Source organism: Fibrobacter sp. UWB2 (assembly GCF_002210425.1).
GTDB classification, from domain to species: Bacteria; Fibrobacterota; Fibrobacteria; order Fibrobacterales; family Fibrobacteraceae; genus Fibrobacter; species Fibrobacter elongatus.
This window is the reverse complement of sequence record NZ_MWQK01000005.1, coordinates 1-115,343: the sequence shown is the minus strand read 5'-3', so window position 1 is coordinate 115,343 and position 115,343 is coordinate 1. Positions and strand designations below refer to the sequence as shown.

103 protein-coding genes and 5 tRNA genes (1 of these 108 running past the window's edge) are annotated in these 115,343 nt (G+C 47.3%); 67 read left to right on the top strand and 41 right to left on the bottom strand.

Translation table 11 applies throughout. The features are described 5' to 3' along the window. Window positions 1-792 carry the 5' portion of a glycosyltransferase family 2 protein gene (locus B7982_RS10725; protein ID WP_088660746.1) on the bottom strand. It extends 237 nt beyond the left edge of the window, so only the first 792 of its 1,029 coding nucleotides appear in the window; the start codon lies at window positions 790-792; its stop codon lies beyond the left edge, outside the window. An 86-nt stretch (window positions 793-878) separates the two neighbouring features. On the opposite strand from B7982_RS10725, the gene B7982_RS10720 reads away from it, so the two are divergent. The 3 genes from B7982_RS10720 to B7982_RS10710 all read left to right on the top strand — a co-directional run bounded on the left by B7982_RS10720 (window position 879) and on the right by B7982_RS10710 (window position 4,624). Further along, on the top strand, window positions 879-2,141 hold the full coding sequence (locus B7982_RS10720) for a CDP-glycerol glycerophosphotransferase family protein (protein ID WP_088660745.1): 1,263 nt from the start codon (window positions 879-881) through the stop codon (window positions 2,139-2,141). Between the two features lie 49 nt (window positions 2,142-2,190). Further along, complete coding sequence (locus B7982_RS10715; RefSeq protein ID WP_158213003.1) at window positions 2,191-3,069, top strand: hypothetical protein; 879 nt, start codon at window positions 2,191-2,193, stop codon at window positions 3,067-3,069. A 115-nt stretch (window positions 3,070-3,184) separates the two neighbouring features. Next, window positions 3,185-4,624, top strand: coding sequence for a lipopolysaccharide biosynthesis protein (locus B7982_RS10710; RefSeq protein ID WP_088660743.1), 1,440 nt, complete (start codon window positions 3,185-3,187; stop codon window positions 4,622-4,624). Here B7982_RS10710 and B7982_RS10705 read toward each other — a convergent pair. From B7982_RS10705 to B7982_RS10690, 4 genes are read right to left on the bottom strand one after another with little or no spacing between them, the layout of a single operon-like run. Then, on the bottom strand, window positions 4,608-5,633 hold the full coding sequence (locus B7982_RS10705; protein ID WP_088660742.1) for a glycosyltransferase: 1,026 nt from the start codon (window positions 5,631-5,633) through the stop codon (window positions 4,608-4,610). The genes B7982_RS10710 and B7982_RS10705 overlap by 17 nt on opposite strands. Continuing rightward, complete coding sequence (locus B7982_RS10700) at window positions 5,633-6,541, bottom strand: hypothetical protein (protein ID WP_088660741.1); 909 nt, start codon at window positions 6,539-6,541, stop codon at window positions 5,633-5,635. The genes B7982_RS10705 and B7982_RS10700 overlap by 1 nt, the downstream gene beginning before the upstream one ends. A 13-nt stretch (window positions 6,542-6,554) precedes the next feature. Further along, entirely contained in the window at window positions 6,555-7,709 is a 1,155-nt protein-coding gene (locus tag B7982_RS10695) for an ATP-grasp domain-containing protein (protein WP_088660740.1), read from the bottom strand. Continuing rightward, entirely contained in the window at window positions 7,706-8,764 is a 1,059-nt protein-coding gene (locus tag B7982_RS10690) for an acyltransferase family protein (protein ID WP_088660739.1), read from the bottom strand. Before B7982_RS10690 ends, B7982_RS10695 begins: the two co-directional genes overlap by 4 nt. Window positions 8,765-8,784: 20 nt before the next feature. Here B7982_RS10690 and B7982_RS10685 point away from each other — a divergent pair, with 20 nt between their 5' ends. Both B7982_RS10685 and B7982_RS10680 read left to right on the top strand, forming a co-directional pair. Then, entirely contained in the window at window positions 8,785-9,402 is a 618-nt protein-coding gene (locus B7982_RS10685) for a GDSL-type esterase/lipase family protein (RefSeq protein ID WP_088660738.1), read from the top strand. Beyond that, window positions 9,399-10,010 (top strand): hypothetical protein, encoded by a 612-nt coding sequence (locus tag B7982_RS10680; RefSeq protein WP_088660737.1) that lies wholly within the window; start codon window positions 9,399-9,401, stop codon window positions 10,008-10,010. Before B7982_RS10685 ends, B7982_RS10680 begins: the two co-directional genes overlap by 4 nt. 13 nt (window positions 10,011-10,023) lie before the next feature. On the opposite strand, the gene B7982_RS10675 is transcribed toward B7982_RS10680, so the two are convergent. Continuing rightward, window positions 10,024-12,123 (bottom strand): polysaccharide biosynthesis tyrosine autokinase, encoded by a 2,100-nt coding sequence (locus B7982_RS10675; protein WP_088660736.1) that lies wholly within the window; start codon window positions 12,121-12,123, stop codon window positions 10,024-10,026. Window positions 12,124-12,194: 71 nt separating this feature from the next. Between B7982_RS10675 and sppA the strand changes: the two genes are divergently transcribed. The 4 genes from sppA to rpsI all read left to right on the top strand — a co-directional run bounded on the left by sppA (window position 12,195) and on the right by rpsI (window position 16,615). Further along, complete coding sequence (sppA, locus tag B7982_RS10670) at window positions 12,195-14,489, top strand: signal peptide peptidase SppA (protein WP_088660735.1); 2,295 nt, start codon at window positions 12,195-12,197, stop codon at window positions 14,487-14,489. Window positions 14,490-14,513: 24 nt separating this feature from the next. Next, window positions 14,514-15,572: a hemolysin family protein gene (locus tag B7982_RS10665; protein ID WP_088660734.1), complete on the top strand. Its 1,059-nt coding sequence runs from the start codon at window positions 14,514-14,516 to the stop codon at window positions 15,570-15,572. Between the two features lie 191 nt (window positions 15,573-15,763). Beyond that, entirely contained in the window at window positions 15,764-16,192 is a 429-nt protein-coding gene (rplM, locus tag B7982_RS10660; protein WP_014545714.1) for a 50S ribosomal protein L13, read from the top strand. 18 nt (window positions 16,193-16,210) lie between these two features. Continuing rightward, complete coding sequence (gene rpsI, locus B7982_RS10655; protein WP_014545713.1) at window positions 16,211-16,615, top strand: 30S ribosomal protein S9; 405 nt, start codon at window positions 16,211-16,213, stop codon at window positions 16,613-16,615. A 257-nt stretch (window positions 16,616-16,872) separates the two neighbouring features. On the opposite strand, the gene B7982_RS10650 is transcribed toward rpsI, so the two are convergent. The 17 genes from B7982_RS10650 to B7982_RS10565 form a co-directional block, all read right to left on the bottom strand. Continuing rightward, window positions 16,873-17,628 (bottom strand): flavodoxin family protein, encoded by a 756-nt coding sequence (locus B7982_RS10650; RefSeq protein ID WP_088660733.1) that lies wholly within the window; start codon window positions 17,626-17,628, stop codon window positions 16,873-16,875. A 75-nt stretch (window positions 17,629-17,703) separates the two neighbouring features. Next, window positions 17,704-18,876, bottom strand: a complete 1,173-nt coding sequence (locus tag B7982_RS10645; protein WP_088660732.1) for a glycosyltransferase — start codon at window positions 18,874-18,876, stop codon at window positions 17,704-17,706. Beyond that, on the bottom strand, window positions 18,873-20,027 hold the full coding sequence (locus B7982_RS10640) for a glycosyltransferase (RefSeq protein WP_088660731.1): 1,155 nt from the start codon (window positions 20,025-20,027) through the stop codon (window positions 18,873-18,875). The genes B7982_RS10645 and B7982_RS10640 overlap by 4 nt, the downstream gene beginning before the upstream one ends. A gap of 578 nt (window positions 20,028-20,605) precedes the next feature. After that, entirely contained in the window at window positions 20,606-21,025 is a 420-nt protein-coding gene (locus B7982_RS10630; protein ID WP_088660729.1) for an acyltransferase family protein, read from the bottom strand. A 67-nt stretch (window positions 21,026-21,092) separates the two neighbouring features. Further along, window positions 21,093-22,640 (bottom strand): oligosaccharide flippase family protein, encoded by a 1,548-nt coding sequence (locus B7982_RS10625; protein ID WP_255396754.1) that lies wholly within the window; start codon window positions 22,638-22,640, stop codon window positions 21,093-21,095. Window positions 22,641-22,651: 11 nt separating this feature from the next. Next, complete coding sequence (locus tag B7982_RS10620) at window positions 22,652-23,701, bottom strand: hypothetical protein (protein WP_158213001.1); 1,050 nt, start codon at window positions 23,699-23,701, stop codon at window positions 22,652-22,654. Between the two features lie 269 nt (window positions 23,702-23,970). After that, window positions 23,971-24,873, bottom strand: coding sequence for a glycosyltransferase (locus tag B7982_RS10615; RefSeq protein ID WP_088660726.1), 903 nt, complete (start codon window positions 24,871-24,873; stop codon window positions 23,971-23,973). After that, window positions 24,870-25,853, bottom strand: a complete 984-nt coding sequence (locus B7982_RS10610) for a DUF6625 family protein (RefSeq protein WP_088660725.1) — start codon at window positions 25,851-25,853, stop codon at window positions 24,870-24,872. The genes B7982_RS10615 and B7982_RS10610 overlap by 4 nt, the downstream gene beginning before the upstream one ends. Further along, the gene (locus B7982_RS10605) at window positions 25,853-26,869 is read right to left on the bottom strand and encodes a sugar-transfer associated ATP-grasp domain-containing protein (RefSeq protein WP_088660724.1); all 1,017 of its coding nucleotides are present in this window, start codon (window positions 26,867-26,869) and stop codon (window positions 25,853-25,855) included. Before B7982_RS10605 ends, B7982_RS10610 begins: the two co-directional genes overlap by 1 nt. Window positions 26,870-26,905: 36 nt before the next feature. Beyond that, complete coding sequence (locus B7982_RS10600; RefSeq protein WP_088660723.1) at window positions 26,906-28,051, bottom strand: sugar-transfer associated ATP-grasp domain-containing protein; 1,146 nt, start codon at window positions 28,049-28,051, stop codon at window positions 26,906-26,908. Window positions 28,052-28,061: 10 nt separating this feature from the next. Beyond that, a complete protein-coding gene (locus B7982_RS10595; RefSeq protein WP_088660722.1) occupies window positions 28,062-28,925 on the bottom strand; it encodes an ATP-grasp fold amidoligase family protein in 864 nt (287 codons plus the stop codon). Continuing rightward, a complete protein-coding gene (locus tag B7982_RS10590; RefSeq protein WP_158213000.1) occupies window positions 28,915-30,024 on the bottom strand; it encodes a glycosyltransferase in 1,110 nt (369 codons plus the stop codon). The genes B7982_RS10595 and B7982_RS10590 overlap by 11 nt, the downstream gene beginning before the upstream one ends. Beyond that, window positions 30,021-30,938 (bottom strand): glycosyltransferase family 2 protein, encoded by a 918-nt coding sequence (locus B7982_RS10585; protein WP_088660720.1) that lies wholly within the window; start codon window positions 30,936-30,938, stop codon window positions 30,021-30,023. The genes B7982_RS10590 and B7982_RS10585 overlap by 4 nt, the downstream gene beginning before the upstream one ends. Then, the gene (locus B7982_RS10580; RefSeq protein ID WP_233138508.1) at window positions 30,939-31,823 is read right to left on the bottom strand and encodes an NAD(P)-dependent oxidoreductase; all 885 of its coding nucleotides are present in this window, start codon (window positions 31,821-31,823) and stop codon (window positions 30,939-30,941) included. After that, window positions 31,817-32,593, bottom strand: a complete 777-nt coding sequence (locus tag B7982_RS10575; RefSeq protein ID WP_088660718.1) for a glycosyltransferase family 2 protein — start codon at window positions 32,591-32,593, stop codon at window positions 31,817-31,819. Before B7982_RS10575 ends, B7982_RS10580 begins: the two co-directional genes overlap by 7 nt. A gap of 140 nt (window positions 32,594-32,733) precedes the next feature. Beyond that, on the bottom strand, window positions 32,734-33,810 hold the full coding sequence (locus B7982_RS10570; protein WP_088660717.1) for an NAD-dependent epimerase/dehydratase family protein: 1,077 nt from the start codon (window positions 33,808-33,810) through the stop codon (window positions 32,734-32,736). A 9-nt stretch (window positions 33,811-33,819) separates the two neighbouring features. After that, entirely contained in the window at window positions 33,820-35,166 is a 1,347-nt protein-coding gene (locus tag B7982_RS10565) for a UDP-glucose/GDP-mannose dehydrogenase family protein (RefSeq protein WP_088660716.1), read from the bottom strand. Between the two features lie 187 nt (window positions 35,167-35,353). Here B7982_RS10565 and B7982_RS10560 point away from each other — a divergent pair, with 187 nt between their 5' ends. From B7982_RS10560 to rseP, 3 genes are all read left to right on the top strand, one after another. Then, entirely contained in the window at window positions 35,354-37,216 is a 1,863-nt protein-coding gene (locus B7982_RS10560; RefSeq protein WP_088660715.1) for a glycoside hydrolase family 9 protein, read from the top strand. Window positions 37,217-37,471: 255 nt separating this feature from the next. Continuing rightward, the gene (locus tag B7982_RS10555; RefSeq protein WP_088660714.1) at window positions 37,472-39,499 is read left to right on the top strand and encodes a glycoside hydrolase family 9 protein; all 2,028 of its coding nucleotides are present in this window, start codon (window positions 37,472-37,474) and stop codon (window positions 39,497-39,499) included. 69 nt (window positions 39,500-39,568) lie between these two features. Further along, window positions 39,569-40,951: an RIP metalloprotease RseP gene (gene rseP, locus B7982_RS10550; protein ID WP_088660713.1), complete on the top strand. Its 1,383-nt coding sequence runs from the start codon at window positions 39,569-39,571 to the stop codon at window positions 40,949-40,951. Between the two features lie 26 nt (window positions 40,952-40,977). Here rseP and B7982_RS10545 read toward each other — a convergent pair whose 3' ends face one another. From B7982_RS10545 to B7982_RS10535, 3 genes are read right to left on the bottom strand one after another with little or no spacing between them, the layout of a single operon-like run. After that, a complete protein-coding gene (locus B7982_RS10545; protein WP_014546523.1) occupies window positions 40,978-41,343 on the bottom strand; it encodes a cupin domain-containing protein in 366 nt (121 codons plus the stop codon). Window positions 41,344-41,385: 42 nt separating this feature from the next. Continuing rightward, on the bottom strand, window positions 41,386-43,173 hold the full coding sequence (locus tag B7982_RS10540; protein WP_088660712.1) for an RDD family protein: 1,788 nt from the start codon (window positions 43,171-43,173) through the stop codon (window positions 41,386-41,388). A gap of 24 nt (window positions 43,174-43,197) precedes the next feature. Further along, entirely contained in the window at window positions 43,198-43,443 is a 246-nt protein-coding gene (locus B7982_RS10535) for a TIGR03905 family TSCPD domain-containing protein (protein ID WP_088660976.1), read from the bottom strand. Window positions 43,444-43,640: 197 nt separating this feature from the next. Between B7982_RS10535 and B7982_RS10530 the strand changes: the two genes are divergently transcribed. Together B7982_RS10530 and B7982_RS10525 are read left to right on the top strand one after the other, a co-directional pair. Next, entirely contained in the window at window positions 43,641-44,174 is a 534-nt protein-coding gene (locus B7982_RS10530; protein ID WP_088660711.1) for a flavodoxin family protein, read from the top strand. Window positions 44,175-44,197: 23 nt separating this feature from the next. Next, the gene (locus tag B7982_RS10525; protein WP_088660710.1) at window positions 44,198-44,677 is read left to right on the top strand and encodes an isoprenylcysteine carboxylmethyltransferase family protein; all 480 of its coding nucleotides are present in this window, start codon (window positions 44,198-44,200) and stop codon (window positions 44,675-44,677) included. Between the two features lie 4 nt (window positions 44,678-44,681). On the opposite strand, the gene B7982_RS10520 is transcribed toward B7982_RS10525, so the two are convergent. Next, window positions 44,682-45,635 carry a hypothetical protein gene (locus B7982_RS10520; protein ID WP_088660709.1) on the bottom strand — a complete coding sequence of 318 codons (954 nt, stop codon included), beginning with the start codon at window positions 45,633-45,635 and terminating at the stop codon, window positions 44,682-44,684. Between the two features lie 77 nt (window positions 45,636-45,712). After that, window positions 45,713-46,117, bottom strand: coding sequence for a GNAT family N-acetyltransferase (locus tag B7982_RS10515; protein ID WP_233138506.1), 405 nt, complete (start codon window positions 46,115-46,117; stop codon window positions 45,713-45,715). A 60-nt stretch (window positions 46,118-46,177) separates the two neighbouring features. On the opposite strand from B7982_RS10515, the gene B7982_RS10510 reads away from it, so the two are divergent. The 5 genes from B7982_RS10510 to B7982_RS10490 all read left to right on the top strand — a co-directional run bounded on the left by B7982_RS10510 (window position 46,178) and on the right by B7982_RS10490 (window position 50,628). Continuing rightward, window positions 46,178-46,627 (top strand): GNAT family N-acetyltransferase, encoded by a 450-nt coding sequence (locus B7982_RS10510; protein WP_088660707.1) that lies wholly within the window; start codon window positions 46,178-46,180, stop codon window positions 46,625-46,627. A 93-nt stretch (window positions 46,628-46,720) separates the two neighbouring features. Further along, complete coding sequence (gene purD / locus B7982_RS10505; RefSeq protein ID WP_088660706.1) at window positions 46,721-48,013, top strand: phosphoribosylamine--glycine ligase; 1,293 nt, start codon at window positions 46,721-46,723, stop codon at window positions 48,011-48,013. Window positions 48,014-48,027: 14 nt separating this feature from the next. Then, complete coding sequence (gene purE, locus B7982_RS10500) at window positions 48,028-48,507, top strand: 5-(carboxyamino)imidazole ribonucleotide mutase (protein ID WP_088660705.1); 480 nt, start codon at window positions 48,028-48,030, stop codon at window positions 48,505-48,507. 114 nt (window positions 48,508-48,621) lie between these two features. Next, window positions 48,622-49,518, top strand: a complete 897-nt coding sequence (locus B7982_RS10495; protein WP_233138505.1) for a DUF3108 domain-containing protein — start codon at window positions 48,622-48,624, stop codon at window positions 49,516-49,518. 123 nt (window positions 49,519-49,641) lie between these two features. Further along, window positions 49,642-50,628, top strand: coding sequence for a hypothetical protein (locus tag B7982_RS10490; protein ID WP_088660703.1), 987 nt, complete (start codon window positions 49,642-49,644; stop codon window positions 50,626-50,628). Window positions 50,629-50,693: 65 nt separating this feature from the next. On the opposite strand, the gene B7982_RS10485 is transcribed toward B7982_RS10490, so the two are convergent. Then, a tRNA-Arg gene (locus tag B7982_RS10485) sits at window positions 50,694-50,765 on the bottom strand. A gap of 43 nt (window positions 50,766-50,808) precedes the next feature. Continuing rightward, the gene (gene rimO, locus B7982_RS10480) at window positions 50,809-52,122 is read right to left on the bottom strand and encodes a 30S ribosomal protein S12 methylthiotransferase RimO (RefSeq protein ID WP_233138504.1); all 1,314 of its coding nucleotides are present in this window, start codon (window positions 52,120-52,122) and stop codon (window positions 50,809-50,811) included. 132 nt (window positions 52,123-52,254) lie between these two features. On the opposite strand from rimO, the gene B7982_RS10475 reads away from it, so the two are divergent. After that, complete coding sequence (locus tag B7982_RS10475; protein WP_088660701.1) at window positions 52,255-52,704, top strand: hypothetical protein; 450 nt, start codon at window positions 52,255-52,257, stop codon at window positions 52,702-52,704. 76 nt (window positions 52,705-52,780) lie between these two features. Here B7982_RS10475 and B7982_RS10470 read toward each other — a convergent pair whose 3' ends face one another. Then, on the bottom strand, window positions 52,781-53,329 hold the full coding sequence (locus tag B7982_RS10470) for an SPOR domain-containing protein (protein ID WP_088660700.1): 549 nt from the start codon (window positions 53,327-53,329) through the stop codon (window positions 52,781-52,783). A 334-nt stretch (window positions 53,330-53,663) separates the two neighbouring features. On the opposite strand from B7982_RS10470, the gene B7982_RS10465 reads away from it, so the two are divergent. The 25 genes from B7982_RS10465 (at window position 53,664) to B7982_RS10345 (ending at window position 82,541) form a co-directional block, all read left to right on the top strand. After that, a complete protein-coding gene (locus B7982_RS10465) occupies window positions 53,664-55,598 on the top strand; it encodes a SpoIIE family protein phosphatase (protein ID WP_088660699.1) in 1,935 nt (644 codons plus the stop codon). A gap of 95 nt (window positions 55,599-55,693) precedes the next feature. Then, on the top strand, window positions 55,694-55,903 hold the full coding sequence (gene rpsU, locus B7982_RS10460; RefSeq protein ID WP_014546541.1) for a 30S ribosomal protein S21: 210 nt from the start codon (window positions 55,694-55,696) through the stop codon (window positions 55,901-55,903). A gap of 125 nt (window positions 55,904-56,028) precedes the next feature. Continuing rightward, entirely contained in the window at window positions 56,029-56,499 is a 471-nt protein-coding gene (locus B7982_RS10455; protein ID WP_014546542.1) for a GatB/YqeY domain-containing protein, read from the top strand. A 109-nt stretch (window positions 56,500-56,608) separates the two neighbouring features. Further along, window positions 56,609-58,138 carry a sigma 54-interacting transcriptional regulator gene (locus B7982_RS10450; RefSeq protein ID WP_088660698.1) on the top strand — a complete coding sequence of 510 codons (1,530 nt, stop codon included), beginning with the start codon at window positions 56,609-56,611 and terminating at the stop codon, window positions 58,136-58,138. Between the two features lie 67 nt (window positions 58,139-58,205). Further along, window positions 58,206-59,096 (top strand): LysR family transcriptional regulator, encoded by an 891-nt coding sequence (locus tag B7982_RS10445; RefSeq protein WP_088660697.1) that lies wholly within the window; start codon window positions 58,206-58,208, stop codon window positions 59,094-59,096. Between the two features lie 154 nt (window positions 59,097-59,250). Beyond that, window positions 59,251-60,468, top strand: coding sequence for a tyrosine--tRNA ligase (gene tyrS / locus B7982_RS10440; protein WP_088660696.1), 1,218 nt, complete (start codon window positions 59,251-59,253; stop codon window positions 60,466-60,468). Window positions 60,469-60,503: 35 nt separating this feature from the next. Further along, complete coding sequence (locus B7982_RS10435) at window positions 60,504-61,433, top strand: 1-phosphofructokinase family hexose kinase (protein ID WP_233138503.1); 930 nt, start codon at window positions 60,504-60,506, stop codon at window positions 61,431-61,433. A 10-nt stretch (window positions 61,434-61,443) separates the two neighbouring features. Further along, window positions 61,444-62,121, top strand: a complete 678-nt coding sequence (gene mqnB, locus B7982_RS10430) for a futalosine hydrolase (RefSeq protein WP_088660694.1) — start codon at window positions 61,444-61,446, stop codon at window positions 62,119-62,121. A gap of 65 nt (window positions 62,122-62,186) precedes the next feature. Next, window positions 62,187-62,978: a 1,4-dihydroxy-6-naphthoate synthase gene (locus tag B7982_RS10425; RefSeq protein ID WP_088660693.1), complete on the top strand. Its 792-nt coding sequence runs from the start codon at window positions 62,187-62,189 to the stop codon at window positions 62,976-62,978. Between the two features lie 126 nt (window positions 62,979-63,104). Further along, complete coding sequence (locus B7982_RS10420; protein WP_014546551.1) at window positions 63,105-63,305, top strand: hypothetical protein; 201 nt, start codon at window positions 63,105-63,107, stop codon at window positions 63,303-63,305. A 245-nt stretch (window positions 63,306-63,550) separates the two neighbouring features. Continuing rightward, window positions 63,551-65,008: an OmpA family protein gene (locus B7982_RS10415; protein WP_233138502.1), complete on the top strand. Its 1,458-nt coding sequence runs from the start codon at window positions 63,551-63,553 to the stop codon at window positions 65,006-65,008. Between the two features lie 11 nt (window positions 65,009-65,019). Next, on the top strand, window positions 65,020-67,239 hold the full coding sequence (locus tag B7982_RS10410) for a tetratricopeptide repeat protein (protein ID WP_088660691.1): 2,220 nt from the start codon (window positions 65,020-65,022) through the stop codon (window positions 67,237-67,239). A gap of 46 nt (window positions 67,240-67,285) precedes the next feature. Then, window positions 67,286-71,164, top strand: coding sequence for a tetratricopeptide repeat protein (locus B7982_RS10405; RefSeq protein ID WP_088660690.1), 3,879 nt, complete (start codon window positions 67,286-67,288; stop codon window positions 71,162-71,164). A 188-nt stretch (window positions 71,165-71,352) separates the two neighbouring features. Further along, window positions 71,353-71,991: a MotA/TolQ/ExbB proton channel family protein gene (locus B7982_RS10400; RefSeq protein WP_088660689.1), complete on the top strand. Its 639-nt coding sequence runs from the start codon at window positions 71,353-71,355 to the stop codon at window positions 71,989-71,991. A gap of 38 nt (window positions 71,992-72,029) precedes the next feature. Further along, window positions 72,030-72,920, top strand: coding sequence for a biopolymer transporter ExbD (locus B7982_RS10395; protein WP_088660688.1), 891 nt, complete (start codon window positions 72,030-72,032; stop codon window positions 72,918-72,920). Window positions 72,921-72,922: 2 nt separating this feature from the next. After that, the gene (locus B7982_RS10390; RefSeq protein WP_088660687.1) at window positions 72,923-73,417 is read left to right on the top strand and encodes a biopolymer transporter ExbD; all 495 of its coding nucleotides are present in this window, start codon (window positions 72,923-72,925) and stop codon (window positions 73,415-73,417) included. Between the two features lie 3 nt (window positions 73,418-73,420). Next, window positions 73,421-74,347: an AgmX/PglI C-terminal domain-containing protein gene (locus B7982_RS10385; RefSeq protein WP_073424961.1), complete on the top strand. Its 927-nt coding sequence runs from the start codon at window positions 73,421-73,423 to the stop codon at window positions 74,345-74,347. A 158-nt stretch (window positions 74,348-74,505) separates the two neighbouring features. Then, complete coding sequence (locus B7982_RS10380) at window positions 74,506-75,810, top strand: hypothetical protein (RefSeq protein WP_088660686.1); 1,305 nt, start codon at window positions 74,506-74,508, stop codon at window positions 75,808-75,810. A 67-nt stretch (window positions 75,811-75,877) separates the two neighbouring features. Next, on the top strand, window positions 75,878-76,240 hold the full coding sequence (locus tag B7982_RS10375; RefSeq protein WP_233138501.1) for a hypothetical protein: 363 nt from the start codon (window positions 75,878-75,880) through the stop codon (window positions 76,238-76,240). 64 nt (window positions 76,241-76,304) lie between these two features. Then, window positions 76,305-77,327: a rod shape-determining protein gene (locus B7982_RS10370; protein ID WP_088660684.1), complete on the top strand. Its 1,023-nt coding sequence runs from the start codon at window positions 76,305-76,307 to the stop codon at window positions 77,325-77,327. A gap of 19 nt (window positions 77,328-77,346) precedes the next feature. Continuing rightward, window positions 77,347-78,174 (top strand): rod shape-determining protein MreC, encoded by an 828-nt coding sequence (gene mreC, locus B7982_RS10365; protein ID WP_088660683.1) that lies wholly within the window; start codon window positions 77,347-77,349, stop codon window positions 78,172-78,174. After that, window positions 78,167-78,652: a rod shape-determining protein MreD gene (mreD, locus tag B7982_RS10360; RefSeq protein ID WP_088660682.1), complete on the top strand. Its 486-nt coding sequence runs from the start codon at window positions 78,167-78,169 to the stop codon at window positions 78,650-78,652. Before mreC ends, mreD begins: the two co-directional genes overlap by 8 nt. Next, window positions 78,645-80,495 (top strand): penicillin-binding protein 2, encoded by a 1,851-nt coding sequence (gene mrdA / locus B7982_RS10355; protein WP_088660681.1) that lies wholly within the window; start codon window positions 78,645-78,647, stop codon window positions 80,493-80,495. Before mreD ends, mrdA begins: the two co-directional genes overlap by 8 nt. Next, window positions 80,492-81,739 carry a rod shape-determining protein RodA gene (gene rodA / locus B7982_RS10350; protein ID WP_088660680.1) on the top strand — a complete coding sequence of 416 codons (1,248 nt, stop codon included), beginning with the start codon at window positions 80,492-80,494 and terminating at the stop codon, window positions 81,737-81,739. Before mrdA ends, rodA begins: the two co-directional genes overlap by 4 nt. A 91-nt stretch (window positions 81,740-81,830) precedes the next feature. Further along, window positions 81,831-82,541: a ComF family protein gene (locus B7982_RS10345; protein ID WP_088660679.1), complete on the top strand. Its 711-nt coding sequence runs from the start codon at window positions 81,831-81,833 to the stop codon at window positions 82,539-82,541. Between the two features lie 46 nt (window positions 82,542-82,587). On the opposite strand, the gene B7982_RS10340 is transcribed toward B7982_RS10345, so the two are convergent. Further along, a tRNA-Ser gene (locus B7982_RS10340) sits at window positions 82,588-82,668 on the bottom strand. Window positions 82,669-82,756: 88 nt separating this feature from the next. Here B7982_RS10340 and B7982_RS10335 point away from each other — a divergent pair. Further along, entirely contained in the window at window positions 82,757-83,950 is a 1,194-nt protein-coding gene (locus B7982_RS10335; protein WP_088660678.1) for an HD-GYP domain-containing protein, read from the top strand. A 145-nt stretch (window positions 83,951-84,095) separates the two neighbouring features. Here B7982_RS10335 and B7982_RS10330 read toward each other — a convergent pair. Continuing rightward, window positions 84,096-84,168, bottom strand: a tRNA-Phe gene (locus tag B7982_RS10330). Window positions 84,169-84,335: 167 nt separating this feature from the next. Here B7982_RS10330 and B7982_RS10325 point away from each other — a divergent pair. From B7982_RS10325 to B7982_RS10305, 5 genes are all read left to right on the top strand, one after another. Next, the gene (locus B7982_RS10325; protein WP_088660975.1) at window positions 84,336-86,831 is read left to right on the top strand and encodes a CotH kinase family protein; all 2,496 of its coding nucleotides are present in this window, start codon (window positions 84,336-84,338) and stop codon (window positions 86,829-86,831) included. A gap of 118 nt (window positions 86,832-86,949) precedes the next feature. Beyond that, on the top strand, window positions 86,950-87,717 hold the full coding sequence (locus B7982_RS10320) for a ubiquinone/menaquinone biosynthesis methyltransferase (protein ID WP_088660677.1): 768 nt from the start codon (window positions 86,950-86,952) through the stop codon (window positions 87,715-87,717). After that, window positions 87,714-88,286, top strand: a complete 573-nt coding sequence (locus tag B7982_RS10315; RefSeq protein ID WP_088660676.1) for a UbiX family flavin prenyltransferase — start codon at window positions 87,714-87,716, stop codon at window positions 88,284-88,286. Before B7982_RS10320 ends, B7982_RS10315 begins: the two co-directional genes overlap by 4 nt. Before the next feature lie 21 nt (window positions 88,287-88,307). Next, entirely contained in the window at window positions 88,308-89,198 is an 891-nt protein-coding gene (locus tag B7982_RS10310) for a 4-hydroxybenzoate octaprenyltransferase (RefSeq protein ID WP_088660675.1), read from the top strand. Next, window positions 89,185-89,406 (top strand): hypothetical protein, encoded by a 222-nt coding sequence (locus B7982_RS10305; protein ID WP_088660674.1) that lies wholly within the window; start codon window positions 89,185-89,187, stop codon window positions 89,404-89,406. Before B7982_RS10310 ends, B7982_RS10305 begins: the two co-directional genes overlap by 14 nt. Window positions 89,407-89,515: 109 nt before the next feature. On the opposite strand, the gene B7982_RS10300 is transcribed toward B7982_RS10305, so the two are convergent. The 5 genes from B7982_RS10300 to B7982_RS10280 form a co-directional block, all read right to left on the bottom strand. Then, window positions 89,516-93,214: an FISUMP domain-containing protein gene (locus B7982_RS10300; protein ID WP_158212999.1), complete on the bottom strand. Its 3,699-nt coding sequence runs from the start codon at window positions 93,212-93,214 to the stop codon at window positions 89,516-89,518. 162 nt (window positions 93,215-93,376) lie between these two features. Then, entirely contained in the window at window positions 93,377-94,318 is a 942-nt protein-coding gene (locus B7982_RS10295; protein WP_088660672.1) for a biotin--[acetyl-CoA-carboxylase] ligase, read from the bottom strand. A gap of 2 nt (window positions 94,319-94,320) precedes the next feature. Continuing rightward, window positions 94,321-94,746: a hypothetical protein gene (locus B7982_RS10290; RefSeq protein ID WP_088660671.1), complete on the bottom strand. Its 426-nt coding sequence runs from the start codon at window positions 94,744-94,746 to the stop codon at window positions 94,321-94,323. Window positions 94,747-94,887: 141 nt separating this feature from the next. Beyond that, the gene (gene tsaD, locus B7982_RS10285; protein WP_088660670.1) at window positions 94,888-95,895 is read right to left on the bottom strand and encodes a tRNA (adenosine(37)-N6)-threonylcarbamoyltransferase complex transferase subunit TsaD; all 1,008 of its coding nucleotides are present in this window, start codon (window positions 95,893-95,895) and stop codon (window positions 94,888-94,890) included. Beyond that, window positions 95,892-96,872 carry a YbbR-like domain-containing protein gene (locus B7982_RS10280; RefSeq protein WP_088660669.1) on the bottom strand — a complete coding sequence of 327 codons (981 nt, stop codon included), beginning with the start codon at window positions 96,870-96,872 and terminating at the stop codon, window positions 95,892-95,894. The genes tsaD and B7982_RS10280 overlap by 4 nt, the downstream gene beginning before the upstream one ends. Before the next feature lie 45 nt (window positions 96,873-96,917). On the opposite strand from B7982_RS10280, the gene B7982_RS10275 reads away from it, so the two are divergent. The 5 genes from B7982_RS10275 to B7982_RS10255 are packed head-to-tail and all read left to right on the top strand — an operon-like array spanning window position 96,918 to window position 102,471. Beyond that, on the top strand, window positions 96,918-97,805 hold the full coding sequence (locus B7982_RS10275; protein ID WP_088660668.1) for an ABC transporter permease: 888 nt from the start codon (window positions 96,918-96,920) through the stop codon (window positions 97,803-97,805). Continuing rightward, window positions 97,805-99,118 carry a murein hydrolase activator EnvC gene (locus B7982_RS10270; RefSeq protein ID WP_088660667.1) on the top strand — a complete coding sequence of 438 codons (1,314 nt, stop codon included), beginning with the start codon at window positions 97,805-97,807 and terminating at the stop codon, window positions 99,116-99,118. Before B7982_RS10275 ends, B7982_RS10270 begins: the two co-directional genes overlap by 1 nt. Then, window positions 99,100-100,239 (top strand): AAA family ATPase, encoded by a 1,140-nt coding sequence (locus B7982_RS10265; protein ID WP_233138500.1) that lies wholly within the window; start codon window positions 99,100-99,102, stop codon window positions 100,237-100,239. Before B7982_RS10270 ends, B7982_RS10265 begins: the two co-directional genes overlap by 19 nt. After that, window positions 100,239-101,951, top strand: a complete 1,713-nt coding sequence (recJ, locus tag B7982_RS10260; RefSeq protein ID WP_088660666.1) for a single-stranded-DNA-specific exonuclease RecJ — start codon at window positions 100,239-100,241, stop codon at window positions 101,949-101,951. The genes B7982_RS10265 and recJ overlap by 1 nt, the downstream gene beginning before the upstream one ends. A gap of 4 nt (window positions 101,952-101,955) precedes the next feature. Beyond that, entirely contained in the window at window positions 101,956-102,471 is a 516-nt protein-coding gene (locus B7982_RS10255; protein ID WP_088660665.1) for a hypothetical protein, read from the top strand. An 80-nt stretch (window positions 102,472-102,551) separates the two neighbouring features. On the opposite strand, the gene B7982_RS10250 is transcribed toward B7982_RS10255, so the two are convergent. Both B7982_RS10250 and B7982_RS10245 read right to left on the bottom strand, forming a co-directional pair. After that, window positions 102,552-102,977, bottom strand: coding sequence for a hypothetical protein (locus B7982_RS10250; RefSeq protein WP_088660664.1), 426 nt, complete (start codon window positions 102,975-102,977; stop codon window positions 102,552-102,554). Window positions 102,978-103,015: 38 nt separating this feature from the next. Continuing rightward, window positions 103,016-103,098, bottom strand: a tRNA-Leu gene (locus tag B7982_RS10245). A 45-nt stretch (window positions 103,099-103,143) separates the two neighbouring features. Here B7982_RS10245 and B7982_RS10240 point away from each other — a divergent pair. Continuing rightward, window positions 103,144-103,866, top strand: a complete 723-nt coding sequence (locus tag B7982_RS10240) for a Tfp pilus assembly protein FimT/FimU (protein ID WP_088660663.1) — start codon at window positions 103,144-103,146, stop codon at window positions 103,864-103,866. 7 nt (window positions 103,867-103,873) lie between these two features. Beyond that, window positions 103,874-104,335: a type II secretion system protein gene (locus B7982_RS10235; RefSeq protein WP_088660662.1), complete on the top strand. Its 462-nt coding sequence runs from the start codon at window positions 103,874-103,876 to the stop codon at window positions 104,333-104,335. A 100-nt stretch (window positions 104,336-104,435) separates the two neighbouring features. On the opposite strand, the gene B7982_RS10230 is transcribed toward B7982_RS10235, so the two are convergent. Next, window positions 104,436-105,830, bottom strand: a complete 1,395-nt coding sequence (locus B7982_RS10230; protein WP_233138499.1) for a toxin-antitoxin system YwqK family antitoxin — start codon at window positions 105,828-105,830, stop codon at window positions 104,436-104,438. 76 nt (window positions 105,831-105,906) lie between these two features. Between B7982_RS10230 and B7982_RS10225 the strand changes: the two genes are divergently transcribed. The 9 genes from B7982_RS10225 (at window position 105,907) to B7982_RS10185 (ending at window position 114,868) form a co-directional block, all read left to right on the top strand. Next, window positions 105,907-106,653, top strand: a complete 747-nt coding sequence (locus B7982_RS10225; protein WP_088660660.1) for a hypothetical protein — start codon at window positions 105,907-105,909, stop codon at window positions 106,651-106,653. A 9-nt stretch (window positions 106,654-106,662) separates the two neighbouring features. Continuing rightward, the gene (locus B7982_RS10220) at window positions 106,663-107,283 is read left to right on the top strand and encodes a hypothetical protein (RefSeq protein WP_088660659.1); all 621 of its coding nucleotides are present in this window, start codon (window positions 106,663-106,665) and stop codon (window positions 107,281-107,283) included. Then, complete coding sequence (locus B7982_RS10215) at window positions 107,283-108,023, top strand: hypothetical protein (protein WP_233138498.1); 741 nt, start codon at window positions 107,283-107,285, stop codon at window positions 108,021-108,023. The genes B7982_RS10220 and B7982_RS10215 overlap by 1 nt, the downstream gene beginning before the upstream one ends. Before the next feature lie 334 nt (window positions 108,024-108,357). After that, window positions 108,358-108,441 (top strand) — tRNA-Leu (locus tag B7982_RS10210). A gap of 178 nt (window positions 108,442-108,619) precedes the next feature. After that, complete coding sequence (locus B7982_RS10205; RefSeq protein WP_088660657.1) at window positions 108,620-109,216, top strand: GNAT family N-acetyltransferase; 597 nt, start codon at window positions 108,620-108,622, stop codon at window positions 109,214-109,216. A 232-nt stretch (window positions 109,217-109,448) separates the two neighbouring features. Continuing rightward, window positions 109,449-110,294: a TIGR02147 family protein gene (locus tag B7982_RS10200; protein WP_088660656.1), complete on the top strand. Its 846-nt coding sequence runs from the start codon at window positions 109,449-109,451 to the stop codon at window positions 110,292-110,294. Further along, window positions 110,291-111,562, top strand: coding sequence for a carbohydrate binding domain-containing protein (locus B7982_RS10195; RefSeq protein WP_233138497.1), 1,272 nt, complete (start codon window positions 110,291-110,293; stop codon window positions 111,560-111,562). Before B7982_RS10200 ends, B7982_RS10195 begins: the two co-directional genes overlap by 4 nt. A 20-nt stretch (window positions 111,563-111,582) precedes the next feature. Continuing rightward, entirely contained in the window at window positions 111,583-113,313 is a 1,731-nt protein-coding gene (locus B7982_RS10190) for an alpha-1,4-glucan--maltose-1-phosphate maltosyltransferase (protein ID WP_088660655.1), read from the top strand. Window positions 113,314-113,485: 172 nt separating this feature from the next. Then, the gene (locus tag B7982_RS10185) at window positions 113,486-114,868 is read left to right on the top strand and encodes a glycosyl hydrolase family 5 (RefSeq protein ID WP_233138496.1); all 1,383 of its coding nucleotides are present in this window, start codon (window positions 113,486-113,488) and stop codon (window positions 114,866-114,868) included. Window positions 114,869-115,343: the final 475 nt, after the last annotated feature.

The window sequence follows — 115,343 nt, the reverse complement described above, 5'->3', positions numbered from 1 at the left end:
GGCAAATAAACGATATGCTTCCCTTCCAAAAATGGGACGATTTGCTTGGTAAAAATCTCGATCAAAAGCATCTAGATATTGAATTAAGTAGGGAAGTCCTCCCGTATGGTACCTGTGCATTGCAGATGATGGGTTTTGACGATAAAAATATCCGCATTCGTTTAAGTATGATATCGTTTTTGCTTTAGTTATTGCTTCAAAAAAGAATATTCGGTCTTCGCCAATAGCTAGTTGCGAATTAAATTTAATTTTGTTAGTTTCGAGAAAACTTCTTTTAATGAGCTTGCAACATACAGAAATAATGGGTGCGTATTTCCCGTGCTGTACCCAAACGAATTGAGGCATTATAAGTTTTTTTTGCTCATCAGAAATTGATGGAATGGATTCGTTTTCGAAAAATTCCTTTTCGATTTGCCCATTGTCGTAAACGGATGCCATGTCCCAAAAAACAATGTCACTGTTGTTTGCCTTGGCAATTTGGTAGGCTTTGGGGTAAATGTCTGATGATACCCAATCATCCGCATCTACAAATGATATGTACTCTCCTTGAGCGTGTTGAATTCCAAAATTTCGAGTATCAGAAACACCACTATGTCTTTTTTTGATAATAGTAAAACGATTATCTTGGCTAATGAGATCCTTGCATTGAGCCTCTAAAGATTCATTGTCTCCGTCAAAAACAATTAGAAATTCCGCATCACTCATCGCTTGTGATGACAGAGAACTGATCATTTCCTTGAGATACTTGATACTGACGTTATAAACGGGGATGATTACAGAAACTTTAGGCATTTTAAAAGCTCCAAGAAGGCAATGCAAAAATAAAAAAACGTTGCTCAATTGTTTGAACTGTCTCTGCAGGATTGATTCGGTTTACGATGATTGTTGTGATGAAAATTTGCAAAATTTCTATTTTTGAGGAAAAGGATTTATGTGCTGCAATGATTACCGAATTGAAAAAAAGATTTGTTCGAAAAATAAAATTAGGTGTGTTGGCTTTTTTTGAATTTTTGGGCGCTTTTTCTAAACAAATAATTCTTTTCGAGTCGTATCCGGATTTTGATGGTTCCCCTTGGATGATTTATCAGGAACTGAAAAATCGAGGATATGAAAAAAAATATCGGTTGGTATGGGCTGTTGATAAATCTCTTGTTCCCCCCAAAAAAATAGAATGTATTCCTTTTTTTGGAAATATATCTCTTTATGACCGTTTTAGACGCTTCCGTTATAAAGTGATCACGAAACTTATTATTGATAGTAACCGGTATATTGAAAAAACTAGTCTAAAAACATTTCGTTTGCATACAAGACATGGGGGAACGCTGAAAAGAGTTGATCAGTATTCACATGCTATTGGTAAGATAGATTATATTCTTTCATTGTCGAGTGAAATGGCTTGTTTGGAATCGTCTGTTGTGTATAAGGGCGCCGGCTTAGATCGTGAACAATTCCTTCCATTGGGTTATCCTAATAATGATAGATTGTTTATTCCTCTGGATCAGTCTGTCATAAGACCATGGGAGTATGACTGCAATAATGTACGATATAAAAAAATTATTGGATGGATGCCTACTTTTCGTAGGCACAAATTTGGTCATAGGGTAGATTGTTCAAAAAAATTCCCTTTTGGCGTTCCTTTATTGTATCAAAGAGAAGCTTTTGAAAAGTTGAATGATTTTTTAAAAGAAAAAGGTGTTTTATTGGCGTTAAAAATACATCATGCTCAATTAGATGATTTTCCAAAGGTCAATTTTTCAAATATCAAGATAATTCCACAGGATTTGTTGAGCAAATTGAATGTTTCGATGATGGACTTGATAAAATCATTTGATGCTTTAATAACGGATTATTCTTCCATATATCATGAATATTTGCTTTTAAATCGTCCAATAGCTTTAACAATAGATGATTTTGAAGAATACTCTGCAGGTACAGGCTTTAGCATTGATTACTTTGAGTGGATAAAAGGCGTTTATTTAAACGACGTCTCGGATTTGACGCGTTTTGTTGATGAAGTCTCTGAAAATATAGATTCTGCGAAAAATGAAAGAAATTTAGCCTTGCATCGTATTCATGCTTTTGTTGATAATCAATCGACAAAGCGGGTTGTTGATTTTCTTGCTGAAAAAATTCCGTTATAGGGTATGCAAAATGGTTGTTGTGCTTTTGATTTTAATAGTCTTGTTTCTTATGTCGATGTCTGTTTTTCGGGATAATTCAAATTATGCATTATCTGTTGAACAAACTCAGTCGATAAAGGGATTCTTTGTTGTTACGATTTTCTTTTCTCATTTTTGTTCCTATGTTGTTTTTGAAAAATGGTATGATGTTTTTTTGTTGCAGTATTGTCATTGGCTAGGGCAATTAATGGTGCTTCCCTTCCTTTTCTATTCAGGTTATGGCATTTTTGAATCAGTAAAGAAAAAAGGGATTTCTTATATTAAGGAGTTCCCTAAAAAGAGAATTTTGAAGATCTTGTTACATTTTGATTTAGCAGTATTGCTTTTTTTATTGTATGACGTTTTTTTTATGCCTGAAAACCTGTCTGTGATAAAAGTGCTGCTTTCGTTAATTGCGTGGGATTCCATAGGTAATTCAAATTGGTTTATTTTTGCAATTATTTGTGTTTATCTGTTCGGGTATGTAAGTTTGTTGATATTTAAAGGGGATTTGTTTAAATCATTGATTTTAATAGGCTTATTATGCTTTTTATATGTGGTGGTTGTTTCTCGATTTAAACCTGGATATTGGTTTGATACAGTTTTGTCGTTTCCTTTAGGTTGCTTTGTTTCTTTATATAAGGATAAAATAAATGTGAGGAATCATTTGGCTTGGGGCTTCTTTTTTGCTTTAAGTCTTATTGTGCTGATTGGAATGAAAAAAGGTATTATTAGCAATTTTTATATAAATAGTCAGCTAGCTATGGCCTCTATGGTAGTTCTGATTTTGCTGATTTCAATGCGTGTATGGGTTAAAAGTAAGATACTTTCTTGGTTTGGTGGTCAAGTTTTTGGAATATATATTGCAAAGACTTTCAATGAATTTTGGAAAGTATATGCATTGGAATGAAACCAATATTTATCTTTATTTTGTTTTCTGTTTTTTTGCTACTTTATTATTAGCTTATGCTTTTAATAAAGTATTGGCTAAGTTTGATTCATATTTTTTTCAATCGTAAATTAGAATGTCATCAATAGCTTCGAAATCAATTCATGGGATTATTTGGAGTGCTGTAGAACGGTTCTCTTTGCAGGGTGTGCAATTCTTTATTGGAATTGTTTTGGCTCGGTTGTTGTCTCCGTCAGATTTTGGTATGATTGGCATGCTTTCAATATTTATGAGCGTGTCTCAGACATTAATTGATTGTGGCTTTTCAAATGCTCTGATTCGCTTAAAAAAAGCTTCTTCTAAGGATTATGGAACTGCTTTTCTTGTAAATTTTTCTATTAGCGTTTTGATCTTTTTTGTATTGTTTTGTGTGGCTCCCTTTGTTGCATCTTTTTATAAAATGCCTGAGTTGCAACCTGTGATGAGGGTGTTTGCCGTGACTTTGATTATAAATGCCTTGTTTACGATCCACAAAGTAAGATTGACAAGAAATGTTGATTTTAAAACACAATCTAAGATTTCTTTTTGTGCTGCTTTGTTTTCTGGAATACTTGGGATTGTTCTTGCATATAAAGGCTTTGGCGTCTGGAGCTTGGTTTACCAAGCTGTTTGTAATTCGTTGTTAAATTTTGTTTTGTTGGTTGCTGGTTTAAAATGGTTTCCGAGTTTCGTTTTTAGCAAAGAATCTTTTCGGTCACTTTTTGGATTTGGGTCTAAACTTTTAGTAGCTAGTATTATTTCGTCAATTTATTCCAATTTATATAATATTGTAATTGGAAAACAATATTCTGCAAGTAATCTGGGTTTTTATACAAGAGCCGAATCTTTAGGAAACTTTCCATCGCAAAATGTTTCCGGTATTTTATCAAGAGTAACATTCCCTATTCTCTCTCAGCTACAAGACGATTGCAAACGATTGAGATCTATCTATGTGAAATATTTACAGATTTCTTGTTTTGTCGTTTTCCCATTGATGATGGGGCTTGCAGCACTTGCAAAACCTCTCATTATATTATTGCTAGGGGAAAAATGGATGACGTCTGTATTATTGCTGCAAATCCTTTGTTTTGCGTTAATGCTAGATCCGATTTGTAGTATTAATTTGAATTTGTTGTATGTTAAGGGGCGTTCTGATTTGGTCCTTAAATTAGAAATTATTAAAAAGACGATAGCGGTGATTATATTGGTTTTGTCGCTTCCTTTTGGGCTTGTAGGACTTTGTACAGGGCGTGCTATTTATGGTGTCGTTGCGACAACGCTAAATATGACATATACAAAAAGCTTTATTGATTTGTCAATTTTGGGACAAGTGAAACTGATTTTACCGTCAATGCTATTGTCTTTCTTGATGGCTGGTGCTTCTTATTCAGTGACTTTAATGGACTTAAACTATGGAATTCTGTTAATTTTAGGGATTCTTGTGGGTATGGTGTTGTATTTGGGAATTGCCAAATTATTGCACATGGAATCTATGGAGCAACTTTTGAATATCGCTAAGTCTAAAATAAAAGCTTAGCGTATTCATCTAAATATTTTTGTGCTGTTGCTTCTATATTGAAATTCTCATGAGCATAGAGCCATGCTGTGTCTGTGTCTATGTTGATTGTATTGTTGTAGAATTGGATAATCTTATTGGCTAAATCATTTGCATTACCGCATAGGAATGGAATCCCGTAGTGCCCGCCATCAATAACCTCGATGGGACCTTCCAGGTCGCTTGTTATCACGGGCACCTTCGCTGCAATTGCCTCTGCGATTGTGAGCCCAAATCCCTCGAAAATGGATGGTTGCACGTATAGATCGTAATGGCATAGGTTCTCGTAAACATAAGTTCTAGATTGGAATCCAAGAAAGTTGATATTGCTTTCTATATGGTATTTATTAGTGAGTTCCTTGAGCTCGCTTTTGTTTTTCCCGTTTCCGATAAAGTCAATAGAGAAATCTATACCATGTTCTTTTAGAATCTTTGCCGCTTCAATAAGAATTTTCTGACCTTTGTCGTTTTCTAGACGGCCGACATTTACAATGCGTAAATGCGTGCTTTGGGTATGCGAGTCGTTTTTAATCTGGTCGAAGTGAATGCCATTGTAAATGACTTCTGATTCGAAGCCTTGGTTCTTGGTTCTTTTTTGCACAGCCTTACTGATGGCAAAAAGCTTGTCGAATTTTGGATATTCGTTCGGTGTGCTGGTTATGTTGTGTATGGTACGGACGATGGTTGCCTTGCGCTTAATGCGGACTAGCTTGACAATTCCCTCCATATGGACGTGGATGACGTCGGGCTTGATTTGGAACAGGTCCAGGTTAAGGCGGATGATGGGCAAGGGGTTTTTGGAACCGACTTTTCGCTTGCACGGATAGAGCTTTATTCTAGAGTCTAGCTTGCTTGACAGTGACGGGTCAATATTGTCATTGATGACGATGATGCTTACTGTGTGTGATTGCGCCTGATAGTTGGCGATGTCAACCAACATGGACTCCACGCCGCCAATGCCTAGCCCCCATACGATGTGTGCTATGTTCATTATTTAATCTCGAAAGGTCTTTTCAGGTGGAGTTTCACGAGAAGGTTCTTAAAGCTGACATACAGCCCGCCCAAGAAAGAGAATCTCAATTTGTGTACATCAATGACGGCAAGCCCTTTGTATGTATTGAACGTATGGGTGCCACGCTGGTATTTGGGGTGTGTAGAATAGTATCTGAATTCCTCTTGAAATTCAAATTGGCCTTTGTTTATAGATACGGTTTGGAATGAAATTGCATGGCCGTAAGACTTGTTGCATTCCTGTGCAGGGCGGAGGAGTTTACCTTCGTGGCTGAATATTGCTCCTGCGTTCCTGGCTATATTTTCGGAGAATGACTTTTCTTCTATTTTCGAGAAATCACCGAATAAAGAGTCCGATTTCCAGAGGGTGAGTTTGCTCCCGTTCGGTGTTGGCTCATATGTAGATAGCACGTAATAATCTGTACCATCCTTAAAAATTGTCGCGTCGGTAAGCTTTTCGGGCAGGATTTGTTTGATAAATTCTAGTGAGTTCGCGCACTCCTTGTACTCGTATAGGTTCCATCCGCCGGATTGGTAGTTCTCGGGACATACGTATACGTGTTCGTTTTCTCTCCAAATCATGGGGAAGGAAAGGTGCGTTTTTAGGTCGAGAATGATCTTGCTGTCGGTTATGGTCCAAGATTCTCGGTCGATAACAAGTTTTGCGATACGTCCGCGATGGATTGAATAGTCAAATTCTTCTACAAGTAGTTTTACTTGTTTGTCATCGAAGTCGAGAATGAACGGGTCTGCGAACCACTTGTTTTTATAGATGCCGTTGCTAATCCATTTGACTCGGTTTTCTTTCAGGTCATCAAAGCCATTCAAGAGGATTCCGAGTTTCCACTCGGATTCTTCCAGCAATCTTTTTATCTGCTTCAGTTTCATTGTCGTAAAAATGCTAATGCTTTAATTTTTTTATGAAGATTCTTTTAAATTCTGCAAATAGCCTATATATGAAAGGTGCAGGATCCCTAAAATAGAAAACTGCGTGTGCTTCGGTTTTTAAAAATTGCATCAACCAAGTGAACAAGCCTACCTTTTGGTGGACGGCTTCGCGTAAATCCTCAATTTCCGGCATAAAGTATACAGGACGGACTTTTGACGTGTCTCCAGTGACTTGAGTCCCGGTTCCGTTTTGGTACCAAAGGCAGGGTAGGTTTATTCCGGCAACAGTAACACAGAAGGAGTTCCCGTCGTTACGCATGTTTATTTCTAGGAAGTAGTCTTGCCCCTTTTTATCCCGCAAAAATTCAACGCTGAAAAGGCCTTCGTATCCAGTTGTTTGTAGGAACTTCTTCACTTTTGTCAAGAATGAATCTGAAATAAATGAATCGATGCCCTTGTATTGCAGGTAACCTGTATTGGTGTTGTCCGGTTGCCTGATGATGCTTGTGTATCCAGGGATAGTGACATCCTTCCCGTGATTGAGGGAACACCCGATAAGCTGGAATTCGGAATCTTTCTCGATGAATTGCTGAATTTGGAATTCATTGCCTTTAAATTCTTTTGTTGCGCATACGAGTTCTTCGGGTGTGTGGCAAATTTTGATATTGCTTTTGCTGCCGTTGATACTTTCGGAGGGCTTGATGATGCAAGGGAAAATATTCCATTTTTCTAGATTGGTTGCATCATTGGTGCAAATTGATTGTGGAACGTTTAACCCGCATTGCTCAGCAATTTGGCATTGTACACTCTTGCTCATTAGCCGGTTTATTTCGCCCTGCTTGTTTTGCGCGTTCGGTAAAATGAAAAATTTTGAGAGCTCATCGTAGTTCTGGTCGATAATGCTGATACTAGTGTCGCTTGAGCAAATGACGATTGGTTTTTCTTGTGCCTCACGGCCTATTTTAAACAGGGCTTCCAGCAAAAGATTGTCGGATGCAATCTTGACAATATTTCTCTTTTTTATGTATTTTGAACGAGAAACAAAATCGGGTTCTTTGCCGACCAAAATGACTTTTATATCGGGTATACGGGCAAAGCCGAGACTGCGGATAACACCTAGAATATTGTGGTGGATTCCTCCGATTACAAGTACTTGATGCTGTATCATTTTTCTTGACTCTTTGATGTAACTTTCTTTCTTCCGATAATGAAGTAGAAATATTTATTGATTATTAATGCGGGAATTATGAGAATTAACGAAAGTAATAATGTCAATGCAATGGCAAATAGTGAAGAGTATAGTTCATTGTTCAAAATCGTTTGGTAATAATCGTGAAAAAATCGGTCGGCTAATGTTTGCAAAACAGAATAACATTTTCCATGAAGTGCAAAGTAAATCAAAGTATTTTGCCCTATAAAGGCTACATAGCGGTTATAGGGAATCTTTTTTGACGTGCCTATGATTAGAATGCAACCTAATAAACTGATTGCATAACTTACAAGGATTCTTGCTGTGGATGCAATACTGCAATGGGCGTAGTAGGGAATGTATATGATGGCAATATAAAAGCTCCAACCCAATAGTAATGGAGCTGGTCGAAACAACGATGCAAAACGTTCATCAAAATTATGAGCTTTATATAAGTAACCTAGAATCATGAAGAAATTTGCTTGAAAAATGTATTCAACATGCCAAGGAAGAACTGCCTCATTCCATGGGAATATTTGGGGGTCGGCATATTTCTCAAACAATACGCTCGCTAGAGATAGAATGAAAGATGCAAAAAGAAGCTTTCCTGTTTTATGGGGACTTCTTGAATTTTGGTGGTATTGAATGAAGTAGTAGAATGGAATAAACGCTATGAATAGGGCTGCAACAAACCAGACGCCATCGCCGTGGCCTCTAAGTTGAACTAGATTTAAAATGAATTCTTTTGTGATGTCTTCATGAGAATTGAACGAAATCAAATGTGATAATAGTATGTTTATATTGCTGAAAACGAACCAAGGAATGAAAAGACCTCGAAATTTCTTGTAAACAAAGGTCTTAAAATTATTTTGATGTTTGTAGGCAAAACCTGAAGCAAAGAAAAAGCAAGTTAAGAAGAACGGATCATAAAAAAGGTATTGTATAAAAGTTCTGCTATCTAGATGGGATAGCATGACGAACATAATGCAGATGAATTTTACAGAGTCGAGCCAAAAAATTCTAATATTAGGCATATTTGTTCCCTGGAAACAAGATGAGAAAAAATATAGAAAAAGTCATCTTTTGCGTATTAATCTTTTGTTTGGGCGAATTGACTTCGTGTGTTAATACCGCTGAATCCTCAGAAATTTGTTTTATTGGTGATTCAATAACTTTTTTATGGGATTTAGAGTATTATTTCCCTGACAAAAATATTGTGAAACATGGTGTGAGTGGAACGAGAATAGAGAATATCGAAAAATGGAATATTGACGATTGTATCGGAAAAAAGACGGTTGTATTAATCGGAACTAATAATATTGCCTCTAATGCTGATGAAAAACCTTTAGAGGATTCGTTTTATAATTATTTCTTTAAATATTATGGTGGGTTGGTTCACCGATTGAAAGCGACTCCTTTTATTGCTGTATCTGTTTTGCCTCGCAATGAGGATGGTCGGCAACCGACTCTTGTGAATGAACAAATTGAAATATTAAATAATCGAATAAGAAGATTTCTTGATACTGCAGGTGTGGATTACAAGTATATAAATGCATTCCCTTATTTTTTGCGAGAAGGATATAGCATTAATAATGATTTGTTTTCGGATGGATTGCATCCAAGTCAAGAAGGCTATGAATTGTTGAGCCGTATAATAGGTGGTGAAATATGAAAAATTGCGTTCGGCTGATTTTGTTTTTAGTAGGACTGGCTTTTGCTAGTACAGAGTTTTTTGTTGGCATGCCTAATACAAGAAATATTATTCTAGGGCTGGAATTTAATGAAAAGATTGGCGTGTATGTAAAACATTCTATTTTGATGAATGACCCTGATATGCTGATAAATTTGAAACAACAGTACATCCGAATAGGGTCTTTCTATCAATGGTATGGGGGGAGATATCTTAAAGGACTTTATTGGATTTATGGGGGCGTGAAATATGATCAGTCTTTCTGGGATTTAGGAACAAGGGCATTCGTTGTCGTAGGATTGGATCAGGGGATAAATTTAGAGATGATGTTACAGCCTTTCTATGATAGTGAAATGGGAAACTTTTTGGGCTATTTAGTTAGGATGCGAACTCCCGCCGTAAAAGGGACGAGCTTTGTTTTAGGTTTCAAGAATGTTCCTGAGTATAGAATGGTAGAACGCCGACTAAGTGCTGGGTTTTCTATTGCCAAAGACGATTTGATTGTTGATTGTGAAATCTCGTCTCCAACAAGTTGGAAAACCCAATTTACTCGGGTGTCTGTGGGATTTATCTATAAGTTTGATATTTAATGTTGGGTGTAAGTTAATACTTCCCGTATTTATAGCCGTATCCATCGTTGTGGCCGTGCTCGTACTTGTTGATAACAAAGCTTGCATGAGCGGATGTATTACCCTTGAGCAATTGCTTCATACCATCCTGGATGGCTTCAATGCTGTGCTTGTTATATTCGATGACCATAACGATTTGTGCGGCAACTCGGCAAGCAAGAGCAGCGTCTGTCACGAGCATGATTGGCGGCGTGTCAACGATGATTAAGTCATACTTGCTCTTGAGTTCTTCAATCAATTCGCTATAGCGCTTAGAACCAAGGAGCTCGGACGGGTTGCTTGGAACCATTCCGCAAGGAATTATGTCAAGGTTTTCGACTTCCGTTGAGCTAATCACTTCTTCAGCCGTTGCTGTGTGCAAGAGAATCTGGGAAAGACCCTTGCCACGCTTGATGCCAAATTCCTTGTGGAGACGTCCCTTGCGAAGGTCTGCGTCGATGAGAAGAACCTTCTTTCCGAGGCCAGCATAAAGAGCGGCGAGGTTTACTGAAACAAAGCTCTTGCCTACACCGGGGATAAGACCGCTGACTCCGATGATTGAATTCGAACTCTCGTCCATGCTGAATTCGAGTGAGCTGCGTAATGTGCGGAGCGATTCGACCGCGACATCGTCGGGTTCGACGACTGCAAGCGGTCGAGTTCCTTTGGTGCCCTTGGGATTGCCTTTGGGAACCTTGGCATAGACGCTATAGCCAGTTTCTCTTTCGATAAAGTGGGCGTCACGGACTCCGTTGCTGATTTTGCTTTTAAGAGTCGAAATGCTTGCGCCGATAAGGAATCCTAGGAATAGTGCTATACATACGATTAAGCTTTTTTTCGGCTTTATGGGGCGAAAAACTTCTTCTGCAAAGTCGATGATTCGAACGGAACCGACCTCACCTGCAGATACGAGCTTGAGCTGCTGGATGTTGTTGAGCATTGTTGTGTACATCAACTTGCTCATGTCTACTTCGTTTGTCAACTTAAGCACTTCCTGTTGGGTGTTCGGAAGTTTTTTTGTTGCCGCAGTGTTGTTGGCCAATTCGCGTTTTAGGTTGTTTTCTTGTTCTTCAAGAGTCTTGATTGTCGGATGCTCTGGTTGGAACAAGCGAATAGCGCTTTGTTTCTTTTGTTGGAGTTCTAGTAAACTTTGTTGTAGCTTATTGCGCTTTTCCAAAACAAGTTTTGTTTCTGCATAAATGTCTACAGAACCGACCTTATTGCGGTACGTGTTGTACTTGAGCAACGTGCTATCCATTTGTGCTTTGACAATGGGGAGTTGCTTTTCCAAAAATTCTAGCGTTTTTTGTGCTTCTGCATTGCGCTGTTCGACGTTTTGCCTTAAATAGGAAGTTGCGATTTCATTAAGGACTTTAGTGGCTCGATCAGGATAGATGTCTTGATAACTGAATTCAAGTATCCCAGTTTTTTTACCTCTTTCTTTAATATTAAAGGCGCCCTTGAATGCTTCGATTGCGTCAAGGCGCTCCATCTTGCCTATTTTAAATTTTTGGCCAGGGGCAGCTTCCATTCGTTCAATTCTAAAAGTAAGTGTATCGCTTAAATATGGTACATGATACGTCTTGCCGACAATCCCCGATAAAACTTTCTGTTTTTTGTTGTCATACAGGTTGTATTGAGTTGTGCTGTCAAGCGCTTCCGTTGTCCACGAGCCTTTTCTTTTTTCTTTTGGAATGGTTTTCCATGGAAATTCAAATAGACTGAGTTCCATGCGGCCTTCGCGGTGCATTAGGCGGTCAAGTTTGTTGGTCGGTATGGCGACATACTGCAAATGCATCTTTTCGACGGCTTCGCCAATGATCTGACGGCTTCCGATGAGTTCAATTTCTGTTTCTGCGGGGCTTGTTGTTGCAAAAAGGCTGCTGAGTCCGCCTGTCATGCCCATGCTTTTGTTATTCTTGGATTCAATCTGAAGCAGGGCGTCGACCTGATAAATTGGCCTAATCCACATGGCGACGAATACGCCGATAATTGCGGATACGATCAGACACGGAATCATGATCTTCCAGTTTTTCGCTAGATCCTTCAACAAGTCAAAAAGGTCCGTTTCTTCTTTTTTCGAAGATGCAGCCATATAACCACCACTATGTTAAAATTGTTCCTACACTCGTGAAGCAAAATAGCAATTTTTCTATTATATCATTGATGAAAAAACTTGTTATATCGCTATTTGCAATGGCCGCGTCGGCTTTTGCCTATCTTCCTGGCGAATCCAGCTTTGTTTCGCTCGAGGGGGCACACGGCATTTTCGGGAATCCGGCGGGGCTTTCGGCTCTCGATTCCAGGGGGGCGCTTGCTTCGTACCAGTACGATGACGGCATTACGGAATTCCGCGTTGGCGGCAACCTGGATCGTATCGGGGCGGGCTTTGAATACCGTTTTAATGGCGAGGGGATGGATGAGTCCCGTTGGAACTTGACGCACGGTTTTCCGCTTTTTGACCGGAGCGTGTTCTGGGGTGGGCGAATTACGGCCTTCCGCAGTGCGGATTTCAAGGGGACGGAGTGGACGTATTCTCCGGGTATCTTGATTCGTCCTTTCCGCATGCTTTCGCTGGGCTATTCTTGCGATAACTTACTGTATCTTGGCCCTGCGTCGATGAAGCGTGTCCATAATGCGGGGGCGACTCTTCGCATGGGAGATTTCTTAAGCGCTAGTTACGATGTGGAAAATTGGAAAGAGCACCGCTTGCTTCTGGAGCTTTCTCTCGTCGGTTTCCGTTTTGGCTTTAAGGTGCCGCTATATGGTGGCGATGACGAATATTCGCTGACGTTGTCCGCTTCGTTGGGTGGCTATGTCGATGCTTCTGTCAAAATGTTTGACGATTATTTGCCGAAGGGCGGTAGCGTTGGTTTCCATGCGGCTCGCAATCCGAGGGCATCGCGCTCGGCGCAGATTGTGCGTGTGCCGCTCAATATGGAAGTTTCCGAAGTCGAAAAGAAGTTCTTGTTCTTTGCGCCGTCTTCTATTGGACTTATGAAGTTGCGCAATTTATTCGAACACTTGTTGCGTGACCCGGCGGCTGGCCTTGTCGTTCTTGACTTCTCGGGCTATAACGGCAATTTGGCGATTTCTGAAGAAATCAACCGTTACGTGAAAAAACTTAAGGCTCGTGGCGGCCTTGTGATTGCATATATGGATGATGTTCGTCCATCGGTGTTGATGGCTGCTGCAAATGTAGACCGCATTGTTGTGGAGCCATCGGCCCATTTTACATGGCTTGGGCTTGGTGGTGGAATTACTTTCTACAAGGGGCTTTTGGACAAACTAGGTATCAAGGTCGAGTTTTTGCGTCATGGTGCGTACAAGTCGGCGGTGGAGCCTTACACGGCTGATTCCATGTCGGTGAACGCCCGTGAAAACATTGAAACGCTTTACAAAGACATTTGGGAACTTGTCCGTATGCATCTTGCCGGGCGCTTAAAATCAGGGACTGCGACTATCAATGCCGAAAAGCTGGATGAACTTGCGCAAAAGCCTGTGATTACTGCGATTGGCGCCAAGAAGGTAGGCCTTGCTGATACGCTGCTTTACATCGACCAGGTGCCTGCGTACGCGTTAAAAACGTTCTTTGGATTTGATGCGCCTTATGCAGGCTTTAGAACGTGGGCTCCGTCAAATACCAAAATCTTTGACGAAAGCTGGAATCATCGCACAAAAGTGGCGCTGTTGAACATTAACGGAACGATTGATTCTCGCATGGAAGAATCTGTGCTTGATAACTTGCGCAGGCTGCCTGGTATGGGCGTGAAGGCTTTGCTTGTGCGGATTAGTTCGCCGGGTGGTAGCGCCATTGCGTCCGACAAAATCTGGGGTGCGCTCAAGAACTTGAAGCGTTTTGACATCCCGATTGTCGCAAGTATCGGGAGCTCGGGAACGTCGGGTGCCTATTACATTGCGTGTGGTGCAGACAAGATAATTGCAGAACCTTTTGCCATTGTGGGAAGTATTGGAATTTATGGTGGTAAGATTGATGCGTCTGGCTTGATGCAGAAAGTCGGACTGCGCAATGAGCCTGTGAAGACAAATGATTATTCGGATGCTCGCTCGTTTGCACGCCCGTGGACGGATACTGAAAAAGCGGCGCTCCAGGAATATATGGACGACTTCTACAATCGCTTTACGGGTGTTGTTTCGCAGGCGACTGGGATTGACCAAGCTGTGGTCGATTCCGTCTATGGCGGTGGCCGCGTGATGGTCGGTTGGAAGGCTAAAGAGGCGGGGCTTGTGCATAGCTTGGGCGGATTTGACGACGCTCTTGATGAAGTCCGCAAACTTGCCGATATCCCGAAATCTACGGAAATTGAACTGATGCAGTTGAATACAGAGGATTCTTTTGTGGTGCCGTTTGTGAATACGAAATCGTTTGGTGACTTTATTCGTGATATGGAACGCACCCAGTTCTGGGCGATAGAGCCGACTTTAATTGATGGTCTTTAGTAAATGCGCCGGAGGCGCGAAAATATGTTCGAAATTGTAATTACTGTTCTTGCTTGTCTTGGTGCTTCGGCGTTCTGCTCTGTGACCGAAGCTTCGTTCTACAGCGTCCCGCCTTCAACGGTGGAAGTCCTGGAGCGACAAAAGAAATTTACCGCGCGTTACCTGAAGCATGTGAAGGATAACATTGACCGCTACATTGCTTCGGTGCTTGTGGTGAATACGGTTGCAAATACGGTGGGCGCGTCCTTGGCGACAGCCTTGGCGGTGAAGCGCTTGTCGCCTTCGGCGGCGATGCTCTTGCCGGTGATACTCACGATTCTCATTTTGCTCTTTGGCGAAATCACTCCCAAGACGCTCGGTGTGAAGCAGGCGAAAGTCTGTGCGCCGCTTGTGGCTGTGCCGTTTTATTATATCACGAAAATCCTCAGCTGGACGGGAATCATCTGGCTTTGCCTCACGCTGACCAAGCACTGGACGCACGAAGACAAAGAAAAGAAGGACGTGAGCATCGAGGACATTAACAGCCTTGTGAGTCTCGGGCTTCGCGAAGATGTGATTGACCGCCAGCAGGCTCTTGTCATCAAGAACATCCTTTCGCTCAAGTCGCTCCCGGTGCGCCGCGTGATGACGCCGCGACAGGTCGTGTTTACGCTCCCTGCCGACAGTACGATTGGAGAGACTCTTGACGAGCGCGGCAACTGGCCGTTTTCGCGTGTGCCGCTTTACGATGGTAAAAAGGACAATTGGATTGGGATTGTGCTCCGCCGCGATGCATACAACCAGCTTGCCGAAGGCCACCGCGATGTGAAACTCCGCCAGCTCATGCGCCCGATGCAGCTTGTGCCGGATAGCCTTATGACTGACAAGTTGTTGTTGCGATTCCTCAAACAGCGCGGACACATGGTGGGTGTTGTTGACGAGTTTGGAGCGATTGCGGGCATCGTGAGTCTCGAAGACGTGCTCGAAGAAATCCTCGGTCGCGAAATCGTCGATGAATTTGATGTGGCTGTGAACCTCCAGGAAACCGCCCGCCGCAAGTCCAAGGCGCTCGCCTCCATGCGCAAGGAGAAAAGTAGACAGTAAGGAAAATCTTTTAATTTACTATACTAATTAATATAATTCTATCAATTAATAGAATGTTTAAACCGCTAAAATACTACTTTTTTCAAAAATTACACCTTTTTACCCTTGAACCCTTGCGAAAAATCATCTAAATTTACTCTGCTTTTCTCGGGGCGCCTTTGCCCCGGAATTTCACTCACTAGAGGATTTACATGAAGACCATTACGGTAAACCCGAAGACTGTCTCCCGCAAGTGGAAGCTTGTGGATGCAGCTGACAAGCCGATGGGACGCGTTGCAAGCGAAGTTGCTCGTCTCCTCATGGGCAAGCACAAGGCCATCTATTCCCCGAACGTCGACACTGGCGACTTCGTGGTTGTTATCAACGCTGAAAAGGTTGCCGTTTCTGGCAACAAGGCTCTCCAGAAGCAGTATTTCCACCACACTGGCCACATCGCCGGTGAACGTTGGATCAACTTTGCTGACCTCTTGGCAAAGAACCCGACTGCTCCGCTCGAAGCTGCCATTTGGGGCATGCTCCCGCACAGCGCTCTTGGCCACAAGATGATCAAGAAGCTCAAGATTTTTGCAGGTGCCGAACATCCGTTCGCTGCCCAGAAACCCGAAGTCGTAGAACTTTAATTTAGAACGGAGAAAACTATGGCTACAGCAAAGAATAAGAAGATCTACCGCGGCACTGGCCGTCGCAAGAACGCCATCGCCGCTGTGATTCTGAAGCCGGGTTCCGGCAAGCGCACTATCAATGGTCGTGATTTCAAGGAATACTTCCATTCTGAAGTGCAGGACATGATTGCAAATCTTCCGTTCGCCATCCTTGGCAACGCTGAAGAATGGGACGTCGAAGTTACCGCTCGTGGCGGTGGCATCGCTGGCCAGATGGGCGCTGTCCGTCTCGGCATCTCCCGCGCACTCGTTGCTAACGACGCAGAAGTGAAGCCGGCTCTCAAGAAGGAAGGCCTCATGACTCGTGACGCACGTGCCGTTGAACGTAAGAAGTTCGGCCGCAAGAAGGCTCGTAAGCACTTCCAGTTCAGCAAGCGCTAATCTGCGATTTTGCTTTTACGGAAAACCCTGGCATCTGCCAGGGTTTTTCTGTATTTATGCGGTTCGGGCACGTTTTGCTTTTTGCGAGACTCTGCGCCTCCCATTGCGTCATCCCGGACTCTGTTCCGGGATCGGCTTTTGTGCTTAAAAAAAAGAAGAAGCCCCGTCGGAGCGGGGCATGACACATGCGGCAAAGCCGCGTCTTTTAACAAATTTCTAGTAACTAATAACTATTAACTAGTAACTCGCCGAAGGCGCTAGAAATTATCGTCGCGGTCGAACATGTGTGTCACGAATTCCGTCACAAGCGTCACGTAAGCGTCTTCGCTGAAAATCGGCTTCTGCATCATGTCTATCGCTTCCTGCGAAAGCTTACCCGTCGTAGCGAGTTCGGCACCGCCCTTACGATATTTTTCGCGGAGCATGTTCAAACGGCGCGGACCGCCACGGTGATCGAGCGCGCGCATCTGCGGGCAGGCGATAAGCGTGTAGCCCTCGTGTCCGAGAATGATGTCGAACTGCTTGCGGATCGGTTCGTAGACCACGTCGATGTCCATCCAGGCGCAGCTCGAAAGCAGAATAATCTTCTGCCCTTCCTTCTGGAACTGCAACCCGTGCAAGTGCGAATTCAGCGCGTTGGCGCCTTCCTTGAGCTTCTGTCCCATGTACGGGTGGACCATGCCCACGATACGGTCCATCAGGACCTTCATCTGCCCAGGGATGCTGAACAGGAATAGTGGAAAACTCCAGATGACAATGTCCGAATTGATGAGCTTTTCGCGGATCATCGGCACGTCGTCGTCTTTCATGAAGCACGAACCGTCCTCGCGCCCCCAGCAGCTGAGGCAACCGCGACACGGCTTGATGTGCATCCTGTCGATGAAAATGTACTCGGTCTCGTAGTCGCCGTTCTGCTCCAGCCCTTCGACAAAAGCCTTCGTCGGGATGAGAGTGCCACTGCGTTCATTCTTCGGGCTTGCGACCATTACGAGGATTTTCTTTTTCTCTGCCATGCGCGCAAATTTAGAAAAATTGGGGAGAGGTTTGTATCGCGGAGGGGATGATTTGTTGCGGATTGATGCTTGACTTTAACAGATGATTGCTTCCAATTGTTTTTTTACATTCTGCGGAAGCAAAGCTTCTTTTGCTTTTTTCAAATTATCAGAGAACAGATTCAAAATTTTTCTGTCTAAAGCAATTTCATTTATTTTATCAACCAATTCATCGGTCGAATCGCATAAAAAGCCCAAGTTCCCGAATTTTTCAAATATATAATCGAAATAATAGTTATGTAAAGCTATTATTGGTTTTTGATTCCAAATTGCCTCCAATATAGCACCACTTGCTGTTAATTTATACGATCCTTTGTCGTATAGAAACAGCAAAATATCCATTTTATTTACAAATCGATTGTACTCTTCAAATGGCAAAAGTTTGCCTGTTTCATTCAAGGATTTGAAATGTGGCGAATTTATTTTTTCAGTTATAAAGCTTATAGACTGTATTAAAACCGAATTCGATATATCTTTTTTGAGAATATCCTTTAAAACATTTAGGCCTCGGCCTTTATTGATTGCTGCCGGAATGCCAACCAATAAACCATTGGACGTCAATTCATCAGTCAATGAGTAATCAACAGGAGGTCTTATATATGCATGATCTATCGAATAGATTTTGTTTTTATTTCTTTCCGAAATTCTACTTTTGAAATATTTCTCCATAAAAGAAGATAATAGAATAAAGTGAAACCTTGAAGGAATATTCATATGGCGGAAAGATGTTCTAAGGAATGGTTCAAAAAAAAGTTTATTTACTAAAGCCGTATTTTCTTTTTTGTCAATACCTTCCATTTCACTATGGCACATTATATAGAGATTGTTCTGTCTGTAATCAAAAAAACGTAATAACCATAATGCTAAGAAGATATTCCCATTAAAAAAAACATCGCAATCTTTTTTTGCATATTCTTTTGTCCAAATAAAATTCAACCAGGAAACTATTAGTATTTTTTGGAAATGATTCAGACTTCCGTATTTCAAATTGACAATATGTGATTTTGTTTTTTTATAAACGAATTTGACGTTTGAATAATCAAAGTTGCATTTGCTCATTAACGTCTTTAGGTTATCACAGGATGATCCGTCTGCTACATAAGTTACATGGTCATACAATTCGGAAATCATCATCAAATAAGATTGGTTGATGACTTCGTGATATGCTCCATAAGAATACGGGTCAATAATTACAGCATTCTTTTTCATTTAACCAAGCTCCGAAACAATTCTTCCCATTTGTCAGCAATTTTAGGGAGAGAAAATTCACGAGAACTCTCAAGTCCGTTTCCTGCAAGGGATCTTCTCCATTTTTTGTTCCTCATCAATTCCTTCAGCTGATTTACATAGGCTTCAAAATCGTTATCCTTGATGATCAATCCGTTGTATCCGTCCTTGATAATCTCATGTAAACTTCCATATGTGTCCATTGCCATAGGTACACATGCATATTGTTGGGATTCTAAAAGAGTCATTCCAAAACCTTCGCTAGCAGAAGTCATCAAAAAGACCGAAGCCTTGTTGTAGTAAGGTCTGGGATTTTCAAATTTACCATTCATCACAATATTTGTTAATCCCATCTTTTGTGCCATTTCTTTTGTTTTAGAAAAATCCGGCCCGTCACCAACCATGACGAGTTTCCAATCCGAAAATTCTGAATCTACGCAAATCTCTTTCCATATTTTTAGCATATAAGACATGCGCTTATGATGTTCTAACATTCGGCCTACAAAAAGGACCATTTTTTCCTTTTTTTCATAATTTGCCATGTCAAAAAAATCAGTGTATGTCAGAGGATTCGAAATAGCACCCAATTTATGTACCTTGTAGTTATGAGACAAATGTTTAAAATCATTCAAAAAAGAATTTGCAAGAAAAATATATTCATCGCTTATGTTTATTTCTTCTTTATGCATTCGGAGATAGTTCCTTTTTTCCCTCCATGCATATATTGGATGAATGTGATCATTGAAGAAATTCTTTATTTTGCTATGTCTATCATCAAATTTTGGAATGACTTCTTGGTGCCAACACCGAATTAATTTCACAGGTAAATTACCAATCGCCTTACGGGCAAAGGACGTATCGCCCCATTGATTTATAATCAAATCAATATTATGCTCTTTCAAAAAATCATGATACAATTTCAGTGAAATGGAATCATTTACATCGTACGATGAAATTTCAATTGTGCCGATTGATTCGTTTAATTGATATGGCATTGGATTAATTGTTTTGTAATACAAATAGGACGCAAAAACTTTGTACCCTCGACGAATAAATTCGTTTGCCAAAGTAACGGTAATAGTTTCTCCTCCGCCATAGACAGGCCAATATCGCATCATATACAAGATATTCATGTATTTATCCTTCTTTTTTCAAAAGCCAACAAAATACTTTGTCATTTAGTTGAGAAAAAATTTTTCGCCGAATCATTTCTAGAAAAACAGGGGCAACAAACATCAGGGCAGACCAGCAAATGAAAGACACATAAATATTGTTCAAAATCAAATTTTGTTTCATATACACTTTCAAGCAACCTTCATCAAAAAATGCGCAGTGAACGATATATACTGAAAACATATAGGAAGCTAACCTGCAAAAAATCTCGGAACTAGTATTAAAAGAATGGTTCTTGAAAAAATAAAAAAGACAGATTGCAGAAATAAAAATTAAGGGATTATGATTATTTGCCAAGATTTGCAAAAGTTTGCCGTTCAAAAAATTGAAGTATGCGGCCAAAAAGAATAGAACGGCATTCAAAGGCAATGTCACCATCATTATTTTTCCACAATGATTTTCGATCCATAAAATTGGATTTAAACGGAGACATCTTCCTATCATATATATTTCAACAAACATCAAAAATGTGGTTCCATTAGTCTTGTTTAAAAACTGGACTGCATATGTAATGAAAAGCAATATCATCAAAATTAGCCTACTTTTGGGCACAACTTTTGCTGGGGGGCAAAAACTTTACTAGTAACATAAAAATCATATATGCTGAAAAATACCAGTGGCATCCTCCAGCTATGGGGAACAAACTTCTTAAAGAAACACTGATGTTAAACGAGGAAACAAAAAGAATCGTGAAAATAAAAACGAGTATTTCAAATGATATAGCCATCATCTCATAATCAAAGAACTTCTTGCCGTTCCATTTTACACCAAAATATCCAGAAATAAAGGCAAATATGGTAACTCCAGTGAAGCACACTGACCTAAAAGAATGATGCAAAGCATTTTCAAACGTTCCATCAGCTTCTAGGTTTGCAAATGCCCCCGACACATGCAACATAACGATAAATAGCATGGCGATGACGCGCAAAAATTCAATAGATTCGTTTCTGAATTTCATGTCTATACCAATCCCATACGTACGATTGTTGGTTAGTTTTTATAAACAAATAGTTCAAGAGATTTACTTAAGCTTTTTTCTTGTTTATGCCACCCATTAATTTCCTTTTTAGAAAATCCAAGACAAGCTGCCGCTCATTTGAATTAAACGAAACGAAAAAAATGATTAATAGTCCGCCTAAATAAGAAAAAATCATTGTTAACATAAGCCTTAAAATTCCCTGTTGAACAGAAATAAATATTATATAAGGAATGATTGACATAAGGCATATTGAAATCAAATTTTTCAGATATACTTTTAAAAAAAAATCTTTCAACGACAGTCCAGTGTAACGAGCATCAAGTAACAGTCTCATCATTTGTGAAAATACAATTACCGCAAAATGAATGTAGTATACAACATAGGGCTTACATCCATTTACTAAAAAAAGATACGAAATCGGCACCGTCAAAAGCATAATGCCACATGTTGTCAGTTGATATGTCCTTATTTTTCCCGTAGCATTTATCGACATGTCTGGAGCATTGACAGACGCGTCGAGGGTTACAATAACAAGAGTTAATCGAAGAAAATTTGCAGCATAAGCGGGAACATTCCCCAACCAAAGGTCTAGAATAATTTCCGCTTCAAAAATAAAAGGTATTGACAAAAAACCCATTAATAGCATAGAAAAACGTGCGCTAGATATAACTAATTTTCGATGATAATCTATTTGCTGTGCCGCGAACGTCTTGAATATTTGTGGATTTATTGATGTTTGAAAGTTTGAAACAAAGCTTTGCAATGCGGATTGAATTTGTACAGCTAAACCACGCGAAGCATTTACTATAGGCCCGAAAAAAATATTAAGCAAAATATTTAAGCCCTGACTTGACAGTATATTTGCTAGATTCCCTATAATAGTCCATGATGCGAACTTTAATATTTCAACCATTGTTTTTTTATCATATTTAGATTCAGAAACAATATCGCTATATTTTTTATGGCAATACCACTGGTAAATCATTCTTACAACTATTTGTGCAAAAACAATTAACACCGCGTAATAAATCAATTTGTCAAAGATGATTATTTTTAAGCTCAACGCAACCAGCAATTTAAAGAAAACCTCAATAATAGATACGTATGCAAACGCTCTCATTTGCTCGTAAGCTATTATAAGGGCATTGTAAGGAACACTCAAAATCATAACCACCATCGAACAAACCGAAGCTTGAAATACCCAAAAAGCAGCAACAGCCCGATTGGTAGGAATTTGCAGTTTATTGTCAATGAACCATAAACCAATAAATTGAGAAAACAAAAGAATGACAATGGCTAATATTTTATGAACAAAAATACATGTGTTAAAAATTTTTGACAAATTACATATATGCGCAGTACCTAAACCAATACTTAAAAATCGTTGCGTTGCGCCTGTTAATGAATTGTTTAAAAAAGTGATTAGAACGACAACTCCTCCAACGACATTGTATATTCCAAAATCTTCAACGCCGAGAGCCTGCAGAACAACGCGACTCGTATATAGACTTACCGCCATTGTGATGAGCATTCTGAAATATAGCAACAACGTATTTTTGGCTATTCGCTTGTTATTTTCCGCATAAGAAGACACGATCGCTAAACCTATTCATTTTTTGAGTTAATTTCATTGCTCAACATATTCAATTTAGCTATACAAAACATCACCATAAAAAACAGCGATGTATCTAATCCGGGCGTTGATGAGGCGGATTTCATGACAATCCAACCTACTACAAAGAAAAAGATTGTTTTTTTTCCATATCCCTTCCCTAGCATAACTAAACCTTTCATAATGTTCAAGTAAAAAACACATCCCAATAAGCCCGTATTTAACAAAAGATTAATCCATATAGATTCTCCTCCCATTAAACCAATATTTTTATCTAACCAAAAACGAGTTGCATAAGCACCCTCACCAAATATAGGGTTGCCGGACAACCAGGCTGTTAATAGAGCTTCAAATTGTTCCATTCTCATTTCTATATTTGAACCTCCCCCCAAATGTTCCTCAATGTTTTTGTCGAAAATACTTAATAAAACGTCAATAAATGTCGCTAGTTCTGACTGAAAAATAAATATCAAAACAACGCCAACACTGGCGAGTTTGAGGAATGATTTAGACTTTATTAAAGCTAGAAGTGAAATGAAAATTAAAGGATATGGAGAACGTGAATTGCATAGGGCTACTAAAAATACGGCGGAAAAAACAGAAATATAATAAAGTTTATTAGAAACGATATAGGAATTAAACGCCCCTTTAACATACAAAAAAAACACAGCAAAAATTGACATCGTGCATCCGCAACCAATAGCGTGAGCAAATATTGAAGAAATACGCCCACGCCCACCTCTGTCAAAAAAACTATAAGACCACATATTTTCTGTAATATTGGGATTTAATGATTGCTCGTACATAATCAAGGGATTCTGATAGCCGAAAACAAATGCTTCCAAATAAGCATATATCGCGGCAATTACGGAAATAATCATCAACCCTGTAATGATAAATTTTAGATCTGAAGGATGTTTTATTTTTGCAAAAAAAAGCAGAGGAAATATATATGAACTGACGCACTCCAAGAACGCACAACTCAAAGAATTAAAAAGAGGCAATACGGAAATCGTTGATGAAAAAATCACCAAGAAAATCATCCATGCAAAGGGTCTTAATTCAGATGGTAATTTAGGGACCTTAAAAAGACCTTTTTCTTTTATATGCATCAACAACGGTAGAATGATAAACCACGTGTCACAAACCAAGCTCAATCGAATTTGAGGTATTCCAACAATGGCTAAAAAGGGTACAAAGTTCGATAAAAACAATCGAAAAAGGAAATACCACAAAAATGCCTTATGATAATTTCGTATGGAAAAAAACAAAATTGGAATGGAAACAAAAAGAAAAACATTCATATGCTATTTCATCTCTTAAGCATTTTCAAAATTATTGTTCCTAAAAAAACTCTAATTCGTTTTACAAGGCTCCACTCCTTAATTGCCAATAAACAGAAAATATTTTCATTAATATGTGTAATTTTTTCGAAGAAATTGCTCCGGTTAATAGAAATGCTTGATTTATATTCGTCATATTTGGGCTTTAAAAAAAGTGTTATATATGCTTTTGATATTCCATAATCTAAAATATATTTTCTAAAAATATGGCGTAAAAAACGCCCAAATTTTGAATAATTCCAAGAAGCAGCTACATTTTTATTATGATGCCGATAATAGCCAAGAGGTTCAGTTACAAATTTTCTATTTCCACACAACGATACTGTTGTGGAAATTTGCAAATCATACGTACCTTTAGGTGCTATAACCACAAGATCTTTTACTTTCCTATTAAATAATTGAGTAGAGCCCTGCATAAACAAGTCTGGGACAAAGTCATAAAAAGAAGCTGGATGCAAGGATATATTTTTTTTGTAAACAACATTCAAATCAGAATCAACATCGGTTACCGCCGATGTCACCAGATTTGGTTCATTATCAGGCATTGTTGATAATTCTTGATACAATCGTTCAAGTTTGCAATCAAACCAAACATCATCCTGATCGCTAATAGCAATGAATTCACAAGTGGCGAGAGATATAGCTTTGGCAAAAGAGGCATTTACACCAAGATTTTTTTCATTAGAGATGCAACGTAAACCTTTTGTTGCTGCATACTCCTTTAGAATGGCAAAAGAACTGTCTGTGGAACAATCGTCAACGGCTATTACTTCATACGGTTTTAAGGTTTGTGCGTAAATGCTATCAAGTTGCTCACGTAAATATTTTTCGCCGTTATATACAGCCATTACAACAGATATATTTTTTTTCATTTTACAAATTCCCCCTTCCAATATTTTTTATAAGTGAAGTGGCTAGGAATCATAAACATTCTTTTAAAATCTCGATTAAAGCCTAAAACATACAAAATTTTGTAGATATAATTTTTAATGATACTTTTTTGGGCAGTTATATTGTGACCAAATAGAAATTGATTTACTGCAGTTTTTTTCTCCTTTGGGAAAAAACCTGTTGGCATTAATACGAAACCTGATTCATTTTCATCAACATGCGTAGATGGATTTCTGTACTGGAAATGAGCATACATGACATATTGTATTTCATGTTCTTTGGACAAGTACGATAATAGTCCCTGATTCCAGCAAAGATAACCTATTTTACCAGAATTAAAATCTTTAAAAAAGCCTGAATAATCATTAAAACTAATGTTGACAAATAATTTGTTATTCGAATAGCATTTTATATCTTTCCATAAATTTCGATTCATCGGCGATGTTTTTTCATCAAAACAAAATGAAGCATTTGTAGAAAGCACCTCTTTGTAAGATACAAACGGATGATTATCTTTCATAAAGCGTCTATTTATATCTTCCGTATTTCTATACAATTCACAATGACCATGTTCTAAGATTTTGTCATAATTGTCCAAAATGTCATCTGTTAGGAAATGTCTTACATCACCCCAAACGACATCTAAATCACAATGCCCCCAAAAGTCGTAGGTCTTCAAAAAATCTTCAAATATAAACCCATAAGCCAACTTAAAATCACACAATTTGTACGGATGCTCTAAAGAAATCTTAAAGGGGAATTTTTTTTGTATATAATCTTTCATTTCTGCGAAAGACATGTAATGAACTTTCACATTGGAAGGATAGTCAAATTTTCTTTGATCATCTGTAAAAATAAGAAAGTCAATGTTCTTGTTACAACCCGCTGTTCTCAACCAGAAATTAAAATATTCCGGGAATTTTCCAAAATAAGGGATAATAAAAGCGATTTTATTTTTCATTACAAGCCACTATCCTTGAGTATTTTTTCAAATTCATTTCTCAAAGGTTTATATTTCAAAGGAATTTGCCACAATTCACTTATTCCCGGTCTATTAGCATTCACTTCAATTAATATAGGACCTTTTTCTGATATAGCAATATCAAATCCAAGAAGTGCCCTTCCATAAAAATCTACTTTATTTGAAATTTCTAGAACAAAAGCAGAAGCTTCATCAAAAAATGGTATTTTAAACCCTTTAAAGATTGTTCCTGTAACAGGATGCTTTACTAGCCCAGCATCATTCACAAGACGAACATCAAAATCACCCTTTAACGCAGCTATTTCACTAAAGGCGTTAGTAGAAATCATTCCGGTATTTAGGTCAACATTAGCAAAGGCACCACCAAAGCCCGCATTATCAACACAAACATTATCCTTCAAAGATGTTCTTAATGCGGTAAACACAATTTTTGTTTGCGCCGAGCCTTTGCAAACAAAGAATCTTATTGTTTGCACTAAATTAGGATTCATCCTATTCATGTCTTTATGTTGAATTACCGTTTCTTCTAGAATACCTACACCTTTCTTTAACACCTCCGTATAAAGAGTATCAATATCACCTGTTACAAGTATTTTTTCAACACCTCGCCCACTATCTCCATCTAGCGGTTTATAAAAAAAACTTTTTTTCCCTTGAACAAAAACTTTAAAAGCATCTAAAGAAAGATTATGCGTTTTCAAAACTTCTCGTTTCAAATAAGGCAAGCACTTAGAGAAAATATCACTTTTGTCATCGTGATTGCCACGAGTTACCCCAGGATTATATTTGACATAATACTTCCACTCATTAAACAAATATTCACGACGCACTTTCCATGGCTTATCATAAAAACAGAAATCAACATACCTATCAAAAGGCACTCCGATTATAATTCTTGAAAGGAATATGTCAAAAAAATGTGATTTTCCCGATATTTTTTTTACAACTGAATTGTAGTACAAAGCCCTTTTTATCATGTCAAGTATTTTTTTCATAGTTATCTCCCAATGAAAATAAAATTGAAGCTTTATCTATACCAACCAAAATCTCTGCAACTGTTTTTTTTCAGAACAATATTCTATAATTTCATCCGTCCATTTACCGAATGGGGTTTGGCCAACAAACGGAAATAACCATGTACTAAAAGCACTAATATTATATTCAATCAATTTACAGCCATTCCCCATGAGGACAACATCTAAAGCCAATAATCTATGGTATGGAATTACAGAATGTACTTTTTTAGCAAAAGCCAAAACTTTGTCAAAATTCGGGATTTTGTAATTGGAATTCGAAAAGTCTATTCCATTAAAAACAGACTGAGTTTTGCCATATTGGTCACTTACATATTTTCCAAGTTCTCCTGTTTCAGGATTTATACCAACAAACAAGCCTCCTGCATGTGCGTTGTCCACATTTGCTCCAATTTTTCCAATGCGCAAAAGCATTGCTGGAATATGAACACATTCATCTTTCACACTTTTATATGTCACAATACGAAGTGTATTGACCGAAGTAGGCCCAAACTGACTTATAAAATCAGATTGTTTAAGAACTTCTTGCACTACAAAATTTTTAATTTTTCCATTCAAGAGAATCTGTTCAAACGAATTTCCCTTATCATTTTCAAATTTTTGACCATTCCACTTAAAAAAGTGAATTCCATTTCCAGAACAAGAATCAACTGTAGGCTTCACGATAATATGTGGAGCAATCGCCGCGATTTCGCCCATTTTTTTAGGCAAATCTTCAGTAGCAACACAATTGTAGTCACCATCATAAAAAGTTCCATTTATACAACGTAGAAATTCATTCGGCAGAATATCTTTGCCAAGAATTTTTGCAAAGTAATTCTTGTCTTCAAAAAAAACTCTATAACGAAACGGATTCAATACCGGTTCAATTACATTATGGCATATGTTTTCAGGAACAATATTTAAACGATCCTCATCATTTTGCAAATACGCACAGAACACCTCTAAATACTCACGCATCACAGGTGTTTCAAGCAAGCCCCACTTTTCCTGATATTTTTTATACAGTTTATTGTTCGGTTTATATAGTCTGCATCCATTAACCTTAGCTTTTTTACACCAAGATTTTCCTTGCTTTAAATAAATCGCCTTTTTTACCTTTGCAACAAAACCATTTATCAAATTTTCTACAAGTTGTTTCATTCCATATCCCTCAATTTTTCAAATCCAACCAAGAACCAAATCTTTCGTCCCATTCAGCAGGCTCCATTGGTTGCATTCCGCTAAAATGAGAAAACGTTAATTCGCCAAAATATATTTTTCCGTTTATATCGTAAAAATCAGCCCGGCAATGCTTAAAGTCCTTGGTCAAAACATGCGCCAACTCAAACATTTTTTTTATTCCCGCGGGATCTGGAATTTTAATATCGGGATTATTTGGATAATGTTGCTTCATCGGCAAGTGATTTAAATCAACATCAAAAAAATCAAATTTCGTTTCATGGATACCTCTATCTGTAGCAATAAACAGAGCCTTCGGTTCACCGTTAAAACAAAAAATCTTATAATCTTTTAACTCATAGCCAGATTCATCTTCCATATACTTTTCTGCAATAATACGCGGCTTTACATTTTTATAAGGCCATTCACGCAAAGTCCAATAGTAATTCATTTTTAAGCATGCATTTATCTTCTTTCTTGCGGCCGCAATATCCAATGTTGACTTATCTTTAACAACAATAAGTCCTCCACTATCATGAGTACATTTTAAAACAAACTGGTTTGGGAGTTTACCAAAATCAATATCATCAAATTTATCCCAAACACCCAAAGTCGGAATGATATATTCCTCACCTATTTGCTTTGCGACGATCGATTTAACCTCGTATTTATCCACCAACTTCGTATACAAAGGATTTCGGTCGTGCAACTTTAGCCATTGCAATTTTTCATTGAAAGTTTTAGGATTTTTTAAATTCGGCCAACGCCCCACTTTACGACGAAACTGGATACGAATCCAAAGAGAATCAGGAATCCACTGCAACAAATACTTATACAAAAGAATTTTAAAAAACATTGTTACGAACCTTCTCATAATACATTTTGTAAGACTCACCCATTTTTTGCATTGTAAAAGGAGACTGGGATATCGCAGCATTAGAGTCTGCAAAAGATTTGCTCATGCATTGTTTCAAACAAGCCTTTAATGCTTCACCATCATGCAATGGGTATAGCAGACCACAACTTGGCATAACATCCAAAATTTCTCGATGCTGAGGAATATCAGACAAGATAACAGGGCAACCACAAGCAAGCGATTCGATTACAGCATTGGGTAACCCTTCTGAATCACTTGCCGAAATAAAGAAATCCGCATTCTGCAAATATGCAGCTACATTTTTCTGTTTCCCTAAGAACAGAATGTTAGAACAATCCTTAAACTTTTCCTTTATATCATTCAACAAAGGTCCATCACCCAAAAATACCAAAGCGACATTCTCAAGTTTCGCTTGAATAAAAGCATCTGCTATTTCATCATTGTGTTTTCTTGGAATGAAAGAATTGGTACAAATGAATAATTTTGTCGATTCATTCAACACAAATTGAGAATACAAATCATTTCGTGATTGCGTTTTCTGGCATTGGAATTTTTCCGTATCCACGCCATTCTGAATTGCCGTGATGTTCACCCCGTATGCTTTACGCATTTTATCGGCAATTGTTTTGCTGCAAGCAACCAAATACATGCAACGTTTCAGAGCAAACAAGTGGAATTGAGCAATAGTTTTTCCAATCCAAGGAAACATTCTGCCCGATAAATCTTCCATCGGAAAGTTTCGCAAAGTGATGACATGCTTAACATTTGCCTTTTTAGCCGCAAAATGAGCTATGATATCAGGCTTAACACCATTAGAATGAATACATTCAATAGAGTTTTCTTTACAGAATTCAACAATCTTTGAAACACCATTTAAAAAAAAGAATTTCCTACTTAAAGAAAGACATTTTACAGGAATTCCGTCTTTTCGATACTCATCTATTAGCGTTTCATCAGGTTCTTCAAAAAGCGTAAGAACTACGCAATTTTCTTTTACTCCCGAATATTTTATGATATTCAGAGTTTGACGGGTTGGACCAACGTTCCGTAAATCCGCAGACAAATACAAGATTTTCAAATTGTCACCCAATAATTTTTATGCATAGAGGATTTACGCAACTGAGCTAAGCTCATCTTTTTAAACTTGCGACCTTTACGATTCGCCAAGAACTTTACACCACTTTCAAGAATATAATAAGCTGCGCTAAACAAGCGACCTTGCGACAACAACTTCTTTTCAACCCATTTGACCATCTTTATGCCTTCTGATGTTGCCGAAATATTAGCAAATAATTCAGGATGCATAGTCATGAAGGCAGACACATCAAAGTTTCTAGTGTACTGTTGCTTTAAACTGTAATCATGCGAGTGCCATACGCCAGCAGTCCCGACATATGCGATTTTGTAGCCGGCGTAAATGAACTGGGCCGCGATTTTCATATCCTCGTTAATAAGAATATGTTTGTCAAAGCCTCCAATTGCGTCATAAGCAGAGCGTCGGTATGCTGAGCAACAGTCCGAGGCAAAGAAGGTCTTTACGCCCAAACGGGGAATATCATCTTTGCTGCGAACAAAGCATATTTCGGGATAATTGAATTCGCGGGTTAGCTTTTCGATTGGATTCGCATCTTCACGTGGGACTTGACGTCCGCTCGCCATGGCAATTTTTTCATCCTCCACAAAGGGGGCGATCAAGCGTTCCACATAATGAGCGTCACACGGCAAAGCATCTTGGGTTAAACAAAGAATTATGTCCCCTGTTGTTTGCTGGATTGCGAAATCGCGTGTTCCGCCATGATTGAAATTTTTGCGTTCAATAGAAATTGTCTTCACTCCGTCAAACTTTTGCGCCTTTGCAATTGTATCATCATCAGAAGAAGAATCAACGACAATAATTTCATCAATGGGAGTTGTTTGCTCCTTCAGTCGTTGCAATAACGGCTCGATGAATTTGCCCGCATTGAGTGTCGGTATGATGAGACTTATCTTCACTTAAATCAATTCCTTTTGTTCACAGTCCTTGTACCAATCGCGGAAGGCTTCTTCCAACGAATAAGAAAGCGGATAGTTCTTTGCGAGTTTTTGACCATCGATATTTGTGCTGATCATCAGTTTCTTTACTCGTGCCGGGCAAATGCCAAGTCCTAGTCCGCCAAGCAAACCACATATAGTTGCCGCAGCCATCATAGGCTTATGCGGAATAAAGGGAATCCTGCGTTTCATTCCGGTCGCCTTGAGCATTGTGTTTGCAATTCGTTCAATGGTGAACGATGGATAATAGCAACAATTATGCAACTGGATGTGGTCAGCATTTTCGTTTTCTGCCATGGACAACATTACACAAGCGAGGTCCTTCACATAAATGCAAGCCTTGATAGTATCCTTGCGGCCTGCGTATGCGAATTTGTGCTTCTTGAGTGCTTTATAGAGACGCGTCATGTTGCCATTTTCACCAGTGCCGAATACGATACCTGGGCGCACAATTGAAAGTCTACGGTTTGAATCTTCTGCGGCCCATTCGCGGTGAATTCTTTCAGCCACCAACTTGGAAATGCCATATGGGGTATTAGGGGTGGGCAATGTTTCTTCTGTCTTTAAGTCTTCGGCTGCTCCATATGGTGCAATGCTGCTTGTGAAGACAATATTCTCGATGCCGTGTTTACGAGCAAATTCACATACGTTTTCGGCGCCGCGAATATTCGTTTCGAAATAGGCATAATCGGGGTGCCCCGGAGTGCGATGGATTGCTGCAAAGTTAAATATCAACGTGTTTTTGCCAAATTCTCCTTGCAACTCAATCGGGTTACGGACATCAACTTTTTGTGAATGCGTCGAACCATCTGCTAAAAGGTCTGCGATGATATTTTTCTTTACCATACTCGCCATCCCCATTTGCAAAAATATTTAACAAGTGATGCAAAATGGATCTTGCAAAGTTTGAAATTCTTATGGCTTGCTTTTTCCCATTTATGGATAATTTGGCATTCGGGGAAACACATTACTTTGTGAGTTTGCCGAATGCGTTTGCAAAGATCGGCATCTTCTGCGTACATAAAGTATCTATCGTCAAAGCCGTTTAATTTTTTTAGAAGTTGCGTTGGAACAACGAGGAATGACCCTTGTATAAATTCGCATTCAAATGGCTTATCTTTGGAAACATCTTTCATTAAATGCAAATAATTATGTTTTTTTATAAAAGGAAATGATTGGCAAAATTTAGGGGCGTATCGGGCCAATAAATCAATAACGGTTAATTCTCTGCGATAAACGTCCTGTTGAATACCGTTTTCGTTGAACATAAGTGGGGCGGCGCATCCGACTTCTGGATTGTTTTGTAAAGCTTCGATTAGCTTCTCGAGAATATTATCAGTGAAAACGATGTCAGGGTTGACTATAGCATGGTATTTACTGTTGAGATAGGGTAATACCGCATTATGTCCTTTGCCAAACCCTTCATTTTGGGGAAGTTGGATCACTTTTACGGGATATTTTTTTTCGAGGTCCTCGCAACGTTCAGTCAGGCTGTTGTTTACAATGAATACCTGCAGCGTTAGTTTGCCTGATTGTGTTTTATACAGCGAATCAAGGCATTCTTCTATGGTATGCTTATTATTGTAACTAACAATGGCCAAAGACAAGTCAAACATAAGATTACATCACGCTAGAGATTCTTAAACTTAGAAATTCTCCTCGTTTACACTCATTCCTTTTTTTTAATTCTTAACAATATAGTAACCAAACATCTTTATAATATATTTACACAATTTTATAGCACTTCTTTTAACTGCTACTTTCCCTTCCCGTAATACTCCGCGTACCATTCTGCGAACTTCCTGAGCCCTTCCCTGAGAGGTGTTGCGGGCTTGAATCCGAAATCATTCTCCAGGGCGGTCGTGTCGGCATAGGTCACGGGCACGTCGCCGGGTTGCATGGGCACGAGTTCCTTGTGCGCCTCGAAGTCGTAATCGGCGGGGAGCACCTTCGCACGGACGAGTTCCTCTTGGAGGATTGTCACGAAGTCAAGCAGGTTTTCCGGGTGGTTGTTGCCGATGTTGTAGACCTTGTACGGTGGGAGGGGGAGACCGTCTTCGCCGTTTTGCTTTTCGGGGGCGTGCTGCATAACGCGCACAACGCCTTCGACGATGTCATCGACGAATGTGAAGTCGCGCTTGCACTTGCCATAGTTGAAAATCTGGATGGTCTTGCCGGCCTTGAGCTTGTTGGTGAAGCCGAAGTAGGCCATGTCCGGGCGGCCAGCGGGGCCGTAGACGGTAAAGAAGCGCAGCCCCGTGCTCGGGATGTTGTAGAGCTTGCTGTAGGCGTGGGCCATGAGCTCGTTGCTCTTTTTGGTGGCGGCGTACAGCGAGACCGGATTGTCGACCTTGTCGTCGGTGGAATACGGAATCTTCTTGTTGCTGCCGTACACGCTGGAGGAGCTCGCGTACACGAGGTGCTCGACTTCAAAGTGTCGGCAGGCTTCCAAGATGTTGTAGAATCCGATGAGGTTGCTCTGGATGTAGGCATCCGGGTTCGTGATGGAATAGCGGACGCCGGCCTGGGCGGCGAGGTTCACGACGACGGCAAAGTGGTATTTCTCGAAGAGGCTGTCGATGGCGGCCTTGTCGGCGAGGTTCGATTTGACGAATGTCCACTTTTTGCCGGTCGATGTCGCGAGGGCTTCGATTTCCTTGAGGCGCTCGTACTTGATGTTCACGTCATAGTAGTCGGTGATGCTGTCGAGCCCGACGATTTCCGCGCAGTTGTATTCGGTGAGCAACTTCTTGCAGAGGTTGCAGCCGATGAATCCGGCGGCTCCGGTGACGAGGACTGTTTTTCCGTTGAGGTTGACGTTCTTATCCAGCATTTGGTTCCCTTAGCAGCCGATGGCGCTGTATTCGAATCCCGCTTCGGCGAGTTCCTTGGCGTCGTAAATGTTGCGGCCGTCGATGATGAGGGCGTTCTTCATGGACTTCTTCATCACGCCGAAGCTCGGCATGCGGAACTGCTTCCATTCGGTGACGAGCAGCAATGCGTCGGCATCGAGCAAAGCTTCGTACATGTCGTTGCTGTAGACGATTTGTTTTGCGATTGTTGCGGCATCAGGGCGTGCTGCCATACGGCGCTTGCATTCGTTCATGGCGACCGGGTCATAGACGCGGACTGTTGCGCCTGCCTTGGTCAAGAGGTCGATGAGCACGAGGGCGGTGGCTTCGCGCATGTCATCAGTTTCGGGCTTGAAGGCGAGACCCCACATGGCAATGGTCTTGCCCTTGAGGTTTGCTTCGCCACCGAAGCGTTTTGCGAGCTTGTTGAACAACACCGTCTTCTGGTATTCGTTGACTTCTTCGACAGCTTTGAGAACGCCCATCTTGTAGCCGTTCTTTTCGGCGGTCTTGATGAGGGCCTTCACGTCCTTCGGGAAGCAGCTTCCACCGTAGCCGCAGCCCGGGTAGAGGAATTTGCTGCCGATGCGGGTGTCGCTACCGATGCCCTTACGGACCATGTTCACGTCGGCGCCCACGAGTTCGCAGAGGTTTGCGATGTCGTTCATGAAGCTGATGCGGGTTGCGAGCATGGAGTTTGCAGCGTACTTGATCATTTCGGCGCTCGGGATGTCCGTGAAAATCACGCGGAAGTTGTTGAGCATCATCGGGCGGTACAGGCGGGTCATGAGTTCCTTGGCCTGTTCGCTTTCCACACCGACGACAACGCGGTCGGGCTTCATGAAGTCCGTGATGGCGGAGCCTTCCTTCAAAAATTCCGGATTGCTTGCGACGTCGAACGGAACGTTCACGCCACGTTTGTCAAGCTCTTCCTGGATGGCTGCCTTGACCTTCTTGGCGGTGCCGACCGGGACGGTAGATTTGGTCACGAGAACGGTGTACTTCTTGATGTTCTGGCCGAACGTGCGTGCCACAGCGAGCACGTACTGCAAGTCGGCGGAACCGTCTTCGTCGGGGGGCGTACCCACGGCGCTGAATACCATTTCGACATTGTCGAGGACGCTGGCGAGGTCGGTCGTGAAGTTGAGACGGCCTTCGCGCTGGTTACGGAGCACCATTTCGTCGAGACCCGGTTCGTATATGGGAATTTCGCCTTTCTGGAGAGATTCAATTTTAGCCTGGTTCACATCGACACATGTCACATTGACGCCCATTTCGGCAAAGCATGTGCCGCTCACAAGGCCTACATAACCGGTTCCAACAATCGCAATATTCATAAGATTCCTTAAGATATTTTTGGAATTAATATACAAAGTTAAATGTAACAAAAATATAACGCAAGGGTGGGGGAGGTTGAAAAATCGCACACTGGGTACAGATGTAACCAGTTTTCTCTTTAAACGAGGAGCGTTTCAACCTTTTCGGGATATATTATATAGTGTGAACTAAGGAAAGGAGTGTCTTATGAAGCTCACGTTTGGCTTAAAACAGTATATACCATTCGCCGCTACGGTGCTTTCGCTTGCTACGGTGGCGTCTGCTGCTACGGCCTATATTAACCAGATTGGCTATCGTCCGGCAGACCCGAAGGAATTTGCGCTTGTCGATGGCACGGGCGATATCGAAATTGTCAATGCCGCTGGCCAGACGGTGCTTCAGGTGACTCCGAAGGCTTCTTCTTATTGGGCTCCGAGCACCCAGAATGTTCAGCTTGTCGATTTTACGGCGTTGACGGTTCCCGGAACTTATTCCATCAAGCAGGGCGGTCAGGTGCTGCGTTCTGACTTGAAGATTGCCGACAAGACTTTTGAAGATGTCGCAAAGGCGGCTCTCAAGTGGTATTATTATCAGCGTGCCTCCATGGCTCTTGAAGAAACTTATGCAGGTCAGTGGAAGCGCGATGCAGGCCACACGAATGCGACCGTGAATCTCCATAAATCTACGGGTGCTTCGGGTACGATTGAATCGAGCAAGGGCTGGTACGATGCCGGTGACTATGGCCGCTATATCGTGAACTCGGGTATTACCACATACACGCTCCTTTCGCTTTACGAACATTTCCCTGAATATTTCAATACGCTCAAGTGGAACATCCCGGCAGAAGGTACTTTGCCGGATTTGCTTGCCGAAATCAAGTACAACCTTGATTGGATGCTTACGATGCAGGCGGAGGACGGTGGTGTTTACCACAAGCTTTCGACGCTCCAGTTCCCTGGCGACGTGATGCCTGCGAAGGATACGGGTAAGCTTTATGTTATCGGTAAAGGCTCTGCCGCAACGTTTGACTTTGCGGGCGTGATGGCTGCCGCATATCGCGTGTTCAAGACGTTCGATGCGACTTATGCCGCACAGTGCCTCGAAGCGGCTAAGAAGGCTTATGCCTGGGGCCTCCAGAATCCGAAAAAGACTTTTACCAACCCGTCCGATGTCGCTACGGGTTCCTATAGCGATGGCGAACTTTCTGATGAAAAGGCTTTTGCTAGCATGGAACTCTTCATCTCCACGGGAGATGCTTCTTATAAGCCGACGATTGACCCGAACAAGACTAGCATAGTCCCGGCATGGCCCGAAATGTACGGCCTTGCGGTTTATGCCGCTGCAACCCACGCTACAGAATTGGGGGCCGATGCCGAAACGGCCAAGTCGATGCTTTTGCAATATGCCAATGAATTTGCCTATGCCGCAACGACAGGCTTTGGCGTCGTGATGTCGAACGAAGATTTTGTCTGGGGCTCTAACGCTGTTGCCGGTAACCAGGGCGTGTTCCTCCTTTACGCTTATTACGTCACGGGCGAACAGAAGTATTACGAAGCTGCAAAGAAGGTGATTGACTACCTGCTTGGCAAAAACCCGCTTGATATGTCCTTCTTGACGGGCTTTGGAACGAAGTCTCCGCTGAAACCGCACCACCGTCCGAGTACGGCCGACAAGGTGACTCCGCCGATTCCGGGTATGATTGTGGGGGGCCCGCAGCCGGGTGGCGAAGATATTGGATCGGAATCTTGGGAATGCAAGGATTATAGGACTGGCGTACCGGCGACATCTTACACGGATGACCGTTGCAGCTATGCCACGAACGAAGTCGCCATCAACTGGAATGCTCCGTTCGCATACATTGCGGGCGCTCTCGAAGCTTTGAACGCTGGCTACGCTCCGTCTTTTGCAGCACCGGGTGTTGCAAAGGGTGGTACTTCGGCGATCAAGCCTTTTGTCACGAGAAACCGCGTGTCTGTTGAAAATGCACCGCGCCTCCGCTTTGATGATCAGAAGGTGTTCATCGAAAAGAGCGGCAAGCGCTTTGACCTCAAGGGCAACCACCTGAAGTAATATTTGCGGAAAAACCAAGATTGTGAAAATCGCGAGATTCCGCGAAAACGAACCTCAAAAATCCATATTCATAGAATGCAAGACGGCGCCCCTCCCGGGACGCCGTTTTTCTGTCATCCTGGAGCGTAGTGACGGGACCCATTTTTTTACAAAACACTTGCAACACTTCTATTAAAAATGACGTTTGCACGGGTAGAAAAAGTACTTGAACGGCTCTATATTATATGGGCTAAAACTTGCACTTTTTAAGTGAGGATGTTTGTGAAGAATCATGCGTTAAAATCCGTAGCGCTTGCCGCGCTCGTCGCAGCCCCTGCTTTCGCAGCGACTGCCTACATCAACCAGATCGGCTACCGTCCGGGCGATTTCAAGGAACTCGCCTTGGTCGATGCTAACGGCAGCGTGGATTTCGTGAATGCCGCTGGCCAGGTCGTTCTCTCCGTGACTCCGAAGGCCGCCTCTTACTGGGATGCGAGCGGTCAGAATGTCCAGCTCGTCGATTTCTCCAAGCTCGCTGAAGCGGGCAAGTACAGCATCAAGGTGAACGGCAATGTGCTCCGTTCCGACCTCGTCGTGAAATCCAAAACTTACGAAGAAATCGTCAAGGCTTCCATCAAGTGGTTCTACTACCAGCGCGCTTCCATGGCTCTCGAAAGCCAGTACGCAGGCAAGTGGGCCCGCGCTGCCGGCCACACGAATCCGACCGCTGAACTCCACAATTCTACGGGTGCTTCGGGCACGATCAATTCGACCAAGGGCTGGTACGATGCTGGCGACTACGGTCGTTACATTGTGAACTCGGGCATCACGACCTACACGCTCCTCTCTCTTTACGAACACTTCCCGCAGTATTTCAAGTCGCTCAAGTGGAACATCCCGTCCGAAGGCTCCCTTCCGGATTTGCTTGCCGAAATCAAGTACAATCTTGACTGGATGCTCACCATGCAGGCGTCCGATGGCGGTGTCTACCACAAGCTTACCTCTCTCGGCTTCCCGGGCGACGTGATGCCAGCCGCGGACAATTCTAAGCTCTATGCTATCGGCAAGAGCACGGCGGGTACGTTTGACTTTGCAGCCGTGATGGCAATGGCATCCCGCATTTACAAGCCGTTCGATGCAACTTACGCTTCCAAGTGCCTCGAAGCTGCCAAGAAGGCTTACGCTTGGGGCCTCTCGAACCCGAGCCGCAACTATCTCGCCAATCCGTCTGATGTTTCGACGGGCGCCTACGAAAACGACAATCCGAACGACGAAAAGGTTCTTGCCGGGACAGAACTCTACATCACGACGGGTGACGCATCCTACAAGCAGTCCGGCTCATCGGAATACGTCTCTTACTGGGGCGATGTCATGGGCCTTGCCACGTACGAAAAGGCTACGCATCAGGCGCAATTTGGTGGCGATGCAAACGAAGCTAAGCAGAAAATTTTGGGTACCGCCGACAAGTTTGTGAACCGCGCTGAATCTGGCTTTGGCGTCGTGATGGCAAAGGATGACTTTGTATGGGGTTCCAATGCGGTTGCCTCCAATCAGGGCGTTTGGCTGTTGCATGCCTACTACCTCACGGGCGAACAGAAGTATTACAAGGCTGCCGTCAAGGTTCTTGATTACCTCCTTGGCAAGAACCCGCTTGACATGTCTTTTGTAACTGGTTACGGCACCAAGTCTCCGAAAATGCCGCACCACCGCCCGAGTACTTCGGATAACGTAGAAGAACCGATCCCGGGTATGCTAGTGGGTGGCCCGCAGCCTGGCGGCGAAGACGTTGGTTCTGCCGCCGAATGGAAGTGCGCTGATTATCGCAAGGGTCAGGCCGCTACCGCTTACACCGATCAGCGCTGCAGCTATGCCACGAACGAAGTCGCTATCAACTGGAATGCTCCGCTCGCATACCTCGCTGGCGCTATCGAAGCTATCAACTCTGGTTATGCTCCTGAATTTGCCGCCGCTGGCGTTGCAAAACAGGATGTACCTGCATCGAGCTCTTCCGAAGCTCCCGCAAGCTCTTCTTCGAGCGCTCCGCAGAGTTCTTCCTCCGAAGTTGCAAGCAGTTCGTCCTCCGCAATTTCTGGCAACTCCTCGTCTTCTGTGGAGCCCGCAAGCTCCTCTAGCTCTTTTGCGAACGTAGAATCCTCCAGTTCTCAGGGCACGATTGCAATTCATGCTCCGGTGGATTACAAGACCATGCGTTCGACGCAGCCACGCCTCCGCTTCGATGACCAGAAAGTCTTCATCGAAAAGAATGGCAAGCGTTTTGACCTCAAGGGCCATCGTATCAAGTAAATTCTCTCATATTCATAGAATGCAAAGCGGTGCTCCATCCGGGGCACCGTTTTTTTCTAAATTGACCGTATGATTTCGAGTATTTTGAATAATTTATTGATGTTTATTTTGGGGCTCTTGGCGTTGAGCTTCCTCGTGACGATTCACGAACTGGGTCATTTTATCGTTGCCAAATGGAATAAGGTCCGCGTAAATACGTTCTCGGTGGGCTTTGGCAAAAAGCTTTTCCGCTTCAAGAAAGGCGAGACGGAATACTGCATCTCGGCGATTCCGTTTGGCGGTTATGTCGCCATGGCTGGCGAAAATCCGGATAGCATTGAAGAGGGGAAACTCCCGTCGCAAGATGATTTTTTGGGAAAGTCGGTGGGCGCTCGTGCCGCGATTGCTTTTGCGGGCCCATTTGTGAATATTGTTTTTGCTTTTGTCCTCTTGATTTTCCTTTATATGGTCGGCGTTCAGGAACCCGACAATAAGAGCCTTATCATCGGTTTTGTGGCTAAGAATTCTTCTGCCGAAATTGCAGGTATCCAGCCGGGTGATACAATTACGGCTATCAATGGCAAGGAAACGCAAGGGTGGGAAGATTTCCGTGAACAGATCGGCGTGAGCCTCGGTGCGGATGTGATGCTCGAAGTGCATCGCGGCGGTGAACCGCTTGCCATCAAGGTCGTTCCGCAAGAACTCGTGATTCCGGCGGCCGATTCGACTTCTGAACCCATCAAGATGGGAATTGGCGATATCGGCATTTACCCGCGCAACCGCGTGATTGTCCGCCTTCCGCCTAAAGAAGGTACTGCTGCTCAAAAAGCAGGGATTGCGCAGGGCGATACAATTTTTGAAATTAATGGCGAACACATTTCCCGTTATGAAGATGTTGTCCGCCTGATTGACGGTTCCAAAGGTGCCGAAGTCAACGTGACGCTTTTGCGTAATGGCGAAAAAGCCAATGTGAAGATGACGCCTGCTTACAATGAAGAACTGAAGCGCTACATCGTAGGAATCCAAATGGGCTACGTGATGTTCAGCGAAACGCATCTTGTGCGTCGCGGTCCGATTGAAGCGTTCGAAAAGACTTGTGCTACGAGCTGGAAAATGACGACGAGCATCTTCCGCTATTTCAAGCGTTTGTTCCAAGGCCAGGTGAAGGTCGATGCATTCTCCGGCCCGGTTTCGATTGTCGCCGTGATGGGCAACGTGTGGATGAGCGGTTTCCAGGACTTTCTCATGCTCCTTGCGCTTATCAGCATTAACCTTGGCGTGATGAACTTGCTCCCGCTTGCGATTACCGATGGCGGTCTACTCCTGTTCCTTGGCATCGAAAAAGTGCGTGGCAAGCCTCTGAGTCTCAAGACGCAATCTGTAATCCAGAACGTCGCTGCGGCATTCTTCATCAGCTTCTTCGTGTTTATCACGATTCTCGATTTTGGGAAAATCTCGCTCTTCTTGAAATAAAAAATGGCGGCTTCGGCCGCCTTCTTTTATCTTGCCTGCATGTATGCGTACGCGAAATTCATCGGCGGCGTACTGATGCAAATGTATTCGAAAATCTCGGGCCCCATATTGCGCAGCCCGTGAATTTCCTTCTCTGCAAAGCGCACGACGTCGCCTGCTTCAAACGGAACTTCCTTATCGTCGGCGAGCAAGAGAACGCCACGGCCCTGAACCGCGACCCACACTTGTTCCGACGTATAATGCTTATGACGCGGCTGTTCTGCACCCGGCATTACAGAAACTTTCGTGACCGAAACCTTTTCTGACCTGCTGTTCTCGGGCGTGAGCAATTGTGCAGACTCCACTCCGGGGTTGCACAAAACCGTTATGTCGTACTTTTTAATCAGTTCCATTTCGTTTGCAAAGATAGCTCTTTTTCGAATCTTTGTGGCGCGTTACCCGTTTATCAGGTACCACAAAAATATTCTCCAGCCATTGATTACTGAAACTCGCTCTTCTTCACTTGCTCCATCGAAAATGTACCCGAAGCTGTTCCAGGAGACAAAATTTAAAGTGGCCGCAAGGGCGTCTGTAACAACTTGTGGGGTGTAATGCCAAGTTTTTTCTGTGCCGTCGGGGGATTTATTTTTGAACGTGATGCTTTTTATGGCGAGTTCCCTTCGGTCATCCATTTGGCAGATGATGGTTGGAATGGCTGATTTCCCCAGTCTTTCCAAGTTGACGTAAGCGCTTTCTGCTTTGGAGGCTACAAGCATATCTTCGATGAGAGTCTTGACGCTATCGGCGAGCTTTGTGTAAGGACAAACTTCTGTGTAGAATTTGCTTTCGATGATTTCTTTTTGCAATTTGACTTCGTTAGAGACTTTGTTTGCGTTTTCTTCGGTAGCAAGTTGCAATCCCTTTACGGAACTTTTTATAAATGCGTATTGGCCAGGCTTTCGTTGGCTTTTGACTAAAGGTGCGATAACTTTTTGGCCGTTGAGCGTAAACAGGTTCGAATCATTGCAACGATTTTCCTTTCCGTTTATGTCGCAGATGAATTTTCTGAGGGTAATTTCTTTTTTCTCGATGTCTCCTTTGAATACGGAGTCAATTACAAAATTAAATTCGATATAATCGCCTTTGCTCTTTTTAATTTCTTGGATTTTGTTTGTATCGACATTCAATGTGCCGGAAACAATGTATTGGGCGTTTGCGACGTTTCGCCAAAAATCACTTTTTATATCTACAGTAGGTTTGTTTTTGCGAGAGGTCTTGTCGAGTATAGAAATCGCTTTGACGGCTTCTTTCCAATTTTTAGGAGTATCGTTGAATTTGCTTGAATTGTATTTGCTTGCAATACCGATGTCGTAACCATAAGTGATGGCGATGAATAGGTTTTCGTCTTCTTCAAATGTAAATCCAGAGTCGAAAATAATTTTTGCAATTTTTACGGCTAGTAATGTGTCGTTTTCGTCTTTGTTTATCTTAGTGGCGGAGACTTGGATGAGCTTGGTTTGTGTAGTCTCTCCGTTGAAATTTGTGGTTTCGGTTTTGTTACGGTACATGGTTATACTTGAAATCGGGAGCTCTTGGCTTGCGACGCTAACAATCTTTTGCATGTCCTTAACATATATAAGCTTGTTTGAAACTGCGGAACTGCCTGCGAAGACTACTGCTAAAATTAAAATCGGCAGTGCGAATCCTGCATAAAGAATTGCCTTGTTGTTGGTAAAGTCGATACTACCTTCACTTTTGGCAGAGACGACGTAAGTCTTTGCTATCATGTCGTGTAAGGACTGCAAGGATTTGTTGTTGGCTATGGCAAAGTAAATTTCAAGAACCGGTATTGAAAATAGGATTGTGCCGAGAATGAGGCTTGGATAAAGGTCCGAGGAATCAGAAACTGGCATGCCGTTTAGCAAAATGTAAAGGGCAAATGGCAATGCTCTCAAAATTGCTTTCGCGACAGAAATATAGTTGGAATTTTTGTCTACAACGCGAATATTTAACAGCATCTTTCCAAGCGTCTGCCCGTTCATAAGCTTGCTGTTGCAAATCCCGAAATAAAGCAGAACAACTACGGCGCCGATGGCTCTCCCGAAATTCCCGAGTTGCAAAATGGCATCTTCAAAGGACCACCCGATCATCCAACCGAATACGCCGATAATCAAGGCGTCTATCAAAAACGCGAAAAGTCTTCTCTTTCGTGTGGCCAATTTTATTGCGGTTGTCTCTTCCATTTTTTTTCTCCTTCTCGTAAAAAATTAAGCTTGCATCCCGAGAACGGCGCGAGCGAGCTGGTCGGCGCAAGAGGTCGGCTTTCCACCACAGGTGTTTCCGAGCAACTTGGCTGCAATGTCTTCAGCCTTCATACCTTCGCAAAGCTTTGCAATGGCTTTGAGGTTCCCGTTGCATCCACCTGTAAAGCGGATGTTGCGGATAATGTCTCCGTCACGCGTAAACTGAATTGTCGTTGCGCATGTGCCTTTTGTCTTAAATGTCTCTTCCATAATAAACTCGTTGTTTTTTTTGTTATGTTCGCGCATCTCGTCATCCTCGCCCCTGTCATCCTGGAACGTAGCGACGGGATCCATTATTTTCCTTTTACTTTAAATATAGAATGTATTGTCGATGGACGAGACCGCTTAGCAGTTTTGAGTTTATTTTTATAGATTATAGCAACAAACTATATGGCAATGGTTTAGGTATGAATATTCTTGTTCTTTCTGGGAGCCCGCGCAAGGGCGGTAATACGGATTTGCTGGTGGAATCGTTCGTGAAGGGTGCTTCGCAAAAACACCAAGTTGAGGTCGTTTCGGTTCACGATTATAAAGTCAATCCTTGCATCGGTTGCAATTCGTGCTTTGCCCGCGAAGACCACAAATGCTGCCAAAAAGATGATATGCAAATTGTCTACGAAAAAATGGCCAAGGCTGAAATGCTCGTGATTGCATCGCCTGTGTATTTCTATGGACTGAGCGCCCAGCTGAAAGCGGTCATCGATCGTTTCCACAATTCGATTCGCGATACGTTTCATATCCATAAGATGGCACTCCTCTTGGTGGGGGCAGCATCGCTCCCGGATCTGTTCGACGGCATCCTTACGCAGTACGAGCTTTGCCTAAATTTCTTCAAGTTGCAAGACATGGGCCAGGTGCTTGTGCGCTGTGCAAAAGATAAAGGCGATGTCAAGAACGGCGATTCGCTCCAAAAAGCTTTTGAGTTAGGACAAAGTCTTTAAGACCCCGTCATCCGGGAGGAAAAATGAAACGCTTTCGTGATTTTATCGGTTACTTGTTGGGCGGGATTCTCTTTGTGATGCTCATCCCGACAATTATGTGGCTTGCATCTGGAATGCCCGCGCTGTGGCCGGTTGATACTTGGCGCTGCATTGTGGCGCCTGTTGTGATGCTTGTGGGCCTTGTGCTGAGTATTTGGACTATCGTCTACATGCGCAATCGTGGCAAAGGAAATCCGATGGATGCTTTCGGCCACGAAGTGGCCCCGCGTACGCAGCACTTGATGGTCGATGGTCCGTATAAAATCAACCGCAATCCGATGCTGACGGGGACTCTCGTTTATCTCATGGGTGCCGCTGTGTGGCTGTGGACCTGGCAATCTTGCGCTGTATTCGTCGCCTTCTTTGCGATTATGATGGTGCAGGTGCTAAGCGAAGAAAAACGCCTCCGTCGCGACTTCGGCGAAGAATACGAAGAGTATTGCCGCCATTCTCGCAGATTCTAAGACATTACGGACTTTTTTGTTCCAAGCTGTCGTTAGCGGCGTGCCATAAATAAGTTCTCCAGCCACGAACGGTGTTTGCTCGTTCTTCTTCAGTACCGCCATTTTCAATGAAACCAAAACTTTGTCCGGTTATCTGGTTCAAAATAGCTTCAAGAACATCGACAACAACCTTTGGGCTATAATGTCTATATGCTTCCCAGGCTTTGGGATTTTTGTTTTCTAGAGAAATGTGCTTTTGAGCGAGCTCTCGTCGGTCGTCCATTTGGCAAATCATACTGGGGACGGCGTCAAATCCCATTTTTTCGAGCTCAATATAGGCGTCATTGGCTTTTGCCCCGTTGTGCATATCGGCAATGAGTCTTTTTACTCTAGCTGAATTTTTGTCGTTCGGGCAGATGGAAAAGAATGTTTTATCGTCAGTGATTTCTTGTTGCTGTTTTACTTCGTTGGTTATGACTTTTATGGTATCTTCTGTTTTTGACGTTAAAGAGTTGTCTATATTGCCCAACATAAAGAGTGATTCGGTGCTAGCGGGGCTTTCAATTAAAAAATCGATAGTTTTTTTTCCGTTGAGTAAAAACAGGCTTGAATCGTTAGAGCGATGTGATTTATCTTTTTTACTAAAAATATATTTTGCAATATTTAATTCTTTTGTTTGAAGTTCTCCTTTTAAAACAGAATCTATGGAAAGAGTAAAATTGAGGTAGCCTGATTCTGTTTCTATGATTTCCTTTAGCTTATTTGTGTCAACTTGAAAAGTTCCTGCGACGATAAATCGACTTTTGGCAACGTCCAGCCACAAGGCTTTTTGGGGGATTGCGTTAAAATTGTATTTTATCGGCTTGACAGGGGTGTCTTCGGTTTTTCCGCAAGAGGTCAAGCTCGCCATCGCGATTAGCAAAGCTATAGCGGTGAAAAGGCGCGCGGTTTTCAAGTTTCTAAAAAATTTCTTTTCCATGGAATGCACAAATATTTAAAAGCCAAAATATATTTGTATGATTTCATTTTGTTGCTATGATGCAGCGGTTCTAAAGATTACGTCCACAAGCTTGTGATGAACATTGGGCTTGCGTCAGTTGCCTTCTTGAATCCGCAGTATTCGTAAAAGTCTATTTCCTTGTCGTATGCCACGACGACAATACGCAAGTAATCCTTGTACACGTCCTTGACCTTTTCGACAAGAGCCTTGCCGATGCCTTTTCCTTGGTATTCCGGGCGTACAAGCAAATAATGAACATACGCATTCATGATGCCGTCGTCCATTGCGCAAATCATACCGACAAGCTTGTCGCCGTCCCATGCTGAAATGGCCGTCTTGAAATTCTTCATGGCGATAACAAGTTTGTCAGGGAAATGCCCCGAAGACCATTCCACCGAAAGGAACAAATCTTTTAAATCTTGCTCCGAAAAATCATGAATTGTTTTATATGAGATAGCCATAATTGCATTTAAATATAACATGTTGACAGTGCTGTCACGAAATTTTATCTTGAAAACTAAATGAAAATTGAAATCGCGACAACCAATGATATTCCCGAACTCATGGAGCTGCATGATAGGGCGTTCTTTGCTATTGCTGCAGAAGTAGATTGGCTCGATGCTCCCGGTTTGAAGGAATCTCTGGAGCAAGCCTGCGAAGACTTTCCGAAATACATGACGCTAAAGATGCTCTCTGACGATGGTAAAATTGTTGGCTCTGTTCGTGGACGCGTTGAAGATGGCTCGCTTTACATTGGCCGCCTGATGGTTCTGCCGGAATGTCAAGGGCGCGGATACGGCAAAATCCTGTTTCGCGAGATTCAGAAGAGAATGCCGCACAATCGTGCATGGCTGTTTACCTGTGGTGAAGTCCAACGTATCGTTTCGTTCTACGAGCGTGAAGGTTTTCGCACATTCAACACTGAACGTTTCGAAAATGGTCACACGTGGATTTCCATGGAAAAGAAATAGAAGCTGAGATTAAGGCGGCGAGGTGAGGACTCCGTCTGCGTGGATTCGTTCTTTTTTCTACATTTTCCCCCGTACAAAGATAAGGACTCGCTTATGAATATTCTCGTCGTTGGTAGCGGTGGTCGCGAACATGCCATCGCTCTTGCAGTCAAGAAGTCGCCGCTGTGCGACACTCTCGTGTGCGCTCCGGGCAACCCGGGCATGGCTAACCTCGGCAAGTGCGTGCCGGTCGATGTGGCCGACCCGAAGGCAATCGCTGACCTCGCCGTTGCAGAAAAAATTGACCTTGCGATTATCGGCCCCGAAATCCCGCTCGTCGCTGGCGTGGTGGATGAATTCCGCGCTCGCGGTCTCCGCGCTTTCGGCCCGACTGCTGCTGCTGCCGCGCTCGAAGGCTCCAAGGCCTTCAGCAAGGATATCATGAAGAAGTACAACGTGCCGACGGCAGCCTTCGAGACCTTCACCGATCTCGCCTCCGCCAAGAAGTTCCTCGCTGAACACCCGGCTCCGATCGTGGTGAAGGCGTCGGGCCTTGCCGCAGGCAAGGGCGCTATCGTCTGTATGACCGACAAGGAAGCTAACGACGCTGTCGAAGAAATGCTCGGCGACAAGGCCGTGTTTGGCGAATCCGGCAAGACGGTCGTGATCGAAGAATTCATGGACGGCGAAGAAGCCTCCATCTTCGTGGTTTGCGACGGCAAGGACTACGTGATTCTCTCCTCCGCCCAGGACCACAAGCGCGTCTTTGACGACGACAAGGGCCCGAACACGGGTGGAATGGGTGCTTACAGCCCGGCTCCGGTTGTGACCGACGCTCTCCTCGACGAAGTCAAGAAGACTATTATCGAACCGACCCTCAAGGGTATGGCCGCCGAAGGCAAGCCCTACACGGGCGTGCTCTATGTGGGCATCATGGTCACGAGCAAGGGTCCGAAGGTCGTGGAATACAACTGCCGCCTCGGTGACCCCGAATGCCAGATTGTGCTCCCGCTCTATGACGGCGACGTGCTCGCCTTGTTCGACGCTGCTGAAAAGGGTGAACTTGCCAAGCTCGGCGCCCCGAAGGCTCCGAAGGGCAGCTCCGCTATCGTCGTGCTTGCTAGCGCTGGCTATCCGGGCTCCTACGAAAAGGGCAAGGTTGTTACAGGTATCGAAGAAGCCGAAAAGAACGGTGCACAGGTGCTCCATGCCGGTACCAAGATGGTGGACGGCAAGTTGGTGACCAACGGTGGTCGCGTGTTCGGCGTGGTCGGTCACGGTGCAACGCTCCAGGAAGCATTGAACATCGCTTACGCCGCTTGCGAAAAAGTTCAGTTCGAAGGCAAGTTCTACCGCAAGGATATCGGCAAGAAGGGACTCGCCCGTCTTGCGAAAATGGGCAAATAAAAAAGGAATTGAAAATGCAAATTAATGAAGTTCCGAATGCAAAGGTTGGTATCGTTGCGGGTAGCAAGTCCGACCAGGAAACTGTAGACAAGATCACCGCTGTGCTCGACCAGTTCGGCATCACGTGGGAATACAACATCCTCTCTGCACACCGCACCCCGAATGCGACCGCGAAGTATGCTCGTGAAGCCGCCGGGCGAGGCCTCCAGGTCCTCATCGGTGTTGCTGGCCTCGCTGCAGCCCTTCCGGGCGTGCTCGCAGGGCACACGATTCTTCCGGTGATCGGTCTCCCCTGCGCGGGCGGCCCGCTCAACGGCGTCGATGCACTGCACTCCATCGTGCAGATGCCCCCGGGAATCCCGGTGGCCACAGTCGGCATCGGCAACGGCAAGAATGCCGGTTTCCTCGCCGTCCACATCGTCGCCCTCTCTGACGCAATCGTCAAGGAAAAGCTCATCGCTTACCGCAAGGGCCTCGGTGACATCGAAGGCTAAGCCATTTATTCCTATCTAGAATAAAAAACAGAGCGCCTGTGCGGTTTCCGCGGGCGTTCTTTTATATATTGTCCTTATCTTAAATTTTATTCACTACAAAGAGTATTGGGGCTTATGTTTTATCGTGCTTTGAAAAGTGTTTTGCTGTTTGCGCTTACTTTGTCGATTTCGTCTATGGCGGCGGAGTCTCTGGCTTCGTCCTCGTCCGCGCAGTCCAAAAGCGCGGCGACTCTCGAATCGACATCTCCAAGCGTCCAGTCGTCCTCAAGTGCTAGTGTCCCTGCTAAGCCGCTCTCCAAGTGGCAGACCCTTCCCGAAATCAACGCCCCGTGGATGAAAGGCGAACGTCTGGAATACGAACTCAGCTGGGGCTTTGTGACGGCTGGCTACGCCACGCTCGAAGTCAAGCCGCGCAAGGATGGCAAGGTGGAATTCGAGACTTATGCGACCGCCAACAAGACTGTCAATAAGTTCTATCCGGTCCATGATACCGTCTATACGCTTGTTCACAAAAGGGGCCTCATGACGGATGTCTTCCGCAAGTCCCTCCACGAGGGCACGTTCCACAACAAGTCGCTTATCCGTTTCAATCGCGATGACAAAAAGGCAGTCCTTTCCGATACGGTCTTCAAGGATCCCGTCAAGCACTATGTCAAGCGCTCTGCCGATACGTCTGTGACTATCGATGGCCTCGAACATAGTATCATGTCGGCTTTCTATCTTGTGCGAACCCTCCCGCTTAAGGAAGGGGCGACCTCCCGTTTTGCCGCCGTAAGCGGTAAAAAACGCTATGAACTCAAGGTGATTACTCACAAACGCGAAACCATCAAGACGGATTTGGGCTCGTTTAAGACCGTTAAGGTGGAACCGGTACTCGATGGCGACGGCATTTTCAACTCCAGTGGCCGCATTTTCATCTGGTTTACCGATGACGAAAAGCGAATTCCGGTGCTCATGCAGTGCGAAATTAAGCTCGGAAGCATAAAAGCGACGCTGACAAAGGTCAAATAGCCCTACTATAAACTTACGAAATTGTAAAATCAAACGAAAAAACAAGTTTTACATGAAGTTTTCGAAAAAAACTTCTATAAAAAGTTATATTCCAAGCGTGGTTATTTATCCGAGGCGTTTTTAATGCTTAAAAAATTGTTGTTGCTGTTGTGTCTGTCGAGTTTGGTTGCATGGGCTGCCCCTGCAAAAGCGCGTAAAGCGAAGTCTAAAAAAGCTGCTCCTGTAGCAGAACAAACGGTTGAAGCTCCTGCTGCAGCGGCTGAATCCGATGATGGTTTCATGTCCGTTTCTGAATCTGCCGCACCTGCCAAGGCTGCTGTTGAAGATGACGACGAAGACGAAAATGTCGAAGTTTCCACGGCTGGCATGACTGCCGCCCAGAGAAGGGATTTCCTCACCCGTAAAAAGTTTGAAGAAGAACAGCGTTTGGACGAATATGCAAACTCCGAACGCCGTCGTGACTGGCTCAAGGACCGCTTGATTTTCGAAATGGGCCTTGGTTCTCGTATGCCGTTCATGGGCGAATCTGGCATGGGTATGGGCTTTGGCATTGGTGCCGAATACATTACCCGTTGGCATATTGGTGCCTATGCATCTTACGGCTTCTTGCCGAAGGTCAAGGACAGCGAATTTGAATACTGGGAACTCCAGGGCGGTACGGGCTATAAGGTTGGCCTTAACTATTACTTCTTCCCGAAGATTCCTATCCATTTGGGCTTGTCCGCTTCTTACGGTACGGTCTACTTTGACCACGATATGGAACCGGAAAACAATGTCCGTAAGCTGATTTCTGTTAATGGTTTCCAGTTTGACGTGTTGATTGCCTACCTCACGAACGAATGGTACTACCTCCAGTTCTCCTTCGGTATGTACTACGCTCCGGATCTTGGCAAGGCCCCGGAAAACAACCCGAGCTACAAGAAGACCTTGGACTCCAGAACCGAAGCTGTCGATACTTACGCATCCCGTGTCGTGAACAAGAACGGTATGAGCAAGACTGGCATCGTGTTTGGCATTACGATTGGTTACTCCTTCCCGGAATTCTTCCCGGATGATACCGAAAAGCGTCGCCGTCAGCGTGAAAAGGAACGCAAGGCTTCTTCCAAGTAATAGCGCTCAAGCTTGCTAAAAAGCCCGCCGGTTCAAAGAACGGCGGGCTTTTTGTTTGCTTTTAATACCCATGTCCGGAATCGAACCGGAATACCTTCCTTCGGAGGGAAGGACACTATCCATTGTGATACACGGGCCTGAGCCTTTAAGGCGGGTATAATATAGTAAAAAGGCCTTTTCCTAGTCTATCAATTTAACTACGAGTTCGTGCGGCTCGGCGTCTACGACGAGTGCGTTATGGAATTCACCCACGTCGCCATCGCCTTCGATGACTTTCACGATATCGTCGTTTTCCATCGAGTTGCCTTCCGTGCGGCCGTAGAAGTGGTATTCGCTTTCTTCGGCAACCTGGTCGATGATGATCTTTACCGTCTTTCCGATCATGTTCTCGGCATATTCGGCGGCGAGCTCTTCCTGGTAATCCGTGACCGCTTCGAGCCTTGCGCGGGCATCGCTTTCGTCCACGGCGGGGAGGTCCATTTCCATCACCGGAGTGCCTTCTTCGGGGCTGAATACAAATCCGCCCAGGTGGTCGAATTGCACGTCCTGCAAAAGTTCCATCAGCTCTTCAAAATCTTCGTGCGTTTCACCGGGGAACCCGACGAGCACCGTACTGCGGAGCGTCACGCCCGGGATTCGTTCGCGGATTTTGTGCAAAAGATCGACAAGTTCCTTTTTGCGGTAGTTGCGCTTCATATTCTTGAGCATCTTGTCGCTTGCATGCTGGATAGGCATGTCCACGTACTTCACGAGGCGCGGTTCCTTGGCCATCAAGTCCAGAAGTTCATCGTCCACAAACATTGGGTACCAATAAAGCATGCGGATCCACGGAATGTTCGTGTTGTCCAAAAGGGCTCGCAAAAGATCAACAAGCGTGCCGCCTTTTTTGCCCTTTTCACGTCCAAAGTAAGTCGTGTCCTGTGCAATCAAAGTAATTTCCTTGACGCCCTGGGCTTCGAGGTCCTTTGCTTCAGCGACGATGTCATCGATGGAACGGGAATCCTGCTTGCCGCGAATCAGCGGGATGGCGCAGTAGGCGCAACGGCGGTTACAGCCTTCTGCAATTTTCAGATAAGCGTGATGGCTGAATCCACCCAGGTTCATGCGGGGGAGGTTCTCGGCGTCACAGCTCTGCGGAGCGACGATGCCCATCTTCTTCAAAAGTTCGCCCGGCTTGTACGTGCCGACCCAGTAGTCCACCTCGGGCAGTTCCTTCATCAGCTCTTCGCCATAGCGGCCACTCAGGCAGCCCGAAACAATCAGTTTCTGCTTGGCCTTCTTTGCTTTCGCCTGTGCGAGAATCGCGTTGATGGATTCTTCCTTGGCGGCTTCGATGAACCCGCACGTGTTCACGAGGATGTAGTCCGCCTTCCCGGCGGTATCACAGGTCACAAAACCCGCATGGAGCATTTCGCCGACGAGGTTTTCTGCGTCGACCTGGTTTTTTGCGCATCCGAGATGCACGACAAAGACTTTTGGCTTTTTTGTAGGCATGCCCACAAATATAGAATTTGGGGCAAGAGGGGTGCTAACCTGTTGGCCGCGAAATCTGCTCATAATGATAGTTGAATTTGTTAAAAACTTTGCTACATTATTCTTAAGTTCTTTAACATGAGGATTACCATTATGAAAAAGCTTATTCTTGCTTCGGCAATTATGCTTGCTATGACTGCTTGCGAAACGAGCACGAGCTCTAGTTCTAGTGGCAAGGTCGATTACGGCTTCAGCTGCAAAGTTACCCGCACGGATAACTCGGTCAATGTCTATGAAACGTTGATGGGTATGGTTTATGATGAAACGTCTACCGTCAAGCTGGGCGATGATGGTTACTACTACACGGAAATTGTAACCAAGGAATCGTATCCGACTGCTTACGCTGCCGATGACGCTTGCGAAGATTGGCGTGAAGAAGCCTCTCACTGGCATGATGGTTCCCATCGCGTCGTTTGCGAAGGCAAGACCGTTACGGTGTACGATTATAGCGATGATGCCGATTTGGAAGAAATTGAAGACGATTACAATGGTATCTGCGAAGTTGCTCGTAGGGCTGTTGAATCTGGTGAATTTGAAGACTAATCGTTTAGTTTAAAGCTTTCAAATTAAAAAGGCTCCGCAAGTGCGGGGCCTTTAACAGTTCGTTGCTTTTGTAAAATTACATGTCTTCGCTTGCGCCAGGCTGGCCAATGCGGTCGTTCTTGCGGTTGTCCACCCAACCGGCGTAACCCTGCGGAGCGAGGACTTCCTTGCCAAATTGCTGGGCGTTTGCGATTGTGGAGAAGTATCCGACACGTACGCGGTAGAACGTGCCTTCGAGTTCGCCTGGATTTTCAACTTCGGCGACGTATGCCTTGATGCCCTGGTCAGAAAGCTTGCTTACAACGTTATTTGCGGCTCTTCTGGAGGCCTGGATGCTCACTTGGATGACGAACGGGCCGGAGGATTCCTGTTCGACGGCGGAGACCGGAGCGGCGGGAGCTTCTGCCGGAGCTGCCTTTTCTTCGCTAAGAGACTGGATAGGGACCAATGCCGGTTCTTCCTGAGCCGGTTCCGGAGCGGCTTCCTGTACAGGAGCCGGTTGTTCGGTAGCGGGCTTTACTTCGGCTGCTTTAGGTTCCGTTTTTTCTTCCTTGCTTCCGCAAGCAGAAAGGAGAGCGAGGGAAAGGGTGATGGCCCCGAGTATGGATACCGATTGCATTTTCATGATTGAGCTCCGCGTTGAAAAACTTTCTCCGGCATATTGGAATAATCTTACAAAGAATATACATAAGTCTTTGATACTTCGCAAGTTATGAAGATTTATTTTTGTGAAAAAAGTTGAAATTTTACAAAAAATTACGCGAAAAAAGCAAGTTTTTACCTATATTTGGTGCTCAAATGTTTATTTAATTGCGGTGCTCAGAGCCGTTTCCGAAAATGGAGCTTTTTATTCGACAAAATTTTTTTTAGAGCTCCTACACAAGGTCGATTAAGTTACATATATTTTCGCATGTAATAAAAAACGATTTTTGTTATAGCAAAAAGAAAAGGTTTTCCTTATGGGCTTCAATATGCACGGGCTGGCGTTTAAACAGTCCATGATGACCCTGGTCGGTTTCAGCATCGTTTTCGCGACGCTGTTTGGGGTTCTCAGTTTTAAGGTGCAAAGCGAGCTTTCGACGTTGCTCACGGAAAAAGGCGAAGAGATCAGTCTCGCCAATGTCGCCATAATCGAAAAGCTTTTCGAAAAAGGCAAAAAGCTCGGCGATGAATACGCCGAAGTGCTTGGCAAGGAGATGCTTTCGGGGAAGGATCTCGACGACTTCTTGACGCAGGCTGTCTTTGATGCCCGCCAGACGCTTCCGCAAGTGCTTGCCGTGGTTGTCGCTTACGAGCCGGGAATGGCTCCCAAGGCTAAATGGCATCAGGAGGTCATGCGCCTTGCCCAGTATTCGGGTAACGAAATCAAGCTCCTGAAGGGCAAGGACTACTTCGAAAAAACCTGGTACAAGAGCACCAAGAACTTGCAGAAGGGACTTTGGCAAGAACCGTTCGTCGGTGACTTTATCAAGGAACCGATTGCGATTTACACCGCCCCTATTTACCAAAAGGATGCCTATGGGAACACCGTTTTTGCGGGTGTTCTTTGCGTCGATATGTCGATTGCGTTCCTCAAGGAAACCGTGGCGTCGATTCCTGTGTCGAACTCGGGCTACGTCGTTGTGCTGTCCGCGAACAATACCATTATCGCGCACCCCAAGAACGAGATTGTTTTCAAGGAAAGCTTGTCTGACCTTTCCGGTGGAATGGGCACACAGACGGTTACGGAATTCGAAAAGACCGTGCAGAGCATGAGGAAGGGCCTCTTTATGGGGACTACTGCTGATGGCAAGGATGCGGTCATTTACTTCAAGGCGATGGAATCGAACGGCTGGACGTTTATGATTGTGTGGCCCGCGAGTGAATTCATGGAAAGCCAGCGCTCCCTGGAAAAAATGTTTGCGTGGATGTGCTTTGCCGGCTATGTCGTGATGCTGCTTTTGATATTTGTGATTTCGACCAGGGTGTCCCGTCCGCTCAAGGAGCTTGCTGTGGCGGCGAACAAAATGGGGCAGGGCGACTTCGATGTGGAGATTCCGCACCTCTCTGGTCGCGATGAAATTGCCCAGTTTGCATGGGCGTTCCTGAATATGCGCACCTCGCTCAAGGAACACATGGAAAAGCAGAAGGATCTGGACCGCATTGAAAGCGAACTTGACTTTGCAAAGGATATCCAGATTGGGTTCTTGTCGATGGATGAGAAGGAAGAAGGCTCCGAAGATCCGCACCACGAGCTGACTCCGTTCCTCTTGCCGGCGAAGGAAGTCGGCGGTGATTTCTACGATTTCTTCAAACTGGACGACGGACGTCTATGCGTGGTTGTCGGTGATGTCTCGGGCAAGGGCGTGCCTGCCGCACTGTTCATGATGGTTTCTCGAATCGTGCTGCGTACCATGGCGCAGAACTTGAAGTCCGTTGTTGAGACCTTTGAAAGGGCGAACTACGAGCTTGCCAAGCGCAACCGCGCGAACATGTTCGTGACGGTCTGGATGGGCATTGTCGATTTGAAAACCGGGCATGTTGAATTTGCGTCAGCCGGACATAACCCGCCGGTCATCCGCCATAAGGATGGCTCTGCCGAATTTGCAAAGAGCAAGGCTGGAGTCGTCATGGCGGCAATGGAGAACTCGCACTACAAGATGCAGACGCTCGAACTTGCTCCGGGCGATACGTTGTTCCTCTATACCGATGGCGTGACTGAAGCGACCAACGAACATAATGAACTGTTCGGCAACGACAGGCTGCTAGACGCGCTTACGCATGGCGGCGGAAAAGGCACCAAGGAAATGTGCCGCTTTGTCAAACGCCAGATCGATGCGTTTACGAGAAAGGCATCGCAGTTTGACGACATTACCATGCTTGCAATGGAATATAAAGGGGGTAATGACCGGTAAGCGGAAAACGCTTGCAAAATGTTACCCTTGACGGATTTAGAATATTTAGGTATATTTGGCTATCCAAAAACTGAATTTTTAACCAAAGGATTATCGTGATCGGCGTTATTGTTAAGTCCAACGAACCTTTCGAACGCGCACTCAAGCGTTTCACCAAGTCTTGCGAAAAGAATGGTATCATTTCCGACGTCAAGAAGCGTCAGCGTTTCGAAAAGCCCTCCGAAGAAAAGAAGCGTATTGAAACGGCTGCTCGTCGCAAGCGTCTCAAAGAGATTGCTGACCAGAACCGCAAGCGTCTCTACTAATTCGATTCCTTAATCGGACTTTGTTAAGCTTTAATGAGTTGTCAGCTTGCGCTGATGACTCATTAGGTGTTTTATAACAAATCTTCATCGCTTGGAGCGAAGCGTTATAATCGCTCGAGGTCAATATGAGTTGTGCTTTGCTTACCCAGATTCTCGACGACATCAAGACCGCCATGAAGGCTCACGATGCCGAAACTCTCGGAACTCTTCGTACGCTCCATTCTGACATCAAGAACGAAGCTATGAAGTCTGGTGCCACTCCGGCACAGATTACCGAAAGCATTACCGATGCCATGTGCATCGACGTTCTCGCCAAGAGCGTGAAGCAGAAACAGGAATCCATCGAAATTCTCAAGAAGGGCGGATTCCTGGACAAGATTCCGGCTGAAGAAGCGGTCATTGCCATCTACCGCAAGTACATGCCGGCCGAGATGACCGAAGACGAAGTCAAGGCTCTCATTGCCGAAATCAAGGCTGCAACGGGCGCCTCTTCTCCGAAGGACATGGGCAAGATCATGAAGGAGCTTTCTCCGAAGGTCAAGGGCCGCTTTGATTCCAAGCGCGCATCCGCCCTCGTACAGGAAGCGTTGAAGTAAAGCGAAACGTGTCATCCTGAGCGAAGTCGAAGGATCTCCGCTTTGTCATGCCCGCCTCCGAGCGGGCATCTCCTTTTTATACAGTTCAAAAAATTTATATTGTTAGTCCATGTCAACAACTCACGCCAAGATTCAAGAACTAGAACTGCTCTACAAGATCAGCTCCATTTTGAACCAGAGTCTTGATTTTGAGACTGTTGCGCATCCTGTATTGCAGACCGTTGAATCTGTGATGGGTGTTGAACACGCCACCCTCACTTTGTACAATCGCCATACTGGCGAAATTTCCATTGAAATTGCAGAAGGCCTGAGCAGTCGCCAAGCGAGCAAGGGCCGCTATAAAGTGGGCGAAGGCATTACGGGCCGCGTCGTCGAAACGGGTAAACCGATTATCATCCCGTCCGTTGCGAAAGATCCGGATTTCTTGGACCGCACGGGTCGCGGCAAGACCGAAGACAAGGCGTTCCTTTGCGTCCCGATTATCATGGAACAGGAAGTCGTTGGCGCCTTGAGTGCTGACGAACATAATCCTGATGAAGCAAACCTCAACGACCAGATTCATTTGCTCGAAATCATCGCGCAGATGCTTGCGACTGCTGTGAAACTCCGCCGCCAGGCCCGAGAAGAAAACGAAATCCTCAAGGCCGAAAACGAACGTATGGCGATGGAGCTCAAGGCGCGTTTCCAACCGGATAACATCATCGGTAAAACGCCTGAGATGCAACAGGTCTATACGCAAATCGACCAGGTCGCTAAAAGCCCGCTCCCGGCGCTCATCGTGGGGGAGGTCGGGACTGGCAAAGGTCTTGTTGCCGAAGCTATCCATTTCCGTTCTGATCGCAATTTAGGGCCGTTCGTGCGAGTGCATTGCGCGGCCCTCCCGGAGTCCGTTCTGGACCGGGAACTTTTCGGTAGCGAAAAGGGCGCCTTGGTTGGCGTCGTCAACGAGGCGCCGGGCCGCGTCGAGCAGGCCGAAGGCGGTACGTTATTCCTCGATGAAGTTGCGGAACTCACACCGAATTTACAGATAAAGTTACTTCGCCTTTTGCAGCAGGGCGAAATGGAACGCGTAGGCGCTCGCTTCCCGAAAAAAGTGAACGTGCGCGTGATTTGCGCAACGACCAAGAACTTGCAGCAGATGGTCTCGGATGGGACTTTCCGCGAAGACTTGTACTACCAGCTTCACATTGTTCCGATTTACGTGCCGCCTCTTCGCAAGCGCCGTACTGACATTGTGCTCTTGGCGGATTACTTTGTGGATCATTACTGCCGCTTGGTCGGTAAAAACGTGCGCCGCCTTGCCCGCGGTACAATCGAGATGCTCATGAGCTACCCGTGGCCGGGCAATGTGCGCGAACTCGAGAATGCGATTGAACGTGCTGTGCTCTTGACCGAAGAAGACGTCATTTACCCGCATCACTTTCCGCCGACGATTCAGACCGACGAAACGAGCGGAACGCCAGTGAGTGGAAACCTCAAGCTTATGGTCGAGGCGTACGAACGCGACATCATTTGTGATGCGCTCAAGAGTAGCAAGGGCAAAATGGCTGCTGCCGCCCGCAGTCTTTCGACCACCCCGCGCATCCTCACTTACAAAATCAAACAGCTCGGCATCGACCTCGCTGCCTTTATCAAGTAGCAGTTATGTTGTCATGCCCGACTTGATCGGGCACCTCCATCTCGTCTAAAAACCTATATTGCTACACATGGAACTGACTCAGCTTAAATATTTCCTAGAGGTGGCTCGCACGGAGCATGTCACACAAAGTGCAAAGAACCTCTGCATCGTCCAACCCGCACTCACACAAGCTATCCACAAGCTTGAAGATGAACTGGGCGTGTCGCTGTTCAAAAATTCTGGGCGAAACATCAAGCTCACGGACAGCGGAAAGTTCTTTTACGAAAAGCTTCAGCCGCTTTACGAGAATATGATGGCGCTTCCGGCGCTCCTCAAGGAAACGGCGGATAAGCAGAATAACAACGTCAAGCTGAACGTTCTTGCGGCTTCCACGCTTATCACAAGTGCTGTGATTGAGTACAGACGAAGTAACTCCGACATTGATGTGGACATAGTGCAGAACGAAGAGACGAGTGTCTTTGACATTTGTGTTCGCACTTATGCAAATTACAGGCCGGAACTTGACAACACCGAAAGTGACGAAACGTTTGTTCATTCCGAAAAGATTTATCTCGCGGTCCCGAATACGGCACAGTACAAAAAGCTCGATTCCATTTCGCTATTTGATCTGAAAGACGAAAAGTTCATCCGTCTTTACGGTTCCAAACAGTACCGCCAGATATGTAACGAACTTTGCGATAGCATTGGATTCCATACAAATGTTACATTCGAAAGTGACAACGCTGCCGTTGTCAAGGAAGCTGTTGCCGCAGGTATTGGCGTGGGCTTCTGGCCGGAACTTTCATGGGGCAAGATGGACCACAAACGCGTTAGGCTCCTTGAAATTACCGACACGGATTTTAAGCGTGATATCGTGATTTCGCTCCGTCGCAACAAGCAGGACAATTCTAAAACAGAACAGTTCTACAACTTTTTGACGAAGTACATTCTCCAGCGCCAATCTAAAAAGCGAAAATAATATAGCTGCTTATTGCTGAAAATGATGATTTTGAAGCATAGTCTTGCGTTATGCGACATCTCTAATGACTAATGACCAATAACCAATAACGACTAATTGCTATCTTTACCTCGTAAATTAACTACTAACTATCAACTATTAACTCGTAACTAAAATGCAATTCCGTCCTGTAAAAGAACAGCTTGAAATTTTGATGCGCGGCGTTACCGACATCGTGCCGCAAGATGAACTCGAAAAGAAACTCCAGAAGTCCTACGACACCGGTGTCCCCCTCCGTATCAAGATGGGTGTGGACCCGACGGCTCCGGACGTTCACTTCGGTCATACGGTCGTGATGCGCAAGCTCCGCCAGTTCCAGGACCTCGGTCATACGGTTGTCCTCATCGTGGGTGACTACACCGCGCAGATTGGTGACCCGAGCGGCCGCAACAAGGCCCGTCCGCGCCTTACGCACGAACAGGTTCTCGAAAACGCCAAGGAATATCAGGAACAGTTCTTCAAGGTCGTTCGCCGCGATCAGGTCGAAATCCACTACAACGGTGAATGGTTCTCCAAGCTCCCGTTCAGCAAGGTCACCGAACTCATGGGCCAGTTCACTGTCGCCCAAATGCTTGAACGCGAAGATTTCCACAACCGCTATACGGCAAACACGCCGATCAGCCTGCACGAATTCATGTACCCGATGATGCAGGGCTACGATTCCGTCGCCATCAAGAGTGACGTGGAACTCGGCGGCACTGACCAGAAGTTCAACGTGCTCCGTGGCCGCGACTTGCAACTCTTCGAAGGTATGGAACCGCAGATCGGTCTCTTCATGCCGATTTTGCTCGGTACTGATGGCAAGGTCAAGATGTCCAAGTCCATCGGCAACTACGTTGGCCTTAACGAACCGGCTGACGTGATGTACCACAAGATTTACAGCCTCTCCGACAACATTGTCGAAAACTGGTACGAACTTCTCACGAACATCCCGCTCGACGAAGTCAAGCAGATGATGGCTGACATTGCCGCAGGCAAGATGAATCCGAACGAAGCCAAGCACCGCCTCGCTATCGACATCGTGACGCAGTACTACGGTGCCGAAGCTGCCGAAGCTGCAGCCGCTAAGGAACGCGAAATTCACAGCGGTAACGCTATCCCGAGCGATGCTCTCGAATGCTCTGTCGATGCCGGTACTTATGGCGCTCTCGACTTGCTCGTGAACATCAAGGCTTTTGCCTCTAAGGGCGAAGCTCGCCGCATGGTGCAGAACGGTGGCGTGAAGATTGGTGGCGAAAAGCTCGCCGATCCGCAGGCCCAGATCGAAATCAAGGGTGGCGATAATCTCGTCGTCCAGGTGGGCAAGCGCAAGTTCTTCAAGGTGAACTTCTAAGGTACGCGATGTCAAGGGAAATCTTAGTTCTCGGTTTGAATCCTGCTTGGCAGAGGGTGTTCTTTCTGGACAAGTTTACTCCAGGCGAAGTCCACCGCATCTCCAAGGTCAAGGAATATGCGTCGGGCAAGGGCATCAACTGCTGCCGTGTGTTGCAGCTTTTGGGCGGCTCTCCTCGCTTGATGCATTTCCTCGGTGCTGGGAACGGAGAAAAAATCTTTGACGAGCTTTCTGCTTGCGGCATCCCGCAGGTGCCAATCTGGATTCGCGAAAACACGCGTATCTGTACGACGATTGCCTGCAACGGCGACACGACGGAACTCGTGGAACCGTCCCCGATGCTTGCTGATTCCGAGAACGATGATTTCGCACAAACGCTGAACGAATACTGGGATTCTACGCAGTACATCGCCTTGTGCGGAACGTTCCCGCAAGGCTTTAACGCAAAGATGTTCAATGAGCTTGATTTCAGCGACAAGCACATCTTTGTCGATGCCATCGACGGCATTGATGAACTCCTTGCCAAGGGCGTGGACCTTCTGAAAATCAATATGCTGGAATACTGCAAGCTCCTGGAACGCATGGGCATTCCGCAGGTCAAATCGAGCCCGCAGTTCTGGAAGATGACGGCAACTGCAGTGCTTGAACGCCTTCCGATCAAGAACCTCATCGTGACCGAAGAAGACGCCCCTGTACGTGCCTTCCGTCTCATGGAAAAGAAATTCCAGGGAATCCAGCTGCAACCGCCGACCATCAACGTGAAAAACGATATCGGCGCCGGAGACTCGTTCTTTGCGGGCTGGCTCTATGCTTTTGAACAAAATCTGAGCTTCGAAAGCTGCTTGGCGAAGGCGACTGCTGTGGCAAGTGCCCGTTGTGAAGTCGAACGCCCGTGGAACTTGAGCCTCGACCGTGTTGCCGAGCTCGAAAGCGATCTCTCGACAAAGGTCGAACGCCTCGAATAAGGACTTTGCGATGGAAGACAACTTTGTTCCTTTGTTTGCCTTTGCGTCAAACTTGGAATTCTTTGGCGTCTTTCCAGAATGCAAGTCTTTTGTCCAAAATAACATTCGTTTAGGTGAAATTGTAGAACTCCCCGAAGGGCGTGGTTTTGCCGTTGTCCTTGGCGTGGGCTTGCTTGAATTTGCAACAAATTTATCCGTTCTGCTCTCTCGGTTTGCCGCCGAGGGGCCTTTTACGCATGTGGTACTTGCGGGCATCTGTGGCGCCTATCCAGGTCGCGGTGTGAACGTAGGTGATGTTGTCCGCGTCGATTCCGAAATTGTCGGGGACCTTGGCGTTGTAGAATGCGATGGTTCCTTTACGCCGTGGCACAAAGTTGGCGCGACCTCTGTCTACGAATCTTCGTCGTTACGGGGCGTTCCTGCCTGGCTTTCGAATTTGAAGCCTATTGCTGGGCTTAGTGTCAATTGCTGTACGGGGACCGCCTCTATGGCAAAAGAACGTAGCGAAAACTTCAATGTCGATGTCGAATCGATGGAAGGGGCCGCCTGCTTCTCGATTTGCCATGCCTTTGGCATTCCCTGTTACGAAATCCGTGCCGTAAGCAACTTTGCCACCACCCGCGACAAGTCTACTTGGCGCATCCCCGAAGCTCTCGCAGCTCTTCGTGCTGCTTTTACGTCATTCTGAGGGCGAAGCCCGAAGAATCCAGTTAAATTTACTTCCTGCATCAAATTTCTTACTCCTTACAGCATATGCAACTCTCTCTCGGTATTTCCACTTGCCCAAACGACACCTTCATTTACGAAGCCTTGCTCCAGGGGCTCGAAAATTCCCCATTTGAATGGAAAGTCACGTTTGCCGACGTGCAGACGCTCAACGAAATGGTCCTGCGTGGTGAACTTGATGTCGCAAAGATTAGCGCCCAGGTCTATCCTCAAATTGCCGAAACGTACCGTTGCCTTGGTTGCGGGGGCGCTATCGGGTACGGCTGTGGCCCCCTTTTGCTCTCTTCGGAGTCTGGTTCCTTCAATCCGGACCTCCCGACGACCCTTCCAGGCGCAAATACGACCGCTGCGCTCCTTTTCAAGTTTTGGTACGCCCATCAGTTCAAAAATGCCCCAAAACTCGAATATGCCCTCTTTAACGAGGTTTACCAGGGACTCCTCCACAAAAGTATCCCCCAAGGCGTGACAATCCATGAGCACCGTTTTACGTGGAAACGTGACGGTCTTCACCTTTTGCAGGATTTGGGCGCCTACTGGGAACAGGAAACGGGTTCTCCGATCCCGCTCGGAATCGCTGTAGTCAAAAAGGACCTTGGCTTTGCCGAAATCGAATCCATCGAAAAAGAGATTCGTGCAAGTCTCCGAATTGCCCGCCAGAGGCAAAATCCAGTGACCCCCTTTATCGTCGAAAAAGCCCAGATCGATGATGACGAAGTCATCAAATCCCACATCGCGATGTTCGTGAATGACTTCTCCGAAAATGTCGGCGAGGCGGGTTGGAGGGCTCTTGAGAATCTGTGGCGGTTATCACACTGTTGATAACTTGTTGAATAAGCCCTATTCTATGTAATAGTTTATAAACGTAACCATAATTTTGCAAAACGGCGAATTTTTAGCAAAAACTTTATTTATTTTCCAAAAAGCATCTTTTTTTGGAGTTTGCTTATGAGTTTAGTAAACGATCTCGAACTAGAAATTGAAAATTTCAAACGCGAATACGAGAAATTCGAACGCGGCAACAAGTCGGCTGGCACGCGCGCTCGCAAGGTCTTGCAGAACATCAAGAAGACCTGCCAAGAGATCCGCGTTTCAATTCAAGGTGCAAAGAAGGAGGAGGAGAAGGACGATCTTCCGAGCGAGGATTGACAGATAAGTTATCCCCAAAAGGTTATACCTGTGTAATTTTTACACGAAAAATGGCGTTTTTGACGAAAAGTATTTGACTAAAGTCATTTTTGAAGGTATATTCCCACATGGGTTTTGTGTTTGCCAAACAGGCAAGCGTATGTTTAACGAATTTAAGTGTTCTATGATTGGAGAAACGTAGCAGTATGACCCTAAAGAAACTGGTCTTAATTACGGCCGGGGCGATGCTTCTTTCAGGAACCGCCATGGCAAAGAATATCAACGTGCCTGGCGATTTCGCAAAGATTGCAGATGCTCTCGGAAATGCGGATGCCGGGGATACAATCCTTGTCAAACGCGGTGTTTATAACGAAAACATCACCTTGATCATGGGTGTTGTTCTCAAGGGCGAGGACCCCTTGTCTACCATCATCGATGGTGGCCGCCGAGGCCCGACCGTCATGGGTACTTCGGGCGCCGAAATGTCGCACTTCACTGTGAGGAACGGTCTCGAAGGTATCCTTTGCGAAAACGCTGCCCCCTACATTCATCATTGCTATGTGATCGATAACCATGCAACGGGTATCGGTGCTTTCATTTCTCTGCCGTGGCTCCGCAACAACGTGGTGTACGGCAACCGCTGGTCCGGCATTCTTGCCTGGGGTGCTAAGTCTCTCGATGCCTACATCGAACAGAACGTCGTGCTCCGCAATGGCTACTCTGGCTTGACCCTCAAGGGACCGACCAACCTGGTCGCCCGTAACAACATCTTCATGGAAAACCACTACTACGGTGTGTTTGCTGACCCGGCTGCCGGTCAGACGAAGGTGGAATACAACAACATCTACAAGAACTACTACCCGTTCAACCAGTTCATCAAGGTGAACCGCACGAACGTGTCCTTGGACCCGAAGTTCATCAGCTCGTCTCTCGGCAACCCGAACTTCTTCTGCCAGTCCACCTCGCCGATGATCAAGCGCGGCAAGGGCAAGCTGGATATTGGTCTTACTGCAACTGACGTCGTTAAGGAAGAAGAAGCTGTCGAAGAAACGCGTAATCCGGATACCGATGGCGATGGCCTTTGCGATCCGTGGGTTTCTGAAGAAGGTCTCTCCGAAAAGTACGCTGGCGTCTGCTCCGGCTTTGACAACTGCCCTGAAGAAGCCGAAGACTTCGATGGTTTCCAGGACGACGATGGCTGCCCGGATGCCGACAACGACCGCGACGGTCTCTGCGACCCGTGGGTTGAAGCTAAGGGTATGCTTTCCCAGTACGCTCACATCTGTAAGGGTGTGGACCTCTGCCCGGAACAGGCTGAATCTATCAACAACTACAAGGACGACGATGGTTGCCCGGATGAAGTTCCGCAGCCGCCGAAGAAGGTCTTCGTTCTTGAAGGTGTGAACTTCGAATCCGGTAAGGCTACCATTACTCAGGACTCCTACATCTCCTTGATGAAGGTTGTCGACATCATGGAAACCTTCCCCGAAGCTACATTTGAAATCGTTGGTCATACCGACAACATCGGTAACAAGGATAAGAACATGATTCTCTCCGCAGACCGTGCAAACGCTGTGAAGAACTTCCTTGTCGAAAAGGGCATTGTCGAAAGCCGTATGACTACAAAGGGCTTGGGCGATACTAAGCCTGTTGCATCCAACAAAACACCTGAAGGTCGTGCTCAGAACCGTCGTATCGAGTTCATCCGCACGGATATTAAGTAAAGGAGTAGGTGATGTTGCGTACTAGTTTCATCAAGACGTCCGCTTTTGGACTTGCCGTAGCCAGCACTTCTTTGTTTGCAGAGGCAACCTACACGCCGAATAAGTATCAGCAGAATGACTGGTTTGCCGAATTTGGTGGTAACACCTCGATGTATGTGAACCCGGCTGGAATCTCTGAAACCGATCAGCTCGAATTCAGCGCTGCATTCTTCAGCACCATCAGTGGCGAAGCTAGCCAGGAATATGTCAGCTTGACATACCCGATTGACTACAAGCACACGTTGGGCTTCTCCCTTTTCGAAAACGGTGCCTCCATTGAAGGTGGCGAATCCTATAGCGAAATTGCCGCAATGTTCGGCTATTCCTACAGGCTCTTCCACCTCCTCTCTCTCGGTGTCGACCTCTCTGTCTTGTACATCAACCAGTTTGATGAACTCAAGCAGCTCACCGTCGGTGCTGACGTGGGTATCAGCTGGAACCCGCTCGCTTCTTCGAAGTACGGTTACTTGCTCATTGGCGCAAGCGTGCAGAACCTCCTTGCTCCGGCTGTCAGCGAAGCTGATGGCGACGGTAGCTTCAAGTTCGTGCTCATGGGCGCTGCCGATGCTTACAAGATTCCGACGAACCTGAACCTTTCCTTGTTCTATCGCGGATTCAACCGTCTCCTCGAATTCAAGGCCGAACTCTCCATCATTGATATCATCCACGATTCTGACGAAGGTGGTAAGGGTAGCAATCTGGAAATGAGCTTCTCCTTGACCTATTATCTTTCTTCTCACCTCGGTGTCCGTGGCCGCTTCACTAAGGAAGGCTACCCGGTCATCGGTGCTACGGTTAACGTCAAGGATGTCAGCATCTTCCGTTACCTCGCTCTCGACCTCGAAATGTCTCACGACGACCTCTGGGCCAAGAAGAACCGTGGCTTTGTGTGGGCTGTCAAGCTGACTTCTCGCTTCGGTGATACCCGTGAAGAGAAGATCGGTGAAGAACGTTATCGCCGCTTGAAGATTGAACCTGAAAACGACTACCGCGCTGCTATGCGTCTGTACTTGAACCGTGAATTCCTTGCTGCTGCTTACGCATTCGGTAAGGTTCAGACCAAGTACCCGGCATTCCACTTGGTGGACCAGGCTGCATTCTACAAGGCAAAGTCTTTCGAAAACCTCCGTATGCACAAGGCTGCTAAGTCCGTCTACGAAGATGCTATCAAGCGTTATCCGCAGAGTGACCAGCGCGCCAAGTACCACTTCCAGTTGATGAACATCGACTATAAGGAAGGCAAGTACACGGAAGCTATGAACAAGTATCAGAACATTGCTCAGAAGTTCGGTGAAAGTGACGTGAAGGCTGACGCTGACTACGTTGCCGGCCAGATCAAGTTCGAACAGGGCCTCTATCAGGAATCTGTCGACCTGCTCGCCTCCATCCTTCCGGGTAACGCAAACTACTTCTACGCTCGCTATACCATGGGTATTGCTAACAGCCGTATGAGCAAGTTTGACGAAGCTGAAAACTGCTTCCGCGATATTACGGAACAGCCGGTGTCCAACAAGTCCGAACTTGACTTGCAGGACGCTGCAAGAGTTAAGCTCGGCCACCTCTTCTTCTCTGGTGAAAAGCCGGACATCGCAGCTGCCGCTCAGCTGTACGGCCAGGTCAAGGAAGGCTCTCCGGTGCTCGACGAAGCTCGCCTCGGTATTGCATGGTCCTTCCTCAAGGTCAACAAGCCGGATGAAGCTATGAAGCATGCCAAGTGGATTATCTCTAACCTTCCGGAATCCTTCCTCGTTTCTGAAGCCTACCTCGTGATTGGTTACTGCCACTTCATGAAGAAGGACTACCAGGGTGCAATCACCGCTTTGGAAGAAGCCGTGAAGCGCACGGAACAGCCGATTGTCTCTGTCGCCGCACGTGACAGCGCCCGTCAGGCTTATGATTCCATGCAGAGCCAGTTCGACTCAGTCCAGGTGATTGCCTTGGATCTCGCTCGTCAGTTGCCGACTCCGCGTGTGGAAAGCAAGCGTGAAGCTTTGCGCCCGACGTTCAATAAGGCTAATCAGTCTATTGAAGATTACGCATCGTTCATGCAGAGATCTATCCAGAGTGACCGCTTTGAATCTAACCGCAAGCGCATTTTGGAAGACGCAGGCTTTACATTGGCTACTGCAAGAACCAAGGTTGCCGGTCCTGGTGGCAGCGCTGCAGATACTGGCTTGGAGGACCTGGAGTAATCCGGGCCCGTCCCTTTATTTTGATATAATAGGTGGATAGAGAACGATGAAAAATCTTTTGCTCGTCTCAGCAATCGTTTGCTCCATGATTGGAACATCTTTTGCTGCATCGGATCCGTGTAAAGAAAAAACGGACGAAGCTAAGAAATTGCTTGCAAAGTGCAAGTCCATTGGAAAGGGCAACTCTGGCTATGAACAGTGCGCCAGCTCCTATAAAGTTGCAAAGAACCAGGCCGAACAGGCTTGCCGCTCTGGCGGTCTTGACGAAAAGGGCATGCGTGACGCTATTGCCGAATGGGAACGTCAGGTAGAACGTTGCAAGGGCAAAGTCAGTAACCGTTGCGCAAGCTCCTTGCAGCAGCTTGGTCACTACCAGTTCTTGCTCGAAGAAAAGCAGTTCCTCGACAAGAATGCCCAGTACGAAGAAGATGTCGCATGGTGCGCTGACCGTGATAACAAGCCGGCAAAGTGCGCTAACATCAACCAGTTCCCGAAGGCCGATCACCAGAAGTCCTTGGGCTACTTCCTTGAATACATCGACAAGTATCCGAAGGAATCCAAGGCTCCGACCGTGATTTACCAGGCTGCTGCAGTGCAGGAAGCCAGTGGTGAAGACGACAAGGCTTACAAGCTCCGTATGCAGCTTGTTAGAGACTTCCCGGACAACGGTCTTGTGCCGAAGGCTTGGCTCCGTATTGCTGAATACCACTTCATGAACCGTAAGTTCAAGGACGCTATCAGTGCCTATAAGAAGGTGACTGGTTTCGAAAACCTCACGGGTAAGGAAGCGGCTCTCGCCATGTACCACTTGGCAGAATCTTACTATAACACTGCCGAATACGAAATTGCCGCTAAGCAGTACTACGATTACATCGTCGGTGCTGACGCCGGTAAGTATCCGAAGGACTTGCGTCCTGAAGCTATGGACTTCATGGCAGCCTCCTTCTCTGACTTGGAAGGTGGTGGTGTCCAGGAAGCTGAAGCTTTCTTGAAGGACAAGAAGGTTGCGTTCAAGGACTCTGTCTACTACCGTATCGGTATGAAGAACAAGGACCATGACCGTAACGAAGAAGCTGTCCAGTCCTTCAAGCGCTTGATGAACATCAACCCGGACTACATCGACGCTCCGCTCGCCGATATTGCCATGATCGAAATCTTGATCGTGCAGCAGAAGTTCGAAGATGCTCAGGCTCACCGTTACCAGGTTGTGAAGCGTTATGACCGCAACTCCTCTTGGTACAAGAAGAACCAGAAGTATCCGGAATCTGTGAAGAATGCTGAAAAGGCTATCCGTGGCGCTATGCTCGACATTCCGCAGTACCACCACGCTCAGGCTGCTAAGCTCACCAAGGAAGGTGATATCGAAGGTGGCAAGAGACAGTATTCTAAGGCTATCGAAGCTTATGAAGCTTTCTTGAAGCGCTATGCCAAGGAACCGACCTGGGATGAATACAAGGTTCACATCAACCTCGCTCTCGTCTATCAGGAAATGGGCCAGCATGCTAACGCTGCCAAGATGTTCAACTGGATCGTCGAAACCGATACGACCCGCTATGGCCGTCGCGAAATGGGTTCTGGCAACCTCCTCTCCAAGGATGAAGCTGGTTATAACGCCGTTCTCATGATGGACCAGGCTCGCGAAACTGCAAGAAAGACCAAGGCTAACGATGATGCCGTCCAGGCATACAACTTGCCCGAAACCAAGGCCTACTTCGACCAGGTCGACAAGTACATGGCTAAGTTCGGCAAGAACAAGGAAGCTGCAGAACTTGCATACAACGCCGCTATCGTTCATTACGATGCCAAGCAGTTCAGTGTTGCCGTGAACGTCCTCCGCAAGCTCAAGAAGGACTTCCCGAAACACCAGTACATTTTGCTCATCAGCCGTATGCTTGCTCAGTCCTTGCTGGAATCCAACCAGCTTGACGAATCCCTCACGGAATTCGAATGGCTCCTCAAGCAGTACAAGGCCAAGGAAACTCGCAACGACTCCATGGCTGCTGAAATCGAAAAGGCTATCGCTTACGTTCTCTTCCAGAAGGCTGAATCCTCTGTCAAGGCAGGCAAGAATGAAGCTGGTGCCAAGGCTTACTTGGACCTCGTGAAGCGCTATCCGAACATCGACATTGCTGACAAGGCTATCTTCGAAGCTGCAGCTGCCTACGAAGCTACGAACCAGTACAAGAAGGCTGCAGAAACGTTCATGCTCCTCCCGAAGAGCTATGCCAAGTCACCGCTCACGGTTAAGGGTATCTTGCGTGCTGCAAGTAACTACAAGAAGGACAAGCAGCCGGTTGTCGCTGCCAAGACGTTCTTGTTCATTACCGACAACTTCCCGCAGGATTCCATGGCCTTCCCGGCAATTGGCTTTGCCGCTCAGACCTATGACTCCATCCCGGACAAGAAGCAGGCCGCTATTACCTTCGAACTTGCTTACAAGCGCTACCCGCAGAACGAAGAAACTCCGTCCTTCCTCTATAGCGCATGCTTGAGCTACGACGAAGCCAAGATGACCAACGAAGCAATCCGCTGCTCCAAGGACCTCGTCCGTGACTATCCGAAGAGCTCTTACGCTGTTGACGCTGCCTTCTCTATCCCGATGGCATACGCTAACGCTAAGAAGTGGGACCTCGCCATCCAGGAATATCGCAACTTCATCAAGATGTACCAGGAAGACAAGGAAAAGCTCATTGCCGCTTACATCGGTATCGCTCGCGCCTACCGCAACGTAAAGGACATGGAAAGCTCTGTTGACGCCTACAAGAAGACTCTCGAAGCCTACGACAAGTACGGCTTGCAGATCAAGAACGCAGATGCCGCAATCCCGGCCGAAGCTGCTTTCTACATGGGTGAATACGAATACAACAAGATGGTTCCGGTTGTCTTGAAGGGTAAGGAAAAGGAAAAGGCCAAGATCATCAAGAGCTTGGTTGAAATCCTCCAGAAGGCTATGGGTCACTACTCCAAGTCTGCTGCTTACGCATCTGAAAAGTGGACATTCCGCGCCACGAACAAGATGGGTATGCTCTTCGTGACGATGGCTGCAAAGATTCGTGAACAGCAGCTCAACGGTAAGAAGGAAGAAGAAAAGTTTGCAGAACGCATCGGCATTGTGCAGCAGCTCCCGACTTACTACGAACAGGCTCGTCCGATCTTCCAGAAGAACATCGACCTCGCTCGTGACCAGGGCTTCTACAACAAGGACGTGATCGCTGCAGAAATGGGCTACATCGAAATGTACTACCAGGGCTGCGCTGTGTTCGTCGAAGTTGCTGACGCATTCGCTAACTCCCCGCTTCCGGATAGTGCTTTGATCGTACGTGAATACGTTGGCCAGGGCATGGTGAAGGATGACGCTATCATGGCTGCCCACGAAGACTTGGAAGCCTACCGTGAAGAATTGAACAGCCGTTCTGACGCCGCTAAGCAGCTCGCTATCCCGCAGTGCGCTACCGGTATCAAGGCCTCTGCTCACTACGGTATCGATAACGAATGGACTGCTAAGCTCTACGAAACCTTGAGAAAGCTCGACGAAGCCAACGAAGATCTCAACGTGAAGATCGAAAAGTTTGACCCGTCTACGCTGTTCGCTGACCCGACGTACTTCAAGTTGAAGGCTCGTATCGAACAGATCGAACAGTCTGACGCTATGACTCTCGAGGAAAAGGTCTCTACATTCCGCAACATCGTCAAGGAAACTAAGGACGATCGCGCTAAGCTTGAAGAAGAACTCGCCAAGCTCAAGGAATGGACCGCTAACCCGAGCCTGATCCCGGCTTCTGAAAGAGGTGTGGAAGCAGCTTCTGAATCTTCTAGCGATGAAGAAGCCGTTGAACAGACCTCCAAGAAGTCTAAGAAGGGCAAGAAGGCTAAGTCTGAAGCCAAGAAGTCCAAGAAAAAGGCTAAAAAAGGCAAGAAGAAATAGCGGTAAAAACTATTTTACGGGGAATCCTGCTTCGTGGGATTCCCCTATTTTATTGGGCTTGAGGGCGATTGCCTAGCGGTAAAGAAAGTTTTACTACTAAAATCTCCCACAACGCTCCAAAAAAAAATAAATATGAACGAAGATTATCAAAAACAACAAAAACAATAACTCAATTAAAGGAGTCTCTAATGTCTAAATTGCTTCAATCCTTCAGCCCTGAATCTGATGGTTACCAGTTCATGTGGATCATCTTGGTCGTGTTCATCATCGGCCTTGGCTTCTCCCTCGAACGTATGACCTACATTATGATTAAGAGCTCCAAGGGCCGCGGTAAGTTCATGGCCGATTTCGGTAAGCTCGTCATGCAGAACCAGCTCGAACAGGCTCTCCAGTTCGCTAAGAGCTCCAAGCTCCCGATCGCTAAGGTTATGGACGCTATCGTCGCTGCCAAGCTCAACTGCAAGGATGCTGACAAGGCTCGTGACTTGATGACTGCTGCTTCTGACGCTGTGTTCCTCACTGAAGCTCCGCGCCTCACTCGCTACATCTCCATCATCTCCGTTATGGCTTCCATCTCCACGTTGCTCGGACTTATGGGTACGATTTACGGTCTGATCTACACATTCGACGCTGTTGCTAACAAGCCGGCTTCTGAACGTGCTAAGGCTCTTGCTGATGGTATTGCTATCGCTATGGGTACTACGCTCCTCGGACTTCTCTCTGCAGTTCCGCTCCTCGTCATCGTCGGTCTTCTCAACATGAACTCCGAACGCCTCATCCAGGAAATGGAAGAAAAGGGCCTCAAGATTATCAACTCCCTCGCATAATCATTCAGAGAGTTTAATTTTAACTGGAGTTTAAAAACATGGCAAAACAAATCAAGAAACCAGGAAAGGTCGAAGAACCGGATTTGCTTCCGGCGATGGGCTTGTTCACCATCTTGATTCCTATGCTTCTGACCATGACTGCTTTCTCCAAACTCGCCATTGTCGAAGTCAACCTGCCGGAACGCAGCCAGATGCTTATCGACAATGACCAGCCGCCTCCACCTGATGAGCAGGCATTGAACTTGTCCCTCGCTATCGCTAACAATTACCTTGTTATCGGTGCACGCGGTGGTTTCCAGCCGAACGTCTATTTCAAGGAAATGTGGACGTTCCGTTGCAAGTCTGATGCTCAGCTCGTTACTTATGCGATGGAAGACGTCAAGACGGCTGTTGAAAGTGGACATGGACCGAAGTGCAAAGATGGTTCCGAAATGGACAAAGAGAAGTATCTCTATGAAATCGAAACCATCGAACTCTGGGCTATTCAGAAGGAATCTGAAGAAGACCCGGGTAAGGTCATTTGGGCCGCCTACAAGAACGACGGTAGTGCTGAAGAAGCTCATGCCGACAGTGCTTATGTAGATGGCGCTAACAACTTCTTGTCCCTTCCGGGTGAAGGCGTAGGTGGCCTCCAGAAGCCGGCTGCTCTCAAGGCTCCGACTCCGGGTATGGCTGTTGCAACGCTTCAGCCGAACTCTGCCCGCACTCTCAAGCCGGGCGACAAGACTATGGTTTATCCGCTCTCCGCATACGATCTCATCGCTAAGGACTTGATCGCAATCCATACTCAGTTCATCGACTTGGACGACGTTGATAACATCATCATCGTTGCAAACGACGACACTCAGTTCGACAAGATCATCCAGCTCATGGACCGTGCTAAGGAAGCTGGTTTCAGCAAGATCAACCTTGCAAAGTTGGGAGGTTAATCATGGCTAGAAAATCTCGTAAGTATAGCGAAGACGTACCATTCTCCCTCACGTCCATGATGGACATGATGACCATCATCTTGGTGTTCATGATCAAGAACATGGACGCTGAAGGTCAGCTCTTGACCCAGGCAGAAAACTTGATTCTTCCGATCTCGACCTCCAAGGTCCAGCCGAAGGAAGTTTCTTTGACTGTCGTGGTCGATGCTAACTACGTTATCGTTGACAATGAAAAGGTCGTGCCGACCGCTGACGTTCTTGCTCAGGAAGACCTCCTCGTTACGAAGGTGGACGAAATCCTGAAGGACCGTCGCGCAATCGAACAGGAACACGCTCTCAAGATGGGCCTTCCTGCAGAAGAAGCCGGTCACATCATTGTCCAGATTGACAAGAACATCCCGTATGATGCGATGTACAAGGTGATGGCCACCTGTGGCTTCTCCGGTTACACGAACATCGCATTCGCCGTGATGGAAAAGAACGGCGGGGAGGAATAATCAATGGCTAAGAAGAACATAGATCCGTTTATTGCGTCGCTCATGCCGGAATCCGACAAGAAGATGGGCGCAATCGCCGGTGTCTCTCTTGTGATCGCTTTGGCTATGTGTATCTGGGCTTCCATGTACGAACAGGTCGTTGCTGAAGTCGTCTTCGACAACGCTGATTCCGTGGACCTTACTACTTCCATGCAGATTGAGCAGAAGGAAGAAAAGAAGGAAGAAAAGAAGAAGCCCGAACCGAAGAAGCCTCGTAAGAAAGCTGGTGGCGGTGGTAAGCCGCGCGGTAAGGGTCAGCCGAACGCTCCGCAGACTCGCGGCGTGCTCAAGCTCCTCACTGCTCAGACCAAGAATGCCTCTGCTGCTGCTTATGACTTGATGAAGAACCAGAAGTTCACCAAGGACATCGATAAGGTGCTCAAGGACGTCGCTGGTCTCCAGACTACGGGTAAGACCGTTCTCGGTGGCCGTCGCGGTAAGGCTAACGGTGGCTTCAACGAAGGTTACGCAGAAGGTGGTTCCGGTGGTATCGGTGACGGCCTTGCAGGTCTCCTTGGCGGTGGTGGCGGTGGTATCGCTACTAAGGCTAAGGGTTCCATCAAGACTCCGTCCATGCGTGATATCGACATGGGTGCCGGTGGTGGCTCTCGTTCCGCAGCAGACATCATGAAGGTTGTCCGCCAGCGTACTCCGGGTCTTCGCCACATCTATAACAAGTGCCTGAAGAAGAAGCCGGGATTCCAGGGTAAGGTTACCTTGAAGTTCACGATCGCTCCGGGTGGCGAAATCATCAGCATTTCCACTGTGTCTTCCACGACCGGTTTCGCAGAATTCGACTCCGAAGTCAAGAATGCAGTTAGCCGCTGGACCTTCAGCAAGGTGAAGTCCGGTAACACGACGGTTACGATTCCGTTCACGTTCACCGAATAATTCACTTGGAAAGCTTGAAAAAAGACCAGACGAAAGTCTGGCCTTTTTTGTTTTGGGGTTAAAACGCCCCAAAATTTTTTGCATTTTATTAAAATATTGTTGCGTTTTTTATTTTATAAAACTAACTTTATAATTGAATTTTCAATAGGAGTTATTCCATGAACTTAAAAACCGTAGCTGCAGTTGGCACCGCAATCGGAATTTTTGGTGTCGGTTCTGCATTTGCAACATTTGCCCGTATCGAATCTATGGGTAAGAATACGACTTACATCATGGATGATGTGAGCATCTTCGATAACCCGGCAAACATCAACCTCTACTCCAACTACTTGATCGGTGAATTTGGCCCGTACACGGACCGTGTTGAAGTGGGCGCAAACCGCGATCCGCAGCACCCGAACTTCGGTGGTATTTTCTCCATCGCTATCGGCGGTGACAACAATCCGGACCCGCGTATTTCTATCGGTGGTCTCTTTGGCCGTATCAATGCTGACCTTATTCAGTATTTGCCGGATGTCGTCATTGGCGACAACGGTTCCAAGACGAACGTTCCTGAAACGGTGACGAACTTCGACGGTTTCTTGGGCGGTACGCTCACGAACGGCAACGCTTGGGGCTTGCATGTGTATATCGCAACGCAGGACGGCGGTGACAAGGGCGAAGATGGCAACTACCAGGTGAAGAAGGACGCCTTTGCCTCTATCGTGCAGGCAGACGGTGGTATGAACTTCCAGTTCACGAACTACTTTGACTTGGAATTCTCCTTGGCCTTGGCCCGTATCCAGTATGGACCGGAACACCACAGCTTCTTTGACGATGGTAACTTCTCCTGGTTGATCAAGTCCCGTGCATTCTTTACTTTGGATGCTATCAACGGCGAACTTGTTCCGGCTTTGAACCTCAAGTTCATCGATGCTCCGGGCTTGGATGAAAAGCATGCCCAGGTGGGTGTCGGTATTAACGTTGCCCTTGACCGTGGCTTCTTCTGGATGGGCTTGGACTTCATCTATAACAAGAAGAAGGCTCACGACTGGATCTTTGACGCCATCACCAAGACCTGGACTTATGATTCCCGTAACGAAGACAACAGACGCTGGGACGAACGTACCGATGTGGGTGGCATGATCAGCTTCGGTATCGAACGTAACATCTGGTGGGATTGGTTCGTGATCCGCGTTGGCGGCCAGAAGTCTATCCTTTATACAAAGTGCGATGTCAACAGCAGAAATGCAGACAAGTACAACGACAAACAGTACGGCATCTGCAAGGATGACGGCAACTTCTTCAGCACGAATCCGCTCGCTGACGGCACCTCCAAGGACCATGTCGGCTTCGGTTTCGGTATCAACATCGAAGAAAAGCTGAAAATCGACGTGACCGTTGCTGAAGACCTCTTGTTCCGTAACCCGTTCCAGGGCGAAGGCAGACTCTTCTCCAGAATCTCTGCAACGTACTCGTTCTAGTTAGGTAACTAGCAACTATTTCGAAACGCATTCCATCTGAGTGCGTTTCTTTTTTTATTTTATGGATATGAAAAAGATTTTGTCCCTCATATTCCTTGTGTTGCTTTCGTCTTGTTCTGAACCGACGGAACGCATTGAAAAGAAGCTCCTCACGTACTTGCAAGAGGACTTGAAGTTCATGGTCGCAGAAACCTTGAACGCGAATGCGACAAAGGCGGATTTGCTCGAAGAACCGTATTACAAGATTCGTGATTTTAGGTTGTTCGAAGGCGCCGAAGCGGAAATCTATGCGGCGTACGCCGAAGTCGATTTTTACATCTATCGTGACCTCGCCATGTACGAAAAGCGCAAGTACCGTTACGAGGTTCATGGCAGGCATTGGGACCGTTATTCCAAGGTGCTAAAATTTGGCAAGGATAAAAATCCCTAGGTTATAAGAGGACCTGATTTAGTTATATTTGGACTGTGGGATTTTTATTATAGAGGGCTAAATTTTGTTCGGACTTTTCTCTTGTGATATCGGTATTGATTTGGGTACCGCAAATACGCTTGTCCATGTGGCTGGACAGGGCATTGTCATTAACGAACCGACTGTGATTGCTGTTGACCGCAAGAGCAACCGCGTGACTGCTATTGGCGGCGAAGCTAAGAAGATGCTTGGCCGTACGTCTGGCGAAAGCCGTGCCATCCGCCCGATGCGCGATGGCGTGATTGCCGATTTTGAACTTGTCGAAACGCTTTTGCGCACCTTTATTACGCGCGTGCAGCGCTATCCGCTGTGGATGGTGAAACCGCGTGTGGTGGTTGGCGTTCCGAACGGAATTACCGAAGTGGAAACGCGTGCCGTGATCGATGCTATCAAGATGACGGGCGCTAAGGAAGTCCACCTGGTCCACGAACCGATGGCTGCCGCTATCGGCATGGGCATCCCGGTCGAAGAACCGGTCGGTAACATGATTGTGGATATTGGCGGCGGTACGTCCGACATCGCCGTGATTGCCTTGAACAAGTCCGACTGCAACGGCTCTGTGCGCGTGGGCGGTGACGAAATGGACGAGGCCATTGTGCGTTACTTGCGTACGATGTATAACCTCTGCGTGGGTGAAAGCACTGCTGAACAGATCAAGATCCAGATTGGTTCTGCAAGCCCGCTCGAAGAAGAATTGACGATGGAAGTCAAGGGCCTTGACTTTATTGCCGGTATGCCGCGCACGATTCCTATTGGAAGTGCCGAAATCCGCGAAGCCATCAACGAACCGGTGACATCCATTATTGAAGCCGTGAAGCAGGCCTTGAGCATTACGCTCCCGGAACTTTCTGCCGATATTTATGACAAGGGCATCATCCTCACGGGTGGCGGTTCCCAGTTGCGCGGTCTCGATGAACGTATCCGCAAGGAAACGGGCCTCTCCGTGAACGTGATTGACGATCCGATGACTTGCGTTTGCAAGGGTGCGGCTCGCATTCTCGAAGACCTGGACAAGTACCGTCCTGTTTTGGTGGCTTCTTCTACCTAAATTCTGAAATTGCACTTCGATGCTTAGAGCTTTTCGCTTTATTGTCGATTTGTTTACCCAAAGGCATGGCGTTGTCGCTTTTGCCTTTTTTCTCGTTTTAGGGATACTGATGCATGCGTCTTCGACGGCAGTGCGCGAGAGCATTGTCGATAAGGCGCTTTCGACGGTATTTTACCCGGTGCAGCTCTTGCTTGCTTCTGTGAATGACTTCAAGTCACTGCAGGCGGAAAATGAGCACCTGAAGGCGGAAAACGCAAGGCTCCGTCAGGAGACTTACCACGCGAGCGAGGGCTTGCAGGAATTGGCGCGTTTGCATACCTTGGTGCGCTTTGACGACAAGTGGGATTTCCCGATTGTGACGTCTCGCGTGGTGGGGCATAACCCCGGGCGTTTTCTGACGACTCTCGTAATCAATCGCGGGACGCATCACGGCGTGAAAGAGAACATGCCGGTGATGTCGATGAATGGCCTTGTCGGAAAGATTTCGAAGGCTTCGCTGACGCATTCCCGCGTGCAGCTCCTGGTGGACCCGAACTTGAAACTTTCCGTGCTCGAGCGCCGTACGCGCGTGGTGGGCTTCTTGGAGTCTGTAGACGGCCATTTGCTTTCGGCGATGATTCCGTCGCATGCAGGCGTTGCCGAGGGCGATACGCTCATTACCTCTGGACTTGGCGGCATTTTCCCAAAGGGAATCCCGGTGGGCACGGTGCACAAGGTCCGCAAGGCGGATTTGGACGTGATGAGCCTCATGGATGTGAAGCCGTTCCAGGAATTTTCGACCTTGGAAGAAGTGTTTGTGATGCAGAAGGATCCGGATTGGATTATCCAGGAGTTGCTTGATGAGTAATTACGGATGGTTAAAGACGCTCCTGATGTTTGTCATCGCTTTTGCGGTACAGTCGACGATTGGCGACTGGCTTAAGATTTTGGGTGTAGGGCCTGACTTTATCCTCATCTTTATTGTGTCTGTGGCTTTGCGTTTTGGGGCAGGGACGGGTTGTTTCTGGGGATTTTTGGCGGGGTTCACGTTGGATGTCTATGCTCCGGTAGAATGGCTGGGCGCCAATACGATTGCAATGACGATTGTGGGCTTTGCCGTGGGACAGCTCGAGGAATATTTCCTCACGCTCAACTTGCCGCCGAAAGTGGGCGTGCTTGGACTTGCGTTCTATGTGAACGATATGTTCTATTTCCTCATTACGGGGCTTGAAAAAGATGTCGTAACGACTTTGTTCTTGACGAAAACGGTGCCGGAGAGCATTTATACGGTGATTATTGGCGGTATTTTGTTCTACCTCACTTCGGGGAAAAAGTCGGATGTATAACGATACTTCGGAGAACGAGGCTCGAGTCCGTCGAAATTGGAACGTCCTGATATTTTTGGCAGGGACGGTTATCCTTTTTGCGGTGATTTTGTTCAAGCTTTTTTCGCTGCAGTACATCCATTACGAAGAAAACTTCCAGCGTTCCGAAAATAACCGCTTGCGCCGAATCGAGCTTATTGCCGACCGAGGCTACATTTACGATAGGAACGGGAATGTGCTGGTGCGTAACCGTCCCTCTTACCAGATTGCGCTCCAGGCGCTTGAAATGCCGCGCAAGAAGGCGGACAGGGACTCCATTTTCAAGAAGCTTCTGAATATCCGCGATGCGGCGGGTGTGCGGCTTTTTGATTCGCTTTCGCTTGATACCGCGTTCCAGAGAATCCGCTGGGTGCGTACGCGCCCAGTCCGCATTTTGGAAGATGCGACGATGGAACAGGTCGCGGTGATTGAAGAACATTCTACGGAATTGCCGGGCGTCTCGGTGATTATCGAGTCGCGACGTGAATACCCGTACGGGACGCTAGCCTCGCATGTGCTCGGCTACACGAGTGAGATTTCGGAAGAGCAGCTGAAACTACCGGAATATGCATCGTACTCGCAGGGTGACCGCGTGGGGCAAAAGGGCTTGGAGCAGGAATACGACAAGGAGTTCCGCGGCAAGAACGGGCTCAAACTTGTGGAGGTGAATGCTTCGGGGCGTGAAGTGCGTACGCTTACGGATGTGGGCGGCTTTATTGCACCGGAACCGGGACTCCACATGATTTCGACGATTGACTTGAAGTTGCAAAAGGCGGCAGAAGCGGCGATCCCTGATTCGGCGAAAGGCGCCTTGGTGGCAATCGACCCGCGCAATGGCGAAATTTTGGCAATGGTCTCTTCGCCGCGACTCGATCCGAACATCTTTTCGTTGAAGCGCCGTGAACGCAACAAGGGTTGGGCTCATGTGGCGCTCGATTCGATGCGCCCACTCACGAACCGTGCGATTTCGGGCGTTTACCCGCCGGCATCGATTTTTAAGCTTGTGACGTCTGGGGCGGGGCTTGAAAGCGGGATTATTTCGGAGACAAAGTATTACCCGAAAGCTTGTACGGGCGGCTACCAGTACGGGGCGCGTTACCAGAGGTGCTGGGGCGTGCACGGGAACCTGAACGTGGTGCATGCGCTGCGCCTTTCGTGCGACGTGTATTTCTATCAGGCGGGCCTTGAAATCGATATGGCGCGTATCAATGAATTTGCTCGCCGCTTTGGTTATGGTGAACAGTTGCTTGGCGTGGATATCCCGGGCGAGCGTGCGGGATGGCTCCCGGATTCGGCTTCGTTTAACCAGCGGAACAAACGCCTTGGCTGGCGCTGGGCTCGTGGACTTATTCTGAACCTCTCGATTGGGCAGGGGCAGATGGTGACGCCTCTGCAGCAGGCTGTTTTTATAGGCTCCCTAGCGACGAACAAGGGCGTGTATAGACCGCATTTTATGAAGGAATTGCAAGATGCGGAGGGAAACGTTGTACGCCGTTATGAGCCTGAAATTATCCGTCCGGGGACGATGAAACCCGAGACGCACCGTGTGCTTTTGAACGCGATGGATTCCGTGGTGAACCATCCGGGTGGCACCGGAAAGAAGGGCGCTGTGCCTGGAATCCGCGTGGGCGGAAAGACGGGTTCTGGCGAATGGAAAAAAGGGCAGAAGACGCATGCCTGGTTTGCTGCGGTAGCTCCCTTGGATGACCCGCAAATTGCTGTGGCCGTGATTATGGAAGCGGCAGGCGGTGGTGGCTCTGTGGCAGCCCCGATTGCGCATAAAGTGCTGATGGCCTTCTTTGGGAAGGAGGAAGAGGAACAATGAGTACCGACCGTATTCAGAACAAGTCGCTAAAGTTCGATTGGCTCTTTATCGGTGTGACGTTTACGCTCATGTCGTTTGGCGTGCTTCTCGTGTATTCGGCAACAATGGGCGAGGAGTTTGCTCTTTACAATACCCATTGGTTTAAACAAATTATTTACTTCTTGACGGGTATTGCGATTGCCGTGGGCCTTGTGTTTGTGAAGATTGACTGGCTTAAGCGTGCGGCGGTGCCGTCTTACGTGATTGCGCTATTGATGCTTGTGTTTGTGCTCATTTTTGCGGGTGACGTGAAAGGGGCGGGGCGTTGGATTGACTTGAAAATCATAAAACTGCAACCTTCGGAATTTGCAAAGATTGCGTACCTGATTACGATTTCGTACTGGCTCTCGAAACATCCCGTGAGTTTGCACAAGCTCAAGTCTTTCTTGGTGCCGCTTGGGCTTTTTATTGTGCCGTTCTTGCTTGTGCTAAAGCAGCCGGACTTGAGCACGGCGCTTGTGTTTACGGCGGTGACGCTTGTCGGGTTCTTTTTTGCGGGGCTTACATTTACGGATTTGTTCTTGATTGTGAGCCCGGTATTGTCGGTGCTGTTTTCGCATTCGCAGTCGATGGTGATGCAGGTCTTGTGGGGCGTGCTGATTTGCCTTGTCGTGTTCTCCGTTTTGCGCAGGCACTTGTCCAAAAAGTTCTCGGGCGTGATTATTGCGACGAACATCTTGGCGGGTTACGCCAGTACGATGGTGTGGAACATGCTGGAACCGCACCAGCAGAAGCGCGTGAACACCTTCTTGGATCCGATGAGTGACCCGCTAGGCGATGGGTATCAGGTGCTGCAGTCACTCACGGCAATCGGTAGCGGCGGCGTTGGGGGCAAGGGCTTTGGAAACGGCTCGCAGACGAACCTCTCGTTTTTGCCGGAAGAACATACGGACTTTATCTTTAGCGTGCTCGGGGAACAGTTTGGCTTTGTCGGATGCGCGGCGGTCTTGGTCCTGTTTACTTTGTTTTTGTGGCGTGCTACCTCGATTTGCAAGACGAACGATGACCCGTTTGTGACGCTTGTGACGATGGGCGCTGCGACAATCTTTTTGTTCCACATCACGGTGAATATCGCGATGACGATTGGACTTATGCCGGTGACGGGGCTCCCGCTGCCGTTCCTCTCTTATGGCGGATCGTTTGCGCTTGTATGTATGTTCCTCGTGGGGCTCTTGATGTGCCTACGGTATCAGGGAAATAAGTAATTAAATAAAATTTTACCGTGCCAATTGCCTGAAAAAAGCGTGTTATAGAGATAGGGCGTGATTTTGCGCTCTCTTTATGACTGGAGGCTTTATGGGTGTTTTGAGGACGGTTGCAAATTTTGTGTTCGGGATGGAGTGCCTTGCGTGCGGAAACTCGTCGGAGAGGCTTGACCCGTGGCTTTGCCCTGCGTGTGCGGCGGAACTTTTGCGGGAATCCTGTTCTTCGAAATTCCCAAATGACGATACTTTTTGTTTGTTCCCGATGCGGCCATTGACGCGCAAGCTTGTGCATGCGCTCAAGTATAGGAACATTCCGGGGCTTGCTTCTTACCTTGTGCGACATTCTTCGGCGGTGAAGCATGGAGTGGTGGCGCAGGAACTTTCGATGCTTGCGCAGCCGCTTTACTTTGTGCCGGTGCCGCTCCATCGGGCGAGGTATCGCGAACGTGGGTACAATCAGGCGGAACTCTTGGCGGCGGCGCTTGCGACTGCAACTGGAGGCAAGGTTTGCCGCTTTCTCAAGCGCAAGACGTTCGTGGTTTCGCAGACGAAACTCTCGAAGGAGGAGCGCGAGCTGAATGTGGCGGGAGCATTTGTGGCGGATTTCCCGCGGGAGATGCCTACGCGGGGGAGCGTGGTCGTGGTGGATGACGTCTTTACGACGGGGGCGACGACTTCGGCGTGCATGGCGGCTTTCGGGCCGAATTTTCCGCTCCCCTTGAAGGTGTGCACTCTGATTTACGACGAGCCCGCGACGGCTGTGGCGGACTTTGCCGCCGATTGCCGCGCCTTTTACAAATAACAAGTACAAATAAAAAAGCGTTCCCGGTGCTCGGAAACGCTTTTTACGGAGGAAGAGGGACTCGAACCCCCAAGCCTTACGGCGGCGGTTTTCAAGACCGCTGACTTACCAATTAGCCTATTCCTCCAATTGGTGCGCAAAGAATAGAAAAAAATGCAGGATATCGTCAACGATACTTTGCTTTTTGTTGAAGATTAATTATTTTTTTACAAGTTATGAGCTACCAAGGAAAGTCTACCGATCTTGGAGACGGCGAAGTCGCTGCTCTCTTGTTCGAGTACATGCCCAAAATTGCTGCCGAACACGAGACGGACAGCCTCTTGGTGCTTATGGCTGATTTGGGTCGGCAGATTGTGCAGGCCGACCGCTGTTCCCTCTGGCTTATTGACGAAGAAAAGAACGAGCTGTGGACCAAGGTGGCCCATGGTGTAAGCGAACTACGTATTCCGCTTTCGGCTGGCTTTGTCGGGTATTCCCTAAAGACGGGTGAACCGGTTCTCGTCGATGATGCTTACCGGGACGCTAGGTTTGACCGCCGTAGCGATATCAAGAATGGCTACCATACGACGTCTGTCATGACGATGCCGCTTGAAAGCGATGGCCGCGTGATGGGCGTGTTCCAGGCAATCAACAAGGTCGGGGAGAACGTGTTCTTCTCTGAAAAAGACCTGGAACGCCTGAAGCTCATCTCTGTTTATTCCGCAAAGACGATTGAGTCGGCGATTCGTGCGCAGAAGCTTGAATGTTATGCAAAGCAGCTGGAGCGCAAGGCCGAGGAACTCAAGTCGGCGCACATGGAACTTATCCGCATTCTGGGCGAAGTCTCTGAATTCCGCAGCCAGGAAGTGGGCGACCATATCCATCGCGTTGCTGAGATTTCTTTGAAGCTCGCCAAGTACCTTGGTCTCCCGGCAGACCAGCAGGAGCTGATTTACTATGCGGCTCCGCTCCATGACCTTGGAAAGGTCGGCATTGCGGACATGATTTTGAACAAGGCGGGCAAGCTCACTCCGGAAGAGTTTGACATTATGAAGAGACATTCCATTATCGGGCGTACTTTGTTGCGCGATTCCAAGACGGACTTGCTCTGCATGGCGTCGGACATTGCTAGCGCTCACCATGAACGCTGGGATGGTACGGGCTACCCGGACAAGCTCAAGGGCGAGGAAATTCCGCTCGCGGCACGCATTTGTGCTGTGGCCGACGTGCTGGATGCGCTTTCGAGCCCGCGCTGCTACAAACCCGCCTGGCCGGAGGACCGCGTCAAGGAAGAAATGAAAAAGTCCAGCGGCTCGCACTTCCAGCCGGAACTCATTGATATTTTGATGGCTCACTGGGACGAATTTTACTCTTGCTATAAGCCGGATGGCGAATTCGTCAAGAAGAACCTCCTGCCACCTGTGAAATAAATCACATCGTCTTTTTTGCTATGCCCGCCGTTGCGCGGGCGTTATTTTTTATTTGCAGAAGGGGGGGCTGAGAATAAATCCGGGGTGACCGCTTAAAATTGCCGAAAATAAAGAAAAAACCTCGGTTTTCACCGAGGTTTCTTCGTGGTTCCGATTGGAATTGAACCAACGACACGCGGATTTTCAGTCCACTGCTCTACCAACTGAGCTACAGAACCATTTTGGTGACCCAATTATAGATATTTATTTTCGGCTTGTCAAGGGTAAAGAGAATATTACTGTTATTTTTTTGAAAAAACTACTAAATTTAGTGTTGTTGGATGGATTATTTAGGTGTCCCATGGAAAAACCTTGGGAAACGTGTTCTTTATTTTAGGTGGTCGCCGTGATTCGCTCAAAAAAATGGATTAAAGAGATTCTTTCTCTGGCTACGGTTTTAGGTACAGCGTTTGTTGTAGGCTGTGCTGATGATAATGGAAATGGCTCGTTCGGCGGGCCGAGTTCTCCGGATTGTACTGCACTTAATAATTGTGGTGCCTCTGTTCCGGGTTCTTCTGCTGGCACCAGCGTTCCGTACTCTTCAAGTATGGAAATCATCCAAATCGTAACTAGCAGTAACGATACCATTGCGGAGACGACCTGGGTTCAATTGCCGCCCGATACCACTGTTCATTGGGTGGGTCAGTCTGCATTGCGTATAACGGAAATTACCCCGCTTAACTTGGATTTCCTGGACGAAAATGGCAACGATCCGTCCTGGGTGGAAATCTACAACTCTAGCGACCAGGATGTAGATTTGGCGGGCTATACGCTTGTCGAAAATTTGAAGAACTTGCGCAAGTGGGTGTTTGGCCACGACATTCTCAAGGCAAAGTCCTTTAGAGTTGTTTTCTGCGACAAGAATAATATTTCTGCGGTTGCTATTGCCGATAACGGCGATCGCCATACGCGCCCGCATACGAACTGGAAGCTTGACAAAAACGGCGGCACGCTTTACTTGCTCGACAAGTTCAACGGAATCCGTGACTCGGTCGCTTATCCGGAATTGACGGGTGGCCTCAGCTGGGGCATTGTCGATGGCGGTTACTGGAAGTATTTTGAAAAGCCGACTCCGGAACAGCCGAATACGACATCTAAGGCTTATGACGAAATTGTCCCGGCTGCCGATATGAGCGGCCTTAAGTCCGGTTTCTATAACGAACCGTTTACCTTGAATCCGCCTGCACTCCCGGAAGGTGTCACGCTCCGCTGCACGACCAACGGTTCTGTGCCGACCGAAAGCTCTCCGGAATTCAACTCCCCGAAGCGCATTGAACATAGTGTGTCTTTCCGTTGCGCAACGTTCAAGAAGGGCGCTATTTCGAACACGGTGACGACCCGTACATTCTTTGTTGATGAAGATCAGGTGAAGATGCCGATTGTCGCTATCAGCGTGGACTCCAGCTTCTTCCGTGAACACTATATCAAGACTAGCTGCAATGCTCCGAAGAACTGCAAGGACAGCGCCGGCCTCTACGCCGATGTGGAATATCCGATCCATGTGGAATACTTCGAAAATGGCTCTTCTACGAAGGATGGCTCTACTTGGGAAAAGGATGCGGGTATCTCCCTCATGGGTGGCTATAGCCGCTTGAACGACAAGAAGTCTGTCTCTATCCGCCTCCGTGAAGAATATGAAGACGGTAGCATCAACTATCCGTTGTTCGAAACCCGCAAGGGCGTGAATGACAAGTACAAGTCCTTCAACCTCCGCAACAACGGTAACCGCTATGTGAGCGACTACATCGAAGATGCTATGGGCGGTGCCCTCCTTGAAGGTACGAGCGTGGATTACCAGAGAAGCCGCCAGGTGGTGGTGTTCTACAATGGCAGATACTACGGCATTCACGATATGCGCGAACGCTTCAACAAGCATTACGTAGAAACGAACTACAAGATCGAAGCGAATACGGTGAACTTCATCAAGCACTTGGGCCAGGAAGTTGAAGCCAGCAACGGTACGACTGATGCCTACATGAACATGCTCCACTTTGTGGCTACAAACGATTTCTCTGGCGAAAACAATGCGAACTACGCTTCGGCAAAGCTCTTGCTCGATGTGGGTAATCTTGCCGATTACATGGCTGCTGAAATTTATATGCACAACGGTGACTGGCCGAACAACAACGTTCGCGCCTGGATGGCTCCGGAACACCCGTGGAAGTTCATGGTTTATGACCTTGACCACGGTTTTGACTGGATGTGGGGTGTAAACGATAAAGAATTTGTACAGGAAACTAATATGTTCTCCTGGATCAAGAAGGGCGGTGGAAATAAGCCGTGCAAGGAAGAAGGTTGCTTTGCTAACCTCTACATTCAGCTTATCAAGAACCCGGAATTCAAGCGTATGTTCATCAACCGCTCTGCTGTGATGTTCAATAGCTATACGAACGGCAAGAATGTTGAAAAGATTGTCGATGCGATGACGTCTAAGATTGATGCTCAGGAAATGGAACGTGACCTTGCCAAGTTCAAGCAGAATGAAAAGTGGTATGAGAACGCTTGCCATAAGGGATTTGACAAGACTGGTTCTTGCATGAAGGAATGGGCCGAAAAGCGTGATCCTAAGGTTATTCAGGAATACGAGGAAGAATTTGGCTTGAGCGGTACGGCTACCGTGACGATTGCTGCTTCTGGCAGTGGTACGGTGCTTATGGAAGGTGCCGCTCTTCCGGGTGGTGCTACGTCTTACAAGGGCAAGTTCTTTGTGGGTAACCCGATCCTCTTGACGGCTGTTCCGAGTGCAGGTGCTTCGTTTACCGGCTGGAGCGATGGCGTTGCTGACAACCCGCGCTTGGTGGAACCGACGGAAGGTGCTACCTTCACGGCTCAGTTCCAGTAATTTAAAACGACGAGTACGCTGCGGCGAGATGCTCGTTATCGAGATGCGTCGCCGCTCGTGATGAAATTCGCGGCCTGGATGAAAATCCAGGTCGCTTTTTATTTCTACATTTTGCTATATGAAAAGTCCCGTGCGTAAGATGTTCGATGGCATTGCGAGCCGTTACGATTTTCTGAATCACTTTCTGAGTTGTTATCAGGATGTGCTGTGGCGCAGGTATTGCTGCAAGCGCTTGAAAAAGATGATGGCTGCGGGCATGCTCGCGGAAAAGTCTATTGGCGAGACTCCGCGCGATTTGAATAAAGTTCGCTTGCTGGACTTGTGCGGTGGCACGGGCGATTTTGCCAACACGTTCCGCAAGATTTTCGAATCTGGTTGCGTGTGTGCGCGCGACTTTGTTGTAGACCCGGCTGTAATCGGTGATTTTTCGTACGGGATGCTTGCCGAAGTCAAACCGAAGAAAATTGATGCGCATGCAGTACAACTCGACGCGATGAAAATGCCGTTTGCCGAACGCCAGTTTGATGTGATTCTGAATGGCTTTGGCATGCGTAACGTGCCCGAAGCCCGTGGCGCCTTGATGGAATCTTACCGCGTGCTCGACGAAGGTGGCTATCTCTGCGTTCTGGAATTTTTCTCGCCGAGAAACTTGTTCAACAAGTTCTTCTATAAAGTACTTGCACCGTTGTTCATCCCGGTAATGGGCGCCTTCTTTAGTGGCAAGCGCGATGCTTACGAATACCTGGTGAACTCGATTATCCGCTTTTTGCCAGTCGATCAGTTCTGCAAGATGGCTGAAGAATGCGGCTTTGAAGTCAAACAGGTTAAGATGTTCGATGGCGGGATTTCGTTTGGCGTGTTCTTGCACAAGCCGGGTAAAGCATGAGCCACTTTGTGCTTGGAGTGACGGGTGCTAGCGGCAGCATTTATGCGACCCGTACGGCGATGTACTTGCAGCGTTTTGGTCATGAGGTGACGCTCATCGTGACGCACCCGGGCAAACAGGTCCTCGAATACGAAGACCAAAGTGCGCTTTTTGATTATTGCAAGGACGTGTGCAACGTGGATGATTTTTTTGCAGAATGCGCGAGCGGTTCTAGCGATATTGCGGGCATGGCTGTGGTGCCGTGTTCCATGGGGACTCTTGGACGTATTGCGGCGGGGACTTCGGACAACTTGCTTGTGCGCGCGGCTGATGTGTGCCTTAAGGAACGTAGGCCGCTTGTGATTGTGCCTCGCGAGATGCCGTACAACTTGATCCACATCGAAAATATGAAGCGTGTGACCTTGGCGGGGGCGGTCGTGATTCCGGCTTCGCCGCAGTTCTACAGTAAGCCTCAAAGCATTGAAGAACTCGTGGATACCGTCGTCGCGAAAATCTTGAAGCACTTGGGCGTAGAACAATCGCTTGTCGCGAGTGTTGCTAAAGTGTGGAGCGGGAACGACAACCAATGACCATAGACCAATGACTAAACCATGAATAAAATCCTTGAATTTACACATCTTGTCCGTTTGAGCCATTCGCTGTTTGCGATGCCTTTTGCCATTGGTTCCATGTGGGTTGCTGCAAACGGTTTCCGAGACATGAGCGCTTTTGAAACGGCCCGCATTATCGTGCTCATCGTGCTTTGCATGGTGACCGCTCGTAACAGTGCCATGAGCTTTAACCGCATTGCAGACGCTAAGTTCGATGCGGAGAATCCGCGGACGGCAAAGCGCCATTTGCCGGCAGGACGCCTAAGCCGTAAATCGGTGATGGCGTTCTTGGCGTTGAACGGAATCTTGTTTGTGGTGTTTGCGTGGATGCTCCAGCCGCTTGCAGGGGCGCTTGCGTTCCCGGTATGGCTTTTGTTGCTCTCGTATTCGTACTGGAAGCGTTTTAGCTGGCTTTGCCACTGGTTTCTCGGCTTTGCGATTGGCATGAGCCCGCTTGGCGCCTGGATTGCCGTTCGTGGCGAATTTGCCGTGTTCCCGATTTTCCTCCTGTTCATTTTGATGCTCTGGATGGGCGGTTTTGATATCATTTACGCCACGCAGGATATTGAAATTGACCGCAAACAGGGCTTGCATTCCGTGCCCGCCCGCTTTGGCCTTGAAAAGTCCTTGCGCATTGCGCTTGCAAGCCATTTGGCAATGCTCGTGCTTTGCGTCGTGTTCGGGCTTTTCTGGAATATGGGCTGGATTTGGTGGGCGATAACGGGACTCATGACCGCTGCTATCGTTTATATTCACTTGTTCAGAAAATCGAATGACCTAGATGCGATGAACCGCGACTTTTTCCTTGCGAATGTGGCGATTAGCGCGCTCGTGATGATAGGCCTCATCGTCTGGATTTGCATGGGAGGTGATGTCAATGAACTTTATTAATCGCCCGAATGGAAAATTTACGAACGAAGAAAAAGTGAAAATGTTCCATACGATGGGAGGCGTCGCCTCCGTCATTGCGCTTGTGCTCGTCATTCTTATTGAATCCGGTATTGAAGGCGAACGTCGTGAATTGGCTGATATGGGCCTTACCGCGATGATTGTGATGCTTGCCGTTTCGCTTATCGGAAGCATGTACTTCAAGAAGTAGGAACTTTATTGAAAGGAGATGCCTGCTCGGTGGCAGGCATGACAAAAGAAGAAATGCCGCCCGCGGGCGACATTCTCGTATAAAGGAAACGTCCGTTAAGGTTGGTGTGTTACTTCTTGATGCAACGGAGAGGGTAACCGTTTATCTTACTTTCTGGGGACGTGTTTTTTATAGAATAGCGAATATTTTCAAACGACAATCTTGTTGCGGACGTATCGTTTACTTGTTCTGAACTCCAGAAGAACGTGTTGACATCGGCATAGGTTCTTATAGTGAGTTCTTCGGTGTAGTCAATTCCATTTCTGTAAAAGATGTCTATAAAGCCTGTTTCCAATGCTGAAAAACCGCAGACGTCCGTGTGAATGGAATCGCGTCCGGCAAGATTTTTGCGGAGTTCGGACGCACTGCATTCTTGAAGAAGTGTTGCCCAGTCTGTAGTTGAGGGGACTCTCCAACCGTTTGGGCAAATGCCTTGGAGCGATTCTGGATCTTCAATGTTTGCCAAGGTCGGTTGTTTGGTCTTCGGTTGTCCAATGACCATGTCCCAGCTGTACAGACGGCCGTATGTCGCACATCCATCATGATTTCCGCCACACCAGCTACCTTCCACATTGTATTGCAGGTTTTCGGCAATCCATTCCTGCTTGCCAATTTTGATGGTCTTGTATCGGCGGCCATCTCTTGCGTCTGTAACGGAACCATAATCGGCTGGATCTATTTCCCATTTGTTATCAAAGCATACGTAGTTCCTGCCTTTCATTTTTCCTTTTTGACCTTCTTTGGCAATGTCGCATCGACCAAAGAAAACGTCGGGTGTTGGTGCCGGGATCCAGTCGTATAAGTGATCTTCGCCGTATGAGTCCTTTTTTGTTTTGCAGTAGTATGGATTACCATTGTAAGTTATGGTATCTCCTTGATTATGCCTTGTACAAACCCCATTGACGGAGTCAATTGCGGTAAGCGGGTGCCAGCCAGGAAGGTAGTCCTTGTCGTCTAAATCTTTTTCACAATAGTAATGTTGTCCTTTATACCCGACTAAAATACCGTATTTCAAGGAATCGTTTTTGTTGCAAGAACCGTATGCTTCCCATGTGGTCGACACTTCTTCCCATTTGTTGTTTTTGCAGGTATAGTCCTTTCCGTTGTATTCATTCCATTGCAATTTTGAGTTATAGTTGTCGCATAATCCTAAGGCTTCAATTATCGGGGTGTATTCAACCCAGGTTGGATTTTTGCAATTGGCAGTTCCGATACACCCGTATTTTTTTTCTTTGAATGTAATGACTTTCCCGCGGATGTCGCAGGAACATTCTCCGAATTGCTCATAAAGATCTGTAGCAACTTTCCATGTCTTATTTTGAGAGCAGAAGAAATCGACTCCGTCAAGAGTCTTGGTTGCTCCCTTGTTTGTTTCAGTGCAGCTGCCAAAAACGCTTGCTGCCGAGACTGATGTCCACTTTTGGGATTTGCATTGATATATGTCTCCCTTTGTGGAATAAACGACAACTTCGTCTTCTCTTTGGGTGGTGCATATTCCGTCTTCAGCCTCAAGGCCTGTGGCTTGTTGCCATTTTTTGTTGCGACAGACGTAGATGGCTTCTTGGTACTTTGTGGGTTCATTTTCGCGATCTGCGGTGCATATGCCGCTTATGGACTCGACTCCCGTAACTTCAGTCCAACGTTTGCTTTTGCATACGTAGGTATTGTCTTGATACTTTACAAGTTCGTTCTCGCGTTCGGTGGTGCATAAGCCGTTAATGGACTCGATGCCTGTAATTCCCGTCCAACGATTGTTTCTACATACGTAGGTTTTGTTCTGGAACTGTACGAGTTCATTTTCACGATCTGCGGTACATGAATCGTGGATCGCAATAAGAGTTGGAACAACCCATCCTTCGCTTGTACAAATGTATTCCGTGGAGCCAACTTTACCGATTTTCTTCAATTTTGATGTTGTACAAACGCCAAGGGAGTCGTCTTGTCTTGTTTCTTCTCTCCAAGAGCCGAATGCACAGACATAATCGATCATTTTCTTGTTTTCTTTGAAAAAGCTCTTTTTGCCTTCGTTTTCGTCCGAGCATGTGCCAAGGGCTTCTGCCTTTGTTGCAGTGCGCCACTTGGTATCGCAAATGTAGCTTGTCGCGTATCGGTCAATTTTGACTACGCCTTTAAATTCGGGAACGCAATAGCCAAGGTCGCTTTCGGGGTATTCGAGGTATTCCCAATTAGGACCGTCCTTGCAACCGTAATCGTCGCCCCACAGATACTTCATTTTGTACTTGAACGTGGAATCGCATATGCCAAGGTAATCGTCGGCAACGGCTTGACGCCAACCAGAATCATCGCAGTAGTAATATGAACTTGTTCCAATCGTGTCCAGTTTGCCTTTCATATCTGGAGTGCAAAAACCGAGGCTGTCTTCGACGCTTGAAAGTTGTTCCCATTTGTTGTTTTTGCGGCAGGTGTAGGAATCTTTTCCGAGTTTGTAAATCTTGTAATATTTGCTCTTGTCGCATGCTCCGTACTTGTCCCAGATTTCGGCTTTGCGCCAGCCAGTGGAGTCGCAGGCGTAATCTATGGTGTCTTTTTCATCCTTAAAAGTTGCTTGTTTCTTTAAACTGTCTGGAGAGCAAATGCCGATAGCCATTTCAAGCTTGGTGGGTTCACGCCAGGTGGTATCGTCGCACACGTAGTCCTTGCCGTAGTTTGTTTCTTGTTCCCATTGCCTCTTTTGGGTGCATTTGCCGATGGAGTCTGTGAGTACAGCCTTACGCCAGCCGATAGAATCGCAGATGTAGTCGATGGATTCCTTCTTGTTTTCGAATACGGCCATTTTCTTTAAACTGTCGTTATTGCAGAGGCCGATGGAGGATTCGATGTTCGTGGGCATGCGCCAGGTGGAATCATCGCAAATGTAACTTTGTCCGTTCAGCTTTTGTACTTCCCACTGATTTTTCTTGGTGCAGCTTGCGTCGACGTCATTCATGGTCGCGTATTCCCAAGTGTTGTTTTTGCAAATGAACAACGTGTCCTTGTAGTAATGCTTTTCGCCGCGCTCAGAAGAAAGGCAGGAGTTTTCGTCGTCCTTGACCCATTTCTTTTTGTTGCAGTAGTAGTTTTTGCCCTTGCTTGCGACAAAGAAATCATCGAGGTATTTGTATGTAGAAGAATCGCAAGTGGGGAGTTGGCTTTCCGTTTCGACAAAGTGCGACATCTTCATGCAACGCACGGCGTAATAGGCGCTGAAATTGGCTTCTTCAAAATACGCCTTGCCTTTGGAGGTCACCTTAAAGACATCGAAATCGGATGTCATGAGGTAGGATTCTTTGCCTTGGCCCTTGCATTGTAGCTCCCCGTTGACGGTTTCGCAGGAACCGGACATTTGCGGGTTGAAACCGAAGGCCGGGTCGGTGACGCTTTTAGCGAATTTGAGCATGTATTCGTAATCGGCTTCGGACGGAATCTTGAACCCGCTAGGACATGCCTGGTCGGCATTCATGCTCTGGTACAGACGACCATTGGATTCGCAGTTTTCGTAATCCCCGTCGTAACAGGAGCTTTTTGAAACCTTGTAATTTGCGTTTTCGGCCATCCATGTGTAAGGCCCGAATTGGATGGTCTTGTAGGAGTTGCCGCTTTTTGCGTCGAGAATTTCGCTTTTGATAATGCTTGCGGAACCCGTCTTGGAATTGTAATTGGTGCCTGTAATGGTGGTGTCTCTGAATTCATCACCACCGAGGTTGTCTTCTTCCCCGTCTTCGATTGAAGGTTCCTCTGCGTTACTGCTGCTATCGTCACCACAGGCCATTAGATATAATGGCAAAACCAAACACGATGATAAAAATGCCTTTCGGAACGTAAATCGCGAAAAGTGCATATTGCCTCCTTAATTTGAACGCAATATACAAATATTTTAATTGTAAGACTATGGATGTGATTTTTAGAGTAAAAGAAGCGTTGCAAATGTTGTTTAAATTTCTAAATCAGCTGAGATGACTGTCTCGACGGTTCCGTCATCGCATTCAAAGAGGAGACTTCCGTCATCGTTCATGTCGATGATGCGGCCTGTTTTTTTGATGGCGCCTTCTCCGCTATCGCGATTTTGATCGGTGCAGTGGTTGTTTACGATGATGGTGCCGCGGGCGCCGATAAACTGGTCCATGCGTTTCCAGGCTTCGACCCATGGGCGAATGCCGAAGGCGCGAAATTGCCCGATGGCGCGTTCGAGATTCCCAATCAGTGCACGCAAGAGTTTTTCGCGATTGATGGCGTGTCCGAAAATTGCCTTGAGCGTGGTGACTTCACGATTCAAATGGGCGTAATCGGCGGGGTCGCTATTGACGTTGATGCCGACTCCCATCGAAAGGGCGGGGCGTGGCATTCTTTGTTGCGGTGCAAGCTGTTGTCCGGACTGCTGCGGACGCACATAAACAATTTCGGCGAGAATCCCGCAGAACTTGCTTTTGCCGTAGAGAATGTCGTTCGGCCATTTGACCGTGATTTTCGGGTCGCTTGCGCAATCCCGATTTGCGGACTGAGCGGAGCTTTCAATCGTAGACTGCGCGCAATCCACAATTGTTGCGCTATCTTGGATGCTGTTGAACGTCTCTGCAAAAGTGAGCGCTGCAATTTGCGTGATTTGTGCAAAATGGTTGGCGGGAATCCCTTCGAGCGGAATTAAAATATTGAAGTAGAGATTCTTGCCGGCGGGGGAGTCCCAAGTGCGTTCGTGGCGTCCGTGCCCATCGCTTTGAGAGTCTGCGACAAAGAGCGTGCCGGGAGCAATTTCGCCGGAGGCTGCCATGGACTTCATGAGCTTGTGCGTGCTGCCGATGGTTTCGAAAAGGAATGCGGGGGCGTCGCCAAAACCCGTGAGCTGCCAGTCTGTAAAATTACGTTCTTGTGAAAACATCCCTATTCGTCTGCTTGCTTTTCTTGCAGTTCCTTGAGGGCCTCGTCGGGGAAGATTTTGAAGAATTCTTCCTTCTTGTCTTCGAAAAGCTGCAACATGCGTTCCTGTTCGAACTGTTCGCGGTCGATGTTCTGCATAAAGAATTCATCGCGGGCGAAGTTGCGGCTCGTAATCATCTTTTTGATATCTTCGGACAGGTCTATGTTGTCCCAAAGAATGTAGTACGACCCGATAAATCCGTCGGCAAAAATGTCGACGTTCAGCTTCACGGAATTGCCCTGAGTCGAGTCCACCATCTGGACTTTGGTCTCGCGCTTTTCGGGACGGAAAACATCAACGTCGTTGATGGGTTTGCTGATGTCCTGCGCAAAAGAAATCGATGTGGCGCAGAGGACTAGCATTACCTTATGTTTGAACGACAAAATCATATTAACAATATACAATGAAAAATGCCGAAAAAAAACGGAGAATGTAAAAAAGCCTGGCTGAAAACACACCAAAAAAGCGTCAAGATGGTCTATGACGTCCCGATATTCTGCGGAGTGTATTATATGCGCGGATTCTTGCGTCTAGAGAGCGAGCGGCATCCACGGTTTCACGACGTCGATGGATTCGAGCTTGCCCTGCAACTTGCGGCGGATGGCGGCTGCGGCAATCATCGCTCCGTTGTCTGTACTCAGGCTACGGTCCGGCACGCAGAAGCGGATACCCTTTTTGTCACAGTAGTCCTGCAAGCGTGTGCGCAACCAGCTGTTGGCGCTCACGCCACCGCCCATCACGAGCGTCTTCATCTTCGTCTTCTTGAGGGCGTTGATGGTCTTTGTGACAAGGCTATCGACAATCGCGTCTTCGAGCGAGGCGCAGATGTCGCCGAGGTTCTGCTGGATAAATTCCGGGTCGTGCGTTTCGGTGTAACGGAGCACGGCGGTCTTTAAGCCGCTGAACGAGAATTCGCAGTTGTCGTGCGTGTGGAGTGCGCGCGGGAATTCCACGAATTTGCGGTTGTGGTCCTTGCCGAGTCGGCTAATCGTTGCACCTGCGGGGTACTTGAGGCCGATGAGCTTACCGCACTTGTCGAATGCTTCGCCGGCAGCGTCATCGCGGGTGCGGCCGATGCTTGTGTACTTGAATCCCGGTTCTTCCATCACGAGTTCCGTGTGCCCGCCCGAGACGGTGAGCGTCAAAAACGGCGGTTCGATGTCCGGATTGCTGAGCCATGCGGCGGCGAGGTGGCCTTCGAGATGGTTCATGCCGTAGGCCGGGATGTTCAAATCGCGGGCGAGGCCTTTAGCAAAACTAGCACCGACGAGAAGCGGTCCCATGAGGCCCGGGCCTGTGGTGTAGGCGATGGCGTCAATGTCCTTGAGCTCGATGCCTGCTTCCTTGACGGCGGCTTCGGCGATGGGGGCAATCTTTTGCAAGTGCGCACGGGCTGCAATTTCGGGGACAACGCCACCATAGAGGGCGTGTTCGTCAATTTGGCTATAAAGCGGGTTCGAAAGAACTTTTAAGGGTTCGTCCTGCAAAACGGCGCAGGCGGTTTCATCGCAGCTGGATTCAATTCCAAGCCAAATCATATTCCGTATTCCTCGTCTTTATTATCGTCCTCGGTCTTTGTCTTGATGAGCTTGATCTTGTCGGGCTTGACAAGGATGGCCTTGATGGACATGCTGCGGTCAATATCGGGCGGCAAGTTCAACTTGACTGTGGGAGCGAGGCTGTCCGCATCTTCAATAGCGAAGCGGTTGTATTCAATAAAAAGTTCAATATCGTTGTGCTTGATGGCTTCGATGACTTTATCACCGCCGGTGATTTCGACGGTAGCCTGCTGCGGCGAGAGCGTGTTCAAGGCGCGGTCATAAAAACCGATCAGCTGGATGGGGATGTTCTTGAATTCCTTGGACTTGATTTTCTGGATGTCGACAAAGACCTTGGCGACGGTGTCGCTAGGCGTTACAAACGGCGGGAGCTGTTCGGTGGCGAGTTTGACGGAAAATGTCTGGCTTGCCTTGATGCTGTCGAAAAATGCGGAGTCCGTCGGGATGTCGATAATGCGCGTGAGGGCGTTTCTGGCTCCCGAAACCTTCAGGTCTTCCTGGAGGAGCTTGGGTTGCTGCACGAGCACGTAACCAGGGGCTGCACCAAACGTCACGTTGCTCTTGATGGGGATGCTGCGTTCAATGCGTGTATCGACCGCCACATCGATAAAGAGGTACTGGTTGTCCGGTTCCACGTAGTGGACGGTTGCAAAGTTCGGGGCCACGAAGTTCTTGGAGTCGAGGTGGATGCGCTTGGAGCCGAGTTCGGCGAGGTGCATGTCGACAACCATCGCGGCCTGCTTTTGCGACTGCAGGCGGATAAGGTCCAGGGGCTTGCCTTCGACGGTCACCGAAACAGTGCTAGGTGGCTTTGAAGCAATCGCGAGCGCTTCGGGCAACTTCACGAACGTAAGCGGCACTTCCATCGTCAGTTGGAAGTCCTTCAGCGAGATGACGTAGAACCAGAGGGCCATCGCGCAGACCAAGGCGGTAATCTTTAATATGATGTTTCCCATAAAAGCCCCTTAAAGAACCTCTATAAATTTAATTATATTCGAGGCGTGTTCGGACAATTAGGTTACTTAATATCGGAATCTTTTAGAGGATGGAAGCAGCACCGCACGGTGATTCTCCCGTCTTTGCTCACGATTTTCCTGTGCTCGCTTTTGCTTGCGGCCTCTTTTACGGCGCTCGGCGTCTCGTTTAAGCTCCTCTCGGCCGAAAAATCGCTGTACGTGATTGAGGCGTTCTTGAAAGAAGACGTTCCCGAAGATTCCATTGCGGTTATCCAGACGCGGCTAAAGCATACGCGCCATGTGGAGTCCGTTGCGTTTGTGAGTGCGGATTCTGCGCTTGTGGATTTTAGCAACCATTTTTCATCGGACATGCTGGAACTTGTCGAAGGGAATCCGATCCCCGCGTTTTTCCGTGTGTCTTTGAGCGAGGAGGCTCGCAACCCGGCAGACCTTTCCGAAGTGCGCAACACGATTGCCGAAGAAGCTTATTTTGAAGAGGTGCAGGCCCCGTTGAAGTGGGCGTCTCGGGTGGCGTCGTGGAAGTTCAAGATGATTTTCTGGCCGATTTGCATCAGTATCCTTTTGCTCATTACGCTCTCGCTCATTATTTGCAACTCGGTAAGGCTTTCGCTCATGTCCCGCAAGCTTTTGGTCGAGAACATGAAGTACGCGGGTGGCAGTTATCTGTTTATTGAATTCCCGTTTGTGCTCGAAGGGGCAATGCAGGGTTTTTTAGGGAGTGGCGTTGCCATCTTGTTGCTTGGGCTTGTCATCCGTTCGCTCGTGCAGATGTTCCCGATTGTGGCAAGTGGCGTTGCCTACTTTGGAATCGTAGCGCTATTTACGGTGCTCTTGGAAACGATGCTTGCAGGCTACTTTAGTTTCCGCACGGTGCGCAGTTTCTTGTTCGAAAAGAAGGGTGAGCAGGAATAATGCGTCTTGTTTGCCGGTTCATTCCGCTTTTGGTTTTCATCTTTGCCGTGGTCGCGGGCTCAGCCGTTTCGTCTTATGCAGCCCCGAAAAAGACCGACGCGCAGATCGATGAACAAAAGAACGCCCTCAAAAAGCTAGAGGTCGATCTTGCGAAAAAGCGCGAAGAACTGGCCGTCCTTGAAACCGAAGAAAAGGGCGTCTTGAACACGATTTCGCTTTTGGACCAGAACTTGAACCGCACCAGGTCTTATCTTTCGGAACTGACCCGCAATGAGGATATGTTGCAGGGGGCGGTCAAGCAATTGGTGATGGATATCGATTCTCTTGACTCAAAAATCAAGGCCCGTAAGCGTGCCATGAGAAAGCGTATCCGTAATTTGTATGTACACGGCCGCAGTAACGATGCTGAAATCCTTTTTGAACTTTTGACCAAAAATGGGAACCCGGAACGCGAGGTTTACTGGGTGCATCACTTGCTGAACCGCGACCGCGAAGACGTTGAAACGCTCCGCCAGCTCATTGCTGAACGCTCGCAAAAACAACAGACGCAAGAGAAACACTTGGCCGAGCTTTCGAGACTCCGTTCCCGCAAGGCGGTCGAAGAACGCGGTCTTGTAGCGCAGATGAATGGTCAGGCGAGAATGCTGAATTCCCTCAAGCACGACAAAGCCGTGCAGCGCATGGCGCTCAAGGAATTCGAACGCAACCAGAAGACCATGCTTGCGCTCCTCAAGAAACTTGAGCAGCGCCGCAAGCGAGAAATCGAAGAAGCGAAGCGCGCCGAGGCAGCCCGCCTCGCCGCCCTCAAGAAGAAGGAACGCGAAGCCGAGAAGAAACGCCAAGCTGCCGACAAGAAGCGCGAATCAGAAAAGAAACGTGAGGCCGAAACCGCCCAAAAGCAGACTCCGGTACCGCATTTCAAAGGTCCCAAGTGCATGCCGCTCGACGGCCCGATTATTAGCGAATACGGCCTGCAGGAACACCCGGTGCTCCACATCATGACGCGTAACCTCGGGGTGGAAATCCGCGGAAAGCGCGGTGGCCGCATCCGTGCCGCAGCCGCTGGAACCGTTGCTATGGTCGCTGAAATTGACGGCCGCGGCCCCTCCGTGATCATTGAACACGAAGATGGAACGTACACGGTGTACGGTCACATGAAGGCAATCCACGTCCAAGAGGGCAAAAGTGTCAAGAAATGCGAAGAAATTGGAGAAGTAGGCGATATTGCTTCGTTAAATGGTATTAAATTGTATTTCCAAGTAAGCGAAGGGACACAGACCGTGGACCCGTTGCAATGGTTGAAACAGAGATGATAGAATATCGCTTAAATGGCCCCGCCTCCCAGGAACGAATCCGCATTCGTCTTATGGCGGCGTTGCGTGAGAACCGCTTCCCGCAGTCGATTCTTATCGACGGTCCTGTGGGCATTGGCAAAAAAGCGCTTGCGATGGAAATTGCCCAGGCGCTCCAGTGCACAAACCCGAGCGTTCGCCCGTGCGGTAATTGCTTCGGCTGCAAAATGGCAACCGATACCGGCGTGACCGACAACTGGGTCGTGCCGATGGAAGCAAAAGAGGCTAGTGCTCGCAATGCGGCCGATGTCTCTGCCGGGAGCTCTGCAAAGACCATCCAGGATTTTAAACAGGCCTATATCGAAGAAATCACAAAGAACCCGTACCGCGTGGATATTTTCAGTGCGGGCGCCGTGATTTCGGTGGAACTCATCCGTACGATGACCGCCTCCTTTGCGATGAAGGGCGACCGCGTGCGCGTGGTGATTATCGCCGAGGCCGACCGCATGAACGATTCTGCGGCAAACGCGTTCCTCAAGACTCTTGAAGAAGTTCCGCCGAACACGTACTTCATTTTGACGACTTCGTCTCGCGAAAAGCTCTTGCAGACGATCCGTTCGCGCTGCCTTGCGCTCCACCTGCCACCCCTCACGGATGAGGAAGTGCGTCAGGAGGCCATTCGCGTTGGCGGCGAAGAATTTGACGAATCGACACTGACCGACGATGTGATCGGGCTTGCCGTGGGTTCCCCTGGCATGGCGCTTTACTACGCTGAACACGCCAAAAACTGGTGCCCGCTTGCAGTCGATTTTATCGAGAAGTCACTTTCGCAGGACTACACCGACCTGTTCTTTAAGCTCGAAGATTCTGGACTTGAAGACCCGGCCATCGTGAACCGATTCCTCGAAGTCCTCTCGTTCTTGATTACGGACTTGTTGCGCCGTGAATCGGGCGCTCCGCTTCGCATCCCGGAAGCAACGGGCAGCGTGAATCTCGAACGCTACCCGCAAGTAGGGGCGTCTGCCCTCGAAGCAGCTCTCGTGAGCGTGCAAGAAACTATGTCGAGAATCGCCTCCAGGCGAATGGCGGCAGTGACCTGCCTCCAGAACCTCTCGCTAAAACTTTTTGAAGGCTACAAGTAATGGAAGATCTTGTCGCCTCAACTTTGTCCTCTACGCTAAAGATTCCGCATGCGGTCGCGAGGTTCTTGGTCTCGCGCGGCATCAAGACTGTTTCTGATGCGTACCACATGCTGTGCTCTAACGAGAGCGACGTGCATGACCCCTTCCTCATGATGGGGATGGACAAGGCTGTGGAATGGATACTTGCGGTTCGCGAACGTGGCGAGCGTGTGTTCATTTTTGGCGACTACGATCTGGACGGCATGACGTCTGTGACGCTTTTGACCCGCTGCCTCAAGACTGTGGGTATTGAATCTGAATGGCGACTCCCGAACCGCTTTGGCGATGGCTACGGACTTTCTGTTTCTGCTGTCGACGAAATGTACGAGGCGGGGGCGCGCAACTTGATTACCGTAGATACGGGCATTACCGCGAATGTGGAAATTGCGCATGCCAAGGAACTCGGCATGGCGGTCATGGTCATGGACCATCATCAGCCGTCGGGCGATGGACTTCCGGTGAGCGATGTGCTTTTGGACCCGCATCAGGAAGGCGACAATTACCCGAATCCTGAACTTTGTGGTGTCGGCGTTTCGTACAAGTTTATTTGCGCCTTGTTTAGCCGACTTGGCATAAAGGCTCCGGTGGAATATCTGGACTTGGTCGCCCTCGGAACGCTTGCGGACCTTGTGCAGATGACGCCCGAGAACCGCTATTTTACACGTACCGGGCTTGAAAGTCTCAAGAACAGCCGCTGGCCTGGCGTGCAAGAAATGTACACCTCCCTTATGAAGCCCCATAGCTGTGTGGGCGGCATCGACGTGATGTACAAGCTTGCTCCGCTCCTCAACGCCCCTGGCCGCATGGAACGCCCGGACCCAGCACTAAAACTTCTTTTGTGCGAAAATAAAGTCGAAGCGGGCAAGCTTTTGGAAGAGCTGAAAGACTGGAACACCCGTCGCAAGCAGAAAGAAGCTGAAATCACCGAAATGGCGATGGAACAGGTAAAGGCTCTTTACGGCGACACCATCCCGACCGTGATTGTCGTTGCCGGCGAAAACTGGCATGTGGGCGTGATTGGCATTGTCGCGGCAAAGCTTGCCCAGGAATTCCACAGACCTTCGGCTGTGCTGTCGATTATCAACGGCATGGCACATGCGAGCGCCCGTGCAGTTCCTGGATTCAACTGGCACAAGGCCCTTTTTGACAGCCGTGAACTTTTTGACCGCTGGGGCGGCCATGCCAATGCGGCGGGATTCTCGCTCGAAGCGGGCAAGATTGAAGAACTCCGCGGGCGCCTTTTGCAATCCGCAAAAGACCAGGGCTATACCGGCGAGGTAATCAACACCGATGAATCGTACCCGTACGACATCAAGATTGCGCTCCGCGAATTTACCGTAGAAACGCGCGTGCCGACAGGGCGTTATCCGATTCGTGAACGCTCGATTCTCGAGTTCATCGACTTGCTCGAACCGTTTGGCGGAAACTTCCCGTACCCCGCCTTCCGTGCCGAAAACGTGACCGTGCATCGCGTGCGTGAACTTCGTGGCGGACACTTGCAGATGGAAATATCGCAGGCGGGGAGTGCCGTTTTCCCGGCTATCGCCTTTGGACTCCGCAAGAGTAAGGCTTTGCTCGGGCGCTCCCGCCCAGTGACGGTCGTATTCGAGCCGATTTGGAATTACTATAACAACACCAAGACGGTGCAGCTCTGCATCAAGTCCATCGAGTAGTGCTATGCTAAAACGTAACGCTCCATTGCTTGCCTTTGCTCTCGTCTTTGTGGCTGTGCTGTATTTTGTCTACAGCATCCCGCAGTATGAACCAATCGTGGATGTCGAGGAAGAAGAGGAAGTTCCTGAAGAAGCGTTTACCGGCCGCGTGGAAATGCCCTCGATTGACGAAATCTACGTGATTGAAAATACCGCAGGTCGTGACTTGAACAAGCTTGCGATGTTTTTGGAAGGGCGCGCCGCAGGTCTGCATTACCTTTCTTCGGAGTATTTCAAGAAAATTCGCGTGACCCGCAAAGGGAACCGATTTATCAAGTCCGATGACGATGTTTTCCTTGGACTTCACCTTACGCTCGATAGTCTTGGACGCTTCAAGGACCCGCAAATCATGTTTACGAGTTCCGATAACGAAGTGTTCAAAGTCAAGCTCCTAAAGCACGTCGAATATTTTTGGCGCCTTCCGCCCAGCAAACAGGGCAAGCTCGAAATCTGGATTCCCATCCGCTTTCACGCAAACTAGTAGCTAGCTAATAATTTGGTTAATGGCAAAAAAGAAGCCCCACTGGGTGGGGCTTGGCAAATGCTGTTATGAGCGAGCGATTATGCTCTCAAGATTTCGACGAGCTGCTTTGCGTTCTTTTCGATAAGCACGAATGCTTCGAACATGCGGGCTTCGCGCCACTTGGTCAGGTACTTCGTCTGCCAGTCCACGGCAATCAAATCCGGGTCCTTCGGGCCGTTTTCGTTCTGGTACCAGACTTCCTTCGTGATTTCGCGGATCATAGCACCCATTTCGGCGGCCGGTTGGAGCGATCCCTTGCAGAGGAGGAGGGCACGGAGGTTGTCGAGGAGGATTTCGTCAGAAGGCTGTTCAGCATCTTCACGGGCACATTCCCAAATTTCTTCGCGGTGGCGCTCTGTCCAGCCGAACAAGTACTTTTTGGTCTTTTCGAGCTCACCCTTGGCAAGCTTTTCGTCGACCGCTTCGCGCGGATAATATATGCTGTTTGGATAGAATTCAATCATGATCTACCTCCCTTCTGCGAAGTGAAGCACAAAAACAATGCCCGGGGCGGGACTTGAACCCGCACGGAGTTGCCCCCAAGGGATTTTAAGTCCCCAGTGTCTACCATTCCACCACCTGGGCAGGTTGTGCGTGCAGAATATAGCAAATTTGAGTAGGATAGTTTACATGATTACGGAATTTAACATGGTTTTTATCACATTTCTCCTTAAAAAAACTTTTTCGTTTACAAATGTTTACTTTCGAACAGTGTTATTATATATTATAAGTTGGATCAAAACGGATTGGCTAGCTCCTTTTATTGTTAATTTTTGTCCGGTCAAGCTTGGAGATTTCGGTATGTTGAATCATGGTTCTAAAAAGAACGGCTATACCCTGGTAGAAGTCCTTGTCGTTGTATCGATTATGGGCATTTTATCGTCTATGGGAGTAGCTAGTCTTCGAGGTGCTGTAATCAATAGCCGAATGAAGGATTGTGCTATAAATGTGACGGCGTTCCTGGAACGCATGGCGAATGAATCGAATAGATTGTCCAAGCGTCTTTGTGTCAAGAGAGCGCCTGATACCGAGCAGGAACTTCAGGTGTACATTGCTGATAATTGCAACAATCTTGAAAATGTAGAGCTTTTTGCGACTTATAACTTAGAATCTCCGGCTAGATTTGGTTGCAGTGATGTTGATTTGAGCGTTTTTGGTGGAACCGGTGCTGAAGATTGGGCTCAAAATGGGGCTGTCTTTATTCCGCGTATTGGTCTTTCGGCCGCACCCTCTAATGGTTATGTTTGCATGCAGTATGGCAATAGCGCGGTCTATGGTTTAGTTGAAAAGACTAAAGACAATAATATGCTTATTCCTTGGTGGAGATCCGGGAGTTATTGGGATAAACTGTAGGTGAATTATGGTTAAACTTTGGAAGAACAAGAAAGGCTTTGGTATAGTTGAAATCCTGGTCGCTGCAGCTGTCCTCGGTTTTATGTACATGGCGATTTTGAATCTTCAAGGAGGAAACCATGATGCCTTGTTACGCATTCGTGGTCGTGATGGCGCTGTCGAAGTCGCCCAGCAGGTATTGGATTCCCTCAAGTCTGTGGGGATTGCCTCGATTCCGTCGAAATCTGCGGAGGATACGACTTTTGAAGTGCATGATATCAATCGCAAGTGGGCTCGTGGTCTGGGCGATTCTGCTACGGTAACGTACTCGCCAGAAGTGACTGTTTCTGCAACGCAGAACTACACATCGACTGACGCCTCGCAGTACGAAACAATTCACCACGTTTATGCGAAACAAGTAAAAGTCAAGGTTTCCTGGAACTTCAAAGGGTCCACGCAGTCTATCGAAGTCTCTAGTGTAATTAGATGAAATGTCATCCTGAGCGAAGTCGAAGGATCCAGTAAAAATATTCGCTAGAAATAACTGGATTCCTCGTCCTAACGGACTCGGAATGACGTTGTTCTGTCTGTTAATTTCCTAATATGTGCATTATCACGGGCCGGTTCTTGCCGGCTTCTGTTTTATGTATTGTGAGCTTGCCTGTGCTGTCGTAACTGAACTGTTCACCGACGCGTTCGCCGTTTACGTAGTTGAGGCTATCTTTCAATATGCCACTCGGGTACCAGTTGCGCCAGATGCCGTGACGTTTGGATTTGCCGTCATGAGTTCTTTGCCAAAAGCCTTCGCTTGCCATTCTGCCGCCCATGCTGTCTGGGTAGAAACTGCGGCTTGCGCGAAGAGTCGGATCGCCATAGCTTGACGGCGGATCATCGTATGCCCAAAATTCTTCATACAAAAGAACGTGCCCTGCCTTGATGTAGCGCAGCGATGCGGGGTACTTTCCGATATTTTTCTTATAGGCGTCCTTGAAACTCAACGTGCAACTGTCGAGCGTTCCGCTTGGGAGCCCTGAACGGACAAACGAAGTCTCGGCGCAGAATAGCGTGGACGAATTGGCGCAAGTTCCGTAGGTGATGCCCGTACTTTCAACGGGGCCGTCCGTTTCTTCGGTAATAAAATTGCTTTCTCGGACAACGTTGTTGTTCTCGTCAAACCACTGTATTTTTTCACGACCCTTGAAAAAGCTTGACTTGATTTTTTTGATAAACGTCCCATCGGCTCTGTAGGTTGTATGCGGGTCAAAGAGAATGTCGCTTTCTGCAAATCCTTCTTCCTTGATTTGTGCCGTGTTGCAACTTTCGCCGGTAGTGTCGGGATTTCCGTACGATTCGTAATAGAGTTTGTACGAGCCTTCCTTTTGGCCTTCGACGCATTCGTAGTATTCCAAAATTTTGCAGTTTCGACCGTAACGCTTGATGTACCCTGGTATTGGCGTGTACTCGGCAGAATCGTTTCTCTCCATGTCATGACAGTTGCTGTTTTCTTCGGCAAGCACTCCATTGTCGTGCCATTTTTTCCACACGCCTACTGCATTTCCGCTATCGTTGTAATGTTGTTCAAAGGACTTTTGCCCATTGTGGTGCCATCCTTCCCAGTCGCCAACAGGGTGGTCATCCTTGTAATACTGGACTGCTTCAACTTTCTTGTTCTGGTAGTAGACCGTCCACTTGCCGTCTTTTTTCCCTTTGTTGTAGCGTCCGATCATCGCGACATCGCCAAAGCCTGTCCAACGTTTGAATTCACCATGCGGGAGGCTGTCTTCGTAAGGAATTTCGAGTTCCTTGATGCCGTCGTTATACCATTCGTTACGCTTGAGGATGGTTCCGTCAGGGTAGACCCAGATGGAGGTCTTTTTGACGCCATTTGCGTGCCTTGCGAGGATATGTTCTTCAGCCCGCTCGACTGTACAGCCGGCGAAATAGTATAAAATGGCAAAAAAGGCGATTAAATGACGGAGTCTCATTGTTCGTAAAGTAGAAAAAAAGTAATTTCTAGATGTGAACGGACAGACGAAAAAATCAATTGCAGAAACTTTGCACATGAAAATCCAGACGCCCTGGATTTGGCTTGTCGTCGTCCTTACGATTTGCCTCACGGCACTGTTTTACGTTTCGCAAAAACCGCAGGTTGCCGTTTATTCCCAATACGTGAAGTCGCTTTGTGATTACCAGTTTGCCGATGCAAGCCTCATGCGTTCGATGGAACGCGTCCGTAACGGTTACGAGGTTGATTCTGCAGTGGTGATTGCGCAGATGATGACGCTCCGCGAAGTAGCTCTCTCGTTTGAGGGCGGAGTGCAAAAGCTCAAGCAGACCGGTTTTTCGGCGCCTCCGGCGGCCTCGGTTTCGCAGTTCAAGTCGAGCGTTTTGGCGAAGGTTTCGTGCTTGCAGCGCTACCTTTCGGAACGCACCGCATGGCATGACGATTTGGAACGCGTTTACCGCCTGATGGAGATGAACGCTTCGGACACCGATTTGTCGCTGTTGCGCAAGCTGGATTCTGCACGTGCGGGGTATGACGTGGTGGTCGATAGTCCGTCGAATTTGCCGGAGTCGGTCAACAAGCGAGTCGTGTCGCTGCTCGAGAAAAATCGGGATTTGCACAATGCGTGGAACCAGTTTGATAACGACAAGACTCTCAGTGCGAGTGACGAACTGCTCCATTTTTTCCAGATGGAAAACGTGAAGGAAATTTCTTTGTCGGCGAAGGTCCCGCTTGCGTTCTACTTCTTGTCGCTTGTGCTTTTGCTTGCCACGTTCTTCTTTATATTCAAGTCTAAACAGTAAGGAATTGTGATGCCTGCTTTTCGTGTTCGTAAAATCGCTTTTATCAATTTTGGCCTGCTGCTGATTTTTTTGGCGAGTTGGATTTCGTGGTATATCTATCCGCTGGCGAGAAGTATCACAAAGGAATATAACGCTGTTGAAATGACGGACGGCTCGTTTGAATACGGATTTTCAAAAGAGCTCGGGTTCCTTTCGGAAGATGTCTTTTACGGCAAGGTGAGCTATGCCGCGGTTCCGAGCCTGTTCGGCGGTTCGAACATCCCGTTCTTTGATAAAGTCTATTTCCAACTCAACGGGGATTCCAAGTGCACGTTTGTCCTTTATGTAACCGATGAAATCCTGGACGAGCTTTCGGAATGGTACGATTTTTCTGCAACGAACGCGAGCAATGTCTCGATGGAAGTCCGTGCGGTCAAGGTGGGCGACAAGTATATCGTGAAGTCGATGGAATCGACGGAGGGCGAGCTCAGCTGGGAATTCCTGATGGACGGTTACCATTTCTATTGGTGTTTCATGGGCGTGAGCCTTGTCGCCATAATGTTAATCTTTGGGATTATCCTCATCTTTGTAGCGCTTGTGCATAAGCCGCGTCAGGTAAGGCTACAGAATCCTGCGGATATTTTGCAATGATGAATCGCAATTTGGTGGCTTGGGTAATGCTCCTTGCGAGCGCACTTGCTTTTGCGTCTCCAGATTCTCTTGTGATAGATGTGCACAGTGCCAAGGCGAGCTTCCAGAGTCCGACGGGAATCTGGTGGCCAAAGTCCGTTGGCAAGAGTGCCCGGAAATCTTCGGCGAAGCGCGCAAATGCGCCGGTCGTCGTATGGTTCCATGGCGGCATGGGGAGTGCCAACTGCGCGAAAGGTCTTGTTGCCGGTACTGACTTTGCCGAACTTTATCCTGAAAAAATTGTGGTGAGTGTATCGGCCTGCCGTGAAAATCACTGGGTCACGCCGGCTGCAATTACCGCTGTCGATGCGGCGCTCGATTCTATTGCAGCACGCCGGAAATCTCCGGTGGAGCGCGTTTCGCTGGTCGGCGTTTCGGATGGCTCGCTGGGGGTGCTTGTCTATTCACTCGAGGGGCGTCGTGCGGTTGAAGACCGCTTGCTCATGAGCTCGTTTGGGGCGTTCTTGGGTGAGCCAGCGGGGCTTGCGTCGCCGAAGAAAATGCATACGGGCCGCTTCCGCTTTTTGCAGGGAGGTAAGGACAGACTGTATCCGTCGGACCAGACTGAGCCGTGGATTACGGAATTTTGCAAGGCAGTTCAGGTGGACTGCGAACTCCGGTTCGACCCCGAAGGCGAGCACGACTGGAGCTATTGGAAGGGCAAACGGATGGACTGGATCCGCGACGCCATCCGCAAATAATCGCCAAATTTCCGCCACTTTAAAATTGTGAAAATGCAATCGCTTTTTTGTGTAAAGCGAGTTTTTTGTTTAGTAAAGGGAATGAAATTTAACGGTGTGAGAATAGAGCGTCGGCCACAACCTTAAAAGGCGAACGCAGCGGGGCTGCTTGCAGCCCCATTGCTGAGCCGTAAGGTTGGCGCTTGCGCCAGGATGGGTAAAAAACTCCGAGCTGGGGCCCCGCCCGCATGACGTTCATTTGGCATTTCCCTTTAACGGCCTTCTATAAATAGCCTTATTTATAAACATCTCCCCTTGACAAATGGGTGTTTTTTTTCAAAATTTGGTGCACCACGCGGATGTGGTGGAACTGGTAGACACGCTAGATTCAGGTTCTAGTGCTCGCGAGGGCATGAAGGTTCAAGTCCTTTCATCCGCACTGAAAAACCCGGTAGTTCGCTATCGGGTTTTTCGTTTTTTTTCAGTAATGTCATCCTCGACCAACGGGAGGAGGATCCATAATTTCTTGATATAACTGGATTCTTCGCCATGGATGGCTCAGAATGACGTTGTAATTATGTACTCTTGGGGTTGATTGTTTTTTGCAAAAGGTCATAATGAGTGATTTTTTAGACGAAGATCTTAGCGAGTTCTCGCGGCAAGAAGTTGAAGGCGAACGTGTCGTATTGCGGCCGCTTGGCGAAGCAGACGTGCAACCGCTGTTTGCGCTGATCGAAGAATCTCGCGAGTTCTTGTCGGAGCACTTGCCGTGGCCCGCCGAGGAATGTCGTTCTCCCGAAGATGTTTCTGCGAAAATTGATGCTTGGGACATGCAGGCGCAGATGTCAAATGGTGCCTGCTGGGGCATTTTCGAGAAGTCCATGAGCTCAAGTGACGGCTTGAAAATTGCGGGCTGCATCATGCTTGGCTGGGTGCAGTGGAAGAATCGCTCGGCCACGGTAAGTTACTGGCTCGGCCAAAAATTTTGCGGCCGTGGCCTCGCGACCGAAGCGCTTTTGCTTGTGGCGGGCGAATCTTTTGCGATGGGGCTGAACCGTCTTGAACTTACGGCCTCGGTCAACAATCCGAAGAGTGCTGCTGTCGCCCGCCGTGCCGGATTTCTGGAAGAAGGTGTCTGTCGCGAGTACGAATGCCTCCATGGGCATTTCGAGGACCATGTCCGTTTTTCGCTTCTCGCTAAAGATTTTTGCTGAACGTTGTTATAGTCCAAGACTATCGCTCCTCTCGTCTCTCGTCTTTCGTCTCTCGTCTGGCTACGGGGCGTTGCGGGGTGGAACCCCGCTCGAAGGGGTGATGGAAGACCCGGCGAGCCGGGGCTGCAATCAGGGGAAAGCCTGCCCCTCTCGTCTGACATGGTTACCTCAGTAAACGATAAAAGCTTTTTATCCTTTGCTTTTGTGCCTGAACACTTCTATTTTTTAGAATATGGAAACAGGAGAAAATCGCATAGTTGAACCTGATGTTCTGCAGTACACAAACTACCGTGTGTATTTGCGGGACTACTATGAGTACAAGAAGAAGACGGTTCCGGCATTCAGCCTCCGTTTCTTCGCGGAGAAGGCGGGGCTTTCGAGTCATGCCCATCTCAAGCTCACGATTGACGGAAAGCGAAACATTACAAAGAACACGGTGGTAAAGCTCATCCACGGCCTCGGCTTGGATGGCCAGCGTGCCGCATATTTCGAAAGTCTCGTTTTCTTCAACCAGGCTCAGACGGATGCGGATAAGCAGGTTTACTACGCCCAACTTTTGAAGGCTAGCCCGCGCTCCAAACTGCACAAGATGGAAAAGGCGCAGTTCCGCATTTTCCGTGAATGGCACCATTCCGCAATTCTCGAGATGGTGGCGCTCAAGGATTTTCGCCCGATTCCCGACTGGATTTCCAAGCGCCTCGGTGGCCTCATTACGCCTGCACAGGTGACGGAATCGCTCAAGCTTCTCGTGGAACTTGGGCTTTTGGTAAAGACGGCCAATGGTTATCGCCAGCGCGACCCCCTGATTACTACGGACGACGAAGTCCAGGATTTGATGGTCAAGATGTACCATCTCCAGATGCTCAAGCTTTCGGCGGACATGCTTTCGGCGCTTCCGGGCTCGCAAAGGGACGTTTCTGCCCTTACGTTTAGCATAAAACGCGAAGATTTCCCCAATTTGAAAAAACATTTGCAACTGATGCGCAAAGAACTACTAGATTTCTCAGCAAAGGCTGGGGAAGGTGAGGATGTTGTGCAAATCAATATCCAGCTGTACCCTCTAACCCGAGGAGTATGATGCGTTCTTTGTGTTCAATAATCGGTTGCGTGCTTGTGGCATTGTGGTTTGCCGGATGTTCTGAATCCGACACTACGGCCGGTATTGAAATTGGAAATCCGGAAATTGCGCAGAACTTGGGACTCACGGCGGAGTTCTCGGTGGACTATTCGGATGCAAAGCCGGTGGCGCTTTCGAAGGTGGCTGCAGAAGACGAAAAGGTTGTAATCGATACGTTCCAGCTCACGCTCTCCGAGGTTCGTTCGTATTGCAGCTTCTATACGGGCGTGTCCGTTGATGTGAAGAATGGCCAGCAGATTTGGCCGTACGAGGATGACCCGGCGGCAGTGCTCCCCATTTCATTTACGGATGGCGCCTATGTCAAGGAAGCCTTCTACAATATCAACTTGAAAAATGGCGGGTTCCTCAAGGAAATCGGTGTCCGTTTTGAAGTTGGCAAAAAAGAGGGCGTTAACTCGATTTACGGACGCATCCGTCAAAATGGCAAGGAAATCCCGTTTGTCTACGAGATGAACAATTTCCAGCTGTTTGAATTGATGTACAATCATTCTCAGATTGGAATTCAGGATTCTGCGGTGAATTTGTCTGTAGAATTCCGTGTGCACCGTTTTGTTGGCGGGGTAGATTTTTCTACGGCGCATGTTAACGATGATGGTGTAATCCGCTTCAGCAAGACTGAAAATGCGGATCTCTGGAAATCGCTGAACGATCGGTTCTTGCCGAGTTTCCAGTGTCTGCGCTTCAAGTACACGGGTGCAGATGGTGCCGAATACGACGGCTTTGTAGATGATATCTGGGAAGAAATTGTCGAACCTCTGAATAAGAACTTTATTTCTAACGGCGACTTTAGTGATGGTGGCAATGAATGGATTTTCCATAGGCAGTTCAACGGGGTTGCCGATACGTCCATCGTTAAGGAAAAGAATTCGAATGTGATGCGCGTCCATGTGACTAGAGGTGGTGACTTTTCGTATAGCGTTCAGCTGTTGCACGAAAATATTCCTTTGGTGGCTGGCGCTACGTACAAATTTATATTCACCATCTGGTCCGATGTCGATGGAGAGGTGACCGCACGCCTTGCGAATTCCATTTACAACAATGAGACCAATGGGTTCCAGGAACACGTCAAGGTGTCGACTTCCGGGAAGTCGTTTGAAATTGAATTTACCCCAGAAAAAACGGACCCGAACGCCCGTCTGGACTTGAATTTGGGCAAGGCCGAAAGAACGATTTGGATTAAGGATGTGCAGTTGATTAGAATTAAGTAGTTTGCTAAATTCTAGTCATTATGGCAACTATTCCAACTCTAAAAGAAAATCTCGTTATTGAAAATATCCGCCCGAGCATTGAGGGCGGCCGCTTCATGCTCAAGCGTGAACCCGGTGATACCGTGACCCTCCAGGCAGACATCTTCCGCCACAGTCACGAAAAGTACGATGCTGCGATTTTTTACCGCCACGTTTCCAAGAAAAAGTGGGAACAGGCTCCGATGCACTTTGTCGACAATGACCTGTGGGAAGGCTCCTTCACGGTTGGTAATATCGGCTATTACGAATACAAAATTTGCGCATGGACCAAGGAACCGAAGGACGTCCCGACTGAAAGTCCGGTGATGAAGCTCCGTGTGGACCCGGTCTACAGCCGCGTGGGTACGTGGTACGAAATGTGGCCGAAGAGCCAGGGCACGGACCCGAACAAGAGCGCAACGTGGAAGGATTGCGAAAAGCAGCTCGACTACATTGCAGGGCTTGGCTTCGATACGGTTTACCTTGTTCCGATCCACCCGATTGGTGTCACGAACCGCAAGGGCGCAAACAACGCGCTCCACGCCAAGGTCGACAAGAAGGGCAATCCGCTTGAACCGGGATGCCCGTACGCTGTCGGTAACAAGAACGGTGGTCATTACGATGTGGACCCGGAACTTGGGACCATGAAGGACTTCGAACATTTTGCAAAAGCCGCTCGCGCCAAGGGACTCCGCCTTGCGCTCGATATCGCGCTCAACTGCAGCCCGGACCATCCGTATGTGAAGTCTCACCCGGAATGGTTCTACCACGAACCGGATGGCAGCATCAAGTTCGCCGAAAACCCGCCCAAGAAGTACGAAGACATTTATCCGTTCGACTACTACAACAAGAACTACAAGGCTCTGTGGCAAGAAATCGAGAACATTATTTTGTTCTGGGCCGACAAGGGTGTTGAAATTTTCCGTATCGATAACCCGCACACCAAGCCGTTCCCGTTCTGGGAATGGCTCATCGCCGACGTGAAGGAAAAGCGCCCGGAACTCGTGTTCCTCGCCGAAGCTTTCACACGCCCGAAGATGATGCATCGCCTTGCAAAGTCTGGCTTTGACATGAGCTATACGTATTTCGCATGGCGCTCTGCAAAGTGGGAATTCGAACAGTACTTGAAGGAACTCACGCAGTCCGACGCTAAGGAATACATGCGTGGTATCTTCTTCCCGACAACTCCGGATATCTTCCCGAAGTATCTTGCATACAAAGGTGCAAACGCCTTTAAGCAGCGCTACTTCTTGGCCGCGACGCTTTCGAGCCTCACGGGTATGTACAACGGATACGAACTCTGCGAAAACATCCCGAGCCCGATCAAGGAAGAACTCGCCGATAGCGAAAAGTATCAGTACAAAGTACACAACTGGTCTGGTCCGGGCATTCAAGACTTTGTTCGTCGTCTGAATGTTGCCCGTCAGGAACATGTCGCCTTGCAGGAATACGATAACCTCGATTTCCATTACGCTCAGAACGACCAGCTTATGGTTTACTCCAAGAAGTCTGGCGATGACGTGATTCTCTGCGTGTGCAATATGGACATGGACCACGTGCAAGAAGGTATTGTTGAACTCGACATGGCTAAGCTTGGCCTCCAGAACGATTCGTTCTTCTTCTTGAAGGACATTGTGACTGGCGAAAGCTATGTATGGCGTGGTAACAAGAACTATGTGAAACTTGACCCTGCAAAGGCTCCAGGCCACATGTTCGTGGTGAAGAAGATCTAAACGATCGCCAAAACGCGCGCGAAACGCCTAATTGCAATTGAAAACGCCTCGGAAGTGCTATTTCCGGGACGTTTTTTTATGGACTATTCGCAAAAACGCTTTTAAAAACCTTTTTTTGTGCCTTTTGGGAATGATTAAATCTAGTTTTAAACGAGGTATTAAAAGGAAGGTTATGAAAAAGGTTTTATTGAGTTCTTTATTGGCTGCGGGCACTTGTGCAATGTTTAATGCCTGCTCTGACGATTCTCCATCTCCGCTTACTCCGTCTGTTGCGGCTTCTTCATCGAGTGCTGATTGGTTTGTTGAAAGCTGCTCTAGTGTAGATGGAAATAGCAATTTGGGATTAAGCTCTTCTGTGGTTGTTCCGCCTAATTCGGCGACCAGTTCAAGCAATGGAGTGCCGTCTCAGTCGAGCTCTTCTGTCAATCCGACATCTAGCGCAAATCCGGTTTCATCTGCTGCAGAAAGTTCTAGTAGCAAGGAACCGGAACTCGATGCAAGTGGTTTCCCGACTCTTGAATCTTACGGTGCACCTCCGGCGGAGTACACCAAGGACATTAGCGCTACGGCAAAGCGTGGCTGGAATACGCGTTACTGGGATGCTTGCAAGCCGCACTGCTCCTGGCTTAGGGAAAGCGCTAACGATGTGACTCGTGCAGACACGTCTTCCGATGAGGCCTACATTGCCGACTATGGTACTGCACGTAACTGCAACATTCACGATGTCGAAGTCCCTACTTTTACCTTGGGAGACGTATCGAAGGCCTGGTTCGGTTACAACGGAACCCGAAGCGCTTGCGGCGACGAAAAGGAAAAGGGCGTGTTCACCTGCACGGACATGGCGCCGATTGCCGTGAACGATACACTTTCTTATGCATACGTTGCGGGCACTGCCGATAGCAAGTGCGGCAAGTGCTATCACTTGCAGTACGATGGCCACTTCGCGAACGAGATGGAAAACAACCCGCCAAGGGAAACCCACAAGGCTCTCAAGGGCAAGCACATGATCGTGATGGCCTCTAACATCGGTATGGATGTGGCTGGCGGCAATCCTAATCTTCCGGCGGGTCAGTTCGACTTGATGGTGCCGGGTGGTGGCGTGGGCGCCTTTGACGCTCTTACAACTCAGGTGAAAAAAGGCAGCGACTTTAACTGGGGTGCAGGCTTTGGCGGATTCTTGACTGAATGCCAGAATCAGCTCGGCTACGACGCTACTCTCGTTGAATACCAGACTTGTATCAAGGGTATGTGCGACGCGGCCTTCGGCGACGCCGGCCTTCCGAACCTGTTGCGCGGTTGCCACTGGTTTGCCGACTGGTACAAGGCTGCAGACAATCCGACCTACTACATCGAAGAAGTGGAATGTCCGCAGTACTTGATCGATCATTACATGAGCCGATTCAACACCACTACGACAACCAATATCAAGAAGGTGACGGACTGGTCCACTTTCAAGGAAGGCGATGTACTCGACACGCTCCATTGCTGGAAGGCGGGCGAGGCTCCTCCGGAAAACGGCTGGCAAAATCCGAGCGCCGGCTGCGATGTTAAATAAAGTAATCGAATAGATTTGAGACTCCTCGCACTTCGCGAGGAGTTTTTTTGTGGAACGCCGTAGTGTTTTGGAAAATTGCCAGGTGCTTTGACGCAAAACGTCATGGCGGGCCCCGTCCGCCATCCCCTGGCCGTGGCGCCCCGAAGATTTCTGTTTACAGAATGTGAATAATCTGTCGTGCCGCGGCGCACATCCCGTTTTTTCCGAAAAAAGTGAAAAAAAGTGAAATTTTTTCACTTTTACCCCTTGCAAAGTCATCGTAAAATTCTATAATTGGCGCCGTTCCTGAGAGACGAGGCCGAAACGAAGAAACGAAAGCCGAGAACGAAGGAAAAAGCGAAAGCCCGCGAGACTTTCGGGAAGATTGAAGGAATCGGAGATGTGCTTAGTGACGGCCCAAGAAAATTTCTTGGAAGTCAAATTTACGAAAAACAGGACAGACTATTTTAAAAATCAATGAAGAGTTTGATCCTGG

Excerpts from the sequence above, each read along its gene's own strand:
- B7982_RS10280 (WP_088660669.1), bottom strand. The coding sequence starts at position 96,872 with ATGGGAAACATCATATTAAAGATTACCGCCTTGGTCTGCGCGATGGCC.
- B7982_RS10200 (WP_088660656.1), top strand. The coding sequence starts at position 109,449 with ATGGAAACAGGAGAAAATCGCATAGTTGAACCTGATGTTCTGCAGTAC.
- B7982_RS10240 (WP_088660663.1), top strand. The coding sequence starts at position 103,144 with ATGATTACGGAATTTAACATGGTTTTTATCACATTTCTCCTTAAAAAA.
- B7982_RS10710 (WP_088660743.1), top strand. The coding sequence starts at position 3,185 with ATGTCATCAATAGCTTCGAAATCAATTCATGGGATTATTTGGAGTGCT.
- B7982_RS10315 (WP_088660676.1), top strand. The coding sequence starts at position 87,714 with ATGAGCCACTTTGTGCTTGGAGTGACGGGTGCTAGCGGCAGCATTTAT.
- purE (WP_088660705.1), top strand. The coding sequence starts at position 48,028 with ATGCAAATTAATGAAGTTCCGAATGCAAAGGTTGGTATCGTTGCGGGT.
- B7982_RS10535 (WP_088660976.1), bottom strand. The coding sequence starts at position 43,443 with ATGGAAGAGACATTTAAGACAAAAGGCACATGCGCAACGACAATTCAG.
- B7982_RS10475 (WP_088660701.1), top strand. The coding sequence starts at position 52,255 with ATGAAAAAGCTTATTCTTGCTTCGGCAATTATGCTTGCTATGACTGCT.
- B7982_RS10415 (WP_233138502.1), top strand. The coding sequence starts at position 63,551 with ATGGCAAAGAATATCAACGTGCCTGGCGATTTCGCAAAGATTGCAGAT.
- B7982_RS10715 (WP_158213003.1), top strand. The coding sequence starts at position 2,191 with ATGTCGATGTCTGTTTTTCGGGATAATTCAAATTATGCATTATCTGTT.
- B7982_RS10255 (WP_088660665.1), top strand. The coding sequence starts at position 101,956 with ATGCTAAAACGTAACGCTCCATTGCTTGCCTTTGCTCTCGTCTTTGTG.
- mqnB (WP_088660694.1), top strand. The coding sequence starts at position 61,444 with ATGGAAGACAACTTTGTTCCTTTGTTTGCCTTTGCGTCAAACTTGGAA.
- B7982_RS10700 (WP_088660741.1), bottom strand. The coding sequence starts at position 6,541 with ATGAAACTGAAGCAGATAAAAAGATTGCTGGAAGAATCCGAGTGGAAA.
- rseP (WP_088660713.1), top strand. The coding sequence starts at position 39,569 with ATGATTTCGAGTATTTTGAATAATTTATTGATGTTTATTTTGGGGCTC.
- B7982_RS10290 (WP_088660671.1), bottom strand. The coding sequence starts at position 94,746 with ATGATTTTGTCGTTCAAACATAAGGTAATGCTAGTCCTCTGCGCCACA.
- B7982_RS10190 (WP_088660655.1), top strand. The coding sequence starts at position 111,583 with ATGGCAACTATTCCAACTCTAAAAGAAAATCTCGTTATTGAAAATATC.
- B7982_RS10640 (WP_088660731.1), bottom strand. The coding sequence starts at position 20,027 with ATGAATATCTTGTATATGATGCGATATTGGCCTGTCTATGGCGGAGGA.
- B7982_RS10195 (WP_233138497.1), top strand. The coding sequence starts at position 110,291 with ATGATGCGTTCTTTGTGTTCAATAATCGGTTGCGTGCTTGTGGCATTG.
- B7982_RS10230 (WP_233138499.1), bottom strand. The coding sequence starts at position 105,830 with ATGAGACTCCGTCATTTAATCGCCTTTTTTGCCATTTTATACTATTTC.
- B7982_RS10450 (WP_088660698.1), top strand. The coding sequence starts at position 56,609 with ATGTCAACAACTCACGCCAAGATTCAAGAACTAGAACTGCTCTACAAG.
- B7982_RS10605 (WP_088660724.1), bottom strand. The coding sequence starts at position 26,869 with ATGAAAAAAATACTTGACATGATAAAAAGGGCTTTGTACTACAATTCA.
- recJ (WP_088660666.1), top strand. The coding sequence starts at position 100,239 with ATGGAAGATCTTGTCGCCTCAACTTTGTCCTCTACGCTAAAGATTCCG.
- B7982_RS10205 (WP_088660657.1), top strand. The coding sequence starts at position 108,620 with ATGAGTGATTTTTTAGACGAAGATCTTAGCGAGTTCTCGCGGCAAGAA.
- B7982_RS10525 (WP_088660710.1), top strand. The coding sequence starts at position 44,198 with ATGAAACGCTTTCGTGATTTTATCGGTTACTTGTTGGGCGGGATTCTC.
- B7982_RS10425 (WP_088660693.1), top strand. The coding sequence starts at position 62,187 with ATGCAACTCTCTCTCGGTATTTCCACTTGCCCAAACGACACCTTCATT.
- B7982_RS10215 (WP_233138498.1), top strand. The coding sequence starts at position 107,283 with ATGAATCGCAATTTGGTGGCTTGGGTAATGCTCCTTGCGAGCGCACTT.
- B7982_RS10530 (WP_088660711.1), top strand. The coding sequence starts at position 43,641 with ATGAATATTCTTGTTCTTTCTGGGAGCCCGCGCAAGGGCGGTAATACG.
- B7982_RS10565 (WP_088660716.1), bottom strand. The coding sequence starts at position 35,166 with ATGAATATTGCGATTGTTGGAACCGGTTATGTAGGCCTTGTGAGCGGC.
- B7982_RS10685 (WP_088660738.1), top strand. The coding sequence starts at position 8,785 with ATGAGAAAAAATATAGAAAAAGTCATCTTTTGCGTATTAATCTTTTGT.
- B7982_RS10320 (WP_088660677.1), top strand. The coding sequence starts at position 86,950 with ATGAAAAGTCCCGTGCGTAAGATGTTCGATGGCATTGCGAGCCGTTAC.
- B7982_RS10235 (WP_088660662.1), top strand. The coding sequence starts at position 103,874 with ATGGTTAAACTTTGGAAGAACAAGAAAGGCTTTGGTATAGTTGAAATC.
- B7982_RS10335 (WP_088660678.1), top strand. The coding sequence starts at position 82,757 with ATGAGCTACCAAGGAAAGTCTACCGATCTTGGAGACGGCGAAGTCGCT.
- B7982_RS10305 (WP_088660674.1), top strand. The coding sequence starts at position 89,185 with ATGAACTTTATTAATCGCCCGAATGGAAAATTTACGAACGAAGAAAAA.
- B7982_RS10580 (WP_233138508.1), bottom strand. The coding sequence starts at position 31,823 with ATGGTAAAGAAAAATATCATCGCAGACCTTTTAGCAGATGGTTCGACG.
- B7982_RS10250 (WP_088660664.1), bottom strand. The coding sequence starts at position 102,977 with ATGATTGAATTCTATCCAAACAGCATATATTATCCGCGCGAAGCGGTC.
- B7982_RS10185 (WP_233138496.1), top strand. The coding sequence starts at position 113,486 with ATGAAAAAGGTTTTATTGAGTTCTTTATTGGCTGCGGGCACTTGTGCA.
- B7982_RS10265 (WP_233138500.1), top strand. The coding sequence starts at position 99,100 with ATGGTTGAAACAGAGATGATAGAATATCGCTTAAATGGCCCCGCCTCC.
- B7982_RS10385 (WP_073424961.1), top strand. The coding sequence starts at position 73,421 with ATGGCTAAGAAGAACATAGATCCGTTTATTGCGTCGCTCATGCCGGAA.
- B7982_RS10645 (WP_088660732.1), bottom strand. The coding sequence starts at position 18,876 with ATGAAAAAGAATGCTGTAATTATTGACCCGTATTCTTATGGAGCATAT.
- B7982_RS10690 (WP_088660739.1), bottom strand. The coding sequence starts at position 8,764 with ATGCCTAATATTAGAATTTTTTGGCTCGACTCTGTAAAATTCATCTGC.
- B7982_RS10560 (WP_088660715.1), top strand. The coding sequence starts at position 35,354 with ATGAAGCTCACGTTTGGCTTAAAACAGTATATACCATTCGCCGCTACG.
- B7982_RS10705 (WP_088660742.1), bottom strand. The coding sequence starts at position 5,633 with ATGAACATAGCACACATCGTATGGGGGCTAGGCATTGGCGGCGTGGAG.
- B7982_RS10540 (WP_088660712.1), bottom strand. The coding sequence starts at position 43,173 with ATGGAAGAGACAACCGCAATAAAATTGGCCACACGAAAGAGAAGACTT.
- B7982_RS10615 (WP_088660726.1), bottom strand. The coding sequence starts at position 24,873 with ATGAAAAAAAATATATCTGTTGTAATGGCTGTATATAACGGCGAAAAA.
- mrdA (WP_088660681.1), top strand. The coding sequence starts at position 78,645 with ATGTATAACGATACTTCGGAGAACGAGGCTCGAGTCCGTCGAAATTGG.
- B7982_RS10665 (WP_088660734.1), top strand. The coding sequence starts at position 14,514 with ATGTTCGAAATTGTAATTACTGTTCTTGCTTGTCTTGGTGCTTCGGCG.
- mreC (WP_088660683.1), top strand. The coding sequence starts at position 77,347 with ATGCTTAGAGCTTTTCGCTTTATTGTCGATTTGTTTACCCAAAGGCAT.
- rimO (WP_233138504.1), bottom strand. The coding sequence starts at position 52,122 with ATGCCTACAAAAAAGCCAAAAGTCTTTGTCGTGCATCTCGGATGCGCA.
- B7982_RS10455 (WP_014546542.1), top strand. The coding sequence starts at position 56,029 with ATGAGTTGTGCTTTGCTTACCCAGATTCTCGACGACATCAAGACCGCC.
- B7982_RS10520 (WP_088660709.1), bottom strand. The coding sequence starts at position 45,635 with ATGGAAAAGAAATTTTTTAGAAACTTGAAAACCGCGCGCCTTTTCACC.
- purD (WP_088660706.1), top strand. The coding sequence starts at position 46,721 with ATGAATATTCTCGTCGTTGGTAGCGGTGGTCGCGAACATGCCATCGCT.
- B7982_RS10410 (WP_088660691.1), top strand. The coding sequence starts at position 65,020 with ATGTTGCGTACTAGTTTCATCAAGACGTCCGCTTTTGGACTTGCCGTA.
- B7982_RS10620 (WP_158213001.1), bottom strand. The coding sequence starts at position 23,701 with ATGATTTTCTTGGTGATTTTTTCATCAACGATTTCCGTATTGCCTCTT.
- B7982_RS10465 (WP_088660699.1), top strand. The coding sequence starts at position 53,664 with ATGGGCTTCAATATGCACGGGCTGGCGTTTAAACAGTCCATGATGACC.
- B7982_RS10595 (WP_088660722.1), bottom strand. The coding sequence starts at position 28,925 with ATGTTTTTTAAAATTCTTTTGTATAAGTATTTGTTGCAGTGGATTCCT.
- B7982_RS10470 (WP_088660700.1), bottom strand. The coding sequence starts at position 53,329 with ATGAAAATGCAATCGGTATCCATACTCGGGGCCATCACCCTTTCCCTC.
- B7982_RS10675 (WP_088660736.1), bottom strand. The coding sequence starts at position 12,123 with ATGGCTGCATCTTCGAAAAAAGAAGAAACGGACCTTTTTGACTTGTTG.
- B7982_RS10600 (WP_088660723.1), bottom strand. The coding sequence starts at position 28,051 with ATGAAACAACTTGTAGAAAATTTGATAAATGGTTTTGTTGCAAAGGTA.
- B7982_RS10490 (WP_088660703.1), top strand. The coding sequence starts at position 49,642 with ATGCTTAAAAAATTGTTGTTGCTGTTGTGTCTGTCGAGTTTGGTTGCA.
- tsaD (WP_088660670.1), bottom strand. The coding sequence starts at position 95,895 with ATGATTTGGCTTGGAATTGAATCCAGCTGCGATGAAACCGCCTGCGCC.
- B7982_RS10720 (WP_088660745.1), top strand. The coding sequence starts at position 879 with ATGATTGTTGTGATGAAAATTTGCAAAATTTCTATTTTTGAGGAAAAG.
- B7982_RS10375 (WP_233138501.1), top strand. The coding sequence starts at position 75,878 with ATGAAAAAGATTTTGTCCCTCATATTCCTTGTGTTGCTTTCGTCTTGT.
- B7982_RS10420 (WP_014546551.1), top strand. The coding sequence starts at position 63,105 with ATGAGTTTAGTAAACGATCTCGAACTAGAAATTGAAAATTTCAAACGC.
- rodA (WP_088660680.1), top strand. The coding sequence starts at position 80,492 with ATGAGTACCGACCGTATTCAGAACAAGTCGCTAAAGTTCGATTGGCTC.
- B7982_RS10695 (WP_088660740.1), bottom strand. The coding sequence starts at position 7,709 with ATGATACAGCATCAAGTACTTGTAATCGGAGGAATCCACCACAATATT.
- B7982_RS10545 (WP_014546523.1), bottom strand. The coding sequence starts at position 41,343 with ATGGAACTGATTAAAAAGTACGACATAACGGTTTTGTGCAACCCCGGA.
- B7982_RS10295 (WP_088660672.1), bottom strand. The coding sequence starts at position 94,318 with ATGTTTTCACAAGAACGTAATTTTACAGACTGGCAGCTCACGGGTTTT.
- B7982_RS10220 (WP_088660659.1), top strand. The coding sequence starts at position 106,663 with ATGCCTGCTTTTCGTGTTCGTAAAATCGCTTTTATCAATTTTGGCCTG.
- B7982_RS10310 (WP_088660675.1), top strand. The coding sequence starts at position 88,308 with ATGAATAAAATCCTTGAATTTACACATCTTGTCCGTTTGAGCCATTCG.
- B7982_RS10380 (WP_088660686.1), top strand. The coding sequence starts at position 74,506 with ATGAACTTAAAAACCGTAGCTGCAGTTGGCACCGCAATCGGAATTTTT.
- B7982_RS10495 (WP_233138505.1), top strand. The coding sequence starts at position 48,622 with ATGTTTTATCGTGCTTTGAAAAGTGTTTTGCTGTTTGCGCTTACTTTG.
- B7982_RS10555 (WP_088660714.1), top strand. The coding sequence starts at position 37,472 with ATGTTTGTGAAGAATCATGCGTTAAAATCCGTAGCGCTTGCCGCGCTC.
- B7982_RS10405 (WP_088660690.1), top strand. The coding sequence starts at position 67,286 with ATGAAAAATCTTTTGCTCGTCTCAGCAATCGTTTGCTCCATGATTGGA.
- B7982_RS10445 (WP_088660697.1), top strand. The coding sequence starts at position 58,206 with ATGGAACTGACTCAGCTTAAATATTTCCTAGAGGTGGCTCGCACGGAG.
- B7982_RS10400 (WP_088660689.1), top strand. The coding sequence starts at position 71,353 with ATGTCTAAATTGCTTCAATCCTTCAGCCCTGAATCTGATGGTTACCAG.
- mreD (WP_088660682.1), top strand. The coding sequence starts at position 78,167 with ATGAGTAATTACGGATGGTTAAAGACGCTCCTGATGTTTGTCATCGCT.
- B7982_RS10395 (WP_088660688.1), top strand. The coding sequence starts at position 72,030 with ATGGCAAAACAAATCAAGAAACCAGGAAAGGTCGAAGAACCGGATTTG.
- tyrS (WP_088660696.1), top strand. The coding sequence starts at position 59,251 with ATGCAATTCCGTCCTGTAAAAGAACAGCTTGAAATTTTGATGCGCGGC.
- B7982_RS10630 (WP_088660729.1), bottom strand. The coding sequence starts at position 21,025 with ATGAAATTCAGAAACGAATCTATTGAATTTTTGCGCGTCATCGCCATG.
- B7982_RS10390 (WP_088660687.1), top strand. The coding sequence starts at position 72,923 with ATGGCTAGAAAATCTCGTAAGTATAGCGAAGACGTACCATTCTCCCTC.
- B7982_RS10610 (WP_088660725.1), bottom strand. The coding sequence starts at position 25,853 with ATGAAAAATAAAATCGCTTTTATTATCCCTTATTTTGGAAAATTCCCG.
- B7982_RS10270 (WP_088660667.1), top strand. The coding sequence starts at position 97,805 with ATGCGTCTTGTTTGCCGGTTCATTCCGCTTTTGGTTTTCATCTTTGCC.
- rpsI (WP_014545713.1), top strand. The coding sequence starts at position 16,211 with ATGGCTACAGCAAAGAATAAGAAGATCTACCGCGGCACTGGCCGTCGC.
- B7982_RS10650 (WP_088660733.1), bottom strand. The coding sequence starts at position 17,628 with ATGGCAGAGAAAAAGAAAATCCTCGTAATGGTCGCAAGCCCGAAGAAT.
- B7982_RS10225 (WP_088660660.1), top strand. The coding sequence starts at position 105,907 with ATGAAAATCCAGACGCCCTGGATTTGGCTTGTCGTCGTCCTTACGATT.
- rplM (WP_014545714.1), top strand. The coding sequence starts at position 15,764 with ATGAAGACCATTACGGTAAACCCGAAGACTGTCTCCCGCAAGTGGAAG.
- B7982_RS10570 (WP_088660717.1), bottom strand. The coding sequence starts at position 33,810 with ATGCTGGATAAGAACGTCAACCTCAACGGAAAAACAGTCCTCGTCACC.
- B7982_RS10345 (WP_088660679.1), top strand. The coding sequence starts at position 81,831 with ATGGGTGTTTTGAGGACGGTTGCAAATTTTGTGTTCGGGATGGAGTGC.
- B7982_RS10680 (WP_088660737.1), top strand. The coding sequence starts at position 9,399 with ATGAAAAATTGCGTTCGGCTGATTTTGTTTTTAGTAGGACTGGCTTTT.
- B7982_RS10300 (WP_158212999.1), bottom strand. The coding sequence starts at position 93,214 with ATGGCCTGTGGTGACGATAGCAGCAGTAACGCAGAGGAACCTTCAATC.
- B7982_RS10510 (WP_088660707.1), top strand. The coding sequence starts at position 46,178 with ATGAAAATTGAAATCGCGACAACCAATGATATTCCCGAACTCATGGAG.
- B7982_RS10515 (WP_233138506.1), bottom strand. The coding sequence starts at position 46,117 with ATGGCTATCTCATATAAAACAATTCATGATTTTTCGGAGCAAGATTTA.
- B7982_RS10575 (WP_088660718.1), bottom strand. The coding sequence starts at position 32,593 with ATGTTTGACTTGTCTTTGGCCATTGTTAGTTACAATAATAAGCATACC.
- sppA (WP_088660735.1), top strand. The coding sequence starts at position 12,195 with ATGAAAAAACTTGTTATATCGCTATTTGCAATGGCCGCGTCGGCTTTT.